The organism is Frigoribacterium sp. CFBP9030, from assembly GCF_034045195.1.
Taxonomy (GTDB): Bacteria; Actinomycetota; Actinomycetes; order Actinomycetales; family Microbacteriaceae; genus Frigoribacterium.
In genome coordinates, this window is record NZ_JAXCWG010000003.1 from 114269 (window position 1) to 229611 (window position 115343).

Annotated in this window: 100 protein-coding genes, 2 tRNA genes and 1 pseudogene (1 of these 103 cut by a window edge); 67 read left to right on the plus strand and 36 right to left on the minus strand. The window is 71.0% G+C overall.

Translation table 11 applies throughout. The features are described 5' to 3' along the window. The 3 genes in view from SOM13_RS04625 to SOM13_RS04635 are tightly spaced (at most 36 nt apart) and all read left to right on the plus strand, a layout consistent with a single transcriptional unit that may run on beyond the window. Positions 1 to 774 carry the 3' portion of a biotin--[acetyl-CoA-carboxylase] ligase gene (locus SOM13_RS04625; RefSeq protein WP_320478996.1) on the plus strand. 6 nt of this gene lie to the left of the window's left edge, so only the last 774 of its 780 coding nucleotides appear in the window; the start codon falls outside the window, past its left edge; it ends in the stop codon at positions 772 to 774. 4 nt (positions 775 to 778) lie between these two features. Next, the gene (locus SOM13_RS04630) at positions 779 to 1318 is read left to right on the plus strand and encodes a PH domain-containing protein (RefSeq protein ID WP_192058545.1); all 540 of its coding nucleotides are present in this window, start codon (positions 779 to 781) and stop codon (positions 1316 to 1318) included. A 36-nt stretch (positions 1319 to 1354) separates the two neighbouring features. Continuing rightward, the gene (locus SOM13_RS04635) at positions 1355 to 2659 is read left to right on the plus strand and encodes a UDP-glucose/GDP-mannose dehydrogenase family protein (protein ID WP_320478997.1); all 1305 of its coding nucleotides are present in this window, start codon (positions 1355 to 1357) and stop codon (positions 2657 to 2659) included. Here SOM13_RS04635 and SOM13_RS04640 read toward each other — a convergent pair. Further along, positions 2635 to 3096: a GtrA family protein gene (locus SOM13_RS04640; protein WP_320478998.1), complete on the minus strand. Its 462-nt coding sequence runs from the start codon at positions 3094 to 3096 to the stop codon at positions 2635 to 2637. The two genes, SOM13_RS04635 and SOM13_RS04640, sit on opposite strands and share 25 nt — an antisense overlap. 122 nt (positions 3097 to 3218) lie before the next feature. On the opposite strand from SOM13_RS04640, the gene SOM13_RS04645 reads away from it, so the two are divergent. From SOM13_RS04645 to SOM13_RS04655, 3 genes are read left to right on the plus strand one after another with little or no spacing between them, the layout of a single operon-like run. Further along, positions 3219 to 4346 carry a 5-(carboxyamino)imidazole ribonucleotide synthase gene (locus SOM13_RS04645; RefSeq protein ID WP_320478999.1) on the plus strand — a complete coding sequence of 376 codons (1128 nt, stop codon included), beginning with the start codon at positions 3219 to 3221 and terminating at the stop codon, positions 4344 to 4346. 16 nt (positions 4347 to 4362) lie between these two features. After that, a complete protein-coding gene (gene purE, locus SOM13_RS04650) occupies positions 4363 to 4908 on the plus strand; it encodes a 5-(carboxyamino)imidazole ribonucleotide mutase (protein WP_320476889.1) in 546 nt (181 codons plus the stop codon). Continuing rightward, entirely contained in the window at positions 4905 to 6248 is a 1344-nt protein-coding gene (locus SOM13_RS04655; RefSeq protein WP_243213601.1) for an LCP family protein, read from the plus strand. The genes purE and SOM13_RS04655 overlap by 4 nt, the downstream gene beginning before the upstream one ends. 123 nt (positions 6249 to 6371) lie before the next feature. Here the strand turns inward: SOM13_RS04655 and SOM13_RS04660 are convergent, their stop codons facing one another. From SOM13_RS04660 to rfbB, 3 genes are read right to left on the minus strand one after another with little or no spacing between them, the layout of a single operon-like run. After that, positions 6372 to 7511, minus strand: a complete 1140-nt coding sequence (locus tag SOM13_RS04660) for a glycosyltransferase family 4 protein (protein WP_192058536.1) — start codon at positions 7509 to 7511, stop codon at positions 6372 to 6374. Then, positions 7486 to 8376 carry a dTDP-4-dehydrorhamnose reductase gene (rfbD, locus tag SOM13_RS04665; protein WP_243213598.1) on the minus strand — a complete coding sequence of 297 codons (891 nt, stop codon included), beginning with the start codon at positions 8374 to 8376 and terminating at the stop codon, positions 7486 to 7488. The genes SOM13_RS04660 and rfbD overlap by 26 nt, the downstream gene beginning before the upstream one ends. Beyond that, positions 8376 to 9359 carry a dTDP-glucose 4,6-dehydratase gene (rfbB, locus tag SOM13_RS04670; RefSeq protein ID WP_192058531.1) on the minus strand — a complete coding sequence of 328 codons (984 nt, stop codon included), beginning with the start codon at positions 9357 to 9359 and terminating at the stop codon, positions 8376 to 8378. Before rfbB ends, rfbD begins: the two co-directional genes overlap by 1 nt. Before the next feature lie 126 nt (positions 9360 to 9485). On the opposite strand from rfbB, the gene SOM13_RS04675 reads away from it, so the two are divergent. The 5 genes from SOM13_RS04675 to SOM13_RS04695 all read left to right on the plus strand — a co-directional run bounded on the left by SOM13_RS04675 (position 9486) and on the right by SOM13_RS04695 (position 13306). Then, a complete protein-coding gene (locus SOM13_RS04675) occupies positions 9486 to 10385 on the plus strand; it encodes a M15 family metallopeptidase (RefSeq protein ID WP_243213593.1) in 900 nt (299 codons plus the stop codon). A 66-nt stretch (positions 10386 to 10451) separates the two neighbouring features. After that, a complete protein-coding gene (locus tag SOM13_RS04680; protein ID WP_243213591.1) occupies positions 10452 to 10682 on the plus strand; it encodes a hypothetical protein in 231 nt (76 codons plus the stop codon). 52 nt (positions 10683 to 10734) lie between these two features. Continuing rightward, the gene (locus tag SOM13_RS04685) at positions 10735 to 11352 is read left to right on the plus strand and encodes a dTDP-4-dehydrorhamnose 3,5-epimerase (RefSeq protein ID WP_320479000.1); all 618 of its coding nucleotides are present in this window, start codon (positions 10735 to 10737) and stop codon (positions 11350 to 11352) included. Further along, a complete protein-coding gene (gene rfbA, locus SOM13_RS04690; RefSeq protein WP_243213586.1) occupies positions 11349 to 12209 on the plus strand; it encodes a glucose-1-phosphate thymidylyltransferase RfbA in 861 nt (286 codons plus the stop codon). The genes SOM13_RS04685 and rfbA overlap by 4 nt, the downstream gene beginning before the upstream one ends. 20 nt (positions 12210 to 12229) lie before the next feature. After that, entirely contained in the window at positions 12230 to 13306 is a 1077-nt protein-coding gene (locus SOM13_RS04695; protein ID WP_320479001.1) for a glycosyltransferase family protein, read from the plus strand. A gap of 24 nt (positions 13307 to 13330) precedes the next feature. Here the strand turns inward: SOM13_RS04695 and SOM13_RS04700 are convergent, their stop codons facing one another. Continuing rightward, positions 13331 to 14410 (minus strand): hypothetical protein, encoded by a 1080-nt coding sequence (locus tag SOM13_RS04700; RefSeq protein ID WP_320479002.1) that lies wholly within the window; start codon positions 14408 to 14410, stop codon positions 13331 to 13333. Positions 14411 to 14505: 95 nt separating this feature from the next. Here SOM13_RS04700 and SOM13_RS04705 point away from each other — a divergent pair, with 95 nt between their 5' ends. Further along, entirely contained in the window at positions 14506 to 16440 is a 1935-nt protein-coding gene (locus tag SOM13_RS04705; protein ID WP_320479003.1) for a glycosyltransferase family protein, read from the plus strand. A 66-nt stretch (positions 16441 to 16506) separates the two neighbouring features. Here the strand turns inward: SOM13_RS04705 and SOM13_RS04710 are convergent, their stop codons facing one another. From SOM13_RS04710 to SOM13_RS04725, 4 genes are all read right to left on the minus strand, one after another. Further along, positions 16507 to 17655 (minus strand): glycosyltransferase family 2 protein, encoded by a 1149-nt coding sequence (locus SOM13_RS04710; RefSeq protein ID WP_320479004.1) that lies wholly within the window; start codon positions 17653 to 17655, stop codon positions 16507 to 16509. Continuing rightward, on the minus strand, positions 17655 to 20087 hold the full coding sequence (locus tag SOM13_RS04715; RefSeq protein ID WP_320479005.1) for a glycosyltransferase: 2433 nt from the start codon (positions 20085 to 20087) through the stop codon (positions 17655 to 17657). The genes SOM13_RS04710 and SOM13_RS04715 overlap by 1 nt, the downstream gene beginning before the upstream one ends. A gap of 212 nt (positions 20088 to 20299) precedes the next feature. Then, positions 20300 to 21160 carry a glycosyltransferase family 2 protein gene (locus SOM13_RS04720; RefSeq protein WP_243213578.1) on the minus strand — a complete coding sequence of 287 codons (861 nt, stop codon included), beginning with the start codon at positions 21158 to 21160 and terminating at the stop codon, positions 20300 to 20302. Then, positions 21157 to 22269, minus strand: a complete 1113-nt coding sequence (locus SOM13_RS04725) for a glycosyltransferase family 4 protein (RefSeq protein WP_192058508.1) — start codon at positions 22267 to 22269, stop codon at positions 21157 to 21159. Before SOM13_RS04725 ends, SOM13_RS04720 begins: the two co-directional genes overlap by 4 nt. 140 nt (positions 22270 to 22409) lie before the next feature. Between SOM13_RS04725 and SOM13_RS04730 the strand changes: the two genes are divergently transcribed. Further along, positions 22410 to 23243: an ABC transporter permease gene (locus SOM13_RS04730; RefSeq protein WP_192058505.1), complete on the plus strand. Its 834-nt coding sequence runs from the start codon at positions 22410 to 22412 to the stop codon at positions 23241 to 23243. Then, on the plus strand, positions 23240 to 23974 hold the full coding sequence (locus tag SOM13_RS04735; protein WP_243213575.1) for an ABC transporter ATP-binding protein: 735 nt from the start codon (positions 23240 to 23242) through the stop codon (positions 23972 to 23974). Before SOM13_RS04730 ends, SOM13_RS04735 begins: the two co-directional genes overlap by 4 nt. Before the next feature lie 16 nt (positions 23975 to 23990). On the opposite strand, the gene SOM13_RS04740 is transcribed toward SOM13_RS04735, so the two are convergent. Beyond that, positions 23991 to 24953 (minus strand): glycosyltransferase family 2 protein, encoded by a 963-nt coding sequence (locus SOM13_RS04740; protein WP_320479006.1) that lies wholly within the window; start codon positions 24951 to 24953, stop codon positions 23991 to 23993. 181 nt (positions 24954 to 25134) lie between these two features. Here SOM13_RS04740 and SOM13_RS04745 point away from each other — a divergent pair, with 181 nt between their 5' ends. Next, positions 25135 to 26931, plus strand: coding sequence for a hypothetical protein (locus SOM13_RS04745; RefSeq protein ID WP_320479007.1), 1797 nt, complete (start codon positions 25135 to 25137; stop codon positions 26929 to 26931). Continuing rightward, positions 26928 to 27572: a hypothetical protein gene (locus SOM13_RS04750; RefSeq protein WP_320479008.1), complete on the plus strand. Its 645-nt coding sequence runs from the start codon at positions 26928 to 26930 to the stop codon at positions 27570 to 27572. Before SOM13_RS04745 ends, SOM13_RS04750 begins: the two co-directional genes overlap by 4 nt. A 56-nt stretch (positions 27573 to 27628) precedes the next feature. Here the strand turns inward: SOM13_RS04750 and SOM13_RS04755 are convergent, their stop codons facing one another. Beyond that, positions 27629 to 30187, minus strand: a complete 2559-nt coding sequence (locus tag SOM13_RS04755) for a glycosyltransferase (RefSeq protein WP_320479009.1) — start codon at positions 30185 to 30187, stop codon at positions 27629 to 27631. A gap of 124 nt (positions 30188 to 30311) precedes the next feature. Here SOM13_RS04755 and SOM13_RS04760 point away from each other — a divergent pair, with 124 nt between their 5' ends. After that, positions 30312 to 31685, plus strand: a complete 1374-nt coding sequence (locus tag SOM13_RS04760; RefSeq protein ID WP_320479010.1) for a hypothetical protein — start codon at positions 30312 to 30314, stop codon at positions 31683 to 31685. A gap of 24 nt (positions 31686 to 31709) precedes the next feature. Here the strand turns inward: SOM13_RS04760 and SOM13_RS04765 are convergent, their stop codons facing one another. From SOM13_RS04765 to SOM13_RS04775, 3 genes are all read right to left on the minus strand, one after another. Further along, positions 31710 to 33002 carry an exopolysaccharide production protein gene (locus SOM13_RS04765; RefSeq protein ID WP_320479011.1) on the minus strand — a complete coding sequence of 431 codons (1293 nt, stop codon included), beginning with the start codon at positions 33000 to 33002 and terminating at the stop codon, positions 31710 to 31712. Positions 33003 to 33039: 37 nt separating this feature from the next. Beyond that, the gene (locus tag SOM13_RS04770; RefSeq protein WP_320476875.1) at positions 33040 to 34392 is read right to left on the minus strand and encodes an O-antigen ligase family protein; all 1353 of its coding nucleotides are present in this window, start codon (positions 34390 to 34392) and stop codon (positions 33040 to 33042) included. Between the two features lie 68 nt (positions 34393 to 34460). Then, positions 34461 to 35657, minus strand: a complete 1197-nt coding sequence (locus SOM13_RS04775; RefSeq protein WP_243213563.1) for an acyl-CoA dehydrogenase family protein — start codon at positions 35655 to 35657, stop codon at positions 34461 to 34463. 179 nt (positions 35658 to 35836) lie between these two features. Here SOM13_RS04775 and manA point away from each other — a divergent pair, with 179 nt between their 5' ends. The 5 genes from manA to SOM13_RS04800 all read left to right on the plus strand — a co-directional run bounded on the left by manA (position 35837) and on the right by SOM13_RS04800 (position 42914). After that, complete coding sequence (gene manA, locus SOM13_RS04780) at positions 35837 to 37003, plus strand: mannose-6-phosphate isomerase, class I (RefSeq protein WP_192058487.1); 1167 nt, start codon at positions 35837 to 35839, stop codon at positions 37001 to 37003. A gap of 73 nt (positions 37004 to 37076) precedes the next feature. Next, complete coding sequence (gene galE, locus SOM13_RS04785; RefSeq protein WP_192058485.1) at positions 37077 to 38036, plus strand: UDP-glucose 4-epimerase GalE; 960 nt, start codon at positions 37077 to 37079, stop codon at positions 38034 to 38036. Between the two features lie 172 nt (positions 38037 to 38208). Beyond that, complete coding sequence (locus SOM13_RS04790) at positions 38209 to 38526, plus strand: WhiB family transcriptional regulator (protein ID WP_192058482.1); 318 nt, start codon at positions 38209 to 38211, stop codon at positions 38524 to 38526. Positions 38527 to 38668: 142 nt separating this feature from the next. Then, on the plus strand, positions 38669 to 41512 hold the full coding sequence (locus tag SOM13_RS04795) for a glycosyltransferase family 2 protein (protein ID WP_320479012.1): 2844 nt from the start codon (positions 38669 to 38671) through the stop codon (positions 41510 to 41512). Then, positions 41505 to 42914 (plus strand): DUF5719 family protein, encoded by a 1410-nt coding sequence (locus SOM13_RS04800; protein WP_320479013.1) that lies wholly within the window; start codon positions 41505 to 41507, stop codon positions 42912 to 42914. The genes SOM13_RS04795 and SOM13_RS04800 overlap by 8 nt, the downstream gene beginning before the upstream one ends. A 22-nt stretch (positions 42915 to 42936) precedes the next feature. Here SOM13_RS04800 and SOM13_RS04805 read toward each other — a convergent pair whose 3' ends face one another. Further along, complete coding sequence (locus tag SOM13_RS04805; protein WP_192058474.1) at positions 42937 to 43386, minus strand: metallopeptidase family protein; 450 nt, start codon at positions 43384 to 43386, stop codon at positions 42937 to 42939. Between the two features lie 61 nt (positions 43387 to 43447). Between SOM13_RS04805 and SOM13_RS04810 the strand changes: the two genes are divergently transcribed. The 3 genes from SOM13_RS04810 (at position 43448) to SOM13_RS04820 (ending at position 45473) form a co-directional block, all read left to right on the plus strand. After that, positions 43448 to 43660: a DUF3499 family protein gene (locus SOM13_RS04810; RefSeq protein ID WP_192058472.1), complete on the plus strand. Its 213-nt coding sequence runs from the start codon at positions 43448 to 43450 to the stop codon at positions 43658 to 43660. After that, on the plus strand, positions 43650 to 45068 hold the full coding sequence (locus SOM13_RS04815) for a phosphomannomutase/phosphoglucomutase (RefSeq protein WP_192058470.1): 1419 nt from the start codon (positions 43650 to 43652) through the stop codon (positions 45066 to 45068). The genes SOM13_RS04810 and SOM13_RS04815 overlap by 11 nt, the downstream gene beginning before the upstream one ends. Positions 45069 to 45221: 153 nt before the next feature. Beyond that, the gene (locus tag SOM13_RS04820; protein ID WP_371740668.1) at positions 45222 to 45473 is read left to right on the plus strand and encodes a metal-sensitive transcriptional regulator; all 252 of its coding nucleotides are present in this window, start codon (positions 45222 to 45224) and stop codon (positions 45471 to 45473) included. A gap of 1 nt (position 45474) precedes the next feature. On the opposite strand, the gene SOM13_RS04825 is transcribed toward SOM13_RS04820, so the two are convergent. Further along, positions 45475 to 46359 (minus strand): RDD family protein, encoded by an 885-nt coding sequence (locus tag SOM13_RS04825; protein ID WP_192058465.1) that lies wholly within the window; start codon positions 46357 to 46359, stop codon positions 45475 to 45477. Between the two features lie 18 nt (positions 46360 to 46377). Here SOM13_RS04825 and SOM13_RS04830 point away from each other — a divergent pair, with 18 nt between their 5' ends. Further along, entirely contained in the window at positions 46378 to 47373 is a 996-nt protein-coding gene (locus SOM13_RS04830; RefSeq protein WP_320479014.1) for a stage II sporulation protein M, read from the plus strand. Here the strand turns inward: SOM13_RS04830 and SOM13_RS04835 are convergent. The 5 genes from SOM13_RS04835 to SOM13_RS04855 form a co-directional block, all read right to left on the minus strand. Further along, positions 47370 to 48662: a DUF58 domain-containing protein gene (locus SOM13_RS04835; RefSeq protein ID WP_320479015.1), complete on the minus strand. Its 1293-nt coding sequence runs from the start codon at positions 48660 to 48662 to the stop codon at positions 47370 to 47372. The two genes, SOM13_RS04830 and SOM13_RS04835, sit on opposite strands and share 4 nt — an antisense overlap. Before the next feature lie 2 nt (positions 48663 to 48664). Then, the gene (locus SOM13_RS04840; RefSeq protein WP_192058458.1) at positions 48665 to 49618 is read right to left on the minus strand and encodes an AAA family ATPase; all 954 of its coding nucleotides are present in this window, start codon (positions 49616 to 49618) and stop codon (positions 48665 to 48667) included. A gap of 79 nt (positions 49619 to 49697) precedes the next feature. Next, a complete protein-coding gene (locus SOM13_RS04845; RefSeq protein ID WP_320479016.1) occupies positions 49698 to 50873 on the minus strand; it encodes a DUF4350 domain-containing protein in 1176 nt (391 codons plus the stop codon). Next, positions 50870 to 51541 (minus strand): DUF4129 domain-containing protein, encoded by a 672-nt coding sequence (locus tag SOM13_RS04850; RefSeq protein WP_243213549.1) that lies wholly within the window; start codon positions 51539 to 51541, stop codon positions 50870 to 50872. Before SOM13_RS04850 ends, SOM13_RS04845 begins: the two co-directional genes overlap by 4 nt. After that, a complete protein-coding gene (locus tag SOM13_RS04855) occupies positions 51538 to 52695 on the minus strand; it encodes a glycerophosphoryl diester phosphodiesterase membrane domain-containing protein (RefSeq protein WP_243213548.1) in 1158 nt (385 codons plus the stop codon). The genes SOM13_RS04850 and SOM13_RS04855 overlap by 4 nt, the downstream gene beginning before the upstream one ends. Positions 52696 to 52847: 152 nt before the next feature. Between SOM13_RS04855 and mtrA the strand changes: the two genes are divergently transcribed. The 6 genes from mtrA to secA all read left to right on the plus strand — a co-directional run bounded on the left by mtrA (position 52848) and on the right by secA (position 61615). After that, positions 52848 to 53528, plus strand: a complete 681-nt coding sequence (gene mtrA, locus SOM13_RS04860; RefSeq protein ID WP_320476865.1) for an MtrAB system response regulator MtrA — start codon at positions 52848 to 52850, stop codon at positions 53526 to 53528. Positions 53529 to 53624: 96 nt separating this feature from the next. Next, positions 53625 to 55244, plus strand: coding sequence for an MtrAB system histidine kinase MtrB (mtrB, locus tag SOM13_RS04865; protein WP_192058447.1), 1620 nt, complete (start codon positions 53625 to 53627; stop codon positions 55242 to 55244). Next, positions 55241 to 56929 carry an LpqB family beta-propeller domain-containing protein gene (locus SOM13_RS04870; protein WP_320479017.1) on the plus strand — a complete coding sequence of 563 codons (1689 nt, stop codon included), beginning with the start codon at positions 55241 to 55243 and terminating at the stop codon, positions 56927 to 56929. Before mtrB ends, SOM13_RS04870 begins: the two co-directional genes overlap by 4 nt. Positions 56930 to 57034: 105 nt before the next feature. Further along, a complete protein-coding gene (locus SOM13_RS04875) occupies positions 57035 to 57682 on the plus strand; it encodes a ComF family protein (RefSeq protein WP_243213544.1) in 648 nt (215 codons plus the stop codon). 155 nt (positions 57683 to 57837) lie between these two features. Continuing rightward, a complete protein-coding gene (hpf, locus tag SOM13_RS04880) occupies positions 57838 to 58551 on the plus strand; it encodes a ribosome hibernation-promoting factor, HPF/YfiA family (protein WP_320479018.1) in 714 nt (237 codons plus the stop codon). 223 nt (positions 58552 to 58774) lie between these two features. Further along, on the plus strand, positions 58775 to 61615 hold the full coding sequence (secA, locus tag SOM13_RS04885; protein WP_320479019.1) for a preprotein translocase subunit SecA: 2841 nt from the start codon (positions 58775 to 58777) through the stop codon (positions 61613 to 61615). Positions 61616 to 61704: 89 nt separating this feature from the next. Here secA and SOM13_RS04890 read toward each other — a convergent pair whose 3' ends face one another. Next, positions 61705 to 62121, minus strand: a complete 417-nt coding sequence (locus SOM13_RS04890; RefSeq protein ID WP_192058437.1) for an Rv3235 family protein — start codon at positions 62119 to 62121, stop codon at positions 61705 to 61707. A 227-nt stretch (positions 62122 to 62348) separates the two neighbouring features. Between SOM13_RS04890 and SOM13_RS04895 the strand changes: the two genes are divergently transcribed. Continuing rightward, positions 62349 to 63842, plus strand: a complete 1494-nt coding sequence (locus SOM13_RS04895) for a sensor histidine kinase (RefSeq protein WP_192058435.1) — start codon at positions 62349 to 62351, stop codon at positions 63840 to 63842. A 129-nt stretch (positions 63843 to 63971) separates the two neighbouring features. Here the strand turns inward: SOM13_RS04895 and SOM13_RS04900 are convergent, their stop codons facing one another. After that, entirely contained in the window at positions 63972 to 64220 is a 249-nt protein-coding gene (locus SOM13_RS04900; protein WP_055796236.1) for a WhiB family transcriptional regulator, read from the minus strand. A gap of 167 nt (positions 64221 to 64387) precedes the next feature. On the opposite strand from SOM13_RS04900, the gene SOM13_RS04905 reads away from it, so the two are divergent. After that, entirely contained in the window at positions 64388 to 64846 is a 459-nt protein-coding gene (locus tag SOM13_RS04905) for a hypothetical protein (RefSeq protein WP_192058433.1), read from the plus strand. A 42-nt stretch (positions 64847 to 64888) separates the two neighbouring features. On the opposite strand, the gene bcp is transcribed toward SOM13_RS04905, so the two are convergent. Continuing rightward, positions 64889 to 65359, minus strand: a complete 471-nt coding sequence (gene bcp, locus SOM13_RS04910) for a thioredoxin-dependent thiol peroxidase (RefSeq protein ID WP_192058431.1) — start codon at positions 65357 to 65359, stop codon at positions 64889 to 64891. A gap of 97 nt (positions 65360 to 65456) precedes the next feature. Between bcp and SOM13_RS04915 the strand changes: the two genes are divergently transcribed. Then, a tRNA-Lys gene (locus tag SOM13_RS04915) sits at positions 65457 to 65529 on the plus strand. Positions 65530 to 65818: 289 nt separating this feature from the next. Here SOM13_RS04915 and SOM13_RS04920 read toward each other — a convergent pair. Next, the gene (locus tag SOM13_RS04920) at positions 65819 to 67366 is read right to left on the minus strand and encodes an amino acid permease (RefSeq protein ID WP_320479020.1); all 1548 of its coding nucleotides are present in this window, start codon (positions 67364 to 67366) and stop codon (positions 65819 to 65821) included. A 489-nt stretch (positions 67367 to 67855) separates the two neighbouring features. Here SOM13_RS04920 and SOM13_RS04925 point away from each other — a divergent pair, with 489 nt between their 5' ends. The 4 genes from SOM13_RS04925 (at position 67856) to SOM13_RS04940 (ending at position 71557) form a co-directional block, all read left to right on the plus strand. Then, a complete protein-coding gene (locus SOM13_RS04925; protein ID WP_320479021.1) occupies positions 67856 to 69160 on the plus strand; it encodes a glycine betaine/L-proline ABC transporter ATP-binding protein in 1305 nt (434 codons plus the stop codon). After that, positions 69157 to 70116, plus strand: coding sequence for an ABC transporter permease (locus SOM13_RS04930; protein WP_320479022.1), 960 nt, complete (start codon positions 69157 to 69159; stop codon positions 70114 to 70116). Before SOM13_RS04925 ends, SOM13_RS04930 begins: the two co-directional genes overlap by 4 nt. Before the next feature lie 65 nt (positions 70117 to 70181). Next, a complete protein-coding gene (locus SOM13_RS04935; protein WP_243213535.1) occupies positions 70182 to 71090 on the plus strand; it encodes a glycine betaine ABC transporter substrate-binding protein in 909 nt (302 codons plus the stop codon). Positions 71091 to 71320: 230 nt separating this feature from the next. After that, a complete protein-coding gene (locus SOM13_RS04940) occupies positions 71321 to 71557 on the plus strand; it encodes a hypothetical protein (RefSeq protein ID WP_192058420.1) in 237 nt (78 codons plus the stop codon). 41 nt (positions 71558 to 71598) lie between these two features. Here SOM13_RS04940 and SOM13_RS04945 read toward each other — a convergent pair whose 3' ends face one another. Further along, complete coding sequence (locus SOM13_RS04945; RefSeq protein WP_320479023.1) at positions 71599 to 72414, minus strand: alpha/beta hydrolase; 816 nt, start codon at positions 72412 to 72414, stop codon at positions 71599 to 71601. Between the two features lie 60 nt (positions 72415 to 72474). Between SOM13_RS04945 and SOM13_RS04950 the strand changes: the two genes are divergently transcribed. Next, positions 72475 to 73689 carry a mechanosensitive ion channel family protein gene (locus SOM13_RS04950; protein WP_320479024.1) on the plus strand — a complete coding sequence of 405 codons (1215 nt, stop codon included), beginning with the start codon at positions 72475 to 72477 and terminating at the stop codon, positions 73687 to 73689. A gap of 87 nt (positions 73690 to 73776) precedes the next feature. Here SOM13_RS04950 and SOM13_RS04955 read toward each other — a convergent pair whose 3' ends face one another. Beyond that, positions 73777 to 73953: a hypothetical protein gene (locus tag SOM13_RS04955; RefSeq protein ID WP_192058414.1), complete on the minus strand. Its 177-nt coding sequence runs from the start codon at positions 73951 to 73953 to the stop codon at positions 73777 to 73779. A 128-nt stretch (positions 73954 to 74081) separates the two neighbouring features. Here SOM13_RS04955 and SOM13_RS04960 point away from each other — a divergent pair, with 128 nt between their 5' ends. Beyond that, positions 74082 to 75236 carry an SLC13 family permease gene (locus tag SOM13_RS04960; protein ID WP_320479025.1) on the plus strand — a complete coding sequence of 385 codons (1155 nt, stop codon included), beginning with the start codon at positions 74082 to 74084 and terminating at the stop codon, positions 75234 to 75236. A gap of 89 nt (positions 75237 to 75325) precedes the next feature. Here SOM13_RS04960 and SOM13_RS04965 read toward each other — a convergent pair. After that, positions 75326 to 76042, minus strand: a pseudogene (locus SOM13_RS04965) (sugar phosphate isomerase/epimerase family protein); the annotation flags it as partial. An 83-nt stretch (positions 76043 to 76125) separates the two neighbouring features. After that, positions 76126 to 77136 carry a magnesium transporter CorA family protein gene (locus tag SOM13_RS04970; RefSeq protein ID WP_320479026.1) on the minus strand — a complete coding sequence of 337 codons (1011 nt, stop codon included), beginning with the start codon at positions 77134 to 77136 and terminating at the stop codon, positions 76126 to 76128. A gap of 122 nt (positions 77137 to 77258) precedes the next feature. Here SOM13_RS04970 and otsA point away from each other — a divergent pair, with 122 nt between their 5' ends. The 16 genes from otsA to serA all read left to right on the plus strand — a co-directional run bounded on the left by otsA (position 77259) and on the right by serA (position 95510). Then, positions 77259 to 78767 (plus strand): alpha,alpha-trehalose-phosphate synthase (UDP-forming), encoded by a 1509-nt coding sequence (otsA, locus tag SOM13_RS04975; protein WP_320476855.1) that lies wholly within the window; start codon positions 77259 to 77261, stop codon positions 78765 to 78767. Next, complete coding sequence (otsB, locus tag SOM13_RS04980; protein ID WP_320479027.1) at positions 78764 to 79543, plus strand: trehalose-phosphatase; 780 nt, start codon at positions 78764 to 78766, stop codon at positions 79541 to 79543. Before otsA ends, otsB begins: the two co-directional genes overlap by 4 nt. A 147-nt stretch (positions 79544 to 79690) precedes the next feature. Further along, positions 79691 to 82693 carry a Na+/H+ antiporter subunit A gene (locus SOM13_RS04985; protein ID WP_320476853.1) on the plus strand — a complete coding sequence of 1001 codons (3003 nt, stop codon included), beginning with the start codon at positions 79691 to 79693 and terminating at the stop codon, positions 82691 to 82693. Further along, positions 82690 to 83268 (plus strand): Na(+)/H(+) antiporter subunit C, encoded by a 579-nt coding sequence (locus SOM13_RS04990; RefSeq protein WP_243213523.1) that lies wholly within the window; start codon positions 82690 to 82692, stop codon positions 83266 to 83268. The genes SOM13_RS04985 and SOM13_RS04990 overlap by 4 nt, the downstream gene beginning before the upstream one ends. Beyond that, the gene (locus SOM13_RS04995; RefSeq protein ID WP_192058400.1) at positions 83265 to 84896 is read left to right on the plus strand and encodes a Na+/H+ antiporter subunit D; all 1632 of its coding nucleotides are present in this window, start codon (positions 83265 to 83267) and stop codon (positions 84894 to 84896) included. The genes SOM13_RS04990 and SOM13_RS04995 overlap by 4 nt, the downstream gene beginning before the upstream one ends. After that, a complete protein-coding gene (locus SOM13_RS05000; protein WP_192058398.1) occupies positions 84893 to 85513 on the plus strand; it encodes a Na+/H+ antiporter subunit E in 621 nt (206 codons plus the stop codon). Before SOM13_RS04995 ends, SOM13_RS05000 begins: the two co-directional genes overlap by 4 nt. Continuing rightward, positions 85510 to 85773: a monovalent cation/H+ antiporter complex subunit F gene (locus tag SOM13_RS05005; protein WP_192058396.1), complete on the plus strand. Its 264-nt coding sequence runs from the start codon at positions 85510 to 85512 to the stop codon at positions 85771 to 85773. Before SOM13_RS05000 ends, SOM13_RS05005 begins: the two co-directional genes overlap by 4 nt. Then, positions 85770 to 86333 (plus strand): monovalent cation/H(+) antiporter subunit G, encoded by a 564-nt coding sequence (gene mnhG, locus SOM13_RS05010; RefSeq protein ID WP_320479028.1) that lies wholly within the window; start codon positions 85770 to 85772, stop codon positions 86331 to 86333. Before SOM13_RS05005 ends, mnhG begins: the two co-directional genes overlap by 4 nt. A gap of 54 nt (positions 86334 to 86387) precedes the next feature. Beyond that, on the plus strand, positions 86388 to 88100 hold the full coding sequence (gene ilvD, locus SOM13_RS05015; RefSeq protein ID WP_192058392.1) for a dihydroxy-acid dehydratase: 1713 nt from the start codon (positions 86388 to 86390) through the stop codon (positions 88098 to 88100). A gap of 131 nt (positions 88101 to 88231) precedes the next feature. Continuing rightward, on the plus strand, positions 88232 to 90118 hold the full coding sequence (locus SOM13_RS05020; RefSeq protein ID WP_192058390.1) for an acetolactate synthase large subunit: 1887 nt from the start codon (positions 88232 to 88234) through the stop codon (positions 90116 to 90118). Beyond that, entirely contained in the window at positions 90115 to 90621 is a 507-nt protein-coding gene (gene ilvN, locus SOM13_RS05025; protein WP_192058388.1) for an acetolactate synthase small subunit, read from the plus strand. The genes SOM13_RS05020 and ilvN overlap by 4 nt, the downstream gene beginning before the upstream one ends. Positions 90622 to 90710: 89 nt before the next feature. Next, on the plus strand, positions 90711 to 91736 hold the full coding sequence (ilvC, locus tag SOM13_RS05030; protein WP_320479029.1) for a ketol-acid reductoisomerase: 1026 nt from the start codon (positions 90711 to 90713) through the stop codon (positions 91734 to 91736). Positions 91737 to 91840: 104 nt separating this feature from the next. Beyond that, on the plus strand, positions 91841 to 92980 hold the full coding sequence (locus SOM13_RS05035) for a mannitol-1-phosphate 5-dehydrogenase (RefSeq protein ID WP_320479030.1): 1140 nt from the start codon (positions 91841 to 91843) through the stop codon (positions 92978 to 92980). After that, positions 92977 to 93423: a hypothetical protein gene (locus SOM13_RS05040; protein ID WP_320479031.1), complete on the plus strand. Its 447-nt coding sequence runs from the start codon at positions 92977 to 92979 to the stop codon at positions 93421 to 93423. The genes SOM13_RS05035 and SOM13_RS05040 overlap by 4 nt, the downstream gene beginning before the upstream one ends. Next, a complete protein-coding gene (locus SOM13_RS05045; protein WP_320479032.1) occupies positions 93420 to 93803 on the plus strand; it encodes a hypothetical protein in 384 nt (127 codons plus the stop codon). The genes SOM13_RS05040 and SOM13_RS05045 overlap by 4 nt, the downstream gene beginning before the upstream one ends. A gap of 117 nt (positions 93804 to 93920) precedes the next feature. After that, complete coding sequence (gene serA / locus SOM13_RS05050; protein ID WP_243213512.1) at positions 93921 to 95510, plus strand: phosphoglycerate dehydrogenase; 1590 nt, start codon at positions 93921 to 93923, stop codon at positions 95508 to 95510. Between the two features lie 99 nt (positions 95511 to 95609). On the opposite strand, the gene SOM13_RS05055 is transcribed toward serA, so the two are convergent. Genes SOM13_RS05055 through SOM13_RS05065 form a run of 3 tightly spaced genes read right to left on the minus strand, consistent with a single transcriptional unit; the run spans position 95610 to position 98617 of the window. Next, entirely contained in the window at positions 95610 to 96245 is a 636-nt protein-coding gene (locus SOM13_RS05055) for an MBL fold metallo-hydrolase (protein WP_320479033.1), read from the minus strand. Positions 96246 to 96285: 40 nt separating this feature from the next. Next, complete coding sequence (locus SOM13_RS05060) at positions 96286 to 97272, minus strand: alpha/beta hydrolase (protein ID WP_320479034.1); 987 nt, start codon at positions 97270 to 97272, stop codon at positions 96286 to 96288. After that, on the minus strand, positions 97265 to 98617 hold the full coding sequence (locus SOM13_RS05065; protein WP_320479035.1) for an MFS transporter: 1353 nt from the start codon (positions 98615 to 98617) through the stop codon (positions 97265 to 97267). The genes SOM13_RS05060 and SOM13_RS05065 overlap by 8 nt, the downstream gene beginning before the upstream one ends. A 237-nt stretch (positions 98618 to 98854) precedes the next feature. Between SOM13_RS05065 and SOM13_RS05070 the strand changes: the two genes are divergently transcribed. Then, positions 98855 to 98930, plus strand: a tRNA-Glu gene (locus SOM13_RS05070). 99 nt (positions 98931 to 99029) lie between these two features. Here the strand turns inward: SOM13_RS05070 and SOM13_RS05075 are convergent. Together SOM13_RS05075 and SOM13_RS05080 are read right to left on the minus strand one after the other, a co-directional pair. Continuing rightward, positions 99030 to 100544 carry a PQQ-binding-like beta-propeller repeat protein gene (locus SOM13_RS05075; protein ID WP_320479036.1) on the minus strand — a complete coding sequence of 505 codons (1515 nt, stop codon included), beginning with the start codon at positions 100542 to 100544 and terminating at the stop codon, positions 99030 to 99032. Then, positions 100541 to 102031 carry a PQQ-binding-like beta-propeller repeat protein gene (locus tag SOM13_RS05080; RefSeq protein WP_320479037.1) on the minus strand — a complete coding sequence of 497 codons (1491 nt, stop codon included), beginning with the start codon at positions 102029 to 102031 and terminating at the stop codon, positions 100541 to 100543. The genes SOM13_RS05075 and SOM13_RS05080 overlap by 4 nt, the downstream gene beginning before the upstream one ends. 210 nt (positions 102032 to 102241) lie before the next feature. Between SOM13_RS05080 and leuC the strand changes: the two genes are divergently transcribed. From leuC to SOM13_RS05110, 6 genes are all read left to right on the plus strand, one after another. After that, entirely contained in the window at positions 102242 to 103711 is a 1470-nt protein-coding gene (gene leuC, locus SOM13_RS05085) for a 3-isopropylmalate dehydratase large subunit (protein ID WP_243215506.1), read from the plus strand. Continuing rightward, positions 103711 to 104307 carry a 3-isopropylmalate dehydratase small subunit gene (leuD, locus tag SOM13_RS05090; RefSeq protein ID WP_192058365.1) on the plus strand — a complete coding sequence of 199 codons (597 nt, stop codon included), beginning with the start codon at positions 103711 to 103713 and terminating at the stop codon, positions 104305 to 104307. Before leuC ends, leuD begins: the two co-directional genes overlap by 1 nt. Further along, the gene (murA, locus tag SOM13_RS05095; protein ID WP_192058363.1) at positions 104308 to 105675 is read left to right on the plus strand and encodes a UDP-N-acetylglucosamine 1-carboxyvinyltransferase; all 1368 of its coding nucleotides are present in this window, start codon (positions 104308 to 104310) and stop codon (positions 105673 to 105675) included. A gap of 7 nt (positions 105676 to 105682) precedes the next feature. Next, positions 105683 to 106468 (plus strand): lysophospholipid acyltransferase family protein, encoded by a 786-nt coding sequence (locus tag SOM13_RS05100; protein ID WP_243215508.1) that lies wholly within the window; start codon positions 105683 to 105685, stop codon positions 106466 to 106468. Between the two features lie 73 nt (positions 106469 to 106541). Beyond that, positions 106542 to 107555: an NAD(P)H-dependent glycerol-3-phosphate dehydrogenase gene (locus SOM13_RS05105; RefSeq protein WP_192059231.1), complete on the plus strand. Its 1014-nt coding sequence runs from the start codon at positions 106542 to 106544 to the stop codon at positions 107553 to 107555. Between the two features lie 76 nt (positions 107556 to 107631). Continuing rightward, the gene (locus tag SOM13_RS05110) at positions 107632 to 108765 is read left to right on the plus strand and encodes a D-alanine--D-alanine ligase family protein (RefSeq protein ID WP_320479038.1); all 1134 of its coding nucleotides are present in this window, start codon (positions 107632 to 107634) and stop codon (positions 108763 to 108765) included. A gap of 73 nt (positions 108766 to 108838) precedes the next feature. Here SOM13_RS05110 and SOM13_RS05115 read toward each other — a convergent pair whose 3' ends face one another. Further along, positions 108839 to 109366, minus strand: a complete 528-nt coding sequence (locus tag SOM13_RS05115) for a DUF3515 family protein (protein ID WP_243215511.1) — start codon at positions 109364 to 109366, stop codon at positions 108839 to 108841. 23 nt (positions 109367 to 109389) lie between these two features. On the opposite strand from SOM13_RS05115, the gene thiL reads away from it, so the two are divergent. Further along, the gene (thiL, locus tag SOM13_RS05120) at positions 109390 to 110409 is read left to right on the plus strand and encodes a thiamine-phosphate kinase (protein ID WP_192058360.1); all 1020 of its coding nucleotides are present in this window, start codon (positions 109390 to 109392) and stop codon (positions 110407 to 110409) included. Between the two features lie 82 nt (positions 110410 to 110491). On the opposite strand, the gene rsmD is transcribed toward thiL, so the two are convergent. After that, a complete protein-coding gene (gene rsmD / locus SOM13_RS05125; RefSeq protein WP_320479039.1) occupies positions 110492 to 111067 on the minus strand; it encodes a 16S rRNA (guanine(966)-N(2))-methyltransferase RsmD in 576 nt (191 codons plus the stop codon). Between the two features lie 202 nt (positions 111068 to 111269). Here rsmD and SOM13_RS05130 point away from each other — a divergent pair, with 202 nt between their 5' ends. Together SOM13_RS05130 and SOM13_RS05135 are read left to right on the plus strand one after the other, a co-directional pair. Then, entirely contained in the window at positions 111270 to 112976 is a 1707-nt protein-coding gene (locus SOM13_RS05130; RefSeq protein WP_320479040.1) for an acyl-CoA dehydrogenase family protein, read from the plus strand. A 66-nt stretch (positions 112977 to 113042) separates the two neighbouring features. Further along, positions 113043 to 115316: an ATP-dependent DNA helicase RecG gene (locus SOM13_RS05135; RefSeq protein ID WP_320479041.1), complete on the plus strand. Its 2274-nt coding sequence runs from the start codon at positions 113043 to 113045 to the stop codon at positions 115314 to 115316. The last annotated feature ends 27 nt before the right edge of the window (positions 115317 to 115343 follow it).

Genomic DNA, 115343 nt, shown 5'->3' on the forward strand with positions numbered 1-115343 from the left:
TTCCCACTCAGCTCGGCACGGAGCTCGTTCTTCGAGCACGTCGGGACGACGGGTTCCACCAACGCCGACCTGGTCGCCCGAACGGACTCCCGTCACGGCGGCGTGGTGGCCACCCTGCGTCAGACCGCGGGCCGTGGGCGACTCGACCGCTCGTGGTCGGCACCGCCCGACGAGACCCTCGCGGCGAGCGTGCTGCTCGACGCGAGGGGGCTCGACGGGTCGTCCCTCGGCTGGCCGCCGTTGCTGGCCGGGGTGGCGATGCGCGCCTCCCTCGCCTCCCTGGTGGCGCCCGGTCGGGGCGAGGTCGGTCTCAAGTGGCCCAACGACGTGCAGGTGGACGGCCGGAAGATCTGCGGTGTGCTGGCCGAGGCCCGACCGGACGGCGCAGTCGTGATCGGCGTGGGCGTCAACCTCACCGTGCCGGCGGAACGCCTGCCGACTCCGACCTCCACGTCTCTGTCGCTGCACGGGGTCGACGGCGCCGCCTCCGACCTCGCCGATCGGGTGCTGGCCGCGTTCCTCGACGAGACCCTCGGTCTCTTCGGCACCCTCGTCGAGCACGGGGGCGACGCGATGGCGTCCGGACTCCACGCCCGCGTCTCGACGGACTGCTCGACCCTGCGGCGCGACGTCCGCGTCGAGCTGCCCGACGGGACGGATCTGCACGGCGTCGCCGTCGCGATCGACCCGACCGGACGCCTGGTGGTCCGACCCCGCACAGGGGCCGATGCGGCGGTGTCCAGCGGCGACGTCACCCACCTGCGCTATGAATGACCCCATGAGCACCGCCGACCAGCAGGCCCCCGAGGCCGTCGTCGCGCGCCTCCGGCCGCATTCCCGCGTCATGTTCTGGCCGTCGGTCGCGCTCGTCGCGGTGTGCGCCGCGACGGGGTACCTCGGCGGGCGCTTCGACGCCGACTGGCAGAACACGCTGGTCTTCGCCGCCGCCGGGGTGCTCATCGTGCTGGTCTGGCTCGTCCCCCTGCTGGTGTGGCTCGGTCGGCACTACGTCATCACGACGCGTCGGATCATCCTGCGGCGGGGACTGCTCGTCCGGACCCGCCAGGAGCTCCTCCACAGCCGCGGCTACGATTTGACGGTCAGGAAGAACGGCGTGCAGAGTCTGTTCCGCAGCGGCGACGTCCTGATCAACAGCGGTCTCGATCGGCCCGTCGTCCTGTGGGACGTGCCGGGGGCCGACCTCGTGCAGTCCACTCTTCACGACATGATGGAATCGAACACGAACTTCGTCGCGCAGCGGCGGCAGCACGACCAATCGGCCCCGGTGGACGGGGCGCCCCTCTGGAACGGCGACTAGACCCGTTCCGACCCTCGAACGACAAAAGGTGTCTCCATGCGTATTTCTGTGATCGGTTGCGGCTACCTCGGCGCCGTGCACGCGGCCTGCATGGCCGAGCTCGGGCACGAGGTCGTCGGCATCGACGTCGACGAGCGCAAGGTCGCCGAGCTGTCGGCGGGGCGCGCCCCCTTCTTCGAGCCGGGCCTCCCCGAGGTCCTCGGCCGGGCGCTCGACTCGGGTCGGCTCCGATTCTCGACGGATCTCGCCGACGCCGCTGGCGCCGAGGTCCATTTCGTCGCCGTCGGCACACCGCAGACGAAGGGCAGCCACGCGGCCGACCTGACCTATGTCAACGCGGCCGTCGAGGGGCTCCTCCCGCACTTGGCCGACGGCGACCTCGTCGTGGGCAAGTCGACCGTCCCGGTCGGTACGGCGAGTCGCCTCTCCGAGCTGGTGCGTGCCTCCTCAGGGGCCGATCTGGCCTGGAACCCCGAGTTCCTCCGCGAGGGCTTCGCCGTCAAAGACACCCTCACCCCCGATCGCTTCGTCTACGGCGTCGCACGAGGCGAGGCCGGCGAGCGGGCCGCCGCCCAGCTCGACGCCGTCTACGCGACCGCGCTCGCGGCCGAGACGCCGCGTCTGGTCACCGACTACGCCACGGCCGAGCTCGTCAAGGTCTCGGCCAACGCGTTCCTCGCCACGAAGATCTCGTTCATCAACGCCATGGCCGAGGTCGCCGAGGCGACCGGCGCCGACGTCACCCAGCTCGCCGACGCCATCGGCTACGACGCGCGCATCGGTCGCAAGTTCCTCAACGCCGGCATCGGCTTCGGCGGTGGCTGCCTCCCGAAGGACATCCGGGCGTTCCAGGCCCGAGCCGACGAGCTCGGTCTCGACTCGCTCGCCTTCCTGGCCGACATCGACGCCATCAACCTCCGTCGTCGCGATCGCGTCGTCGCGCTGGCCGGCGAGCTCGTCGGCGACCTCGCCGGTGCCCGCGTCGCGGTGCTGGGGCTGGCCTTCAAGCCGAACAGCGACGACGTCCGCGATTCGCCCGCGCTCGACGTGGCGCGCCGCCTCCGGGCGAGCGGCGCGATCGTCACCGCGTTCGATCCCGAGGCGAACGCCACGGCCGGTCGCGTGGCGCCCGAGCTCGAGTACGCGACGGACGTCGAGTCGGCGCTCCGCGACGCCGACGTCGTCCTCGTCCTCACCGAGTGGACCGAGTTCCGTGAGCTCGACCCGGCCGTCGTCGCCGGACTCGTGTCGCACCCTCGCGTCGTCGACGGCCGCAACACGCTCGACTCCGTGGCCTGGCGTGCGGCCGGCTTCGACTACAGGGGACTCGGCCGCCCCTGAGCCTCGATGCCGGTCCGCGCGGGGTGGAACACCCAGAGCTTGTAGAGCGTGAACCGGAAGACCGAGCCCAGGGCGAGGCCGACGACGTTGCTCGAGACGTTGTCGGCCGCTGCCGATCGGAATCCGAGCACGTAGTGGGACACCCCGAGGCAGGCCAGCCCGATCAGGAGACCTCCGAGCGCCACGCCGAAGAACTCGACGGCCTCGCGGAGGGCGCGGCTGCGACGCGTCGCGCGGAACGTCCAGTACCGGTTGCCCAGCCAGACGACGACGATGGCGATGACTCCCGAGGCGACCTTGGCGAGGAGCGGCCCGGCCGCGATGCGCTCCGGGTCGAAGACCGTCGCCCGGAAGACGTTGAACAGACCCAGATCGACGACGACCCCGAGGGCGCCGACGGTGCCGTAGCGGACGAGCTGCAGGGCGAGCCGGCGCATGCGCCTCCTCGGGGTATCGGCCAAGATGGGGAGGGCTCGACGAGCCCGGAAGATTCTACCGCGCCCCTCTCGGACCGGCCCCGCGCCGGGTCCGGGACGGACGCCCGCATCGAGGAGACACCATGGCCTACCGGATCGGCGTGATCGGAGGCGGGCAGCTGGCCCGCATGATGGTCCCCCCGGCCATCCATCTCGGACTCGACATCCGCGTCCTGGCCGAGACGGAGGGCAGCTCGGCGCGCCTCGCCGCGACGCAGGTGGGTGACTACCTCGAGGTCGAGACGGTCCTCGCCTTCGCCCGCGACGTCGATGCGGTGACCTTCGACCACGAGCACGTCCCGCAGGACGTCCTCCGGGCGCTCGTCGACGCCGGCGTCGCCGTCCACCCGTCGCCCGAGGCGCTGGCCGTCGCGCAGGACAAGATCGTCATGCGCCGTCGGCTCAGCGAGCTGGGTCTGCCCGTGCCCGACTGGGCGGCCGTGCGCGACGCCGAGGCGCTCGGCCGGTTCCTCGCGGAGCACGGCGGCAGCGCGGTCGTCAAGACTGCCCGCGGCGGCTACGACGGCAAGGGCGTGCGGGTCGTCCGCGAGGCCGACGGTGCTGACGACTGGTTCGCCGACCTGGCCGACGGAGAGGCACTGCTCGTGGAGGAGCTGGTCGACTTCCGCCGCGAGCTCGCTCAGTCGGTGGCCCGCCGCCCGAGCGGTCAGATCGTCGCCTGGCCCCTCGTCGAGAGCGTGCAGAGCGACGGCGTCTGCGCGGAGGTCATCGCGCCGGCGCCGAAGAGCGCGGGTCGTCTGGCGGAGGCCGCGGAGGCCATCGCGCGCACGGTTGCCGAGCGGCTCGGGGTGACGGGCGTGCTGGCCGTCGAGCTGTTCGAGACCGACGACGACCGCCTGCTGATCAACGAGCTGGCGATGCGCCCGCACAACACGGGGCACTGGACGATCGACGGATCGACGACGAGTCAGTTCGAGCAGCACCTCCGTGCCGTCCTCGACCTCCCTCTGGGCGACACGAGACCGCATGACGCCTGGAGCGTCATGGTGAACGTGCTCGGAGGGCCCGAGGCGGGCACCCTGGCCGAGCGGCTCCCCGCGCTCATGGCGGATCACCCGTCGGTCAAGGTGCACGACTACGGCAAGGACCCGCGCCCCGGTCGGAAGGTCGGGCACGTGACGGCGACCGGCGACGACCTCGACGAGGCGACCTACCGGGCGCGCGCCGGTGCGGCGTTCTTCGAGGGCTGACGCTATCCTCTAGCTCGTGTCCGACCCGAACCGCGCCTCCTTCGCCCCCTCCGTCGCGAACGATCCCGGCACGCCGCCGCGGGTCGCGATCGTCATGGGGTCCGACAGCGACTGGCCGACGATGCGGAGCGCGTCCGAGATCCTCTCCGAGTTCGGCATCGCGCACGAGGTCGAGGTCGTCTCGGCGCACCGCACGCCCGACAAGATGATCCGGTTCGGGCGCGAGGCCGCCGGGCGCGGTCTCGGCGTCATCATCGCGGGTGCAGGAGGCGCGGCGCACCTCCCGGGGATGCTCGCCTCGGTCACCACCCTGCCCGTCGTCGGCGTGCCCGTCGCCCTGGCGAAGCTCGACGGTCTCGACTCCCTGCTGTCGATCGTGCAGATGCCGGCCGGCATCCCGGTCGCGACGGTCTCCATCGGCGGGGCGGCCAACGCCGGCCTCCTCGCCGCGCGCATCCTCGGGGTCTCCGACCCGGGCCTCGCCGCCCGGCTGACGGACTACGCGACCAGCCTCGGCGAGCTCGTCGAGGAGAAGAACACGGCCCTGCAGCGGTCGCTGTGAGCACGGCTCTGCCGGTCCGCAACCCCGACCTCGGGTCGGAGCCGTTCATGACCCGGCGGGCCTGGGTGCTGGTCGTGCTGAACGTGCTCGTGCCAGGCTCCGCCCAGGTCCTGGCCGGCAACCGGCGACTGGGTCGGATCGGGCTCGCCTCGACCCTCGTCTTCTGGGCCGTGCTGGTCGTCGTGCTGCTCTCGGCGCTGTTCTTCCGCCGCCCCCTGATCGAGATGGCGACGAGCGTCGTGGCCCTGACCGTCGTGCAGGTCTACCTCGTCTACTTCGCGGTGCTGTGGGTCGTGCTGACCCTCGACACCCTCAGACTCCTCCGCATGGTCCGCACGAATCCGACGTCGCGCGGCTTCCTGGCGGGCGTGATGGCCCTGCTGCTCTTCGCCACCGTCGGCCCGGCCGCCTGGGGCGCCTATCTCTCGGGCGTGCAGCACGGGCTGCTCAACGACCTCTTCACCTCTCAGGCCCAGGCGGCCGACCCCGTCGACGGCCGGTACAACATCCTGCTGCTCGGCGGCGATGCGGGGGCCGACCGCACGGGGCTTCGTCCGGACAGCATCTCGGTCGCGAGCATCGACGCCGAGACCGGGGCGGCCACGCTCATCGGGATCCCCCGCAATCTGTACAACTCGCCCTTCTCCGAGGGATCGCCGCTGTGGGGCGTCTATCCCGACGGGTACTCCTGCGGTGACGACTGCCTGATCAGCTACCTCTACACCTACGGTGAAGAGCACCCCGAGCTCTATCCCGATGCCGAGCAGAACGGCTCGAACGCCGGGGTCGAGGCGATGCGCGACGCCGTGTCGGGCGTCACCGGTCTGACCCTGCAGTACTACGTGCTGATCGACATGGAGGGCTTCGCGCAGTTGATCGACGCTCTCGGCGGCATCGAGGTCGACAACACCGAGGGTCGTCTCCCGATCAACGGCGGCGTCGACGCGGCCGGTGAGCCCATCAACGTCGACGGGTGGATCGAACCCGGCCGTCAGACCCTCGACGGCTACCACGCCCTCTGGTACGCCCGAGCACGGCACGGATCGGACGACTACCACCGGATGGTCAGACAGCGTGAGGTGCAGCAGGCCCTGCTGACCCAGTTCCAGCCGACGACCGTCCTGGCCAAGTTCCAGGCGGTCGCGAGCGCGGGCGTGCAGACCGTCGACACCGACATCCCGCGGGGAGCGCTGAGCGCGTTCGTCGAGCTGGCGCTCAAGACGAAGGGGCAGGAGATCGGCGACCTCGAGATCGTGCCGCCGATCTACGACAACGTGTACCCCGACTACACGATCATCCGCGCCGACGTCGCCGCCGCGACCGCGTCCGCCGCGGGCTGATCGGCCTCGCGCTGCTCGCTCGCGGGCGGACGGGCCTCGCGGTGCTCGCTCGTGGCCTGACGGGCCTCCGCCCGTCCGGACTCGACCCCGTCGGCCGAACCCCGACGGATCGGGTCGACGGGTCTAGAGGTCGGCGTGCAGCTGCCAGACCTTGTCCGCCGAGTCCGACCAGCTGAAGGCGTGCGAGCGGTCGATGCCGACCACTCCCAGCCGCGTGCTGAGCTCGACGTCGTTGACGATCTGGTACATGGCCTGAGCGAGGCGCTCGGGGTAGTGCTCGGGGTCGTCTCGCGCCACGACGGCCGCGGCGTCGGCCGCGACCTCGACGAGGGCCGGAGTGTCCGAGATGATCGTCGGAGTGCCCAGGCTCAGGGCTTCGACCACCGGCAGGCCGAAGCCCTCGGCGAGGCTCGGGAAGACGAAGACCGTCGCGCGCTGCAGCAGCACGGCCAACTGCTGGTCGCTGACGAAGCCGAGCGACCGCACCCGGTCCTCCGGCAGGTTCTCGCGGGCGACGATGTCCGCGATGCTGACGTCGCCCCAACCGGCCGGCCCCACGATGAGGAGCGGGATGTCGGGGGCGTCAGGGTGTCCCATGGCCTGGATGAGGGGCTCGATGCCCTTCCGTGGTTCGAGCGTGCCGATGCTGAGGGCGTAGGCCTCGGGCAGACCCAGTTCGTCGGCGACGGCGTTCGCATCGGCGGGCACGGTGAGGTCCCGGCTGACGGCGCCGCCGATTACGCGGAGGCGATCGCCGAAGTCGAAGCGCTCGGAGAGCTCGTCGGCCACCGCATGGGTCGGGACGACGACGGCGTCGGCGAACCGGTGCGCGCGCCGGGCCATCGCCTTGTGCCAGCGGACACCGCGAGGGGTGAGCGTGTGCGGGTGGGTCCACGGGACCGTGTCGTGGATGGTCGCGACGGTCTGCGTCGCGGGCTCGAGCGCACGGTCGTGCCGGAACAGCGGTGCGAGCAGGCTCGTCGAATGCACCATGCCCCGCCCGGGGAGCCCGGCGAGTCCGGTCTGCCAGGCGAGCGAGAGCTCCCGCCGACCGAGCGGCGCCTTGGCCAGCCCGGAGAGACCGGGGATCAGATCGGTGAGCCGGTCGTACTCCGCCTGCGGGTGGGCCGCCACGACGCCTTCGACGTCGCACCCTCGCGGGGCGTTCGCGATGAGACTGCGCGTGAGCTCTACGGTGTAGCGGCCGATGCCGCCGGGAACGGGTGCGAGGACCTGGTCAACGACCACTCGGAGTGTCGTCATCGGACGAGAAGACCCCCTTTGCGGCGGCGTCGTGGAGTGCTTCGTCCCACGGACGCAGCGGAGCGAGGCCGGCAGCGGTCCACGCGTCGTGGCCGAGGACGCTGAACGCCGGGCGGGGGGCGGGGCGGACGAAGCTCGAGCTGTCGGTCGCCTTCACGCGGTCGGCATCCAGACCGGCGGTCTCGAAGACCGCACGGGCGAAGTCGAACCAGCTCGCGCGACCGCCGTTCGTGCCGTGGTAGACACCGGCCGGTGCGTCGGAGTCGACGAGTCGGACGATCTGCTCGGCGAGGTCGAGAGTCCAGGTCGGCTGACCGATCTGGTCGTCGACGACGCTCACCGTGTCGTGGGTGGATGCCAGACGGAGCATGGTCTTCGCGAAGTTCGGACCGTGCTGCCCGTAGAGCCAGGCCGTCCGGACGATGTAGGTGCCGTCGGGGTTGGCCTCACGGGCCAGACGCTCGCCCTCGGCCTTGGTGCGGCCGTAGGCACTGACCGGAGCCAGGGGAGTGGACTCCGCGTAGGGCTCCGTGGCGGTGCCGTCGAAGACGTAGTCGGTCGAGACCTGGACGAGTCTCGCCCCCGAAGAGGCGGTGGCCTCGCCGAGCAGACCGGCTGCGGTCCCGTTGACGGCTCGGGCCGCCTCCTCGTCGGTCTCCGCCGCATCGACCGCCGTGTAGGCCGCGGCGTTGATCACGACGTCGTGCCCGGCCACCGCGGAGAAGACCGCGTCGCGGTCCGTGACGTCGAGGTCGGCGCGACCGAGCACGGTCACCTCGCGGCCGAAGAGAGCCTCGAGGAGGTCGGACCCGAGCATGCCGCGGGCGCCGGTGACGAGGTAACGGAGGTTCTGCGGAGTGCTCATCAGAGGGCCGCGCGCTCTTTCAGGGGCTCCCACCACTGACGGTTGTCGCGGTACCACTGCACGACCTCCGCGAGTCCGTCGGCGAACGGGACGCGAGGCTCGTAGCCGAGTTCGTCGCGGATCTTGGAGATGTCGACGGAGTACCGGAGGTCGTGGCCGAGGCGGTCCGCGACGCGGTCGACGTAGGACCAGTCCTTGCCGGTGGACTCGAGCAGCATCTCGGTCAGCTCGCGGTTGGTGAGCTCGGTGCCACCGCCGATGTTGTAGATCTCGCCCGCGCGGCCGTCGACGAGCACCATGGCGATCCCGCGCGTGTGGTCGTCGACGTGCAGCCAGTCGCGGATGTTGTTGCCCTCGCCGTAGAGGGGGACGTGCTTGTCGTCGATGAGGTTCGTGACGAAGAGGGGGATGACCTTCTCGGGGAAGTGGAACGGGCCGTAGTTGTTGCTGCAGCGCGTGATCGAGACGTTGAGGCCGTGGGTGCGGTGGTAGCTGCGGGCCAGGAGGTCGCTACCCGCCTTCGAGGCGGAGTACGGCGAATTGGGCTCGAGCGGGCGGTCTTCTGCCCACGACCCCTCGGCGATAGAGCCGTACACCTCGTCGGTCGAGACATGGACGAAGCGCTTCAGGTCGTTGCGCAGGGCGGCGTCGAGGAGCTGCTGGGTGCCCAGGACGTTCGTCTCGACGAAGATCGACGCGTCGCGGACGGAACGGTCGACGTGCGACTCCGCGGCGAAGTGGACGACGGCGTCCACCCCGGGGAAGAGCGTGTCGAGGAGTGCGCCGTCGCGGATGTCGCCCTTGACGAAGGAGTACCGGGGCGAGTCGGCCACGGAGGCGAGATTGGCCTCGTTGCCCGAGTAGGTGAGGGCGTCGAGGACGACGACCTCGGCGCCTTCGAGACCCGGGTAGGCGTCTTCGAGAGTGCGGCGGACGAAGTTGGAGCCGATGAAGCCGGCTCCGCCGGTGACGAGGATTTTCACACTGATTCCTTGGTGTTGAGGAGCGGACGTGTCGGTCGATGCTACCGGAGGCCGCTCGTGTCCCCCTTTCTGCCGATGCCCGATAGGGGGGTGGACGATCCACTCCCCGCATGAGAGGTTTGAGCAATGGTCTGCTCTCCAGACGACCCCACGCGGTCTGCTTCCTCTCTCGGGCGCCGACGGGTGCTGGCCTACGCCGCGGCCGCGACGACCCTTGGCACCGCGGCCGTGCTCGCCGGCGAGTCGGACCGCGCGGCGGCGGCGGTCAGCCTGGGCGAGACCTCCGGCTCGGTCGAGACCGTCGCGGACGCCCAGGCGCTCGCGGCGCTGTCGGCCTGGGGCGGGCACTCGAACGGCAAGATCCCCGCCGGTGCGCTGACCCGGGTCGTCTCCGATGTCGCCGGGTCGGGGTTCCTCCGCGACGACGCCGCCCGGCAGTACCTCAGGATGAGCCTCGCCTTCGCCCAGGCCATCGGCACATCCCTGCTCATCACCGAGGGATACCGCAGCTTCGCGCGTCAGACCGACTACTGGAACAAGTACCAGAACGGAACGGGCAACCTGGCGGCCTACCCCGGCACGTCGAACCACGGGTGGGGGATCGCCTGCGACTTCGGGGCGGGTGTTCAGACGGCCGGGTCCGCGGCGAAGCGGTGGATGGACGCCAACTCGATGTCGTACGGCTGGAAGCCCACGGGCAACGCCTTCTCCCAGCCCGAGCCGTGGCACTTCGACTACGTGGCTGCGTACCAGGCGACGACCGGCGGGGGCGCGATGAAACCGGCCGACGCGGGGATGATGATCCTCCGCGCCGTCGAGCCGCTCACCGAGGTCTCATCGATCTACACGGCCGTCGTCGGGGTCCGCAGCCTCCGGCACGTCCCCGTCGTCACCCGCATCAACGCCCTCCGGGTCGCCGGCGTCCCCTACTACGAGGTCACGCGGAAGGCCTTCTACGAGATCACGAACGGCCTGTCGATCCCTCGCAAGGCGATCCGGGTCGACGCCGACTACTGGCGACCCTGACGGCGTTCCCCTCCCCGGGAACAACCCCGCTCCGCACCGAATCCCCGAGCCCAGAAGGACCCCCACATGCTGCTCCTCCGTTGCACCGACTCGCTCTCCGGCGTGGGCAAGGGCTACACGTGCGTGGTCGACACCCGTTCGCTCCGGCACATCGCCTCCGCTTCTCAGATGAACAACCTCGTCGCCGTCGGCATCCCCGCCCGCAACCTCAACGCCGTGGCCTTCTACGAAGTGCTGAACGGCCTCGGGATCCCGCGGGCCGCGGTCAAGAAGAACGCCGACTGGACGCGCGGCTGAGTCGAGGGCTCGTCCTCCCCGCCTCGGCGGAGGCCCTTGCTAGGCTCGCCGGGTGCAGATTCGCGAACTGAAGATCCCAGACAGCTACGAGATCACACCGAAGCAGTTCGGTGACGACCGGGGAGTCTTCCTCGAGTGGTACCGGTTCGACCGGTTGTCCGAAGCCGTCGGGCACTCCATCGACCTCCGGCAGGCCAACACCTCGGTCTCGAAGCGGGGTGTGGTCCGCGGTATCCACTTCGCCGACGTGCCGGTCGGTCAGGCCAAGTACGTCACGGCGACCCACGGCGCCGTCCTCGACTTCGTCATCGACATCCGGGTCGGATCGCCGACCTTCGGCGAATGGGACTCCGTCCTCCTCGACGGCGTGGACCGCCGGGCCATCTACCTGGCCGAGGGCCTCGGACACGCCTTCGTCGCTCTGACGGACGACGCGACGGTCAGCTATCTGGTGACCGACACCTTCAACGCCGCCCGCGAGCACGGCATCAACCCGCTGGACGAGCGCATCGGTCTGGTCTTCCCCGACGAGGCGGGCGAACCCCTCCTGTCGCCGAAGGACACCGACGCTCCTCGTCTCGACGAGGCCGCCGCGCAGGGTCTGCTCCCCACCTACGACGCCATGCGCGATTTCTACGCCACCCTCGATTCGAAGGAGAACCGGTCATGAAGGGCATCATCCTCGCCGGCGGGTCCGGCACCCGCCTCTGGCCCATCACCAAGGGCATCTCGAAGCAGCTCATGCCCATCTACGACAAGCCGATGGTCTACTACCCTCTGTCGACGCTGATGATGGCGGGCATCAACGAGGTGCTCGTGATCACGACCCCCGAGTACAACGATCAGTTCCGTGCGCTCCTCGGAGACGGTTCGCACCTCGGCATGCGCATCGAGTACGCCGTGCAGCCGTCGCCCGACGGTCTCGCCCAGGCGTTCATCATCGGTGAGGAGTTCATCGGCGACGACAGCGTCGCCCTGGTCCTCGGCGACAACATCTTCCACGGGGTGGGTCTCGGCTCGAGCCTCTCGAAGAACGCCGCGGTCGACGGAGCCACCATCTTCGCTTACCACGTGGCCGATCCGACCGCATACGGAGTCGTCGCCTTCGACGACTCGTTCCGTGCGACGTCCATCGAGGAGAAGCCCGCCGCACCGAAGAGCAACTACGCCGTCCCCGGTCTGTACTTCTACGACAACAGCGTCGTCGCCATCGCGAAGACCATCGAGCCCAGCGCTCGCGGTGAGCTCGAGATCAGCACGGTCAACGAGCGCTACCTCCGTGAGGGGCGCCTCCAGGTGCAGGTCCTCGATCGCGGCACGGCCTGGCTCGACACCGGCACCTTCGGCTCGATGATGCAGGCCTCCGAGTACGTCCGGGTCATCGAAGACCGTCAGGGGCACAAGATCGGCTGCATCGAGGAGATCGCCTGGCGGAACGGCTGGATCTCAGACGACGACCTCCGCGAGCTCGCATCGCCCTTGGCCAAGAGCGGCTACGGGGTCTACCTGAGCAACCTGCTGGGCTGAGCACCGCCGTGGGGTCGATCGTGCGACCGAAGGTCGCTCTGGTCGTCCACGGCGCGGACGGCAGGCACCCCGGGTCGGCGTTCGTTCGTGTGGTCCTGCGGGCACGCTGGGCCGGACGTCTCGGCCTGGCGGACTTCACCTTCGTCAGCCCTGAGGCGCTGGCGGCGGGGCAGCACCTCGACGGGGTCGACGCCGTGATCGTCCAGCGCGACGCCCTGCTCGACGGGGTGCTCGCCACCGCCGCGGCCGGCGAGATCTCCCGGCGCGGGATCCGGCTGGTGCACGACGTCGACGACGACTTCTGGTCGGAGGAGTCCCGAGCGCGCCTCCTCGGTCAGGACTACTCGCCAGCGCGACTGGCGGCCTTCGACGTCGCGTCGACGGCGGCCGACATCACGCTGGTGAGCACGGCGGTGCTCGCCACGAGGCGGCCGGTCTCCACAGGAGCCGTCGTCGTCGTCCAGAACGCACTCGACCCCGAGCTCTGGTTCGGCGGGGTGCCGGCCGACCCGGGCGGGCGTCCCCAGGGCGAGTCGGCGGTGATGGCCCTCGACCGGGACGACGTGCGGGGATCGTGGTACCTGTACTCGGGCAGTCACACGCACGGCGACGATCTCGAGCTCCTCCGTCGCGTACCGTCGGCGCAGCGCCGTCTCGAGGTCGTGGGCGTCACCCCGCAGAGCGCCTCGTGGTACTCGCTCTCGCATCTCGCATCGACCCCGATGCCGTATCCCGAGTACGTGCGTCTTCTCCGTGCGTCCTCTGCACGATGGAGCGTGGGCCTGGCCCCGCTCGTCTCGAACGGTTTCAACCGTGGGAAGAGCGACCTGAAGTTCCTCGAGTACTCGGCGCTCGGCATCCCCACCATCGCATCGCAGGGCACCGCGTACGACGAGGCGGGCCCGCACGGAGCGGTCCTGGTCGGCAACGACCCCGACGAGTGGCGCGAGGCCGCCGATGCTCTGTCCGACGACCCGCACGGACGCCGACGTCACGCCCGTCAGGCCCGCAGCCACGTCGAGGAGGAGCGGGTCTTCAGGGTCGACGACGGATGGTGGGAGGCGGTCGGCGGCCTGGGCGGTCGACCGTCCTCGTGAGGCGGCTCGGTCTCGGACCGCCGCTCACGCCTGGACGGGGCGTCCCGTCCTGGGTCGCGCCGAGCGGTTCCGTCGGCGTCGAGGGCTGGTCTTCAGCGACAGGAAGGCGCCCGACGGGCGGACCGTCACACGAGCCGCCTGCTCGCTGTTGTCCGCGCCGAGGGTCAACGGGAGGTCCAGGACACCGGGGACGTCGAGCCGGGCGAAGACGTCGTAGCTGCCGGGACGGGTGATGACGGCCCGGGGCACGGGGACGCCGTCGGCCTGCCCGGGTGACGACTGCACCACGTTCTCCACCAGCGTGCTGCGGTTGAGGAAGACCGTCGAGACGGCCGGGGTCGATTCGTACGCGGCCTCCGGAACGATGAGGAACTTGCCCCGTCGTTCTTGCACCAGCGAGAAACGACCGGTCTCGCCGAGGCGCACCACCGCCCGGGCCGCCTCGACCGAGTGCGCCAGTGCCGCGGTCAGCGAGCCCGCCCAGGGCCAGAAGTCGGCGTGCAGCACGTACGGACGCAGACGGTCCGCGAAGCGACCCGTGATGGCGGCAAGCTCGGCGAACTCCGCGTCGTCCGCCGAATCGACGACGGCGATCAGGTGACGCAGCAGGTGCGCCTCGTAGATGGTCGTGACGAGTCGTTCGGGGGCCGAGCTGCGGACGATCTGCTGTGCCAGGTCGAAGCCTCGCTGGAGGTCGTCCGCCCCGATCCGCCGGCCCTTGAGGTAGGTGCCCCCGGGCACGTCGGGGAGCATCGACGCGAGGTCGGATCGATCGGCCGACAGGAGCTGGTAGATGCGTCGCTGCTTCGGCTCGAGGCCGGCGACGACCTCGGGACGCGCGCCCAGTACGGCGGCGAGCGGGCCGGCGAGCGTCTCGCCCGATGTCGCGCTGCGGGTCAGGGTCCCCTCGGTGAGCGCGCGCATGGTGGGTGCCCACCAGGTGTGGCGGAGGAGGCGATCCAGTTCGGGCTTGGGGACGTCGCCCGCCCGGCCTGCGACCTCGGCGATCTCGGCCGCCAGCTCGACGACGTCCTGCTCGTCGGTGCCGAGTCCGGTGGCGGTGCCGGCTTCGGCTGCTGGGCGGTGAGTGTTCTCGGGTTGCACCTTGTCCTGCCTTCCATCCGCCACGACGGCGACGACGACGATCTTACGGCAAGGGTGCAGGCCGACCTCGGGGGATGCCCCAGTAGGCTCGAACAATGAGAGAAACGCCAGATTCGGGCCTCGGTCACCTCACGAACCGCCTCCGCTCGGCGGCCAGGAACCCCCGATCGGTGCTCGCCGCCGTGGCACGGCGTCTCGATCCGCCGACCGTTCAGGCCCCCTCGCTGGTGGCGACACGGGTGCGTGACATCACTCGCTCAGGGCCCGGTCGACCGGGCGTGACCGTGGTCCTCACCGTCCGGCACGACCAGGGCGCCTTCGTGCCCCACCGCCTCGCCGAGCTCGACGCCGCCCTGCCGCAGATCTCCGCGGAGCACGAGGTGATCGTCGCGGCCTATCAGGGTGCGGGCCTCCCGGCGGCGACCGCTCTGCCGACGGCGGCGCCCGCGCGCGCCTCTCTCGCCGACCTCCACGACGATTGGACCTCGGCCTTCGCCGCCGGTGCGAGCAGGGCCGCCTTCTCGCGTGTGCTCGTGCTCGACGCGGCCGTCGAGATCGACTCGTCGGCCATCGTCCGACTGGTCGGGCTGCATGACGGCGGCGTCACGACCCCCGTCGTGCGGGGGACCGACGACGTCGTCCTGTCGGCCGGGGCGTTCCGTCCGCATCGCTCGCTGGCCCCCGCGGACCTCCTCGAGGGGCATCCCTACGAAGACGCGGAGATCATGGGGGCGGCCGAGGTCTTCGGCGCCACGCAGCCGGTGTTCGTCACCGACCTCGTCGATCTGCCCGAGCGACTGCCCGAGACATCGGACGAGGTCCTCGCGATCACCGCCCTGACCCGCGACGCGGGGCTGTCCGGCGGCCGAGGTGTGACGTCGACGCCCGTCGGTCGTGTGTACCGGGTGTCCGGTGCCGCGCCCCGCAGGCTCGACGCGCCCGCGGCCGAGCTCGTCGCGGCATGGAGCGACATCCCCGCGGACTCGTCGGCCCTGGGTCAGGCGGGGCTCTCCCTCGATGCCGTCGCGGGCGCCCGGGTGCCGGTCCGTCATCTCGTCAGGCCGGCCCGCCCGGTCGTCGGGGGCGGTCGAGTCGATCCGGCCTTCGACGGCGTCGACGGTCTCCCGCGTCTCCGCTGGTCGATCAAGATCGCGGCCCACCCCGGTGCGCGGGGCGACGACTGGGGAGACCTCTTCTTCGCACGCGACCTCGCCAACGCCCTCCGTCGTCTGGGCCAGCGGGTGGTCATCGATCACCGGCAGGCGCACAGCCGCCCCTGGTCCGAGCACCTGGACGACGTCAGCCTGACGCTCCGCGGGCTGGACGTCACCACGCCCTCGTCGGCCCGGACGAACATCCTCTGGGTCATCAGCCACCCCGAACTCGTCTCACGAGACGAGCTGTCGCTGTTCGATCTGAGGTACTCGGCCGGCGCCGCCTGGGCTGAGAGGACGACCGCATCGACGGGTCTGCCCGTCGAGACGCTGCTGCAGGCCACGGATCCGAACCGGTTCGCGGCCGGGGCGCAGGCATCCGACGTCGCGTCCGACGTCCTGTTCATCGGCAAGACGCGTCTCGTCTTCCGCCCCATCGTGCGAGACGCCCTCCAGGCCGGCGCGGACCTCACCCTCTACGGCGAGGGGTGGGCGGAGTTCGTCGACGCCGACTCGGTGGCGGGGGAGTTCGTCTCGAATGACGACCTGCCGGGTCACTACCGGGGTGCCCGCATCGTGCTGAACGACCACTGGGCCGACATGCGGGACTTCGGCTTCTTCTCGAACCGGCTGTTCGACGCGGCCAGCGCGGGGGCGCGCATCGTGTCGGACGACATCGCCGGCATCACGGACGTCTTCGGTCCGTCCGTGCAGGCGTATTCGAGCCCGGACGACCTCCGCAGACTCCTGAGCGACGATCAGGCATGGGCCCCCGACTCGGAGATCCAGGCGAACGCCCGCCGAATCGGTGCCGAGCACTCCTTCGACGCCCGAGCACGGCGCCTCATGACGGACGTCGTGCGTCACCGATCCTGATCGTCCCGCCGACGGCCCGGCCATCGGGCGGACCCTGAAGGAGGTGCGCGGCACCTCCTTCAGGGCCTACCGACGGCGGAGCCGGTTCAGCTGCTCGGCGGCCTTGACGATGCGGCGGTTGCGGAATCCCTCGAGTTCGCGATCGCGACGTTCGATCTCGGCGACGAGCTGACGGCGCTCTTCGGCCCACATCTCCTCGGCGAGCTCGAGGACCGCGGCACCGTCGGCCTCGACGAGCATGTACGTCTGCGCCAGCTCACGCTGCTCGGCGACGAACTCGGCCTCCATGAGGCTCTCAGGCGCCGTAGCCAGCTCGTGACGAGGGGTGGGGAGGAGCTCGAGTGATCGGGCGAGGGAGTCGTCGAACCGGAAGGGGCCGTGGTCGGCGCCCGGCAGCAGGTCGGCGGGATCAGGTTGGCGGAGCAGGTAGATCGGCAGGAGTCGGTCCTGCTGGAGGCGTGCGTAGTCGCGCATGCCGTGGTGACGAGGGCTCGGCTTCAGTCTCGGGTTGTCGCGGTACGCGCGACCCGCTATCTCGACCTTGTGCTCGAACTGGCGCCACGAGCGCCACGGCAGGTGCAGCACCTCGAGCTCGAGACCGGCCGGCGGCTGGCCGGCCGAGGGGATCGACACGTGGTGGTTGCCCTGCTTGACGATGACACCCGCGTCTCCGACGTGGATCGCGTTCGGGGTCGGCTGGGCGTGGACTCCGCCGAGGCGCAGCTGCTCTTCGGAGCGGCCGTCGCGCCAGACGAGACGGCCGACGCCCGAGCCCGACCACGCCGGAGGGCCGACGAGGTTGACCACCGGAGCGGTGAAGGCCCCGAGCGAGGTCGGCATCTCACGGAAGACGTCGCGCAGCGTCTTCGAGGGGTCGACGGGACGCAGGAACTCGTCGGCGTCGGCGTTGATGACCCAGTCCGCCCCGAACTCCGTGTGGGCGCGGCGTGCCATGTTGGTGACCAGCTGACCCTGCTGCTTCTTCTGGACCGGTTCGTGGAACAGGCGGATGCGCCCCGCGGCCGCGTACTCCTCGAGGATCTCCGTCGTGCCGTCGGCCGACCCGTTGTCGGTGACGAGGATCTCGTCGACGCCCTGGGCGAGGTGGAACTCGAGCATCGTCTCGATGATGTCCGCCTCGTCGCGCACCATCATGGTCAAAGCCAGCGTCACGTCGGCGCTCCCGGTTCTCGTGGTCTTGTCGTCGGCGGTCATCAGGCGACGGGGCCTCTGCGGCTCGAGACGATCTCGATGGCCTTGTCGAGCATCACCGTGACGTCGTCGGCGACCGAGCCCGTCCGGGTCAGCACGGACTGCGTCGCGGGGACCGCTGCGGTCCGGCCGACGTCGCCGTCCGCCACGACGAGGTCGTAGGAGTGCGCTTCGTCGGGGGAGATCCGGACGGGGTCGCCGACCGTCCAGAGGAAGCTCGTCGCGCCGGGCTGCGGCGAGACGGCGACCGAGCCCTGGATGGTCACGGTCGCATCGTCGAGGTAGTCCGAGGTGCGGTAATGCGTGCCGCGCTGGTCGACGACGACCTCCTGTCCGTGCTGCTGCAGGACGCTGCGGATCTCGTCGACGAGCGGGTCGGTGGACTCGACTCCCCAGGTGGTCTCGTCGAACACGCTGTCGACCTTGATGGCCCAGCGGAGGCTCGGACGGCCAGCCGACGGCCCGTCGGGGACCATGCGGGGCGGGCGCACCACGACGGGGTGGCTGGTCCGCAGCAGGCGGAAGGCCTGGGGGGTGCCGGCGGTGGTGTGCAGCGCCTGGAGACCGGCGGCGGTGTAGCGGGGGAGGTCCGATGCGGGATAGCGCCCACGCCACCGCAGGTCGAACAGACCGCGGTTCAGCACGCTGGAGTTCATCCGGCCGACGCTCTTGGACTCGTGGTGGAAGACGGTCGACTCGAGGACCGTCTCGAAGTGGGCGTCGTCGCGGAGCAGGTTGCCGCGCAGGCACAGGTCGACGTCCTCGAGACCGTTCTGGAACTCCGGATCGAACCCGCGCAGCTGGACCACGTCCGACGCGCGCATCATCAGCGCTGCGGCCGTGACGGCGGAGAACCGTCGCACCCCGGCGGCGTACGCATCGCTGCGCGGGTGGCTCGCCAGGAAGTGCCACGGCATGATGCGCTCGCCGTTGAAGAAGGTGCCGGCGGTCTGCACGGTGCCATCGGGATAGAGGAGGAGCGGCTGCACGCCGACGACATCGGGCGCCTCGCTGAGTCGATCGCGCAGCGCAGCCAACGACCCGGGTGCGACCACGGTGTCGTTGTTGAGGAAGATCGCGAACTCGCCCGAGCTCTGCGCGAAGGCCAGGTTGGAGCCCGTCGAGAAGTTGTGGTTGCGGGGCGAGCGGACGACGCGCACCCGGTCTTCGTCCTCGTAGAGGGCCGTCAGGATCGACGACACGGAGCGACGCGAGCCGTTGTCGACGATGACCACCTCGACGTCGCCGTCGGGCGACGAGTCGAGCACCGCGGCGACCGCGCGGCGGGTCATCGACCAGTCCTCGTAGGTGGGCATGCAGACGGAGATGCGCCCGGCGACCCGCTTCGGGAGTCCGACCTCGAGAGCTTCCCAGTCGATCAGATGCTTGCTGACGACGACCTTCTCCCAGACCCGGGGGTCTGCGGTGGAACGCGGCCTCACCGGTCGCTCGGGGAAGGTGTGTCGGACACCGCGCCCGGCGCGCACGCCGCGGCCCGACGAGAGCAGGCGGATGAGGAGATCGAAGTCCTCCGCGCCTCCCAGGTCGGTGTCCATGCCGCCGATCTCGGCGACGAGCTCGGCCTCGACGACGACGGCGGCCAGAGAGGTGTCGATGCCGCGTTCGCGGAGGGCGACGGGCCCGAGGTCGTTGGCACCCCAGGCGACGAGATCGGAGTTGTGCTCGGAGACGCCGGCCGAGAACCAGGCGAACGACGTTCCGCTGCAGCGGGTGACCCCGTCGAGCAGCACACTCGGAGCCCAGCGGGACCCCGCGACCAGGAAGGCGACGGGGCCCGAGGCCACCTGCGCCAGAGCGGCCGCGAGGATGCGGCTCGGGTCGCCGTCGGCGGCCACGAACGTGAAGCGGTCGACGGCGAGACCCGACCCGGCGACGACGTCGCGGGCGGAGTCGACGTCGCCGACGACCACGGCCTTCCAGTCGCCGTGCGTCTGGGCCGCGAGGTCGCTCAGACGCTCGGTCAGGTCGGAGGCCTCGAGGGAGGTCGGGATGACGACCGTCACGGCGCGCGGACCGGCGATGGCCGGATCGGTGGCGGTCGAGCGCTTGGCGCCGACCGGTGCGAGCCAGGCGCGCTCTTCGGCGAAACGGCGCGCGTTCTCGACGACGGCGGCGCGGATCGCGGCGGTGGAGTCGTCGGTCTGGAGCGACCGGAGCTGCGACAGCGGCCCCTCCGCCCCGACGGGGAAGCGGTCGTCGACGGGCCCGCAGGAGGTGCCCGCCGCATCGTCGAGGAGGTACGCGACGCCGAGCTTCTCCGCCGGAGTCGACAGCCCAGCCAGCAGCCATTCGGGCTCGAAGAGGGGGTTGAGGGAGAAGTCCTCACCGCGTGTCCGGCTCATCAGATGACGCGCCGCCGCCTCGTCGGACGAGAACGTCTGCCCCGTCTGGATCTCGTAGTAGCGGCGATCCACGACGCCGGCCCGGGCGATGCGTCTCGCCCAGAGCTCGCGCCGGACGGGGGCCGCCTTGGGCGTCTGAGCGAGACTCCGCAGACCGGCGGTGGCACGGTCTCGAAGAGCGGGTAGGGGGCTCGTGCGTTCGTTGATGATTGCTCCGTCTGTGAATGTCGAGGGCCGCGACGTCGACACGATCTTACCCAGGGGTCGTCGTGCAGCCCGTCGGGTCAGGGGGCCCCGTGTCTCGCGAGCAGCGCAGCCCGCACACGCAGGCCGACGTGGACCACGAGCCGCAGCGGGGCGGCGAGAGGACCGGGATAGAGGGTGTCGACGAACCGCCCGGCCGAGACGTGATGCGCCTTGACCATGGCCGCCCGCCGACCCGACGTCGAGTGCGCGCCGACGTGGACGATCGAGGCCGACGGGACGAAGCGCCTGAGCCAGCCCGCCCGGTGGAGCCGGAGCGAGAGGTCGACGTCTTCGAAGTACATGAAGTAGCCCTCGTCGAAGCCCGAGACGTCGACGTACGCCTCGCGGCGGACGAGCAGGCACGCGCCGCTCAGCCAGTCGACGTCGCGCGAGCCGCCCTCGACCCCCGCCATCAGGTAGGCGGTGCTCCAGGGGTTGTTCTTCCAGATGCGGGCGAAGAGCGCGTGGCCTGTTCCCGAGACGATCGAGGGGAACCGTCGGGCCGACGGGTAGGGCACGCCCGCCTCGTCGGTGATCGCCGGGCCGAGCGCGCCGATGCGGGCGTCCCGCACGCCCTCCTCGACGAGTGCGTCCACCGAGCCGGGTGCCAGCTCGGTGTCCGGGTTCGCGATCAGGATCCAGTCGACGTCGGCGTCGAGATCCCGCGCAGCGGCGTTGATGGCGCTGCCGTAGCCGACGTTCTCGTCGAGCTCGAGCAACGAGAGGTCGGGGTCGGCGAGGGCCGCGGCGCGGGGGGCGCCGTCGGACGAGCCGTTGTCGACGACGACGACCGTGTACGCCCGCGTCGTGGCCGCGGGCACGGAGGCCAGGAACTTCTCGAGATGCCCGCCCGAGTCGTAGGTGACCGTGACGATGAGGATGCGTCCGTCGGGGCTCATCGGTGTCCTCTCGTCGCCGCACCCGTCCAGGCGCGCTCGTGGGCTTCGGCGCAGGACGCCCAGTCGAAGGTCTCGGCACGCTCTCGGGCACGAGGGCGCAGGTCGTCGCTCGCGGGGGACAGGGCCGTGACGAGTGTAGCGGCGAGCGACGCGTCGTCGACGTCGCTGTACAGGACGCAGTCGCCGCCCACCTCGGGCAGCGACAGGCGCGTCGTGGTCACGACCACCGCGGCGCACGACATCGCCTCGAGCACCGGCAGACCGAAGCCCTCGCCGAGGCTGGGGTAGGCCACGCAGTCGGCGTCGCCGAGGAACGCGGCGAGGGCTTCGAGGGGCAGGTAGCCGAGGAGGCGCACGTCGAGATCGTCCGCCGCGTCGCGTACCGCGTCGTCGACCGTGGCATCCCACCCCGGTGCGCCCGCCAGCAGCAGGGCGGGCGCGCTCAGACCGGCGGCCCGGCGCTCTCGGGCGACCCGTCTCGCCGCGCGGATCAGCGCCGCCGTGTTCTTGCGGGGCTCGAGTGTCCCGAGGAAGGCGATCCAGGTCGCAGGGAGGTCGGGCACGGCGTCGGCCAGGGCCTGGCGGTCGGCGGCGGTGGGGGGATGGAAGATCCCCCCGTCGACTCCGAGAGGAGCGACGACGACACGGCGGAGCGGGCGCCCCAGGGCCTCGCGCACCCCCTCGGCGGTGGCCCGACTGGGTGTCACGACCGTGTCGGCGAGACGCGCCGTCAGTCGTGTCCATGCTCGGAAGAACCGCGCCTTCGACGGGATGTGCCACTCGGGTGAGCTGAAGAACGTCGCGTCGTGCAATGTGACGACGCGGGCCCGACGTGTGGCCAGAGGCATCGTGTAGTGCGGCGAGTGGATGACGTCGGCGCCCAGTCTGTCGGCCAGGCGGGGGAGGCCCGTCTGCTCCCAGACGAAGCGACCGAGGGTCGACGATGTGAGGGCGGGTGCCGCGACGATGCGCGCACCCGGGGCCGCACGGAGCAGCTCGGCCTCCGCACCGGGGCTGACGACGACGATCAGCTCGACGACGCCCCGCGAGGCGACCTCACGGACGAGCGAGACGATGTAGCGGCCGACGCCGCCGAGCGAATCGGGCATCGACGTCGCATCGAGGAGGACCCTCGGTGTGCTGGTCGAGTGCCGAGAGGCGTTCGAGTATGATGACGTGTCGATCTTTCGAGTCTAGACCAGGAGCATCGGCGACGAGTCTCTGTCGCCACCTGGCAGAAAGCTGTTGCATGACGTACTTCCGAGAACTCTGGGCGTCCCGGGAACTCCTGCTGAATCTCACCATGAGAGAGATCACGGGACGATACAAGCGCACTGTTCTCGGACAGCTCTGGTCGCTTCTCAACCCGCTCGCCTCCATGCTCGTCTACACGATCGTCTTCGGCATCATCTTCCGAAGCGACCCGGGCCCCGGTGATCCCAGCGGACTCGACGTCTTCGCGCTCTGGCTGCTCTGCGGGCTGCTGCCCTTCCAGTTCTTCCAGAACGCGGTGAACGGCGGCATGGGCGCCATCTGGGCCAACACGGCTCTCGTGAAGAAGGTCTACTTCCCGCGGACGAACCTCGTGCTCGCCGCCTCGTTCTCGGCGGCGTTCAACTGGTCGATCGAGATGCTGATCCTCGCCGCGGCCGTCCTGGTGGCCGGCGCCTTCGTGCTGCCTTTCCTGCCCCTCGTCGTCGTCTTCATGGTGCTGCTGGTGATCATGTCGACGGGCATCGGGCTCATCCTCGCCGTGGTCAACGTCTACTTCCAGGACATGCAGCACATCATCGGCATCGCGCTCCGACTGCTGATGTACCTGAGCCCCGTCGTCTACCCGGTGAGCTACGTCGCCGACCGGTCCGCCAACTTCGGGCCGATCGTCGGCGACATCACGCTGCTGCAGATCTACGAGCTGAACCCGCTCGAACGCTTCATCAGCGTCTTCCGGCAGCTGCTGTACGACAACCGTCTGCCCGACATGAGCGACACGCTCTGGTGCCTCGCCTGGACCATCGTGTTCGCGGTCGTGGGAATCCTGGTCTTCAAGGCCAACGAGAAGAAGCTGGCGGAAATGCTGTGACCGAACCCGCAGTGGTCGTCGACCACGTCTCGAAGAAGTTCCGCCTGTTCAAAGAGAGCAACCGCTCGCTCAAGTCCGTCGCCATGCGGGGTCGTTCCGTCCATGAGGACTTCTGGGCAGTGCGCGACGTCAGCTTCACCGTCCCCCAGGGGTCGACCTTCGGCTTGATCGGTCGCAACGGCTCGGGCAAGTCCACGCTGCTCAAGACCCTGGCGAAGATCCTCTACCCCGACCGCGGCACGATCTCCTCGACGGGGCGTCTCGCCGCGATGCTCGAAGTCGGCAGCGGCTTCCACCCCGAGCTGTCGGGGCGCGAGAACATCTACCTCAACGGGTCGATCCTCGGGCTGAGCCGCAAGCAGATCTCCGCACGGCTCGACGAGATCATCGATTTCTCCGAGGTGGGCGACTTCATCGACCAGCCGGTCAAGAACTACTCGTCGGGCATGTACGTCCGGCTCGGGTTCTCGATCGCGATCACCGTCCGTCCCGACATCCTCGTCGTCGACGAGGTGCTCGCGGTCGGCGACTCGGCCTTCCAGCGCAAGAGCGCGAAGAAGTTCGAAGAGCTCCGCGACGGTGGTCGAACGGTCATCCTCGTCACCCACTCGATGGCCAACATCCGCAACATGTGCGACCACGTCGCCTGGCTCGACCGCGGCAAGCTCGTCAGGGTCGGCGAGGCCAAGCCCGTCTCCGCCGAGTACGAGGAGTTCATGCGCTCGCAGTGATGCTCCGGCGTCTCCGTCAGCGTGTGATCAGCGCGCGGATCTCGGCGGAGGTCAGCGTCGTCGTACGACGCAGTCGTCGGCGCGTCGCCAGATCGCGGGGGAGCGCACGTAGCGCGCCGAGCGTGCCTCGAGCGACCGGCCCCAGCGTGCGCCGTCCCGCAGGGTTCGTCGCGAGACGGGCCATCCTCACCAGGGCGGACGCCCAGGCTGCGTAGGCCACCCGGGCCGGAGCGTGGCGGGTGGCGACGACCAGCCGGTTGCGCGTGTTGTAGAACGTGAAGACGGGGCTGTCGAGCCCGCTGCTGAAGGCGTGTCGGTGCGTCACGACCGCGTCATGGGCGTAGCCGACGTCGTATCCGTGTCGTCGCAGGCGCCAGCTCAACTCGGTGTCCTCGTAATACAGGAACAGCGTGGGGTCGAAGTTCCCGACCTCGTCGAGAGCACTCCGACGGAGGGCGGCGGCGCCGCCGCAGAAGCCGAACACCTCAGGAGGTGCAGGAGGCGCGTCGTCCCTCTCGAGGTAGCCCCGGTCGCGCCCGTTGCCGGTGGGCCCGACCTCGGAGCCCGTGGAGTTGACGAGCGGCACGCCGCGGTCGTCCTCGCTTCCGGCGAGCACGATGTGCCCGGTCACGGCGCCGCGCCGCGGACCGCCGCGGTCGAGGGCGTCGACGATCCGCTCGATGAAGTCGGGGTCGACCGTGGCGTCGTTGTTCACGAGGACGATCGCCTCGCCGGTCGTGGAGTCGATCCCGAGCGCCACGCCGCCCGCGAAGCCGAGATTGACCTGCGAACGCACGATCGCCGCCGTCGGAGCGACAGCGCGGGCGAGCACCACGGAGTCGTCGACCGAGCCGTTGTCGACGACCGTGATCGTCACGGCGCGGCTCGAGCGGTCGGCCGAGACCAGCAGGGACCGGAGGCAGTCGCCCAGGACGGCCGAGCCGTTCCAGTTCACGACGACGACATCGACGGAGATCATGCGTCGCCTTTCACCGAACTTATGGGTCGCGACCCGACGACGGTCGAGGTTATGATCGCTGCACAACACATGACGTCTGGACCAGCATCCGGCCCGAGAATATCAGAGCGATCAGGCGCTCGGACCTCAGGGGCACTCCCGCGCTGGGTCCGGCGGCGTCGACCGATCAGGGGATACGCCTATGTTCACCGATTCCAGGCGGGCACGACCGCGACGAGCGCTGACCAGGGTCGTGGCGGTCGTCGCGGCGTCGATGCTGCTGGCGACGGTCGCCGTCGTGGCCGACGGGACGACGGCCCCTCGGGCGGAGGCCGCCACGGGCTCGGACTTCAACCCCGGCTTCATCATCAGCGATCAGAACTTCTACGATGCGTCGTCGATGACCGGCGATCAGGTGCAGACCTTCCTCCAGGCACGGGGCAGCGCGTCGTGCACGGGGGCCACCTGTCTGAAGCACGTGAGGGTCGATTCGCAGAACCGTGTGGCCGACAACGTGTGCCGTGCCTACACGGGGGGCAGGTCCGTGCGGTTCGCGGACGTCCTCTCGCGGGTCGCCGCGGCATGCGGCATCAACCCCAAGGTGCTGCTCGTCACGCTCGAGAAGGAGCAGTCGCTCGTCACCACGGCGAATTCGCCGTCTCGGTCGACCCTCGACCGCGCTCTCGGCTACGGCTGCCCCGACACTGCCGACTGCGACCCGGCTTTCGCCGGGCTCGACCGGCAGATCTACTCGGCGGCGCGCCAGTTCAAGAACTACTCCGTGGCCTCGGACTTCTTCACGTGGTTCCCCGTCGGGGGCACGGTGTCCCTCTCGTACCAGGCCAACGCGCCCTCATGCGGCAGCTCGAGGGTGACGATCCAGAACAAGGCCACGGCGGCCCTCTACTACTACACGCCCTACCAGCCCAATGCGGCGGCGCTGAAGAACCTGTACGGGACGGGCGACAAGTGCTCCGCCTACGGCAACCGCAACTTCTGGCGGCTCTTCAGCGACTGGTTCGGCAGCCCCATCGGCAGGGTCGACCCGCGCGGCGCCCTCGACTCGGCCTCTCTCGACGGACTCGGGGTGGCGAGGGTGTCGGGTTGGGCCGCCGACCCCGACAGTGCGGACCCCATCTCCGTCCATCTCTACGTCGACGGGCGCGCCGTGACCAGCGTCCGTGCGGATCGCAACCGACCCGACATCGCCCGGGCCTACCCCGAGTGGGGTGCCCGCCACGGCTACGCGGCGACGCTTTCCGGCCTCTCGGCCGGGACCCACGAGGTGTGCGCCTACGGGATCAACGTGTCGCTCGGCAAGAACAGCCTCCTCGGCTGCCGTTCGGTGACGACGCCGACTCAGCCGCGAGGAAGCGTCGACTCGGTGCGGTCGACGGGACCCGGGGCGGTCTCCCTGGCCGGATGGGCGATCGACCCGAACACGACCGCCTCGATCCGCGTGCACGCCTACGTGGACGGCCGAGCGGTGACGTCGGTCGCGGCGAACGGCAGGCGCGCCGACGTGGCGGCGTCCGTCCCCGGCTACGGGGCGGCGCACGGTTACTCGACGACCCTCACCGGGTTGAAGCCCGGTGATCGCCGCGTCTGCGTCTACGGCATCAACGTCGGTCGGGGAAGCAACGCGCTGGTCGGCTGCAAGACGGTCAGCGTGCCCGGTTCTCCGATCGGCTGGATCGACTCGGCTACGAGCTCGACGAAGGGCGTCGTGAAGGCGACCGGGTGGGCGCTCGACCCCGACACCGCGTCGTCGATCGCCGTCCATCTCTACATCGACGGTCGGCCGGTCGTGTCGACGCCCGCCAAGGGCTCGCGCCCCGACATCGCGGCCTTCTACCCCGGCTACGGCGCGGCGCACGGCTACTCGGCGAGCATCTCGGGGGTCGCGCCCGGCAAGCGTCAGGTGTGCGCCTACGGCATCAACGTGGGCGTCGGGAAGAACGCCGCCATCGGATCGTGCAAGACGGTGGTGGTCTCGTGAGACGGCCGCGGCTGATGGCGGCGTTCGCAGGAGGCGCGGTGATCGTCGTCGCCGCGGGCGTCGCTCTGTTCGTGCTGCGTCCGACCCCGGACGATCCGCCGCGGTCGGCGCCGACGTCGGAGGCCCCTGGCCCGACGGCGACCACGCCCGCCCCGTCACCCTCGCGTGCCTCCGCCGCTCCGACGCCCTCTGCCACCGCTCCGACGACCGGGGCCGCGGTGCCGGAGACGGACGAGGAGCCGCCCGCCTCCGAACCGGTGGTCGACGAGCCCCAGGCCGCACCGTCCGCCGGCCCGACCGCCGCGCCCGACGACTCGACGAGCGACCGCGACCTCGAGACGGTCACGGTGACCGTGCCGACGGCCCGATGGGACGCGGCGAGCGAGACGCTGTCCGCGGCCGGGATCGTCGAGGGGGTCGTCGAGACGGGAGGGGTGTGCACCCTCGAGGCCCGATCGGGCGGGCAGGTCGTCCGCGCGACGTCGACGGCGTCCGGCGATGCGACCGCGACGTACTGCGGCTCGCTCTCGGTCAGCACCGCCGACCGTGCGGCCGGGGAGTGGTCGGTGACGATGTCGTATCGTTCGTCCACATCGACGGGGACGTCGTCCGTCGTCCCGGTGGGCGTCCGCGGCTCCTGACGATCACCTTGAACGGGCCCGCCCGCCCATGAGGGCGAGGCGGGCCCGTCGTCGTCCTAGCGGGGCTTGATCAGACGGCGTCGCACCCGGGTGTAGACCGCGTTGACGCCGCCGTGGCGGAGGTAGAACAGCGCCCGCTCGGCGTCGTGCGCGAGACCGTGACGACGAGGTGGTCGCACGGTGATCAGGCTGCGAGCCGATCGCCGGCCAGGGCCGGGGGCCCCCGGCGTGGGCGCGCTCGATCGCGGCGTCTTGTCGGCGGCACGCACGGGCTGACGGCAGAACTCGAGGAGGGGCGCGAGAGCGTTCTCCCACACGAACTGCTTCCGCACGGCGGCGATCTCGCGCTTGGCCGACGCTCTCGCCTCGTCGTCGTAGAGCATCGACTCGAGAGCGGCCGACAGGGCGTCGACGTCGAGCTCGGGGACGGCGACGCCGAGCCCGCTGCTCTCCACGAGGTCGCCGAAGCTGTCGCCGCGCGTGCTGACGATGGGCAGACCCGTCCAGAGGTAGTCCAGGATCCGCGTGCGGAACGAGAAGGTGGTCTCGACGTGCGTGAAGTGCGTCGAGACCCCGGCGTCCGCCTCGAGCAGGTAGTTCTGGCGGTCCTCGTAGTCGACCCACGAGTCGTTCAGGAAGACGTTCTTGTCGAGCACGCCCAGCTGGCGGGCGAGATCGCGGGTCTCGGCGACGATGGCCATCTCGGGGACGTCGGGGTTGGGATGCTTCGTCCCCATGAAGAACAGCCGGACGTCGTCGCGTCGCGTCGCGAGATCGGCGACCGCTCGCACCAGGGTCTTCGGGTCGAACCAGTTGTAGAGACCACCGGCCCAGACGACGATCTTGTCGTCCTCGCCGATGCCGGGGACGACGCCCCGGAGAGCGCGTCGCGTGTGCACGGGCTCGCTGTCGGGCAGACCGAACGGCGCGATGGCGAGCAGCGAGTTGAGCGACTCGTCACGGCTGTAGTTGTGGGCGTTGATGCGGCCCATGGCGGCCATCTGCCCGAGCCAGAAGAGCCTCTGGCGCTCGGACGCGCAGAGGAAGAAGTCGCCGAGGCCGATCTGCTTGTTCAGCGAGTCGGCGGCACCCAGGATCTGGTCGTCCCACTCGTCGAGGTCCTTCTCCCGTCCCTGTTCGAGCTGCTCGAGGTGCATCGGGTCGTAGATGTCGACGACGAGCACCTTCTGCGTGCTCTCGAGCACCTCGAACTGCTGGAGCGCGTAGCCCTGGACGACGATGACGTCCGCCCAGTCCTCGTGACGGGCCATGGCGGCCGGGAAGTGCGGCGACACGACCTCGATGTCGAAGGGAGCCTCCATCGTCTCGGCCGTGGTGAGGCTGACGACGCGGACGTCGTGCTCCTTCGAGAGCAGCAGAGCCATGTTCCAGACCCGGATCGCCGGCCCGGCCATCTTCTTGCCGAAGGAGTCGCCGGTGACGATGAGGATGCGTCGTCGGTTCGAGGCCGTGGCGGAGGGGTCCTCCGTCGACGCCTCGAGAGAGGACGGTCGCCCGGCCATGACGGCGAACGCGTCTACCACGGCGTCGTAGCCGTCGAGGTAGCGGGGCATGTCGGCCAGCGGGGTGTCGGTGACCCCGAACAGTCGCGAGAGCTCGCGGTCGGTTCGACGTCGACCGGCCTGCAGCTCACGGCGGGTCTCGGTCAGCGAGGGGAGGTCGTCGACGAAGGCGTCGATGGCGAAGGCGCCGGCGGCACTCGTCTTGGGGATGGACATGTCGGGATCGCTGTCGTCGCCGGGCACCCGCAGGTCGAGCACGCCGGAGTCGACTCCGCCCCGGGCGAGAGAGCGACGGATGATGAGCGACATCGCGGCGGGGAGGGCCCTGTTGAGCGACTCGTCGTCGAGGTTCTTGTAGATCGTGTAGAGGGCGTTTCGTTCGAGCAGGTACATCTCTCGGAAGTCGCCGTAGTCCTTCATCGAGGCGTGGTGCTTGTGGTAGGCCAAGGATGCCGGCTGGTAGCGGACGCGCCACCCCAGCAGGTTCAGCCGCCAGCCGAGGTCGACGTCGTCGTAGAACATGAAGAGGCGCTCGTCGAAGCCGCCCACCTGCTCGAAGACCTCGGCCCGGACGAACAGGGCGGCACCGGTGCCGAAGAGGATGTCGCGGGCCTCGTCGTGGCTGCCGTCGTCGGGCTCCAGGTAGTGCGGCTTGTGACCCATGCCGAACCACGAGACGGCGGAGTCGACGAAGTCGATCTTCCGGCCCTCCCAGTCGAGCACCTTCGAGGCTACGGCGGCGATGTCCCGACCCTGGTGGAAGGTCTGCACGGCCGTGCGGACCCAGGCCGCATCGGGGCGCGCGTCGTTGTTCAGGAAGGCGACGAACTCGCCGCTCGACTTCGCCACGCCGAGGTTGCTCCCGCCGGTGAATCCGAGGTTCTTCTTGGACTTGACGAGCATGATGTCGCGGTGCGCCTCGCGGATGCGGGCCGCGCTGTCGTCGCCCGAGCCGTTCTCGACGACGATGATCTCGAGGCGCTCCTTCGGCCAGTCGACCTTCTTGAGCTCGGAGATGCAGGCGATGGTGTCGTCCGCACCGCGGAAGTTCACGAGGACGACGGAGACGACTCCGGGGCGGCGTTCAGTCACGAAGGGCCTTTCACAGGGGGCGGAACGGCGAGTCTAGCAACCGGCCGACACGCCGGATGGGGCTCGGTGCCCCGGCAGCATGCCACGATGGATGCTCATGTGCTCGGTCGCCCAGGGGGAATCCATGTCGTCAACTGCTCCTCCGGCGATGGTCGCCGACGATGGCACCTCGGCCGGTCCGGTCGTGCGCAGGATCGCGGCGATCGCCGTGCCCCTGCTGCTCGTCGTCGTGGGCACGGTGGTGTCGTGGCTGCGTCTCCCTCCCGCGGCGCGCTCCACCCTCTGGGCCGAGGACGGTCGCAACTTCATCGGGGACCGCATCGCGGACGGCCCGATCGCCGGCCTGCTGACCGTCTACGAGGGGTACTTCCACGTCGTGCCGCGGATCATCGCCGATCTCGTGGTCTCGCTGCTGCCGGTCGACCGGTACGCCGTCGCGATGTCGGCCGCCTCCTGCGTCGTGGTCGGTCTCGTGACCGCCCTCGTCTACGTCACCTCGCGCTCGGTCGTGCCCGGGGTCGTGGCCCGGGTCGTCGTCGCGTCCATCACCTTCCTGGTGCCGAGCGCCTCGATCGAGGTGCTCGGCAACACCGCGAACCTGCACTGGTACTTCATCTGGGCCGCACCGTGGATGCTCCTGTCCCAACCGCGGACGAGACGGAGCGGCGTCCTGCTCGGCGTCGTGATGCTCGCGGCCGGCCTGACCGAGATCCAGCTGATCCTCTTCGTGCCGCTCGTGCTGCTGGCCTGGCGCCGACCGTTCGCACGCCCGATGTGCGTCGCGCTCGTCTTGAGCGTCGGTGCCCAGGTCGCCGCGACCCTGCTGTCTCCTCGAACCGAGAACACCAACGCGATCAGCGGCCTCGACTCGATCGCCATCGGGTATCTGCTCAACGCGGTGGGCGGAACGATCGCGGCGACGACGGACGGCGTGAAGAACCTGGTCGCGGACGCAGGACTCCTGCCGTTCGTCCTCACTCTGCTCGTGGCGGTCGCCGCCGCCGTCTACCTCGTGGTCCGCGGAGATCTGCGCGAGCGCGTCTTCGCCGTGACAGCGGCCGCCGCCTCCGCAGGGATCTGGGTGGCCGCGGTGACGCTGAACCCCCAAGAGCAGTTCGAGTACGCGCAGACGATCGACGAAGGGCTCCCGACGTTCGTCCTGCTGCGCTACGCGGTCGTCCCCTCGATGTTCCTCCTGGCGGTGACGGTGGTGGCCGCGTCACGACTCTGGCGCGAGCGTGGCCCCGTCCGTCTCATCGCCCCGCTGCTGGCGGTGCTCGTCGTCGCCGTCCAGTTGAGCGGCGTCGTCACGACGGAGAACCGCCGGCACAAAGGCCCCATCTGGTCGGTGCAGGTGGACCAGGCCGAGACGGCCTGCCTCTCGATCGATCCGTCCGCCGTCGAGACCATCCGGACGGCGCCGGAGCGGCGTTCGCCCCCCAGTCCCTGGAACGTCATGATCGAATGCGACGATCTCCTCGGCGGCCGCGTGGAGTGACCCGCGCTCGAGCAGACCGGGTCGTCAGTTCGGCAGGCGGGAGCGCCACGACCGCTTGCGGGCGGCGACGGTGGCCACCGTCACGAAGAGCATCAGCGAGCCCTCGAACAGCACGTAGCTCTCCGCCAGGGCCGTGAACCCGATCAGCACGAGCACGAGGGCCGGCCAGACGTAGGCGACGATCGGGTGGCCGGAGGCGGTGGTCCAGCTCCGGACGAACGCAAGGGTCCCGGCGACGACGAAGAGCAGGACGCCGGCGAGGCCGAGCTGCAGCCCCATGTCGTAGAAGGCGTTCAGTCCCGTCGCATGCGGGCGGCCGCTCGGCGAGATGATGGTCGAGAACGGGAAGATCTCGCCGGGCCACTGCCCCACGAAGCCCCACCCCGTCACGTCGTGGACGCTCGTCAGCTCGCGGATCCGCGCCCAGAGGGCCGTGCGGACCGACAGGTCGGCCGTGGCGTCGACGGAGTCGAGGAGGCGCGAACGGCCCGCGTAGGCGAGTGTCCCGCCGATCACGACGAGCGTCGCCAGCGCTCCCTGCAGCAGAGGGCGACGCCGTTCGGGCGCCCGACGCAGCGCGTTGAGCGCCAGCCCGGCCACCACGAGAGCGAGAACCGCCACGGCCGTGACCGGCGAGCGGGCGAGCAGCAGGGTCGTCATGGCGACCAGCCCGGAGGCGACCGCCTGCGGACGGGGCACCGACCGGGTGAGGAACTCGACGGCGAAGGTGATGAGGGCCAGTGCGGCGAGGTAGCCGATGTAGTTGCGCGTGCCGGCGATGCCCTGGATGGGCCCGCCGTAGGCCAGGTTGCCCTGGATGCCGAGGAAGGGGATGGGCTGGTCGATGAGCAGCCCGCTGAACACCTCGAGAGCCAGCGAGGTCACCAGCACGATCCGCAGTGCGTCGCCGACGGCGCGCACCACCTGGACGAGATCCCGTCCGAGCGCGAGGTAGATGCCGAGGGCGCCGAACGCGGCAGCGTACGCCGCGCCTCCTACGGTCACCCAGGTGTACTCGCTCCAGAACACGCTGAGGCCCATGAACCCGAACAGGGCGATGAGCGACACGGGCAGGATGCCGCGCCACTCGATGTGGTGCCGCTGGCCGAAGAGCGAGACGCCGGCCAGGAGGACCAGGGCCGCCAGGATCGCCACGGAGCCCGGCCAGCCCATCAGCGTGCGGACCGACTCGGTCGTGAAGGCGTAGAGCACGATGGCGACCGCGAGGGCCTGGCTGAAGTGACCGCCCGCCGAGAACCCGATCCAGGCCGACACGTAGCGGCGGATCGGGTCGCGCTCGTCTCGGGTCTGCCTCACGCGACCATTGTGGCAGGGCGGCCTCCGGGCGCCGTCGTCACGGACGGAGGGCGTCGGTGGGCTCGGCGACCCGGTCGTGGTCGCTCCAGCCGTGGGCGTCGCGCCGGGTCACGACCACGACCACGACCAGCAGCGCGAAACCCCACTCGACGATCAGGCGTGACTCGGCGATGCCGTGCACGAGCAGCGCGACGACGAGCAGCAGCGGCAGCAGGTCGAGCGTCGCCCACGGGGCCTCCCGCCCGACGCCGAGGACACGGCGGTCGGTGGCCCACCACCACGAGCGCGCCAGCACGCCGAGGCACACGAGGCCGAAGAGCACGAGCCCGATCCAGCCGAGCTGGAACCAGACGTCGAGGTAGGCGTCGTGCGCCTGCAGATAGACGACGCCGTTCCGCTCGGCGAGGTCGGTGAACGGGGCGGCCCAGGGAACCCAGTAGCCGACCCAACCCCAGCCGACGACCGGGTGCTGCGCGCCCAGGTCGAGCACCGCGGCCCAGATGTCGGTGCGGCCGGTGAGGTCGCTGCTGCGACCCAGCGCGCCGAGCAGAGGCGTGCGGGCGAGCACGGCGACGACGGCCACGACCACGACGGCGGCCACGGCGGCCAGGTACAGACGCGGACGCCGAGGAGGCGCGGTGCGGCGGACCAGCAGCACGAGCGCGAGCACGGCCACCACGGCGAGGCCGCTCGCCGCGGTGGTCGCCGATCGGGTGAGCAGCAGGGCGGCGATCGCGAGGGCGACCCCGATCGTGCCCGCACGCGAGCTGATGGTGCGGGCCGACCACTGCGACGCGGTGACGACGAGCGCCAGGAGGGCCAGGATGCCCAGGATGTTGCTGTTGCCCTGCAGCCCCTGGATGCGACCGCCCTCGAGCAGCACGTCGCGCGACCAGAAGAAGGCGTCGGGCACCCCGCCGGTGCAGTCGAGGTAGACGGGGCAGACTGGGCGTCGGACGAGGGTCGCGACGATCAGCTCGAAGAGCAGCGACAGACCGACGTGGATGCGGAGGGCCCGACCGAGCGCCGCGACGATGAGCGGCCAGGGGAGCGACCAGGCGACCGCCAGGGCGCCGAGCATGGTGGCCAGGGTCGCGACGATGCCGAGCGCCGACGCGCCGGGGTACTGCGACCAGGTGATCGAGACGACCGCCCAGATCGTGAAGAGCACGAGCAGCCGGGGGAGCCGCCGGGGGTCGGGCCGGTTGCGGGCGACGACGACCGCGGAGGCGACGACCATCGCCCCGCAGGCGACGCCCCAGCCCCAGAAGGAGGTGCCGTTGCGGAGCACGTCGCCGCCGAACAGGACGAGGAACGCCAGCGTCGCGAAGACCGTGCCCTGTCGACGCGGTGCCAGGACCGCGGGCGGGGAGGTGGTCGTCGACGTCATGGGCACCAGGCTAGACGACGGGCCGCCCCGGCCGGGGCGGCCCGTCGTGGACCTGTGGAGGAGCGGGGTCAGACGAAGGCCGCCTGGCCGGTGATCGCCCGACCGACGATCAGCGTGTTCATCTCGCGCGTGCCCTCGTAGCTGTAGAGGGCCTCGGCGTCCGCGAAGAACCGGGCGACGTCGTAGTCGAGCACGATGCCGTTGCCCCCGAGCACCTCCCGCGCGTAACCGACGGTCTCGCGCATCCTCGCCGTCGTGAACGCCTTGGCGAGCGACGCGTGCTCGTCGCGCTGGACCCCCTCGTCGAGCATCTGCGAGCAGCGCGCCACCAGGGCGATCGAGGCGGTGATGTTGCCGATGCTCTTGACCAGCAGATCCTGGACGAGCTGGTGCTTGGCGATCGGCTTGCCGAACTGGACGCGCTCGTTGGCGTAGGCGAGCGCCGCCTCGTAGGCGCCGATCGAGTTGCCGACGGCGGCCCAGGCCACGTCGGCGCGGGTGAGGCGGAGGACGGCAGCGGTGTCGCGGAACGACGTCGCCTGCTGGAGGCGCAGGCGGTCGGGGACGCGCACGTCGGTGAGGGTGATGTCGGCGTTCTGGACGATGCGGAGGCTCTGCTTGTCCTCGATCTTGGTGGCCGAGTACCCCGGCGTCGAGGTCGGGACGATGAAGCCCTTCACCTGGCCGTCCTCCGCGCTTTTCGCCCAGATGATCGTGATGTCGCTGAAGGTCGCGTTGCCGATCCAGCGCTTCGACCCGTTGAGGACCCAGTCGTCGCCGTCGCGGGTGGCGACGGTGCGCAGGCCCTGCGCCGAGTCGCTGCCCGAGAGGGGCTCGGTCAGCCCGAACGCGCCCACGACCTCGCCGCTGGCCATCTTCGGCAGCCACTCGGCACGTTGCTCGGGTGATCCGCCGACGCTGATCGATCCCATGGCCAACCCGTTCTGCACCCCGCAGAAGGTCGCGACGGAGGCGTCGACCCGGGCGAGCTCGAGGGCGACCCAGCCGCGGAACACGGCGGAGTTCTCGAACGGCCGGGTCTCGTCCCACGGCATGCCGAACAGGCCGAGACCCGCCAGGCCCTTGACGACCTCGTGCGGGAAGGTCGCGTCGGCCCAGTGCCGGTTGACGATCGGCTTGACCTCGGTCTCGAGATACGAGCGCAGCTCGGACAGCACGCCCTTCTCGCGATCCGAGAGCTGGTCTTCGAATCCGAAGAAGTCGCTGGCCAGCGTGCTGAACGAGGTGAGGGTCGTCGATGACATCCGTGCTCCATTGCTCTGTGTCGGGGCCCTGCGCGGCCTGGCCGCCGGGACCCGGCGAGCCTAGGCACGCCGCCCGCGCGCGGCAACGGACTTGGTAGTTTTGGCCAACGCCTCCCGGTTGAGGCCCCGATGTCTTTGTAGAGGGGCCCCAAGCCCTCCACTCGACAAGCAGGTAGAGCATGTTCCTGGCCATCACCAACACGCCCCGCGACTACGCATGGGGCTCGACCACCGCGATCTCGACGCTGCTCGGGCGCCGACCGTCCGGGCGACCCGAGGCGGAGCTGTGGCTGGGGGCCCACGCCGGCTCGCCGAGCGTCGTCGTCAACCCGGCCGTCGTGGGCGGGGCCGACACGCTGGCCGACTGGTTCGCCGCCGAGCCGGATCGCGCCCTCGGCCGTGGCCGGTCCGAGCTGCCGTTCCTCCTGAAGGTCCTCGCCGCCGATTCCCCGTTGTCGATCCAGGCGCACCCGACCCCCGAGCAGGCGAGGGCCGGCTTCGCCGCCGAGAACGAGGCGGGCGTGCCCCTCGACTCGCCGTCGCGCAACTACAAGGACCCGTTCCCGAAGCCCGAGATCATCGTCGCTCTCAGCGACGCGTTCGAGGCGCTCTGCGGCTTCCGCACCCTGGCCGAGACCGTCGCCGACGTCGATGCCCTCGACGGCGGCACCGGCCGGCTGTCGACGCTCCGCGGCATGATCGAGACGTCGCTCGAGACGACTCTGACGCGGCTGTTCGACGGCTCCGACGACTCTGCTCGGATCGTCGCGGACGTCTCCGAGCTCGCGCAGGGCGTGGCCGACCCGTCGCCCTCGATCGCGACCGTCGCCGACCTCTCCGGTCGCTACCCCGGCGATCCCGGCGTCGTCGTCTCGCTGCTCCTCAACCACGTGACCCTCTCCCGTGGCGAGGCGCTCTTCCTCCCGGCGGGCAACGTGCACGCGTACCTCGGGGGTCTCGGGGTCGAGCTGATGGCGCCGTCCGACAACGTCCTCCGCGGCGGCCTCACCCCGAAGCACGTCGACGTCCCCGAGCTGCTCGAGGTGCTCGACTTCGACCCGCTGCCGGTCCCGTACCTCCGTCCGGTCGAGACCGCGCGCGGGGTCGAGCGGTTCGACCCGACGGGCGTCGGCTTCGCCCTCCTCCGGGTGGACGCCGGAGGCGCGGGCGCGGTCGTGCAGATCGGCGGACCGAGCATCATGCTCGTCACCGAGGGCGAGGTGCAGGTGAAGGGTCAGGACGGCAGCATCCGCCTCGCGACCGGCGAGTCCGCGTTCGTCACACCCGACGAGGTCCGGCTGGCCGTCACCGGGGGAGGGACCCTCTACGTGGCGACCCCCGCCTGAGCCGTCGACCCGCGCCTCCTCGGTGCGAGCGAGCCGCCGCGGCGGCGCCCCCGTCGCTGACTAGAGTTGCCCCATGTCTTGGTTGGTCACCGGCGGCGCCGGCTACATCGGATCCCATGTCGTCCGCGAGTTCCGGTCGGCGGGGATCGACGCGGTCGTGCTCGACGACCTCTCGTCGGGCATCGAGTCGTTCGTGCCCGAGGGGGTGCCGTTCGTCCGGGGGTCGATCCTCGATGGCGACCTCGTCTCCGAGACGATCGCCCGCCACGGCGTCACCGGCGTCGTCCACGTCGCGGGCTACAAGTACGCCGGTGTGTCCGTCCAGCGTCCGCTGCACACCTACGACCAGAACGTGACGGGCACGCAGCGCCTGCTCGAGGCGATGACCGGGAACGGCGTCGATCGCATCGTGTTCTCGTCGAGCGCCGCCGTCTACGGCACCCCGCCCACCGAGCTCGTCACGGAGGACACCCCCAAGGCCCCCGCCTCGCCGTACGGCGAGAGCAAGCTGATCGGCGAGTGGCTGCTGCGCGACCAGGCGGTGGCGACCGGACTCCGTCACACGAGCCTCCGCTACTTCAACGTGGTCGGCTCCGGACACCCCGAGCTGTACGACGCCAGCCCGCACAATCTCTTCCCCCTCGTGTTCGACGCGCTCGCCGCGGGTCGCACGCCGCGCATCAACGGCGACGACTACGCCACGCCCGACGGCACCTGCGTGCGCGATTACGTGCACGTCGCCGACCTCGCCGTGTCGCACGTGGCCGCCGCTCGACGCCTCGACGCGGGCGAGCCGGTCGAGCCCGCCTACAACCTCGGTTCGGGAGGCGGGGTGTCGGTCCGGGAGATCATGGACGCCATGCGCGAGGGCACCGGCATCGACTTCACGCCCGAGGTCGCCCCTCGGCGCGCAGGCGATCCGGATCGCATCGTCGCCGACGGCGCACTCGCGGCCCGCGACCTCGACTGGACGATGCGACACAGTCTGCTCGACATGGTCTCGAGCGCCTGGGCCGCCGCCCCGCGCGCCTGAGCCGGCGCGACGAGCCGAACCGTACCCCGACACGCCGGGGCCCGCTTGACCCTCGATGAGGGGTTCAGGGTTTATTGGGCCCTGACTTGACGTGGCCGAATTACACCGGTGTAATTGACCCCATCGCAGCCGTTCAGGGGGCGACGACGACGAGGGGAGATGTGCTGTGACGATGAACGACACCCGTGTCGGAGTACCCGACGACTGGCACGTCGACCCGGTCCTGCTCGGCGTCCCCGGCGTGCGCAAGAACCAGGTCGACGACGAAGAGAACCAGCTCGCCTGGCAGGCCGACTCGCTCTGCGCGCAGACCGATCCCGAGGCGTTCTTCCCCGAGAAGGGCGGAAGCACCCGCGACGCCAAGAAGATCTGCGCCTCGTGCGACGTCAAGGCCCAGTGCCTCGAGTACGCCCTCCAGAACGACGAGCGCTTCGGCATCTGGGGTGGTCTGTCGGAGCGCGAACGGCGGAAGCTCCGCAAGCAGGCCTGACCCGCGCCTCCTCGACATCACGGCGTGCTCCCCGAACGGGCGGCACGCCGTCGTCGTACCCGGTCATGGGTGGTTCACAGGTGCGCCGGGACCGGCGCGCCGGTCGACGGAGGTGCGAGGCTCGACCTAGGCTGCACAGGTCATGCAGCCGAGAGTCACAGCGATCCTCGTCGCCCCCGGTGGGGCGACCTACCTCGACCGAACCCTCGAGGGTCTGTCGCGTCAGACGCGACCGCCCGAGGCCCTCGTGGTCGTCGACACCGGTGGACCGGACTCGGCGGCGGGCCGCCTGTCATTGAGCGGCGCCGCCCAGCTGACCAGCGTCCCCGCGGCCCGGACGTTCGGCGAGGCCCTCGCTCACGGCGTCCGCGTGTCGGGCCCGACGTCGGACGCCCCGCACGACACCCACGACGAATGGCTGTGGTTCCTCGGGCACGACAACGCGCCGGAGCACGACGCGCTCGAGCGTCTGATGGCGACGGTCGAGGTGGCTCCCTCCGTGGCGGTCGCCGGTCCGAAGCTGATGCGCTGGGACGAGCCGGGCACGATCGCCGAGTTCGGCGAGACCATGACGCGCTACGGGGCGTCGATGCCGCTCGTCGAGAACGAGCTCGATCAGGGGCAGCACGACTTCCACGACGACGTCCTCGGCGTCGCCGGGGGCGGCATGCTCGTGCGGCGGAGCGTCTGGGACGCTCTCGGCGGGTTCGACCCGGGTCTGCCGCACGTCGACGCGTCGCTCGACTTCTCGGTGCGCGCCAGACTCGCCGGACACCGGGTGATCGCCGTCCCCGCCGCGCACGTCAGCAGCGCGGGCAATCCGGAGGACTTCGGGCAGTCGCACGGCGGGCAGGCTCGTCGGGCCCGGCTGCGTCGGGCGGCGCAGCTCCACCGACGCCTCGTCTACGCACCTCTCGCCGCACTGCCCCTGCACTGGCTCAGCCTCGTCCCGTTGGCCGTCGTCCGCAGCGTCTGGCACCTCCTCACCAAGAACCCCGGTGCGGTCCTCGGCGAGTTCTCGACCGCTCTGCGCGTGGCCTTCGGGGGAGGGCGCGTGCCCGCCGCACGCCGGGCGCTGCACCGGACCAGGACGGTGTCGTGGTCGGCCGTCGAACCCCTGCGGGCCAGCTACAACCAGGTGCGCGAGCGTCGGGTGAACGAGCGCGACGCCCTGGTCGCCCGGGGCGAGGACTCCGCCGACCCGAGGGCCAGCTTCATCGGATCGGGCGGACTGTGGGTCGTCGTCGCCACGGCCGTCGTCAGCGTGGTCGCGTTCCTCCGGCTGGTGCGCGAGCCCGCGATGACCGGCGGCGGACTCCTGCCGCTGAGCACCACCGTCGGAGAGCTCTGGAAGTCCGTCGGCTGGGGCTGGCGCGAGATCGGCGCCGGCTTCGTCGGTCCGTCCGACCCGTTCGCCCTCGTCGTGGCGCTCCTCGGGACGGCCACCTTCTGGTCTCCGTCGACGTCGGTGCTCGCCGTCTACCTCGTCGCTGCGCCCGTCTCCGCGATCGGCACCTTCTTCGTCGCCCGGCGAATCACGACGCGTTCGTGGGTCCCCGCCGTCGCGGCCGCGCTCTACGCCGTGTCGTCGCCCCTGTTCTCGTCACTCCAGACCGGGCACCTCGGAGCGGTCGTCGCGCACATGGCGCTGCCGTTCTTCATCTGGGCGCTCATCGGAGCAGCGCGCTCCTGGGCCTCGGGGGCGGCCGCGTCGCTGCTCTTCGCGCTCGTCGCGGCCGGTGCACCCGTCCTCCTGCCGGCGCTGCTCCTCCTCTGGATCGGATCGCTCGCGACCCGGCCGAGGGGGATCCACCGCATGCTGGCGATCCCCCTGCCGGCCGTGGTGCTGTTCGCCCCGCTGGCGATCGTCCAGACGATGCGCGGCACGTGGTGGGCCCTCCTCGCCGACCCCGGAGTCCCCACCCGGACGGATCCCGCGTCGCCCCTCCAGCTCCTGCTCGGCTCTCCCGAGACCGGTCTGAACGGATGGACCGCCCTCCTCGGTGGGTCGGGCGTCCAGGGCGGGACGCTCGCGATCATCGTGGCAGTGGGTCTCGTGCCCCTCGCGCTCCTCGCGCTCGCCTCGCCCTTCGTCGGCTCGCGCACCCGTGCCGTGCCCGCGCTCGTCATCGCGCTGGCCGGCTACCTCACGGCCGTGGCGGCGACGCAGCTGTCGATCATCGGCGTCGGCAGCGAGAGCACGACGATCTGGGCCGGAGGGGCGCTCAGCCTCTACCTGCTCGGTCTGATCGGCGCGGCCTCGGTCACGCTCGATCGACTGCCCCGGATCGCACCCGCGTCGGGTGTCGTCGTCGCGGTGTTCGCGGTCGTCGCGGCCGTTCCCGTGGTGATCGGCTCGCTCTCGGGCGCGGCGGACATCCGCTCGAGCACCGGGCGGATCCTGTCCGCGTACGTGACGGCGGAAGCCGAGGCGTCACCCGAGATCGGAACCCTGGTGCTGACGCCGCAGCCCGACGGCTCGCTGGCGGTCTCGCTCGAGCACGGGCAGGGGTCCACCCTCGACGACCAGTCGTCCCTCGACTCGACGGCGCAGAGTCTCACCTCGACCACCGACGACCTCACCGTCCTCGCCGGCAACCTGGTGAGCCGGAGCGGATTCGACCCCTCCGACGACCTCGCGCGCCAGGGCATCGGCTTCGTGCTGCTGACCGAGGGCGCCGACGATCCGGACTCCTCGGCTCTGGCCCAGCGATCGAGCGAGGCCCTCGACGCCGACGCGGCGTTCCTGCCGGTCGGCGACACCAGCAACGGTCTGCTCTGGCGCTACATCGACTCGACCGACCAGCGCGAGCCGCACCCCGACGGCGGTCCGCTCGGCGTGATCGTCCTGGTCACCTGGGCCCTCGTGCTCGGCTCGGCCCTCCTGCTGGCGCTTCCGACGACTCCGCGTCGTCGCCGCAGCCGTGCCGGGACACCCGAGGCCGAGCAGCCCGCCACCACCTTCGACGAGGAGAGAGATGACTGAGCGATCCGTCGCCTCGACCACCGGGCGCATCATCGTGGGGGTGGTGGGCATCGCCGTCGGCGTGGCCGTCGTGACTGCCGCCACCGTCCTGCCCCTGCCGAGTCTCGAGGCGACTCCGGCCGGTCAGGTCGTCACGCCCGTGCCCCTCGACCCGCAGCGGGTCTGCGGCGGCAGCGTGCTCAGGCTCTCCGACGCCGAGGGGCAGCAGGCGACGACCGCCAGCGCCGTCGACAGTGCGCAGGTCGTCACGTCCTCGAGCGACGACGACGAATCGACGACGACGCTCGCCGGCGCGGACGGCAGCAGCTCCGACCCTCTGCTCGTGACCGCGCCTCTGGCAGGAGACGACGTCCCCCTCGTCGCGGCGGCGCAGAGCCAGGCGGTCGCCTCCGACGATCTCGTCGGATTCGCCAGTGCCCCGTGCACCGAGCCCAGCAGCTCGACGTGGTTGGTCGGCGGGTCGACCGAGACCGGTCGCGTCTCGCTGATCACCCTCGTCAACCCGAGCGACGTCAACTCCACGATCGACCTCGACATCTCCGCCGAGAACGGCCCCGTCCAGGGCCCCGGCATCGAGGGCATCGTGGTGGGCCCGCGCAGTCAGCGGGTCATCCCGCTCTCCGGCTTCTCGACGGGACTCCTCTCCCCGGTCGTGCACGTCACCAGCCGCGGCGGCCAGATCGTCGCGTCGATGCAGGAGTCGATCGTCCGGACGCTCGATCCGGGCGGGGTGGACATCATCAGCGGAGCGGCGGGACCCAGCACGACCTCGGTCGTCCCCGGGATCATCGTCCGCGGGGGCGAGACCCTCGAGGCGGCGTTGGCGGACCCGGCCGCCGGCGATCTGCAGAGCGCCCTGCGTCTCTTCGCGCCGGGCGATTCGGCGGCGCTGGTATCCGTGCGCATCGCCTCGGACGACGGCACCGGCACGTCCTTCGACACGCGAGTCGAGTCCGGTCTCGTGACGGACGTGCCGATCGACGGCCTGGCGGACGGCCGTTACACGGCGACCATCACGTCGGACGTCCCGGTCGTGAGCGCCGTCCGCACCTCGGCGCTGTCCGCCGACGGCGCCGTCGACGTGTCATGGGCGGCCTCGGCGCCGGCCCTGTCCGGCAGCACCCTCCTGTCGGTGCCGGAGGGCGAGGGCGCGGGTCTCACCCTGGCGAACCCGACGGACGACGCCGTCTCGGCGACGGTGAGCGTCGACGGCGAGGATCGGGTCGTGGAGGTGCCGGCGACCGGCAGCGCGACCCTCGCCGTGTCAGCGGGGCAGTCGGTGCTGCTGACGGGCGCCGACGGGCTCCGTGCGGGCATGAGCTTCTCAGCGGACGGAGCGGTCGCGGCGTGGCCCGTCGTCTCGCCGCTGCCTGCGTCGTCGCCGGTCACCGTCTACCCCTGAGGTCGACGCGGGGCGGGGTCGCTCACTGGTCGCGCCAGCGGTCCGGCGCGAGCTCCCACGGGTCCTTGCCGAGCAGTTCGGCCACGGCGCGGAACACGTGGCCTTCGACGAGCACCCGGTGGTCCCAGTCGCCGTCGGGCGAGGACCGGTGCTCGTGCGCGGGCGCGAGTCGTTCGATCGGCAGACGGTAGAGGAGGACCCGGCGGGCCTGGCGGTCGACGAGCCAGCGCTCGACGCGGGTCCGATCGGGCTCGGCCGGAAGACCGGCCACCTCGAAGGTCACGCCCTCGAGCTCGTCTGGCCAGAGCTCGCGCAGGTAGTCGGCGGTCGAGGCGACGATGTCGTCGAACAGGTCCACCCGCGTGCGGAGGAACGGCAGATGCGGACCGGCCGCCGACGAACGGAGCCCCCGTCCGTGACGGTCGCGGTGACGCGAGCGATCGGTGACGCGGACGTGATGTGGCCTGGCCATCCCGTCATGCTAGCCCGCGGCGCGGATCTGCCCCCGGCGGTACGCACTAGTCTCGTGTCCGATGAACGCGCGTCCCTGCAGCAAGGTCACCTGCCACCGCGAGGCGGCGGCGACCCTGACATACGTGTACTCCGACCAGATGGTGGTCGTCGGCCCGCTGAGCGGCGTCGTCGAACCCCACGGGTACGACCTCTGCGAGCGACACGCATCGACGTTGTCGGTTCCGCAGGGGTGGGAGGTCCTGCGCCGGGTAGTTTTGGGGAATGACATCTGAGAGCCCCGACCTCACCGCCTTCGTGAAGACCTACGACGTCAGGGGGCTCGTCGGCAGCCAGCTGACCGACGAGGTCGTCGAGGCCTTCGGTGCGGCCTTCGCCGACGAGATCGAGGCCGCCGGCTCCGAGCTCGTCGTCGGCCACGACATGCGCGACTCCTCGCCCGCCTTCGCCGCCGCCTTCGCCCGGGGGGCTCGCGCCCGTGGCGCGGACGTCGTCGCGCTCGGGCTCTGCTCGACCGACGAGTCGTACTTCGCCTCGGGCTCGCTGTCGGCTCCGGCCGCGATGTTCACGGCCAGCCACAACCCGGCCAGCTACAACGGCATCAAGATGAGCCGTGCGGGTGCCCAGGGCATCAGTCTCGACACCGGACTGGCGTCGATCCGCGACCGCGCCTCCTCGTATCTCGACGGCGGCATCGAGGCCGTCGCCGAGCCGGGCGGGATCCGCGAGTACGACGCGCTGGGCGACTACGCCGCGTACCTCCGTCGACTCGTCGACCTGTCGACCATCCGGCCGATCAAGGTCGTCGTCGACGCGGGCAACGGCATGGGCGGGCTGACCGTCCCGGCCGTGCTCGGCACCGCCGCGGGGCTCGCCGAGCTGCCGATCGAGATCGTGCCGATGTACTTCGAGCTCGACGGCACGTTCCCCAACCACGAGGCGAACCCGCTCGAGCCCGCGAACCTCGTCGACCTGCAGAAGGCCGTCGTCGAGCACGGCGCCGACCTGGGGCTCGCCTTCGACGGCGACGCCGACCGCTGCTTCGTCGTCGACGAGAACGGCGACGCGGTCACCCCGTCGGCTGTGGCGGCCATCGTCGCGGTGCGCGAGATCGCGCGCGTACGGGCCCTCGAGCCCGACGCCGACATTGCCGTCATCCACAACCTCATCACCTCGCGGGCCGTGCCCGAGGCCATCGAGGCAGCGGGCGCGACGCCGGTCCGCACCCGGGTGGGGCATTCGCTGATCAAAGACGAGATGCGCGAGACCGGCGCGATCTTCGGCGGCGAGCACTCGGCGCACTACTACTTCCGCGACTTCTGGGGTGCCGACAACGGCATGCTCGCCGCCATGCACGTGCTGGCCGAGTTCGGTTCGCAGGGCGAGCCGCTGTCGACGCTCACGGACCGCTACACGCCGTACTCGGCGAGCGGCGAGATCAACTCGACGGTCACCGACGTGCCCGCCGCCTACGCGCGCATCGTCGACGCCTACGCGGGGGTCGGCGACTTCGACGAGCTCGACGGTCTCACGGTGAACGGCGCGTCCGACGAGGGCGGCTTCTGGTGGTTCAACGTGCGCCCCTCGAACACCGAGCCGCTGCTGCGTCTCAACGCCGAGGCGGCCACCGAGCCCGAGATGATCCGCGTCCGCGACGACGTGCTGCGCCTCATCCGCGGTTAGTCTGTACCCCCAGGGGGTATCCGCCGGTCGGGTGCGGCGGGCCCGCCGGCCCGCTCGCCCCACCCGGTGATCGATGGACGAGGAGGCGCGGTGACGGACCACGAGACCGCCAGCCCGGCACAGCACGTCGGCTACAGCGGCGACAAGGAGCAGATCCTCAAGCGCCTGCGTCGCGCCGAGGGGCAGGTCAGGGGCATCCAGCGGATGGTCGACGACGACACCTACTGCATCGACGTGCTGACCCAGGTCAGCGCGGCGACCAAGGCGCTCGAGACGGTCGCCCTGCAGCTCCTCGACGACCATCTCGCGCACTGCGTGGCCGAGGCGGCCCGAGAGGGCGGCGAGATCGCCGATCAGCGCATCCGCGAGGCCTCGGCGGCCATCGCGCGTCTCGTCCGCTCGTAGGTCAGCGCCGGGGGAACCCGGGGACGGTGCCGGTCAGGGCCGGTTCGAGACGGGCCAGCGTCGCGGCCTCGCGGGCGAGGGCGGTCGACTCACGTTCGCGGCGGAGCACCGCGACTGCGGTCAACCAGAGCTGGGGATCCACGTCGGGCACCGGCGAGACGTGGGCCCGGACCTCGTCGGCGAGCTCGGCGGCCACCCGGAGCCGACTCGACGGGATGAGGCGCGAGCCCTGCTGCACGAACGCGGCGACCCGTCGGGCCGTGCCCTCGGGCAGCCGGGCGACGTCGGCGATCGAGGCCCAGCCGGCGAGCTCGGGCGGCATCACGGCGATGACGCGGCTGTCTCTGGCCAGTCTCTCGTTGCGGCTGTACGTGCCCGCCATCAGATCGCCGAGACGTCGGGACGAGCCGTTGAGCAGGCCGACCACGACCGCGAGCCCCCCGGTCGTGAGGACGATCTCGAGCAGCCCGACGAGCGACCGGGTGAGGGCGTGCCGGAAGCCGATCGCGCCTCCGTCGACTCGGACGATCCGGGCGCCGACGACCAGGCGCCCGAGCGAGCGACCGTGCGACACCGTCTCGACGACGGCGGGGACGATGATGAGGCCGAAAGCGACGGAGCCGATAACGAAGGCCTGCGAGAGCGCGTCGTCGAGCACGCCCGCCTCGTTCAGCAGCCCCACCAGGACGATCAGCCCGACGACCGAGGTCGCGTACACGAGGTAGTCGATGATCACGCCCGCACCCCGCAGGACGATGCTCGTGGGGCGGAGGTCGAGGGCCACGGCCTCGCCGGTCACGAGCTCGTCGCCGCCCGCCGTGAACGTCTCGACCTGGTCGGCGCGCAGGGCCACCGGGGAGGCGCGTGGTGGCGTGCGGCGAGGCATGCCTAGTATCTAATCAGAATGGACATCGACGCCTACGCCGCAGCCCACGGTCACGACTGGGCCGAGCTCGACCGTCTGGCGCGCCGTCGGCGACTCACGGGCGACGAGGCGGACCGGCTCGTCGCGCTGTACCAGTCCGGTGCCGGCGAGCTGTCTGCGCTCACGACGGCCACCGGCGACTCGCCGGCCGCCGACCGGCTGTCGATGACCCTGTCGCATGCCCGGCTGCGATTCACCGGCGCGGGTCGGAACGTCCTCCGGCAGCTGCCGACCTTCTTCTGGGCGCAGCTGCCCGCGGCCCTCTACCGGGTCCGCTGGGCGTCGATCGCGGTGGCGCTGGCGACCGCGATCGTGGCGACCGTGTTCGCCGTCTGGGCGGCGCAGAACCCGGCCGTCCTGGCGTCGTTCGGGTCGGAGGAGTTCCGGCGCCAGTTCGCCGAGCAGGACTTCGTGCAGTACTACTCCGAGAGCGCCTCCACCTCGTTCACGGGGCAGGTGTGGACGAACAACGGCTACATCGCCGCCCAGTGCGTGGCCTTCGGCATCACCGGCGTCTGGGTGCCCTACGTCGTGTTCGGCAACGCCGTGAACCTGGGGGTCTCGGCCGGCATCATGGCCGATCAGGGTCGGCTCGACTACTTCTTCCTGTACATCGCCCCCCACGGCCAGCTCGAGCTCTACAGCATCTTCGTCGCCGCCGCGGCCGGGCTCATGATCTTCTGGTCCTGGGTCGCCCCGGGCGCCCGCACCAGGGGTCAGGCACTGGCCGAAGACGGTCGGGCCCTCATCACGATCGCCGTCGGGCTGGTGCTCGCCCTGCTCGTGTCCGGGGTCATCGAGGGGTTCGTGACCCGTCAGGCCTGGCCCTGGCCGGTGAAGATCGGCATCGGGACGATCGCCCTGCTGGCGTTCCTGGCCTACCAGTGGGTGCTGGGCGGTCGTGCCCACCGGGCGGGCGAGACCGGCGACCTCGACGAGTTCGAGGCCGGCGCGACCCGCCTCGTCTCGGCCTAGAGCCGCCCCGCGGCCTTCAGGGCGAGGTACCGGTCGGCCAGAGCGGGCGGCAGGTCGGCCGGGGCGGCCATCACGACGTCGGCGCCCGACTGGAGCAGAGCCGTCCGGACTCTCGCGCCGTCGAGGCGGGCGCGCTCGGCGGCGGCCGCGTGGTAGACGGCGTCGCGGGAGCTGTGGTCGACGCTCAGCGCCTCGAGCGCGGGATCGGCCACGGAGGCCACCACGACGAGGTGTTGCCGGGTCAGCTGGGGGAGGGCGGCGAGCAGCGCCCGCGCGGAGCCGGGACTGTCGACCGTCGTCGCGATCACGACGAGCGCGCGCTGCGTGGTGACCGATCGCACGATGCCCGGCAGGGCGGCCCAGTCGGTCTCGACCAGTTCGGGGTCGAGGGGCGCCATGGCGGTCACCATGGACGACAGCAGGGCGGGCCCGGTGGTGCCCTGCACCCTGGCCCGGACCCGGCGGTCCACGACCACGAGATCGACCCGGTCGCCCGCTCGGGAGGCCAGGGCGCCGAGCAGCAGCGCCGACTCGAACGCGGTGTCCAGGCGGGGCTCGTCGTCGATCCGGGCGGCGGAGGTGCGGCCGCTGTCGACGATCATGACGACCCGACGGTCGCGCTCGGGTCGCCAGGTGCGGACGACGGCCTCGTCGCGCCGGGCCGTCGCGCGCCAGTCGATCGACCGCACGTCGTCGCCGCGCACGTACTCGCGGAGACTGTCGAACTCGGTGCCCTGCCCGCGGATCATCACGCTCGTGCGACCGTCGAGCTCGCGGAGACGGGCCAGCCTCGACGGCAGGTGCTTGCGCGACGAGAAGCGCGGCAGCACCTGCACCGAGCCGGGCACGGCGTGAGTCGCCTGGCGGCCCGCGAGCCGAAGGGGGCCGACGGTGCGGAGGGTCACGGAGTCGGCGAGCCGCTCGCCGCGGCGGAACGGGGTCAGCGTCGTCGTGAACGTCGTGGCCGCCCCCGGTCGGAGGTGGAGACGACGTCGGGTCAGCGAGGCGCCCGCCGAGGGCTGCCAGGCGTCGCGCAGCTGCCCGCGGATGGTCCGACGTCCGTCGTTCGAGATCGTCAGGCGGGCCGTCGTGCTCTCGCCCAGCCGGATCGGCCCGGGCAGCTTCCGATGGAGGCCCAGGGCTCGCGCCGACCCCGCGAGGGCGACGTCGAGCGCGGTCAGGGCCCCGACGACGACGAGCCAGACGACGAGCGCCCAGGGGCTCTCCGTCGCGATGACGGGCACGACCCCGAGGGCGACGAGCACGACGAACCATCCGGTGACGGCCATGGCTAGATCGGCACCCTGACCTGCTGGAGGACCGATCGGACGACGCTGTCGGCGTCGACGCCCTCCAGCTCGGCCTCGGGGCGCAGCTTCAGCCGGTGCCTGAGCACCGGCAGCGCCATGGCCTGCACGTGGTCGGGGGTGATGCGGTCGAAGCCCGTCAGCCAGGCCCAGGCCTTCGCCGCCGCGAGCAGTGCGGTCGAGCCGCGCGGGCTCACGCCGACGACGACCGACGGGCTCTCACGGGTCGCGCGGGCCAGGTCGACGATGTAGGCGAGCACGTCGGGGGAGGCTCCGACCCTTCCGACCTCGGCCTGGGCCCGGGCGAGGTCGTCGGGGCCGAGGACGGGCGTGACCCCCGCCGCCCGCAGGTCGCGGGGCGAGAAGCCCGCCGCGTGTCGACCGAGCACCTCGACCTCGGCGTCGCGCGGGGGCAGATCGAGGGTCAGCTTCATCAGGAAGCGGTCGAGCTGCGCCTCGGGCAGCGTGTACGTGCCCTCGTATTCGATCGGGTTCATCGTCGCCGCCACGATGAACGGCGTCGGGAGGGGACGGCTGACCCCGTCGACCGAGACCTGGCGCTCCTCCATCGCCTCCAGCAGCGCGGACTGGGTCTTCGGCGGCGTCCGGTTGATCTCGTCCGCCAGGAGCACGTTCGTGAAGACGGGCCCCGGTCGGAACTCGAACTCGCCGGCCTTCGCGTCGTAGACGAGCGAGCCCGTGATGTCGCCGGGCATCAGATCGGGGGTGAACTGCACGCGCGAGGTGTCGAGCGACATCGAGTGGCCGAGGGCGCGCACGAGCAGGGTCTTCGCGACGCCGGGCACGCCCTCGAGCAGCACGTGCCCCTGGGCGAGCAGCGTGACGATGAGACCGGTCACGGCGCCGTCCTGGGCGACGACGGCCTTGCCGACTTCGACGCGGACTCGCGAGAAGGTCTGCTGGAGGTCTGAGGTCATGTCGTGCTCTTCTCCGGGTGGTGGTGGTCGTCTGCGGATGGGGGAGGCGCGGGGGGAAGCCGAGGAGGCGCGGCGCCGGTCACGAGGGAGCCACCGCCGCCCGCACGGCCCGCTCCAGATCGAGGAGCGCGTCGCTGAGCGAGAGCAGCTCGCGGTCGTCGGCCGGGTCGGCGTCGAGGAGGACGTGGCGGAGCGCCGCCGGCGGGGCCGAGACCAGCGGTGCGACCCGGTCGACGATCTCGTCGACCGACGCGCCGGCGGCCAGCCCGGTGACGCGTGCGAGGCGACCCAGCGTCCCGATGCGCAGCTGGTCGAGGGCGTGCCGTCGGTCGCCGGATCTCTCGTACAGCCGTGCCCGCCCCTCGGTGGTCTCGGCGGCCTTCACCGTGACCGGCAGCCGCTCGACGACGAGGGGGCCGAGGCGGCGGCCCCGCCAGACCATGGCGGCGACGCCGGTCAGCAGCAGGACGACGAGCGCCGGGGTGACCCACGACGGGGTGAGCGTGGCGAGCGTGCCCTCGCCCTCGGGCAGATCGGTCGCGCTCGGCAGGTACCAGACGAGCTCGGGCGAGCCGCCGAGCAGCGCGAGGGCGTAGGCGGCGTTGTCGTCCGAGCCGACCTCCTCGTTGGTGAGCGCCGTGGTCGCGCCGACGACCGTGACCGTCGAGTCGGGCCCGGCGAGCTCGACGAGGCCGAGGCCGGCATCGGTCGGGAGGCACGCGGCCGTGTCGGAGTCGCGGGAGCCGGAGTCGTCGATCGCGTAGGCGACCCCGCCGGCGTCGACCCGGTCGACGCGCGACAGGATCTCGACGTCGCAACGGGGCGCCACGACGTCGTCGTCGGACGGACCGGCCTCCGTCACCCCGGGCGCGATGGAGTCGAGCGCGGTCTGCGAGGGGGCGAGCAGCACGAGCGAGGCCCCGGTGCCGGCGAGTCGGGCCCACTGCGAGTCGGTGACGAATCCGTCGGCGTCGTCGACGACGATCGCGGTGCGTGTCGGGTCGGTCGATCTCGACAGGGTGTCGCCGAGCGACGTCGTCACCGTCACGCCGACGCCCTCGTCCCGGAGCACCTCGACGACGGCCTTCGCCCCGGCCGGAGCGGCGTTCTCGGGCCCGAGCGGTCGTCCGCCCGTGCCGCCGCCGACCCCGAGCAGGGTGACGACGATCGCACCCGCGAGGGCCACCGCCGCCAGGGCGATCCAGACCCGCGCCGAACGCAGTCGGGCCCCGAGCGTGGGGGTGACGACGCTCATGCGTCCGCCCGTACCGTGTCGCGGCCGGCAGACCGTGCAGGGGGCTGCTCGCTCGACAGGATCCGGTCGAGCTCGGCGACGGCCCGGTAGTCGTCTTCGGAGCCGGTGCGACCCAGATAGCGGACCTCGTCGAAGGCCCGGGCCGCGGCCCTGGAGGCCCGCTCGTGCTCGGGGAACACCGCCGAGGCGCGCTCGCCCACGCCGTTCGCCGTGGTGCCGGGGGACGTCTCGATCAGCCCTCGATCGACGAGTGCGCGCGTCAGGCCGCGGAACGCCTCGGCGATCGCGGTCGCGTGATCGCCTCGGGCGGCGGCCGCCCGGGCCGCGCGGCGCAGGGTGTCGGCGTCGCGCTCGTCGTCGACGCCGAACACGGAACCCGAAGAGGCCGACCGGCGGTCGAGCCGGGGTCTGCCGTAGACGACGAAGACCACGACCACGACGCCCACCAGGACGATCAGGGCGACGAGGAGCCCGGCCGCCGGTGCACCGTCGACCCCGCCGAACCGGATGCCCTCGATCCAGTCCCAGAAGGATTGCGCCGCGCGGTCGAGCCAGGTCGGTCGGGCGGCGACGTAGTCGGCGCCGGTCAGTTCGCGGAGCAGCGCGCGTCGGGCGTCGTCCGGCTCGGGCAGCAGCGGGGCGGCGGCCGACACCGTCGTCGTGATCACCGAGGGGACGCCCCCGCGTGGTCGTGCGCGTCGCTCGGAGTGCGGAACGGGTCGAGGCCGGTCGGGTCGGAGGCGCGCTCGTCCATGCTCCGTGCCAGCTCGAGATCGAGGCCCTCGAGACGCATGCGGCGGTCGACGTAGACGAGACCGACCGAAGCGGCCTGGACGACCGAGCCGATCGCCGTCACCACGGAGGTCACGAGGATGGTCAGCAGGTAGCCGATGCCCGTGACGACGAGCGAGGTCGGGTCGAGGGTGTCGCCCGTGGGCGCGAGGGTGCCGCCGAGCAGGGCGAACAGGATCGAGAACGGGGTCGCGACCACCTGCGCGGCGACCTGGATCATGACGAAGACGAGAGCGACGATGCCGAAGGTCCGCCAGAAGTCGCCGCGCACGAGCGACCACGATCGGGTTATCGCGGTGCGCAGCGTGGTGCGCTCGAGCATCAGCGTGCTCGGCACGAGGCACAGCCGCACCGTGAGCCAGACACCGAGGGCCGTGGCTCCGAGCCCCGCGAGCAGACCGGCGCCGATGCCGATTCCGATGCTGGGGCCCGTCCCGATGACGACGCCGAGGGTGACGATCGCGGCGACGACCGCCAGGGCGACGATCGTCGCCAGGGCGACGAGGGCCGACCAGCCGATCAGGGCGCCGATGCGCCCCCTGGCCAGGGCGAGCAGACCGCCCAGTCGGAGACGCTCGCCCCGGATCTGCCGCGAGGTCTCGAGCACGAAGAGCCCCTGGAGGACCGAGCTCACGACGAGCGACAGGGCGGCCGGGATGAGCGCCGAGAGCAGGATGAGGGCGATGGCGCCCGAAGTCACCGTCTCGAGGTCGGAGGGACGGGCCGATTCGATCCGGTCGAAGGCGGCGAACGTGGCGGCGCCGACGGCCCCCGCCGTGACGATCGCGACGACGACCTGGGCGAGCAGCGCCGTGCCGAACGTCGTCCGGGGGTTGCGTCGGAAGACCTGGAACGACGCCCCGAGGATCTCGCCGAAGGTGAGCGGGCGCAGCGGCACGAGACCGGGCTTGGCCGGAGGGGTCCAGCCCGCCTGCGGGGGGAGCGGTGCGGATTCGGGGGCGACGCGTTCGCCCCAGCGAGGGCCGTCGTCGGCGCCGCCGGGGGCCGCCCAGTCGTTCGGATCGGTCATTCGTCCCCCCGGGTCGTCCACCGCCGAGGTCGTCCTCGCGTCTCCCGCCATGTTTCCATAGCGGAGGCGAGGGTGCCAGCCGATGCGCGCCTCCTGCAGTAATCTGATCCGACGTGCCGCCTTCCGAGCGGCCCATCCCGAAGACGGAGACCATGACCCCGCGCATCCTCGTGGTCGACGACGACCCCGCTCTGGCCGAGATGATCGGCATCGTCCTCCGGGCCGACGAGTTCGAGCCCCACTTCTGCAGCGACGGCAGCGCGGCGCTCGACGCCTTCCACAACTCGAGCCCGGACCTCGTGCTGCTCGACCTGATGCTGCCGGGCATGGACGGCCTCGAGGTCTGCCGCGCGATCCGCGCCGAGAGCGGCGTCCCGATCATCATGCTGACCGCCAAGGGCGACACGGTCGACGTGGTCAAGGGCCTCGAGAGCGGCGCCGACGACTACGTGGTCAAGCCGTTCAACCCGAAAGAGCTCGTCGCCCGCATCCGCACCCGCCTGCGCCCCGCGACCGAGCCCACCAACGACGTCCTCGCCGTCGGCGACCTGCGGGTCGACGTCGCCGCCCACGAGGTGCGACGCGGCGAGACGGCGATCCCGTTGACGCCGCTCGAGTTCGAGCTGCTGCTCGCACTCGCGTCGAAGCCCCAGCAGGTGTTCACGCGCGAGATGCTGCTCGAGCAGGTCTGGGGCTACCACTACAAGGCCGACACGCGCCTGGTGAACGTCCACGTGCAGCGCCTCCGGGCCAAGGTCGAGCACGATCCCGACAACCCGCGCATCGTCACGACCGTGCGCGGCGTGGGGTACCGGGCCGGTTCGAGCGCGTGACGACGTGGACGGGTCGCGGTCGCCCGTGAGCTCCACGAGCTCGGCGGGCTCACCCGGCGCGACGGGCCCCCGGGTCCCCGTGGGCGCAGCCGGGCGATGACGTCGCCGCGCCTTGCCCTCCCCGGGGCGACGGTCCGGCGGCTCGCCGTCGTGGGTCGCCGGCTGAGCCACGTCTGGCGGTCGTCGCTCGAGCTCCGCACCGTCGCCCTCACCGTGGTGCTCGCGGGGGTGGGCGCGTCGATCATCGCGGCGTCGATCTCGGTCAGCATCGGCGCGAACCTGTTCGATCAGCGCCGCGACCAGGTGCAGTCCGAGTCGTTGCGGGCGACCCTGCTGGCGCAGAGCATCTTCGACTCGGCGACGGCCACCGAAGACGCCGACCAGGTCGAGCTCGACTCGTTGCAGAACGAGGCCCAGAGCGCGATCCTCGGCTCGACGTCGAGCCCGGGCGGCACCCGCATCGCCATCCTCCGCACGCCGGGCCAGACCACCGCCCGCACCATCCAGAACATCGCCAGCCCCGACTTCCCTGCCGACGTCATCACGTCCGACCTCCGTCGGCAGGTGGCCGCCGACACCGGGTCGCTCGCCCTGCAGTCGGTGTCGCTGGCGTCGACCTCAGGAGGCGCGGCGCCGGGGATCGCCGTCGGTTCGACCCTGCAGGTGCCCACCGCGGGCCAGTACGAGCTCTACCTCGTGTACGACCTCGGCGACGCCGAGGCCACCCTCGCCCTGATGCAGAGGACCCTCGCCATCGGCTCGATCGCCCTCGTCGCGCTGATCGCCCTCATCACGTACGCCGTCGTCCGGCTCGTCGTCGCACCCGTGCGGGTGGCGGCCGAGACGAGCCAGAAGATCGCCGCCGGTCATCTCGAGGAGCGCATCCCCGAGAAGGGCGAGGACGTCGTGGCGACGCTCGGGCGGTCGTTCAACGGCATGGCCGACGCCATGCAGAGGCAGATCTCGCAGCTCGCCGAGCTGTCGAGGGTGCAGCAGCGCTTCGTCAGCGACGTGTCGCACGAGCTGCGGACTCCGCTCACCACCATCCGTCTCGCCGGCGACGTGCTCTACGACCAGCGCGAGGGCTTCAGCCCGTCGGCCGCGCGCACCACCGAGCTGCTGCACACCCAGGTGGACCGCTTCGAACTGCTCCTCGCCGACCTCCTCGAGATCTCCCGGTTCGACGCGGGCGCCGTCGAGCTCGAGCTCGAGCGCATCACCCTCGTGCGACTCGTCGAGGACGGCGTCGCCGAGTACGAGCCCCTGGCGGCCGAGACGGGCAGCGAGATCGAGATCGTCGCCCGGGGCGGCTACTTCGAGACGGAGGTCGACGCCCGTCGCGTCCGCCGCATCTTCCGCAACCTGCTCGGCAACGCGATCGAGCACGGTGAGGGGCGCCCGATCACCGTCGAGGTCGACTCCGACCCGGACTCCGTCGCGATCGCCGTCCACGACCACGGGGTGGGCATGACCGAGGCCGACGCCGAGCGCGTCTTCGACCGCTTCTGGCGGGCCGACCCGTCACGCCGTCGGACGATCGGGGGCACGGGTCTCGGGCTGGCGATCAGCCTGGAGGACGCCGTGCTGCACGGCGGGCGCATCGACGTGTGGTCGAGACCCGGCGAGGGCAGCCGCTTCGTCATGACGCTGCCCCGCGTCGTCGGGCGGCCGGTCGCCTCGTGGCCCCTGCCCATCCGCCCGGAAGGACTCTCATGACCGGTCGGATCTCCCGACGCCCCGCGGCCCTCGCCGTGGCCGCCTCGGTCGTCGCCGTGCTCGTCGGCTGCGCGGGGATCCCCGACAGCGGCTCCGTGCAGCAGGGCGAGCCCATCACGAGCGACGTGGTCGACAGCGACGTCGTCTACACGCCGAACGGCCCCTCCGTCGGCAGCTCGCAGGAGCAGCTCCTCAACGGCTTCCTCGCCGCGGGCACGGGGCCGCAGAACGACTACGCCGTCGCGCGGCAGTTCCTCTCGACGGGGTTCGCCGACGGTTGGGACCCTCGGGCGAGCGTCACCGTCCGCCCGGGGACGGGCACCACGACCCGGGTCTCGGACACCGAGCTCGACTACACGTTCGTCGACTCGGCGACGGTCGACGACGACGGGCGCTACGCCCCCGCGACGTCGTCCGTCCCGACGACCCTCGGCTACCGGTTCGTGCAGGAGGACGGCCAGTGGCGCCTCAGCGACGCGCCCGACGGGATCGTGCTCACCCCGGCGACCTTCCAGTCGGTCTTCCGCGCCCATTCGGTCTACTTCTACGACCCGACCTTCACCTACCTGGTCCCCGACGAACGGTGGTTCCTGGCGCGCTCCTCGACGGGCACGCGCATCGCCAGCGCGCTGCTCTCCGGTCCGTCGCCGTGGCTGCAGGGCGCCGTCGTCTCGGCGTTCCCCGACGGCACGAGGCTGTCGCTCACCGCCATCACCGTGGAGGACGGCACGGCACGGGTCGACCTCACGGCCGACGCCCTCGGGGCCGGGGCGGACGCCCGGGCCCGCATGCAGGCGCAGCTGCTGGCGAGCTTCTCCAGCGTCGCGGCGATCACCAGGGTCGAGCTGAGCGTCGAGTCGACGGTGCTCGAGGTGCCCGACCTGGGCTCCGACTCGCCCCTCAGAGATCCGACCGTCGACGCGCGACCCCTCGTCGTCGCCGACGGGATCCTCGGCTTCGCGTCGCGGAGCTCGGTGAGCGAGCTCGACGGGCTGTCGTCCGCCGTGGCCGATCTCGGCGCGACGTCCGTCGAGCTGTCCGGAGACCAGTCCTCCGCCGCCGTCGCGACCCCGGAGGGGGCAGTGCTCGCGAGGGCCGACGGCAGCACGCGCCTCCTCGACGCGCGTCCCGGTCTCGTGCCGCCGACCCTCGACGACCGGGGCTTCGTCTGGAGCGTCCCCGAGAGCGACCCCGAGGGTCTCCGCGCCATCGGCGCCGACGGCGTGTCGCACCGGGTCGTCTCATCGCTGCCGGGCGGCGCCGACGTGGTCGCCCTCCGCGTCTCGCGCGACGGCACCCGCGTCCTCGCCCTCCTCGACGACGACGGCGACGCGCGGATCCTCGTCGCCGCCGTCGTCCGAGACGCGGACGGCATCCCCACGGCCCTCGGCGAGGCGCTCGAGCTGGCGGCCCCCACGGGGGTGCCCGTCGATGCGACCTGGGCCGATCAGTCGTCGGTCGCCGTCCTCACCCGAGCGGGCGACGAACCGCAGGTCACCGTCTCCGAGGTCGGCGGACCGGCCACCTCGCGGGGCAGGCCGCCCGGCGACCCCGACACGATCGTCGGCGGCAACGGTCTGGCCCGTCTGCAGGTCCGCACCTCCGACGGGACCGTTCTCGAGCCCCGCGGCAGCAGCTGGCAGGACAGCGGCGTCCGAGCCGATCTGCTCGGCACCCAGCGCTGATCCCGACCCGGCGCCTCTCCTCCCCTTCGGGCCGAGGTCCGCGCCTGCTGTGGACGACTCCCGTCGCGGCGCGGACCCCGCCGGCGGGCCGGGCACGCTGGGGGCATGACGACTCGAACCGCCCTCCGCGAGGCCCTGTCCGTCGTGTCCCCGGTGGCCTGCGCGGGGTGCGCTGCGCCCGACGTCGAACTCTGCACCGACTGCCGCGTGCGACTGGAGCCGGCGGTCCGATCGCGCACCCTCGTCACCGGGCTCCGGGTGGTGTCGGGACTCGACTACGAGTTCGAGGTGCGCCGCGCGGTCATCGCCTTCAAGCAGCAGGGCAGGCTCCGGCTCGCGCGATGGCTGGCCCCCGCTCTGCGGGCGGCGCTCGCCGAGGCCTGCCCGCCGGGTGCGCCGCCGCTGCTCGTCGCCGTGCCCGCCTCGAGGGCGGGCCTCAGGAGGCGCGGGTTCGATCCCGTGGGTCTGCTCGCCCGCGAGGCGGGGCTGGTCCTCGCACCGCGCCTCCTGAAGTCCGTCGTCGGTGCGGGCGGTTCGCAGAAGCACCGCGACCGGGTGCAGCGGCACCGCGATCGACTGGGCAGCCTCCGGGCTGCCGCCGATCTGACAGGACGTCGCGTGCTGCTCGTGGACGACGTCGTCACGACCGGATCGACGCTGCTCGAGGCGGAACGTGCGCTCGTGACGAACGGGGCGACCGTCGTCGGGGCCGCCTGTCTGGCGTCCACGCCGCTCACCGGGAGACGGCTGTGACCGATCGACAGAGGGCATTCGAATCCGCTGGAGAACGGGCGACTCGGTGGACACGGGGTGACGGGCGGGGGCCGTCACGGTTACGGTGGGGCAAACGGCGTGAAAGAACACTCGCCTGGCTGACAGGCGGCACGTCTTAGCCAAAGGAGGTCGTCATGGAAATTTCCGTCACGGGTCGAAACGTCGGGATCACCGATCGTTTCCGCGACTACGCCACTGACAAGGCCGACAAGGTGGCGCAACTCGCCACCAAAGCCCTGGCACTCGAGATCAAGGTCTCGAGGCACCACGAGAAGTCGAGCGGTCAGGCGGGAGACGACCGCGTCGAGCTCACCCTCATCGGACCGGGTCCGCTCGTGCGCGCCGAGTCGACGGCCGGCGACAAGTACGTCGCGTTCGACCTCGCCATCGCGCGTCTGCTCGAACGGGTCCGCCGGGCCAAAGACCGCAAGAAGGTGCACCGGGGTCAGCACCGACCCACGTCGCTGCACGAGGCGGCGACGTCCGACTTCAGCACGCACGGCGTGACGCCGGCCGCCGCCGAGACCCTCGACGCCGTCCGCACGGGCGCCGTCGCGGTCGTCTCGGACGACGACGCGGCGACCTCGGCCGCCGAGGAGGAGGAGGAGTACTGCCCCGTCGTCATCCGCTCGAAGGTGTTCGCCTCGACGCCCATGACGGTCGACGATGCGCTCTACTACATGGAGCTCGTCGGGCACGACTTCTATCTCTTCATCGACTCCGAGACCGATCGGCCGAGCGTGGTCTACCGCCGGAAGGGCTGGGACTACGGCGTCATCGGCCTCGACCAGTCGGCCCCCGAGCTGCAGGAGGTCGCCACGGCGCTCCGGGCGGGTCTGGCCGGCTGACCCGACCCACGGGGGCCCGTGAAGCGGGCCCCGACACGGCCGCGGCTCTGCGGAGACGACGAGGCTCTCGCCTTGCCGGCTCCCAGGGCCGCGGCCGCTAGTCTTGTTACCATTCTGTGCTCGTCCGTCCGCGGGTCGAGCCGATCCCGGCGAGGCCCTCGGGCCCGCCTCACGGGGTGCGCGGGTCTCTTCGCGTGCTCGACCGAAACACAGGGAGTAACCGGTGGCCAACGTTCTCGAGAAGGTCCTTCGCGTCGGCGAGGGCCGTACCCTCCGCAGGCTCAAGGCGTACGCCAAAGCCGTCAACGAACTCGAAGACGACTTCACCACGCTCACCGACGACGAGTTGAAGAACGAGACCGTCGAGCTGCGCGAGCGCTACGCGGGCGGCGAGTCGCTCGACGATCTGCTGCCCGAGGCGTTCGCCGCCGTCCGCGAGGCCTCGAAGCGGACGCTGGGCCTCCGGCACTTCGACGTCCAGCTGATGGGCGGCGCCGCCCTGCACCTGGGCAACATCGCCGAGATGAAGACCGGTGAGGGCAAGACCCTCGTCGCGACGACCGCGGCCTACCTGAACGCGATCGCCTCGCGCGGCGTGCACGTGATCACCGTCAACGACTTCCTCGCCAGCTACCAGTCCGAGCTGATGGGCCGGGTGTTCCGTGCGCTCGGCATGACCACGGGCTGCATCCTCGCCGGTCAGACGCCGGCGCAGCGTCGCGAGCAGTACGCGGCCGACATCACGTACGGCACCAACAACGAGTTCGGCTTCGACTACCTGCGCGACAACATGGCGTGGCAGTCGCAGGACATGGTCCAGCGCGGACACTTCTTCGCCGTGGTCGACGAGGTCGACTCCATCCTCATCGACGAGGCCCGGACGCCGCTCATCATCTCCGGTCCGGCCAGCGGCGAGGCGAACCGCTGGTTCGCCGAGTTCGCGACCATCGCCCGCCGTCTCGTGTCGGGTGTCGACTTCGAGGTGGACGAGAAGAAGCGCACCGTCGGCGTGCTCGAGCCCGGCATCGAGAAGGTCGAGGACTACCTCGGCATCGACAACCTGTACGAGTCGGCCAACACGCCGCTCATCTCGTTCCTCAACAACGCGATCAAGGCCGACGCGCTGTTCAAGCGCGACAAGGACTATGTCGTCATCAACGGCGAGGTCTTGATCGTCGACGAGCACACCGGTCGCATCCTCAGCGGGCGCCGCTACAACGAGGGCATCCACCAGGCGATCGAGGCGAAGGAGGGGGTCGAGGTCAAGGCCGAGAACCAGACCCTCGCCACGGTCACCCTGCAGAACTACTTCCGCCTCTACAAGAAGCTCTCCGGCATGACGGGCACGGCCGAGACCGAGGCCGCCGAGTTCATGAGCACCTACAAGCTCGGCGTCGTCCCCATCCCGACGAACCGTCCGATGCAGCGCATCGACCAGACCGACCTCGTCTACAAGAACGAGACGGCGAAGTTCGACCAGGTCGTCGAAGACATCGTCGAGCGTCACGCGAAGAACCAGCCCGTGCTGGTCGGCACGACGAGCGTCGAGAAGAGCGAGTACCTCTCTCGTCTCCTCGCGAAGAAGGGCGTCAAGCACGAGGTCCTGAACGCCAAGAACCACGCCCGCGAAGCCGCGATCGTCGCCCAGGCGGGTCGGGCCGGGGCCGTCACCGTGGCCACCAACATGGCCGGTCGCGGTACCGACATCATGCTCGGCGGCAACGCGGAGTTCCTCGCGGTGGCGGAGATGAACGCCAAGGGTCTCAGCCCGGTCGACACCCCCGACGAGTACGAGGCCGCATGGGACGCCGTCTTCGCGTCGCACAAAGAGGCCGTGGCCGAAGAGGCCGCGAAGGTCATCGAGGCCGGCGGGCTGTACGTCCTCGGGACGGAGCGCCACGAGTCGCGCCGCATCGACAACCAGCTGCGCGGGCGCAGCGGACGTCAGGGAGACCCGGGAGAGAGCCGCTTCTACCTGTCGCTGACCGACGACCTCATGCGTCTGTTCAACTCGGGCGCCGCCGAGTCGCTGATGGGCCGGGGCAATGTGCCCGACGACCTCGCCATCGAGAACAAGATCGTCGGACGCGCCATCCGGTCGGCGCAGTCGCAGGTGGAGTCGCGCAACGCCGAGATCCGCAAGAACGTCCTCAAGTACGATGACGTCCTGAACCGTCAGCGCGAGGCCATCTACGGCGACCGCCGGCACATCCTCGAAGGCGACGACCTCCAGGACCGCGCCTCGAAGTTCCTGGACGACGTGGTCAACGAGGTCATCGACCAGCACACCGGCGAGGGCAGCCCCGACGACTGGGACCTCGACGCGCTGTGGACGGAGCTCCGCACGTTGTACCCGATCTCGATCACGATCGACGAGGTCATCACGGAGGCCGGCTCGAAGGGCAAGGCCACCCGTGACTTCCTCGGCCAGGAGATCCTCTCCGACGCCAAGGTGGCGTACAAGACCCGTGAGGAGTCGCTCGGCGAGGCGGCGATGCGCGAACTGGAGCGTCGTGTCGTGCTGTCGGTCATCGATCGCAGATGGCGCGACCACCTGTACGAGATGGACTACCTGAAAGACGGCATCGGCCTGCGTGCCATGGCGCAGCGCGACCCGCTGGTCGAGTACCAGCGCGAGGGCTACGCGCTCTTCCAGAGCATGATGGGCCAGATCCGCGAGGAGTCCGTGGGCTTCCTGTTCAACCTCGAGGTCGAGGTGCAGGGGCAGGTCGACTCGGAGAAGGCCCCCGTCATCGCCGCGAAGGGTCTCGGCAACGAGCAGGCCCCGCCTGCGCTCGAGTACTCGGCTCCGAACATCGACGGCGAGGTCGAGGTGCGCGACCAGAAGGGTCGTCTCGAGAAGGCGGCGACGGCGCGGGCCCAGCGACAGCAGGACACCGCCGAGCGCACGACCGCCCCCGAGGTCGCCGCGGCACGCGCCGCGAGCGGTCCGGCGCCGGCCGCGGCGGGCAAGGGCGCCTTCGGTCAGAAGACCGGTGGCGACGAGTCCGCGCCCGTGAACCGGGCCGAGCGCCGCGCCGCAGGCAAGAAGGCCTCCGACTAGACGTCGGGTCGAGCAGCAGAAGGAGGCGCACCCGCTCAGGCGGGTGCGCCTCCTTCTCTCGTCCGCTCTGGCGGATGTCGCTCTGTCGCTCAGAGGATGTGCAGGGCGCTGGCGCGCCAACGACCTCGGACGGTCTCGAGTCGCACGGCGACGCCACGGCTGCGGCCGCGACCGTGGACGACGACGACCGCCTCGACGATGCCGGGGGAGGGCTCGGCGATGTGGACGCGCCCGAATCGCAGGATCGGTCGATGTCTGCGGACGCCGTGGGCCAGTCGGGCCTGCGTCGAGACCCTTACCCGGTTGCGCAGCGTGGCGAAGACGTCGGCGGTGACCCATCGCGCCAGCTGGTCGATGTCGCGGGCGCCCGCCATGACCTCCAGCACCGATCTGGCCAGCGCCTCGACGGCGGCTTCGGCGGTGATGGGTCGGACATTCGACGACAGGGAGTCTGGCGACACTGCGGCGAGTGCCCCGCACCCCTCGACGGCGCTGAGATGGCGCACGGGTGCGATCGTCGCCGTCGGCGTGTCGCCGCCCCCGGACTCGGGCTCGACGCGGGGCGGAGGGGTGGCTGGTGAGGAACGTGGCATGGTGCTCGAACTTTCGTGAAAGCGGCTCGGACGAACACAACATATGACATTCGGTATTGATTTGCTAGGGACAGGCCGATCTGTGGAGAACTCGTGTCGCACCGATTTTCCGTGATCGCGGCTCGACTTAGACTGGGGCGGTGTCGACGCTCAGTGATCTCGTACTCGCCCAGGGCCGCTCCAGCGAAGCGGACATCGAGTGGCTGCACCTGCTCGTCGGCGACTGGCAGCTGCTGGCCGACCTGGCGTTCGCCGACATGGTCCTGTGGGTGCCGACCCAGACCGGCAGTTTCGTGGCCGTCGCCCACGCGCGGCCGTCGAGCAGTGCGACGCTCTTCTACCGCGACTTCGTGGGGCAGGAGGTCCGGCCCGAGTGGCGGGTGCAGATCGACTCGGCCTTCTCGTCGACCCGCATCGTCGACTCGGCGGCCCCCGACTGGTACGAGGAGACCCCGACCCGAGTCCGGGCCGTCCCCGTGCTGCGTCGTCTCGGCGCCAGCCGCCCCGACGTGACCGAGGCTCCGATCGCGGTCATCACACGGCACACGAACCTCAGCGAGGCCCGCACCCCGAGTCGTCAAGAGCTCACCTTCAACCAGTGCGCCAACGACCTCTTCGCCATGATCGCCGCGGGCGACTTCCCCGACCTGGGTGCGCCCACCGGGCCTCGTCGGGGCGCCCCCCGCGCCTCCGACGGGCTGCTCCGGCTCGACGTCGACGGCACGGTCACCTTCGCGAGTCCCAACGGCCTGTCGGCCTTCAACCGGATGGGCTTCGACGGCGAGCTCGAGGGCGAGTCGTTGGCGGAGGTCACCACGAACCTGCTGCAGGGCAAGCTCGTCATCGACGAGTCGCTGCCTCTGGTCGTCACCGGGCGCGCCCCCTGGCGGACGGACATCGAGGCGCGCGGCGTGACGGTCTCGCTGAGGGCCATCCCGCTGCGCGACCGTGGTGACCGGATGGGCGCGATCGTCCTCTGCCGCGACGTCACGGAGCTGCGGCACCAGGAGCGCGAGCTCATCACCAAAGACGCGACGATCCGTGAGATCCACCACCGTGTGAAGAACAACCTGCAGACGGTGGCGTCGCTGCTCCGCATCCAGGCCCGCCGGACGCACACCGATGTCGCCCGCGAGGCTCTGACCCAGGCCATGCGCCGGGTGGCCTCCATCGCCGTGGTGCACGACACGCTGTCCGAGGGGCTGAGCCAGAACGTCGACTTCGACACCGTCTTCGATCGCGTCCTGATGCTCATCGCCGAGGTCGCCTCGAGTCACAACACGACGGTCCGGCCCGCGCTGGTGGGCAGTTTCGGTGCCCTGCCGAGCGAGTACGCCACCCCGCTGGCGCTGGCGCTGACCGAGCTCGTCACGAACGCCGTCGAGCACGGTCTCGACGGTCGCGACGGCGAGGTGCAGATCGTCGCCGAACGCGACGACGAGCAGTTGACCGTCAAGGTGCGCGACAACGGCGTGGGTCTCCCCGAGGGCAAGGTCGGCTCCGGGCTCGGCACCCAGATCGTCCGCACGCTCATCCAGGGCGAGCTCGGGGGCACCATCGACTGGCACACGCTCGTCGGCAGCGGCACCGAGGTCACCATCGAGATCCCGTTCCGCTGGCTCACGCAGCCCTGAGCGGCTGTCAGCGCTCCCTGATCGGCTGTCAGCGCCTTCTGCGACGACGAAGAGAGGCCGGCTCCCCATGGGGGAGCCGGCCTCTCTCACGCCGTTCGGATGGCCGAGGCCACCCGACGACGGGGTCGTCTAACTGGCGCGGCGGGCGCGGGCGGCGCGGCGCTTGAGCGCGCGGCGCTCGTCTTCGCTGAGGCCGCCCCAGACGCCGGAGTCCTGGCTGGTCTCGAGCGCGTACTGCAGGCACGTCTCGGTGACGGTGCACCGGCCGCAGACGGTCTTCGCCTTGTCGATCTGGTCGACGGCGGGGCCGGTGTTGCCCACGGGGAAGAACAGCTCCGGGTCTGCGGTCAGGCAGGCGGCCTTGTCACGCCAATCCATCGATGGGTACTCCTTTAAATGCTGAACCGGCGCAACGAAGCACCGGTTCCGGATGGGGGAAAGAGAAAGAATTCGGGAGGCGCGCACGGCCGTGTGCACGTCACTTCGACCTCGAATATGGTCGCATACTGGTACGGCCAAATCAAGGATTTTGTGGAGGGCGACGCATGAGCGGAGCGGCTGAGAACGACCCGGCGACGCCGACAGATCCGTCTGCCGACCGGCGGCGCCCCGCCCTGCTGTGGCTGCTGATCGTGCTCCTCGTCGGCGAGCTCGCCGTCGTGGCGTCCGCCGCCGGCTACCTGCTCGTCGAACTCGTCGTCGAGACGCCGTCGTCGTACGCGTCGGCCGTCGCCGTGCTCGTGCTGACCCTGATGGCGACCGCCTGGATCGGCTCCATCGTGGTCGGCGCCTTCCGTGGTCGAGCCTGGATCCGCGGTGCGGCCATCGTGTGGCAGGTGCTGCAGATCGCGGTCGGCGTCGGCAGCCTGCAGGGCACGTTCGCCAACCCGACCATCGGCCTCTGGCTCATCGTGCCGGCCGTGCTCGTCGTCGTGCTGCTGCTCACCCCGTCGGTGGTGGCGGCCACGTCCCGCCGCGACGACGTGCCGCCCCGCACCTACTGACCGGACGGTGCAGGAGGCGCGGGGCGGCGACAGGGGGAGGGGTCAGTCGAGCGCGAGCTTCTTCCGCAGCGACGCCACGTGCCCCGTCGCCTTCACGTTGTAGAGCGGCAGCACGACGGCACCCTCACCGTCGACGACGAACGTCGAGCGGATGGTGCCGGTGACGATGCGTCCGTAGCTGTTCTTCTCGCCGTAGGCGCCGTACGCCTCGTGCACCGCGAGGCCGGGGTCGCTCAGCAGCGGGAAGTTCAAGCCCTGCTCGTCCTTGAATCGACGGAGCGCCTCCGGGGCGTCCTTCGACACGCCGAGCACCTGGTAGCCGGCCGACTTCAGCGAATTGATGTTGTCGCGGAAGTCGCACGCCTCGGTCGTGCAGCCGGGCGTCGATGCCGCCGGGTAGAAGTACACGATGACGTTCTGCCCCGCGAAGTCCGACAGCGAGACCGGCGAACCGCTCTCGTCGTCCAGGGTGAAGGTCGGCGCCGGGGCGCCCTTCTCGAGTCTCGTGGCCATGATGCTCCGATCTGAGGGCGCGCGAGGCACCCGGGTGTTCAAGTGGGGTCAGAACTCATGCTAATGTTGGTCCTCGTTGCGGGGCATACCGCGGCGCGCACCTCTAGCTCAATTGGCAGAGCAACTGACTCTTAATCAGTGGGTTCTCGGTTCAAGTCCGAGGGGGTGCACGAAAAATGGGTCCCCCGTGTTCATCAGTCGATGAAGCGGGGGATTTTTCGTCGTGCCGGTCTGGTCGGCTCCGCCGACGTGCGGCCTGGGGCCGCGCGGGGTGGGGGTGCTTTGCCGCCAGGTGCGTGTTGCTCGGGGGCGACGTCGCTTCGCCGTCGCGGTGCGGCTTCGCTTCGCTGGCCGCGGGGTGGGGACGGGGTGACGTCGCTTCGCTCGTCGCGGGGGCTGGGGGCGCGGGAGCGGGACGGAGGGGGCGGAGTCCGTCCCGCTCGCGGCGGGGGAGTGGCGCTACGGGCGGTCGTCGCCCGGGCGGGGGTGCTGCGCCGCGGCGTCGCGGCCCGTGACGGGATACGGGCCGGTCATGCCCTCGCGGAGGCGTGCTGCGGCGAGGATGCGATCGCGCTGCAGGTGCCAGCCGAGCATCAGCAGCGGGATGATCACCACGAGCGACATCACCGTCAACGAGCCGATCGGCCAGTCGATCGCCATCAGCACGACCACGGCGAGCAGGAACGCCAACGTCAGGTAGCTCGTGACCGGGGCGCCCGGCAGGCGGAACGAGGGCTCCTTCGCCTTGCCCTCCTTCGCCCACCGGCGGAGGCGCATCTGGCAGAGGATGATCGTGCCCCATGCGGTCAGGATGCCGAGCGACGCGATGTTCAGCACGATCTCGAACGCGGCGCTCGCGCCGACGATCGCGTTCAGGCCGACGCCGAGCAGCGTGATCGACGCCGTCAGCAGGATCCCGCCGAACGGCACCCCGCCCTTCGACATCTTCGTCGTGAACTTCGGGGCCGAACCGTTCATCCCCATCGAGTGGAGCACGCGGCCCGTCGAGTACAACCCGGCGTTCAGGCTCGACAGCGCGGCCGTCACGACCACGAAGTTCATGATCGACCCGGCGATGCGACCCACCTCGGGGCTGCCGATGCTGCTGAAGAACGTCACGAACGGGCTCTCGCCCTCGGCGTACGCGGTGTAGGGCAGCAGCAGCGACAGGAGCACCAGCGAGCCGACGTAGAAGACCGCGATCCGGATGATCACCGTGTTGATCGCCCGCGGCACCACCTTCTCCGGGTTCTCGGTCTCGCCCGACGCCGTTCCGACCAGCTCGATCGCGGCGTACGCGAAGACGACGCCCTGCACGACGAGCACGGCCGGCAGCAGACCGCTCGGCAGGATCCCGCTCGCGGCGACCACCGACCAGCCGGTGTCGACGTCCGCGCCGTCGTGCGTCACCGGGAACGCCGCGGCGAGCCAGACGACCCCGACCACCAGGAAGATCACGAGCGCGGCGACCTTGACGATCGCGAACCAGAACTCCATCTCGCCGAACACCTTCACGGCCAGCAGGTTCACCGACAGCACGACGGCCAGGGCCACGAGGGCCAGCAGCCACTCCGGGGCGGCCGTGAAGGCCTTCCAGTACTGCAGGTACAGGGCCACCGCGGTGACGTCGACGATCGCCGTCATCGCCCAGTTCAGGAAGTACATCCAGCCCGCCGCGTAGGCGAACTTCTCGCCGTAGAACTCGCGGGCGTACGAGACGAAGGATCCCGAGGAGGGGCGGTGCAGCACCAGCTCGCCCAGCGCGCGCAGGATGAAGAACGCGAACACGCCGCAGATGGCGAACACGATCGCGAGAGAGGGCCCCGCCGTGGCGAGTCGACCGCCGGCGCCGAGGAACAGCCCCGTGCCGATGGCGCCGCCGATGGCGATCATCTGCAGCTGCCGGGGCTTCAGACCGTGCTGGAACCCCTCCTGCTCGTGGCTGAAGTCCTGGGGGACGGTGTCCGGGTGCGCGGCCGAGCCGCGGTCTCCGTCTGATGCGCTCATGCCGAGAGGGTAGGCCCGAGTCCGCAGTTCGCGCACATCGACAGGTCGGCATGTCGGGGGACCCGCGCTCTGCGGACGGCGACCCTCGGAGGTGCAGAGCGTGTAACGAAACGGCCACGATGTCGATGCCCATGAACACGGCGATCGGAGGGGATCGGGGTACACGTCCGGTCCCTCCGGAGGGGGGTGCGGATTGGGATGAGCGACACATGTTCGCTACGGTCGTCGAGGCCCGCTCCGGTGGGCCCGTCATCATCAGGACGCGATGATCGGCGGTCCGGCAGTCTCGGATCCCGGTCGCCGTACGGTCTGGTGGCGCCGGTGCCGGTCCCATGACCGCACCAGTGGGGTACAAATTCGCATCTCGGATCACGATGCTTGAGCCGGACCATCCCGCATGCGCCGTCGACCCGTCCGCCCGACCAGAACGCCGCCGACGGCGCGCCTGCCCGAGCGGAAGGTGCGCCCCGGCGTGCCCGCGGAGAGCCCATGACAACGACACCACCCGCCGTGCGTGCGAAGAACCTCTACAAGGTCTTCGGACGCCGCCCCCGAGAAGCGGTCACCCGCCTCGAGTCCGGCGCCAGCCGCGCCGACGCCTCGGCCTTCGGCACGGCAGCCGTCATCGACGCGTCGTTCGACGTGCAGCCCGGCGAGATCTTCGTCGTCATGGGGCTGTCGGGCAGCGGCAAGTCGACGCTCATCCGCATGCTGAACGGCCTGCTCGAGCCGACCTCGGGCTCCGTGGAGGTGTCGGGGTCGAACATCTCCGACGTCCCCGCGAAGGAGCTGCGCGCCGTCCGACGCAAGCACGTCTCGATGGTGTTCCAGCACTTCGCGCTCCTCCCGCACCGCACCGTGATCGACAACGTCGCCTACGGCCTCGAGGTGCAGGGAGTCGCCAAGGCGAAGCGCCTGGCCAAGGCCCGCGAGGTGACCGAGATCGTCGGTCTCGCCGGCTGGGAGGACAAGCTCCCGAGCGAGCTCTCCGGCGGCATGCAGCAGCGAGTGGGCCTGGCCCGTGCGCTCGCAGCCGAGACCGACATCCTGCTGATGGACGAGGCGTTCAGCGCCCTCGACCCGCTGATCCGCCGCGAGATGCAGGAGCAGCTGCTCGAGCTGCAGGCGAAGCTCGGCAAGACCATCGTCTTCATCACGCACGACCTGAACGAGGCCATGTTCCTCGGCGACCGCATCGCGGTCATGCGCGACGGCCGCATCGTCCAGATCGGCAGCCCCGAGGACATCCTCACCGACCCGGCCAACGACTACGTCGCCCAGTTCGTGCAGGACGTCGACCGGGCGCGGGTCCTCACCGCGTCGAGCGTCATGGAGCCGGCCCGGGCCGTCGTGCAGCTGACCGCCGGCCCCCGGGGCGCGCTCCGCACCCTCCGCGATCTGCAGACCGCGGCCCTGTTCGTCCTCGGCCGCGACCGCAAGCTCCTCGGCTGGGTCCGCGACCGCCACGTCATGCGTCAGGTGAAGACGAACGACACCGACCTCGAGGCGATCGTGAACACCGAGTTCGCCAGGGTCGGCCCCGACGCCGCCCTCGTCGACCTCTTCGAACTCGCCGTCGAGAGTCCCCTTCCCATCGCCGTGGTCGACGACCGCGATCGCCTGATCGGCGTCATCCCGCGGGTCACGCTGCTCGCCGCCCTCGGCAACGTCGACACGACGACCTCGCCCATCCCCGTGCTCGAACCCGTCACGCGGTTCTCCGAGAGCGAGCTCGACGCCACCCTCGCGACGGAGGAGACCCCCGTCGCGGTCACCGAAGGAGCCACCCGATGAACGACATCCTCCGCATCCCCTTCGGCAGCTGGGTGTCGTCGGTCGTCGACTGGATCACCGACAACCTCGGCGGCTTCTTCGACGTCGTGCGCGCCGTCTTCCTCTTCTTCTACGAGTGGATGGAGTACATCCTCAGCGCGCCTCCGTTCTGGGCCGTGGTGATCGTCGTCGCCGCGCTGGCGTTTTTCGCCCGCGGCTGGAAGTTCGCCGTCGGCTCGGCCGTCGGCCTGCTGCTGATCAGCTCGGTCAACCAGTGGGAGAACGCCATGGCGACCCTCGCCCTGGTGCTCGTCGCCGGTGCCATCGCGATCGCGATCAGCATCCCCCTCGGCGTGCTCGCGGCCAAGTCGACGATCGCGTCGCAGATCATCCGCCCCGTCCTCGACTTCATGCAGACGACCCCGGCGTTCGTGTACCTCATCCCGGCTCTGCTGCTGTTCCGGGTCGGCGTCGTGCCGGGCATCGTGGCCACCATCGTGTTCGCCATGGCACCCGGCGTGCGACTGACCGAGCTGGGCATCCGCGGGGTGGACACCGAGGTGGTCGAGGCCGGCCAGGCGTTCGGCTCGTCGCCGTGGCGGATCCTGCGACAGATCCAGCTGCCCCTCGCGAAGCCGAGCATCATGGCCGGCGTCAACCAGGTCATCATGCTGTCGCTGTCGATGGTCGTCATCGCGGGCATGGTCGGGGCCGGCGGACTCGGCGGCGACATCGTCGCGAGCCTCAACCGCATCGACGTCGCCCTGGGGGCCGAGGCCGGCGTCTCGGTCGTCATCCTCGCGATCATCCTCGACCGCATGACCGCGGCCCTCGGCGCGGACCGTCGTCGTCGCCCGTCGCGCTCCACGCGCGCCGCCGGCAGCGCTTCCGCCGCCTCCGGCGGTGCCGAGACCGAGGTCGACGCCACCCCGCTCCCCGACGCACCGGCGCCCGAGCGCGCCACCGCGTCGGTCTAGAACCCCGGCGGGTCGGCCGGCGTCATCGGCCGACCCGCACCTCCTGCACCACCCGAAAGGATCACATGAACAAGCGCACCACCATCGCAGCCTCGGTCGCCCTGGGCACCTCCGCCGTCCTCGGCCTCGCCGCCTGCTCGCCCCCCGGCAGCTCGTCGTCGACCGAGACCCTCGAGAACGGCGACCAGAGCGTCGTCGACATCGCCGTCTTCAACGGCTGGGACGAGGGCATCGCCGCATCCTGGCTGTGGAAGTCCGTGCTCGAAGAGCAGGGCTACACGGTCAACCTCGAGATGGCCGACGTCGCACCGGTCTACCAGGGCCTCACGACCGACGACTACGACGTCGTCCTCGACACCTGGCTGCCCGTCACGCACAAGGAGTACATCGACAAGTTCGGCGACGACCTCACCGACCTCGGCGCCTGGAACGACGGCGCCAAGCTGGCCATCGCGGTCAACGCCGACGCCCCGATCGACTCGATCGACGAGCTGAACGAGAACGCCGACCTCTTCGGCGGCACGATCGTCGGCATCGAGCCGGCCGCAGGTCTGACCTCGGCCGTCGAGAACGCGACGATCCCCGAGTACGGCATCGACGACCTGACCCTGCAGACCTCGTCGACGGCCGCCATGCTCACCGAGCTGAAGAGCGCCACCGACGCGGGCGAGAACATCGCCGTCACGCTGTGGAGCCCGCACTGGGCCTACGACGCGTTCCCGATCAAGGACCTCGAAGACCCCAAGGGCACCCTGGGCGACGCCGAGGGGATCCACTCGTTCGGCGGCAAGAGCTTCACGGACAGCCACCCGCAGTTCGCCGAGTGGCTCGAGGGGTTCGAGATGGACAACGACCGTCTGTCGTCGCTCGAGAACGCCATGTTCAACAGCGGTGTCGACGGCAGCGACTACACCGAGGTCGTCGACGCCTGGATCGACGACAACCAGGAGTACGTCGACGGCCTGACCAGCTGATCCGACCGCATCACCTGTGCGAGGGCCCCGGGCGACGACATCGCCCGGGGCCCTCGTCGTGCGCCGCCCCGGCGGACACCGGGATCACGCAGCCCGGCCGGGGGTTACGCACAGCGAACCGTCAGGGCCTTGCCGAGGAGGCGCGACTACCGTCTGTCTCGTCGCGATCGCAGCATGCGTCAGCACCATCACCCCGGACATCCCGGGGATCAGCACGAGAGGCACCACCCGTGAGCATCACCAGCATCGACGCCGTCCGCCGAAACGCCCGGGTCAGCACCCGATCGATCGCCGCAGACCTCGTGCAGGTGTCGACGCCCGACCGCGTGCTCGGCCACATCCGCGTCGAGAACGGCTCGCACGTCGCGCTGCGGGGTGCGAACCCGCACTGGGGCGACGAGGTGGGCCGCTACGCCACGCAGGGCATGGCGCTCGAGGCTCTGCGCCTGCGGAAGCGCTCCGTCTGAGGCGCTGAGGCGCCAGGCGCTGAGGCGCTGAGGCGTCCGCCCTACGGGCCGATCGTCGCGAAGAACGACCGCAGCTCGCGGTCGATCCGGCTGCGCGCCTCCTCGTCCGACAGGGTCGCCGTGCCGTCGCCCGACTGCTCGCCGTAGTCGCCGAACTGCGCGTGGTTCGAGCCCTCGATCTGCACCATCGTGGCGTCGTCGGGCAGCTGCGCACGGTAGCGCTCGATGTCCTCCGGCGTGCTCAGGCCGTCCTCGCTGCCGCCGAGGCTGAGCACGGGCAGCTCGGAGTCGTCCGAGAGGTCGTTGGTCGCGCAGTACGACCCGAACAGCACGAGACCGTCGACCCGGGGGTCGCTCTCGGCGTAGCCGCAGGCCCGGACCCCGCCGAGCGAGTGCCCGCCGACGGCCCAGTGCGAGATCTCGGGGGCGACCGCGGTGAAGTCGCTGAGGGCCCGCCAGTCGAAGATCGCGAAGCCGAGCACGGGACGCACGATCACGACCGTCACACCGGTGCGGACGACGCCCGAGAGCACCTGCTCGTAGGCCTGCGGGTCGACCCGCGCGCCGGCGACGAAGACGAGGCCCTGGTCGCGGGGACGCGTCTCGGCCGGTCGCATGACCACGGTGTCGGGTCGGTCGGTGACGGTCACCGCCGGGTCGGCCGCGACGGCGGCGATCGAGGAGGCGGTGGCCGACATGGGCAGTTTGGCCCAGGTGAAGAAGCCGGTCGCGACCAGGACGACGACGGCGAAGAGCACCGACGCGACGATCTTGACGAGGCGTCGCGATCGTGATCCCCGATGGAATGCGGGTACGCGGGCGGCGGGCTCGTCGGGGCTGTCGGTACGTCGTCTCACGTCTGACATTCTGGCCTCTTCCTGGTCGCGCCGCTCGCCGGCGTCGACCAAGCTGGTGCGATGCCATGGATCGAACTCGCCGTCGCGGTGCTCGTCGCCGTCGTCCTCACCTTCGTCGTCTCCGCCCTCGTGGCCTGGGTCTTCTCGCTCGTCGCCCGCCGGAAGGACTGGGCCAAGGCGTTCGTGACGCGGATGCGCCGCCCCTTCCGATGGTCGCTGCTGGTGGTGCTGCTCACGATCGCGCTCTCGACGACGCTCCCGCGCCTCCTCGGGGCCGACTACCCGGGGCAGGAGGCCGTCTCGCAGCTGTTCCGCTGCACGGTGATCGTGGTCGTCGCGTGGTTCGTCGGCGCCCTCGCCCTGTTCTTCGAGGACCTGGGTCTGTCGCGGTACCGGGTCGACACGCCCGACAACCGGGTCGCGCGGCGGGTGCGGACCCAGGTGCTGATCCTCCGCCGGCTGACGGTCGCCCTGATCGTGATCGTCGCGGCCGGTGCCCTCCTGCTGGGGTTCCCGGGGGTCGAGGCCGTCGGAGCGAGCGTGCTGGCGAGCGCCGGGCTCGTCTCGGTCGTGGCGGGTCTCGCGGCGCAGTCCACCCTCGCCAACGTGTTCGCGGGGATCCAGCTCGCGTTCAGCGACGCCATCCGCATCGACGACGTCGTGGTGGTCGAGGGTCAGTGGGGCCTGATCGAGGAGATCACGCTGTCGTACGTCGTGGTGCACATCTGGGACGACCGACGGCTCGTGCTCCCGTCGACGTACTTCACGACCACCCCGTTCGAGAACTGGACGCGACGCAACAGCGAGCTGCTCGGCGCCGTCGAGTTCGACCTCGACTGGCGCGTGCAGCCCGGCGACATGCGCGACGAGCTCGACCGGGTGCTGGCCGGCACCGACCTCTGGGACGGCCGGGTGAAGGTGCTGCAGGTCACCGATGCGACGGGCGGCTACGTGCGGGTGCGGGTGCTCGTCACCGCGAAGGACGCCCCGACCCTGTTCGACCTCCGCTGCCTGGTGCGAGAGGACCTCATCGCCTGGCTGCACGCCTCGAGCCCCGTGTCGATCCCGCGCGCGCGGGTGCAGATGGTCGGCGACGAGCCGATCGCCCCCGCGCGGCCGCAGCGGTCCACGTCCGAGGCCGGCGGCCTCTTCAGCGGCGAGAACGCCGACACCGAACGCACGGCGCTGTTCACGTCGGCGATCCCGGTCCAGCACCCGGACGACGACGGCCACGGTCGACCCGACGGGCGCCCGGTCGGACGACCCGACCGCTGACCCCGCGAGGACGACGAAGGAGGCGCGCCCCGGTCACCCGAGGCGCGCCTCCTTCTCGAATCGATCGCTCGGATCGGTTCGCTCGATCTAGTCGTCGTTCGCGGCGTCGACCACGTTGCCGATGGCGATGGCCGTCGTCGCGGCCCAGGCGACCGCCGTGAGGAGCAGTCGCCAGTCGCGGGGACCGGCGGTGATGCTCTTCAGCAGGCTGAAGCCCGAGAAGGTCGCACTGAGGATGGCTCCGTTGAAAAGGAATTTGCGCAAGGTTCGCTCCCGTGTTCGTTGTGATCACGCTATCCGGTGCGGCCCGTCGTGTCCGGCGGTTGTAGGTTGAGCTGTCCGACGCCCGGTTCGGACGGATCGCCGGTCCCGTCCCCTCCGAAGGAGTCCCCGTGCGCACTGCCGTGCTCGGCGCCGTGTTCCTCGCCCTGGGTCTCGTGGCGTTCCTGGCGGGCGTCCTCACCGGCGCCGAGCTGGTGGCCCTCGTCGAGCGGGTCGCGCCCGTGCTGGGGTTCGTCGTCGCGCTGACCGTCGTCGCCGAGCTCGCCGCCGAGGCGGGGCTCTTCTCCTGGCTGGCGCGCACCTGCTCGCGGCTCGCCGGCGGACGCGTCGTCGTGCTGTGGCTGTACGTCGTCGTCCTCGCCGTGGCGTGCACGGTGTTCCTGTCGCTCGACACGACGGCCGTGCTGCTGACGCCCGTCGTCGTCCTCGTGGCGCGTCACGTCGGTCTGCCGGCGATGCCGTTCGCCCTGACGACGGTGTGGCTGGCCAACTGCGCGTCGATGCTCCTGCCCGTGTCGAACCTGACCAACCTGCTGGCGCTCGGGCAGCTCGGCTCGCCCGCGCCCCTGACCTTCGCGGCGCTCGTGGCACCCGCGGCGGCCGTCGGAGTAGTGGTGCCGGTGGCGGCGATCGGCCTGCGGTACCGCCGCCAGCTGACCGGGCGGTTCGCGCCTCCCGAATCGGAGGAGCCGGCCGACCGGGTGCTGTTCCGCGTGGCGGCGATCGTGACCGCCCTGCTCGTGCCGGCGCTGGTGTCGGGGATCGAGGTCTGGATCCCCGCCGCCGGCGCGGCGCTCGTGCTCGTCGTCGCGTTCGCCGTCCGTCGTCGCGCGGTGCTCCGACCGGGCATCGTCCCGTGGAGCACGATCCTCTTCGCGGGCGGGCTGTTCGTGGTCGTCGAGGCCGCGCACTCGCTGGGGCTGGCCGACCTGCTGGGCTCGGTCGTGGGCGGAGGCGACTCGCTGCCCGATCTGCTGCGGCTCGCCGGCGGGAGCGCCGCCGCCGCGAACCTCGCCAACAACCTGCCGGCCTACCTGGCGCTCGAACCCGTGGCCGGGTCTCCGCTCCGTCTCGTGGCGGTGCTGATCGGCGTCAACATCGGCTGTCTCGTCACGCCGTGGGCGTCGCTCGCCACGCTGCTCTGGCACTCGCGGCTCTCGTCGATGGGCGTCGAGGTGTCCTGGGGTCGGTTCATGCTCGCCGGCCTCGGGATCGCCGTCGTCGCCGTGCCGCTCGCCGTCGTGGCGACCGTGCTCGTGCTCTGACCCGACGCGGGGGACGGTGCGGGGGCCGGGGATCCGAGGTGCCGACGCGCGAAGGCGACGGTCCGCCGCAGCTGCTCGACCCGCGCCTCCTCGGCTCGGCCGCCGGTGCCGGTGTGCACCTCGGCGACGATCGAGCCCGACCATCCCGATCGAGCCAGATGCGTCAGCACCTCGGCGACCGGCTGCGTGCCCTCACCCGGCACGAGATGCGCGTCGTGCAGTCCGCCCGGGCGCTGCGAGACGCGGCCGTCGGTCAGATGGACGTGCCGGAGGCGCGACCCCAGCGCCAGCGCGAGGTCGAGCGCGTCGCGCCCGGCCACCGCGGCGTGCGAGAAGTCGAGGGTCGCCGCGTCGACGTCGATGCCCGCGGGGTCGTGGCCGGGTCGGTGCACGTCGATCCCCAGCGGCCCGACGCGCAGCGGGAACATGTTCTCGACCGCGAGGGTCACCCCGGTCGCCCCCGCGATCTCGCGGACGGTCTCGACGAACCCGGCCGAGTACCGCCGCTGCCAGAGGAACGGGGGATGCACGACGACCGTCGAGGCCCCCAGCTCTGCGGCCAGCTCGGCCGAGCGGAGCAGCTTGTCGCGCTGATCGCGACCGAACGCGAAGTGGGCGATCGGCAGCACCGGGGCGTGCACCGAGAGCACCGGCAGACCCCATCGGGCCGAGGAGGCGCGGAGCAGGTCGGCGCGACGGGTGCCGCGATCCGCGGTCACCATCACCTCGACGCCGTCGAAGCCGGCGAGCCGGGCGAGCCGGAAGGCCTCGTCGGTCGACATCGGGAAGACGCAGGACGTGCTCATTCCGACCGTGATCACGCGGCCAGGCTACGACCGACGCACCCGGCGCTCGGGGCGGGCCGGGTGAACAGTTCGCGAACGACCGGTCACAGCCAGTCGCGGCGTCTGAACTGCCACCAGAGGAAGCCGCCGATGGCGACGATGAGCACGCACGAGGTGACGAACCCGGTCGTCGACTGGAACCCCGGGTACGGAACGTTCTGGCCGTAGAAGCCGGTGATCGCCGTCGGCACCGCGATGATGGCGGCCCAGCTCGTCACCTTCTTCATGATCAGGTTCATCCGGTTCGACTGCAGGTTGAGGTTCGTGTCGAGGATCGTCGAGACCAGGTCGCGCAGCGAGTCGTTCTGCTCGGAGACCCGCAGCACATGGTCGTAGACGTCCTGGAAGTACGGCTGCATCTCGGCGTCGACCTCCTTCAGATCGCGACGCAGCAGCGTGTTCAGCACCTCGCGCATCGGCGACGACACCCGGCGGAGCTGCACCAGGCTCTTGCGCAGGGCGAACGAGCGCTTCTGGACGTCGAGGGTCCGCGGCTTCGGGTCGAAGAGATCGTCGGCGATCCCCTCGATCTCATCGTCGAGCGCGTCGGTCGCGTCGAAGTGCCGGTCGACGACGCTGTCGAGCAGACCCCAGAGCAGGTAGGTCACGCCGTGCGTCGTGAGGTCGACGTTGTCGTCGTAGGTCCGCTCGAGCCGCGACACGTCGAACTCGGGGTGGTGGATCGTGACGAGCGCCCGGGCCGTGACGAACGCCTTGACCTCGCTCGTGCTGAGCACACCGGAGTCCCGGTCGAAGTCCACGTCGTACAGCGCGGTGAAGAGATGGCCGTCGTACCGGTCGATCTTCGGACGCTGTCCGTCGTGCAGGGCGTCCTCGACCGCCAGCTCGTGCAGGCCCAGCTCGTCTTCGAGCTCCGCGAGATCGGCCGGGGAGGGGTCGGTGAAGTCGACCCAGACGATGCAGTCGGCGTCCTCGAGGTGGTCGCTCACCTCCGCGAGCGGGAACCCGTGCGCGATGAGCTCGCCGCCGCGGTAGGCCCTCGTGACGGTCGCGGTGCTGCTGCTGCTGGTGCGGGCGGGTCGCGTGTCGGTCATGAGGCGAATGCTATTCCCGTGGGCTCGGACACCGAGAGGAACCCCGGCGCCCCCACGACCCCCGCTGATAATCTGGCCGTCCCGCGTCCGTGCGGGTGATCCGACAGGAGCTGACCCACCTCATGCCCGACTCTTCCGAACGTTACGGCTTCGTCGTCGTCTCCAACCGCCTCCCCGTCGACCGGGTGATCGCCGACGACGGCAGCGCCTCGTGGCAGCACTCGCCCGGCGGCCTGGTCACCGCCCTCGAGCCGGTCATGAAGGCCAACGACGGCGCCTGGGTCGGCTGGGCCGGTCAGCCGGACCTCGAGTTCGAGCCGTTCGACGACCAGGGCATCTCGATCGTCCCGGTGCCGCTCAGCGCCGAAGAGGTGCAGCGGTACTACGAGGGGTTCAGCAACGACACCCTGTGGCCGCTCTACCACGACGTCATCGCCGCCCCGACCTACCACCGCGTCTGGTGGGAGGCCTACGTGCAGGTCAACCAGCGCTTCGCCGATCGCGCCGCCGAGATCACGGAGGAGGGCGGCACCATCTGGGTCCAGGACTACCAGCTGCAGCTCGTGCCGCGGATGCTCCGCGAGGCCCGCCCCGACCTCACCATCGGCTTCTTCAACCACATCCCGTTCCCGCCGCTCGGCATCTTCTCGCAGCTGCCGTGGCGCAAGCAGATCCTCGAGGGGCTGCTCGGCGCCGACGTGATCGGGTTCCAGCGCGCCGACGACGCGTCGAACTTCTCCCGCGCCGTCCGGCATCTGCTCGGCTACGGCACCACCCGCCCGTACGTCGAGGTGCCCGTCGACGACGAGTCGGCTCCCGTGTCGAAGCGCGGCAAGAAGGTCCGCCGGGTGCTCGCGAAGCACTTCCCGATCTCGATCGACGCCGCCAGCTACGAGGAGCTCGCCGCGCGGCCCGACATCCAGGCCAGGGCGCGAGAGATCCGCGAGGGGCTCGGCAACCCCAAGACCGTGATGCTCGGGGTCGACCGACTCGACTACACGAAGGGCATCCGGCACCGCATGAAGGCGTTCGGCGAGCTGCTCGCCGACGGCCGCCTCAGCGTCGAGGACGCCACGCTGGTGCAGGTCGCGAGCCCGAGCCGCGAGCGGGTCGAGACCTACAAGCAGCTGCGCGACGAGATCGAGCTGACCGTCGGCCGCGTCAACGGCGACTACGCCACGATGAGCCACACCGCCATCAGCTACCACCACCACGGCTATCCGCGCGAAGAGATGGTCGCCCTCTACCTAGCGGCCGACGTCATGCTCGTCACGGCCCTCCGGGACGGCATGAACCTCGTCGCGAAAGAGTACGTCGCCGTCCGCCGCGACAACGACGGCGTGCTCGTGCTCAGCGAGTTCGCCGGCGCCGCCGACGAGCTCAAGACCGCGCTGCTGATCAACCCGCACGACATCGGCGGGTTGAAGAACACCATCATGCGGGCGATCGAGATGCCGCGCCGCGACCGCACGACCCGCATGCGGGCCCTGCGTCGCCGGGTGCTCGACAACGACGTGGCCAAGTGGTCGGCGTCGTTCCTGCAGGCGCTCGAGAACGTGCGCCCCGGCCAGCAGATCACCCCGGCGGACGCCGGGGCGACCGATACGACCGAAGAGAGCACCGCCGAATGACCTCCGAAGACCCCCGCGCCCTGTCCGACGCGCTCGGTCGTCTCGCGACGACCCCGCGCCTCCTCGTCGCCCTCGACTTCGACGGCACGCTCGCGCCCGAGGTCGACGCGCCCCTCGAGGCCAGGGCGCTGCCCGAGGCGCTCGCCGCGATCTCACGACTCGCGGCGGCCGAGTCGACCACGGTGGCCCTCGTCTCGGGGCGCGACCTCGCCTCGCTGAGCGCGATCAGCGAGACGCCCGACGAGGTGCTGCTGGTGGGCTCGCACGGCATCGAGCTGCGGATGGACGGCCACGAGACCTCGCTCACCCCCGACGAGGTCGCGGCGCGCGCCCGCCTCTCGGACGCCGTGCACGCGGCGGCCGCGGGGCACGAGGGCGTCTTCGTGGAAGAGAAGCCCGCCGGTCTGGCCCTCCACACGCGCCTCGCCGACGACGAGACCACCGAGACGGTCCTGGCGGAGGCGCGGCGCACGGTCGGCGCGCTCGACGGCATCCACGCGCGGACGGGCAAGAACGTGCTCGAGTACGCCGTCCGGTCCACGGGCAAGAACGACGGCATCGATCGGCTGCGCGACATCGTGGGCGCGACCGGGGTGCTCTACGCCGGCGACGACGTCACCGACGAGGACGGCTTCGCGGCCCTCGGCGAGGGCGATCTGGCCGTCAAGGTCGGACCGGGGGAGTCGCGAGCGGGGCACCGGGTGGCCGACCCGCAGGCCGTCGCGCGACTGCTGGCCGAGCTGGCGGATCTCCGGGCGCACCTCGGGCACTCCTGAGGCCTCCGGGGTCGGCCCGGGTCGGCCCCGGGGCGAACGCGACCGGGCGTTCCCAGGTGCCTGCAAGGTAGTCTGGACTCTCCGCCCGACTCCCCGCGCCCGTTCATCCCGATCGGTAGACGAGGTCGCCAGCCGACGGAGGTCGTCGTGATCGTAGCCCTGACAGCCTTCGCGGTGGCCGCCGTGGTCGTCGCGGCCATCGGTCGCCGTCTCGGCACGTCGCTGTTCCTGTGGGCCTCGCTCGTCCCGTTCGCGGTCTTCGTCTTCACGGCCCTGCAGGGGCCCGCGGTCCTGTCGGGGGACGTCCCCGAAGAGACCGTGCCGTGGATCCCGCAGCTGGCGATCTCGCTCACCCTGCGGATGGACGTCCTGGCCTGGGTCCTCGCCCTGGTCGTGACCGGCATCGGCGGGCTCGTGCTCGTCTACTGCGCCCGCTACTTCCACAGCGACGAGGCAGGGCTCGCGCGATTCGCGGCCGTCCTGGTCGCGTTCGCCGGGGCCATGTACGGCCTCGTCACGAGCGACGACGTCTTCGTGCTCTTCGTCTTCTGGGAGGCCACGAGCGTCTTCTCGTACCTGCTGATCGGGCACTACACGTCGAAGCAGGCCAGCCGCGGCGCCGCTCTGCAGGCCCTGATCGTCACCACCGCGGGAGGCCTCGCCATGCTGGTGGGTCTCGTCATCCTCGCCGTGCAGGGCGGCACGAGCTCCCTCTCCGCGCTCGTCGCCGAGCCCCCGTCGGGCACGGCCGTCACGGTGGCCGTCGTGCTGGTGCTCGTCGGCGCCCTGTCGAAATCCGCCCTCGTGCCGTTCCACTTCTGGCTGCCGGCCGCCATGGCCGCCCCGACACCGGTCAGCGCGTACCTGCACGCCGCCGCCATGGTCAAGGCGGGCATCTACCTCGTCGCCCGACTGGCGCCCGGCTACCACGACTCGCCGGGCTGGCAGGAGATCATCGTCACCGTCGGCGTGGTGACGATGGTGCTCGGCGGCTATCGCGCTCTGCGGCAGCACGACCTGAAGCTCGTCCTCGCGTACGGCACGGTCAGCCAGCTCGGGTTCCTCACGATCGTCGTCGGCTACGGCACCCGCGACGCCGCCCTCGCCGGCTTGGCGCTGCTCGTCGCCCACGCGCTGTTCAAGTCGACGCTCTTCCTCGTCGTGGGCGTCATCGATCACCGCACGGGCACCCGGGATCTCCGCAAGCTCAGCGGTCTCGGTCGTCAGACGCCGGTGCTCCTGGTCGTGACGGTGCTCGCGCTCGCCTCCATGGCGGGCGTCCCGCCGACCTTCGGATTCGTCGCGAAGGAGGCCGTGCTGACCGCCCTGCTGCACGACGCCGAGTCCGGTGCCGTCTGGGGCGTCATCGCCCTGGTGGGCGTCGTGGTCGGATCGATCCTCACCACGGCCTACAGCCTGCGGTTCCTCTGGGGGGCCTTCGCCCGCAAGAAGGGCGTCGAACCGGTCGACTTCGTCCGCGAGCACATCGACTTCCTGTTCGCCCCCGTCGTCCTCGCCGTCGCGGGTCTCGTGCTCGGTCTCCTCGCGCACCCCGTCGACCCGGTGTTCGCCCGCTACGCCGACACCCTCCCGGCGGGCGGCGGCGACCACGAGCCGTACTACCTGGCGCTGTGGCACGGTCTCGAGCCCGCGCTGGGGCTGACCGCCATCTCGCTGGCGGTCGGCGCCCTGATGTTCTGGCAGCGCGACCGGGTGTCCGCGTTCCAGAAGGCGGTCTCGTTCCTGCCCCGCGCCTCCGACGGGTACGTCCGCATCATGGCGGGCATCGACCGCACGGCCTCGCGCACGACGGCGACGACCCAGCGCGGTTCGCTGCCGTTCTATCTGGCGACGATCCTCGTGGTGTTCATCGCCTCGTCCATCGTGACGCTGTCGCTGAACCGCACCTGGCCGAGCACGGCCGTGCTCTTCGACTATCCCGCTCAGCTCGCGATAGGCGTCCTGATGATCGTCGGTGCGATCGCCGCGGCGCTGTCGAACAAGCGCTTCCAGGCCGTGGTGCTCGTCGGGGTGACGGGTTACGGCATGGCCGCCCTGTTCGCCCTCCATGGGGCGCCCGACCTCGCCCTGACGCAGGCGCTCATCGAGACGATCACCCTCATCGCCTTCGTGCTGGTGCTGCGGCGCCTGCCCGCCCGTCTCGGCGACCGCAACGGCCGGACGCACCGGGTCGCGCGCGCCGTCATCGGCGTGGCCGTCGGCTCCGTCATGGCGGCCATCGCCGTGGTCGCGCTCGGCGCCCGGCCCGGTGCGACGATCTCGGGGGCGTTCCCGTCGCTCGCCGTCGACGGCGGTCACGGCAAGAACGTCGTGAACGTCACCCTCGTCGACATCCGCGGCTGGGACACCATGGGCGAGATCGCCGTGCTCATCGTCGCGGCCACGGGTGTCGCCAGCCTGGTCTTCATCACCTCGCGAGCCGACATCCTGCCGCGACCCGCACGTCGCACACGGGCGCAGCGCTTCCTCGCCCGTGTCCGCCCCCTGCGCGAGCCGGCACCCGTCGTGCCCGACGGCGGATCGACCGTGCAGATCGGCGACAGCACGGAGGGCGACCGTCGCGCCTGGCTCCTCGCCGGTCGCAAGCTGGCGCCGCAGAACAGGTCGATCCTGCTCGAAGTCGTCGTCCGACTCATCTTCCACGCCATCATCGTGGTCTCGATCTACCTGCTCTTCGCGGGGCACAACACGCCGGGCGGCGGTTTCGCCGGCGGGCTGGTCGCGGGCTTCGCGTTCGTCGCCCGCTACCTCGCCGGTGGTCGGTACGAGCTCGGTGCGGCCGCACCGCTCGACGCCGGCAAGCTGCTCGGTGCGGGTCTGCTCACGGTCAGCGCGACGGCGCTCGTCCCCCTCTTCTTCGGGGCCGACGCGCTCACGTCCACCTGGGTCGAAGGCGAGGTCCCGCTGCTCGGTCACCTCGAGTTCGTCACCTCGACCTTCTTCGACATCGGCGTGTACCTCGTCGTCGTCGGGCTCGTGCTCGACGTCCTCCGCAGCCTCGGCGCCGAGGTCGATCGACAAGAAGAGGAAGACGACACCGGTTCGCCGGTGCCGCAGCCCGACGACGCCGGCGAGACGCTCCCCGTCTCGGTCTCCGGCCCGACCTCGACCGACGGAGGCCGCGCATGAGCGTCTCGCTCGTCCTGATCGTCGTCATGGCGGCGCTCTACGCCTGCGGCGTCTACCTGCTGCTGGAGCGCAGCATGACCCGGGTGCTGCTCGGATTCCTGCTCGTCGGCAACGCGACGAACATCCTGATCCTCATCATGTCGGGTCGCCGCGGGGCTGCTCCCATCGTCGACGGCCAGGCCGCGCCGGTCGACTTCGCCGATCCGCTGCCGCAGGCGTTCGTGCTGACGGCGATCGTCATCACCTTCGGCATCTCGGCCTTCATGCTCGCGCTCATCTACCGGTCGTGGCGCCTGGCCCAGGTCGACACGGTGGTCGACGACGTCGAGGACCTCGAGATCGGGCGCCGCGGCGTCCCCGCCGAAGAGGAGGACTCGCAGAGCGACGGCGACGACGTGGCCGGCGGAGACACCGAGTTCGGTGATCGCGCCGAGGCGGCGGTGCCGACCGAGGCGCTCCGCCGGACGGCGCCCGGCGACACAGCCGGGAGCCGCGCCGACCCGGCCGGTTCCAGCCGCACCGGCCGCAGCCGCACCGACCGCACCGACCAGCCCGACGAGAGCGAGAACGCATGAGCTTCCTCGTCCCCCTCGTCGTCCTCGTCCCGCTCCTGGGCGCGGCCGCCGCATTGATCACGGGTCGCCGCCCGCGGCTCCAGTCGATCCTCTCGATCGTCGCCCTCGGCATCGTGGTGGTCATCAGCCTCGTGCTGCTCGTGGTCGTCGACACGCAGGGCGCCATCGCCGTGCAGGTCGGCGGCTGGGAGGCCCCGTACGGCATCACCCTCGTGGTCGACCGCCTCGCCGCCCTGATGCTCAGCATCTCGTCGATCGTGCTGCTGGCCGTGTTCGTCTTCTCGGTCGGGCAGGGCCAGGCCGACGGCGACGGCGAGGCACCGGTCTCGATCTACAACCCGACGTACCTCATCCTCGCGACGGGGGTCTTCAACGCCTTCATCGCGGGCGACCTCTTCAACCTCTACGTCGGCTTCGAGATCCTGCTGGTGGCCAGCTACGTGCTGATCACCCTCGGCGGCACCGAGCAGCGCATCCGCGCCGGCGTGGTCTACATCGTCGTCAGCCTCGTCTCGTCGGTGCTGTTCCTCGCGTCGATCGCGATGATCTACGGCGCGCTCGGCACGGTGAACATCGCCGACATCGCCCAGCGGATGGACACCATCCCGGCCGACGTGCAGACGATCATCCACGTCATGCTGCTGACCGCGTTCGGCATCAAGGCCGCGATCTTCCCGTTGTCGTTCTGGCTGCCCGACTCGTATCCGACGGCGCCCGCGCCGGTGACGGCGGTGTTCGCGGGTCTGCTGACGAAGGTCGGCGTCTATGCGATCATCCGCACCGAGACCGTGCTCTTCGTCGAGAGCAACGTCAACGTCTACCTGCTGATCATCGCGCTGCTGACGATGGTGGTCGGCATCCTCGGCGCGGTCGCGCAGGCCGACATCAAGCGGCTGCTCTCGTTCACGCTGGTCAGTCACATCGGCTACATGATCTTCGGCATCGCCCTCGGCACGGTCGAGGGGCTGGCGGCCACCATCTACTACGTGGTGCACCACATCACCGTCCAGACGACGCTCTTCCTCGGGGCGGGGCTGATCGAGCGCCGAGGAGGCACGGCCTCCATCACGAGACTGGGCGGGCTCCTCAAGGCGGCCCCGATCATCGCGGTGCTGTTCTTCATCCCGGCGCTCAATCTCGGCGGCATCCCGCCGTTCTCGGGCTTCATCGGCAAGGTGGCGCTCTTCGAGGCCGGCGCGCGACTGGACGATCCGCTCGTCTACGTGCTGATCGGCGCCGGCGCCCTCACCTCGCTGCTGACCCTCTACGCGCTCATGAGGGCCTGGAACCTCGCCTTCTGGCGTCCGAAGGCCGACGTCGACGACCACGAGTCGCCGTTCACCGAGCACCTCGAGGAGGCGCCGGGTCGCGTGGCCGTGCAGCAGAAGCGCACCAACCCCCGCACGATGGTCGGCGCGACGGCCGGGATGGTCCTCGTGTCGCTCGTGCTCACCTTCGCGGCCGGGCCGCTCTACGGCGTGGCCGAGCGGGCGGCAGGTCGCGTGTACGGGTCGAACGAGTACGTGCAGCTCGTCTTCCCCTCCGGAGAGGGCGAGACCCGGGGCGACGACTCGTCGCCGGCACCGACACCCGCCGGGGGACCGGTCGACGAGGGGAGCACGCCATGACCGGTCGCCCGTCACGCCGCGAGGTGGGTCGCAGCCTCGCCCGTCAGATGCCGTTGCTGATCGGCCTCGTCGTGCTGTGGATGTGCCTGTGGAGCCAGTTCACGGTGCTCGCCTTCGTCACGGGTGTCGCGGTGGCCCTCCTGGTAACCCGGGTGTTCTTCCTGCCCCCGGTCGAGCTGAGCGGCCGGTTCAACATCTGGTACGCACTCGTGTTCCTGGCGCACTTCGTCGTCGATCTCGTGCGCGCGTCGGTGCAGGTGGCCTGGCAGGCCGTGGGCCCCCGGGGGGTCCACTCGAACGCCATCGTCGCCGTCCAGCTGCACACGCGGTCGGACTTCATCATGACGCTGGTGGCCGAGGCCATCTCGCTCGTCCCCGGTTCGCTCGTCGTCGAGGCCGATCGTGAGCGGTCGATCCTCTACCTGCACGCTCTCGGCGTCTCCGACGCCGACGAGGTCGAGGCGGTCCGTTCGGGCGTGCTGGTCGTCGAGAAGAGGATCGCCCGCGTGCTGGGCAGCACCGACGATCTCCGACGGATCGCGGACGGCACGCCTGCCGCCGCCGAGGTGCACGACCCGGTGTCCCCGTCCTCGTCCTCCGAAGGGGGTCCCTCATGATCGTCGTCGAATACGTCGTGGGCGCGCTGTTCGCCTTCGCCGGTCTCGCCTCGGTGATCCGCATCGTCCGGGGTCCGTCGATCCTCGACCGCATGATCGCCTCCGACATGCTGCTGACGACGCTGATCTGCGTGCTCGCGGCCGACATGGTCTTCTCGGGGCACACCCGCACGATCCCCGTGATCATCGTGCTCGCGCTGTCGGCGGTGTTCGGATCGATCACGGTCGCCCGGTACGTCTCCAGGCAGGACCCGTCATGATCCCCCAGTCCGCCTACGACATCGCGTCGTCCGTCCTGCTCATCGCCGGTGCGCTGCTCTCGCTCGCCGCGGGCATCGGCCTGCTCCGGTTCCCCGACGCGCTGTCGCGGATGCACGCCGCGACCAAGCCGCAGATCTTCGGGCTCATCCTCGTGCTCGCCGCCATCGCGCTCGACCAGCACACAGTCGGCACCATCGCGTCCCTCCTCGTGGTGCTCGTCTTCCAGATGCTGACGGCGCCCATCTCGGCTCACATGATCGGGCGCGCCGGCTACCGGAACGGCGACCTCCGGCGCGATCAGCTCGTCGTCGACGAGCTCGACGAGGCCGTGGCCCGTGCGGCGGGCGAGCTCGCCGAGACGGTCGAGAGCGACGACGCCGACATCGACGTCACCGACCTACCGGTCGGATCCGCCGACGCCCTGGCCGTCGAGATGGACCGCGTCGAGGGCGTGGGCGACCACTCCACGGCCGACGGCGACGGTCCCGTCGAACGCGACTCGGAGGGCCTGCCGCGGCAGGCCGGCGACGATCGACGAGGCGGTTCCGACGGGCTCTGACCGCCCCCGGCCCGGGTGGACGGAGCACACGTCGTCACGCCCTAAACTCGACCCATGCCAGAGAAGGACACCCCGGTAGGGATCGACATCAAACCGCGGAGCCGAGTCGTCACCGACGGCGTCGAAGCCACGACCTCCCGGGGCATGCTCCGTGCCGTCGGGATGGGCGACGCCGACTGGGACAAACCCCAGATCGGCATCGCCAGCAGCTGGAACGAGATCACCCCCTGCAACCTGTCGCTCGATCGTCTCGCGCAGGGTGCGAAGGAGGGCGTCCACTCCGGCGGCGGCTACCCCTTGCAGTTCGGCACGGTGTCCGTCTCCGACGGCATCTCGATGGGGCATGAGGGCATGCACTTCTCGCTCGTGTCGCGCGAGGTCATCGCGGACAGCGTCGAGGTCGTCATGAACGCCGAGCGCCTCGACGGCTCGGTCCTCCTCGCCGGCTGCGACAAGTCGCTGCCGGGCATGCTGATGGCCGCCGCGCGCCTCGACCTCGCCAGCGTCTTCCTCTACGCGGGCAGCGTCGCCCCCGGCTGGGTCAAGCTCAGCGACGGCACCGAGAAGAACGTGACGATCATCGACTCGTTCGAGGCCGTCGGCGCCTACAAGGCCGGCACGATCGGCGAAGAGGACCTCAAGGCCATCGAGTGCGCGATCGTCCCGGGCGAAGGCGCCTGCGGCGGCATGTACACCGCCAACACCATGGCGAGCGTCGCCGAGGCCCTCGGCATGAGCCTCCCCGGCTCCGCCGCCCCGCCCTCGGCCGACCGTCGTCGCGACTACTTCGCCCACCGCTCGGGCGAGGCGGTCGTCGAGATGCTCCGGCTCGGCATCACGACGCGCGACATCCTCACGAAGAAGGCCTTCGAGAACGCCATCGCTGTCGCCATGGCCTTCGGCGGCTCGACGAACGTCGTGCTGCACCTGCTCGCCATCGCCTACGAGGCCGAGGTCGACCTCACCATCGACGACTTCAACCGCATCGGCGACAAGGTGCCGCACATCGGCGACCTCAAGCCCTTCGGCAAGTACGTCATGAACGACGTCGACCGGATGGGCGGCGTGCCCGTCGTCATGAAGGCCCTGCTCGACGCCGGGCTGCTGCACGGCGACTGCCTCACGGTCACCGGCAAGACGGTCGCCGAGAACCTCGAGGCGATCAAGCCGAAGCCCCTCGACGGCGAGGTGCTCCGCACCCTCGACAACCCGATCCACGCGACCGGCGGGCTGACGGTGCTGAGCGGCACCTTCGCCCCCGAGGGCGCCGTCGTCAAGACCGCCGGCTTCGACGCCGAGGTCTTCCAGGGCCCGGCCAAGGTCTTCGAGCGCGAGCGCGGGGCCATGGACGCCCTGACGGAGGGCCGCATCGAGGCCGGCGACGTCGTCGTCATCCGGTACGAGGGCCCCAAGGGCGGGCCGGGCATGCGCGAGATGCTCGCCATCACGGCCGCCATCAAGGGCGCAGGGCTCGGAAAAGATGTACTACTCTTGACGGACGGACGATTCTCAGGCGGCACAACCGGCCTGTGCATCGGCCACATAGCACCCGAAGCGGTCGACGCAGGTCCGATCGCCTTCGTGCGCGATGGTGATCTGATTCGGGTCGATATCGCCGCTCGCTCGATCGACCTACTCGTCGATCCGGCTGAGCTCGTCTCCCGCCGCGACGGCTGGGAGCCCCTCCCGCCGCGATACACCCGCGGTGTCCTCGCCAAGTACGCACGCCAGGTCCGCTCCGCAGCGGAAGGCGCCGTCACCTACTAGGCCGCGCCTCCCGGGCGGTCCTCGGTGGGGGTCGGCCCACCGAGACCGCCGGCACGGCGGCCAGGGCTCGACCGTCAGCGGCGACACCCCGTCATCACCGTCACATCATCACGAAGAGGAACCCGGCTCCGATGCCTCCAGAAGCGACGCCCCTCCCCGGCGGCACGACCCGTGCCTCCGGCCGCGGCACCAGTCCCGACGCGACCACCGCGCCTCCCGTCCTGACCGGCTCGGGCGCGATCCTCAAGTCGCTCGAGTACCTCGGCGTGACCGACGTCTTCGGTCTGCCGGGCGGCGCGATCATCCCGTTCTACGACGAGCTGATGGCCTCGACGGCGATCCGTCACATCCTGGTCCGGCACGAGCAGGGTGCCGGTCACGCCGCCGAGGGCTACGCGGCCTCGTCGGGTCGGGTCGGCGTCGCCATCGCCACCTCCGGACCCGGCGCCACCAACCTCGTCACGGCCATCGCCGACGCCTACATGGACTCCGTGCCGCTTCTGGCCATCACCGGTCAGGTGTTCTCGACCCTGATGGGCACGGACGCCTTCCAGGAGGCCGACATCGTCGGCATCACCATGCCGATCACGAAGCACTCGTTCCTCGTGACGAAGCCCGAAGACGTCCCCGCCACCCTCGCGGCGGCCTACCAGATCGCCAGCACGGGTCGACCCGGCCCGGTGCTCGTCGACATCACCAAAGACGCCCAGCAGAACAGCGCGCCCTTCATCTGGCCGCCCGTCGTCGACCTGCCCGGCTACCGTCCGGTGACCAAAGCGCACGGCAAGCAGATCACGGCAGCTGCCCAGATGATCGCCGACGCGAAGCAGCCCGTCTTCTACGTCGGCGGCGGGGTCATCCGCGCCGGCGCGTCCGCCGAGCTCAAGACCCTGGTCGAAGCCACCGGCGCCCCCGTGGTGACGACCCTGATGGCTCGAGGCGCGTTCCCCGACTCGCACCAGCAGCACCTCGGCATGCCGGGCATGCACGGCACCGTCCCGGCCGTGCTCGGTCTTCAAGAGAGCGATCTGATCATCGCGCTCGGCGCCCGCTTCGACGACCGCGTCACGGGCAAGGCCGATCTCTTCGCGCCGAACGCCAAGGTCGTCCACGTCGACATCGACCCCGCCGAGATCTCGAAGATCCGCATCGCCGACGTCCCCATCGTGGGCGACGCGAAGGTCGTCATCCCCGACCTCACGAGCGCCTTCCTCGAGGTCACCGGCGGCACCCGCCCCGACATCTCGGCCTGGTGGGAGCACCTCGACGGGCTGCGCGAGCAGTTCCCCCTCGGCTACACCGAACCCGACGACGGCCTCCTCTCGCCCCAGGGCGTCATCCAGCGGATCGGCGAGCTCTCGGGCCCCGAGGCGGTCTACGCGTCGGGTGTCGGTCAGCACCAGATGTGGTCGGCGCAGTTCATCCAGTACGAGCGTCCGAACGCCTGGCTCAACTCCGGAGGCGCGGGGACGATGGGCTACTCCGTCCCGGCCGCCATGGGAGCCAAGGTCGCGCAGCCCGATCGCGTGGTCTGGGCCATCGACGGCGACGGCTGCTTCCAGATGACCAATCAGGAGCTCGCCACCTGCGTCATCAACGACATCCCGATCAAGGTCGCGATCATCAACAACTCGTCGCTCGGAATGGTGCGGCAGTGGCAGACCCTGTTCTACGAGGGCCGCCACTCGTTCACCGACTTGAACACGGGGCACGAGACGCGCATGGTGCCCGACTTCGTCAAGCTGGCCGACGCGTACGGGGCCCTGGGCATCCGCGTGCGTCGTGAAGACGAGGTGGACGCCGCCATCAAGCTGGCGCTCGAGACGAACGACCGCCCGGTCGTCATCGACTTCGTCGTCAGCCGCGACGCCATGGTGTGGCCGATGGTGCCCCAGGGCGTCTCGAACTCCGAGATCCAGCACGCCCGAGCCCTCGCTCCCGAGTGGGACGACGAGGCGCCCGGCACGAGCGCCTCCGACACCACGCGCGACGGCGACATGACAGGAGAGCACGCATGAGCCACGTCCTGAGCCTCCTGGTCGAAGACAAGCCGGGCCTGCTGACGCGGGTCGCCGGCCTCTTCGCCCGCCGTGGCTTCAACATCGAGAGCCTCGCCGTCGGCAAGAGCGAGCTCGAGGGCTTCAGCCGAATCACGGTCGTCGTCGACGTGGAGGAGCTCCCGCTCGAGCAGGTCACGAAGCAGCTGAACAAGCTCGTCAACGTGATCAAGATCGTCGAGCTCGACTACTCGCAGTCGGTGCAGCGCGAGCACATGCTGATCAAGGTGCGGGTCGACAACACGACCCGATCGCAGGTGCTCGAGGCCGTGACGCTCTTCCGCGCCTCGGTCGTCGACGTCTCGACCGACGCTCTCGTCATCGAGGTGACCGGCGACACGGGCAAGACCAACGCCCTGCTCCGCGTGCTCGAGCCCTACGGCGTGAAGGAGATCTCGCAGTCGGGGCTGCTGGCCATCGGCCGCGGCGCGAAGTCGATCACCGACCGCGTCTTCAAGAACTAGACCGGCGGGGCGCGGTCGACCCGCGCCTCCTCGGCCCCCATCAACCGACATCCACCGACACCCGTCGACAACCGAGGAGTATCACCACTGTGACTGAAATCGTCTACGACAACGACGCCGATCTGTCGATCATCCAGGGCAAGAAGGTCGCCGTCATCGGCTACGGATCGCAGGGTCACGCGCACGCGCTCAACCTGCGCGACTCGGGCGTCGAGGTCGTCGTCGGCCTGAAGGAGGGCTCGAAGAGCCGCGCCAAGGCCGAAGAGGCCGGGTTCACCGTGCAGACGCCCGCCGAGGCCTCGGCCTGGGGCGACGTCATCGTCATCCTCGCGCCCGACCAGGTGCAGCGCCACGTCTACGCCGACGACATCGCCCCGAACCTCGCCGACGGCAAGGCGCTCGTCTTCGGCCACGGCTTCAACATCCGCTTCGGCTACATCGAGGCGCCCGCGGGCGTCGACGTCGTGCTCGTCGCACCCAAGGGCCCGGGCCACACGGTCCGCCGCGAGTTCGAGGCCGGCCGCGGCGTCCCCGTGATCGTCGCCGTCGAGCAGGACGCCTCGGGCTCCGCCTGGGACCTCGCCTGGTCGTACTCGAAGGGCATCGGCGGTCTGCGTGCCGGCGGCATCAAGACCACCTTCACCGAAGAGACCGAGACCGACCTCTTCGGCGAGCAGGCCGTGCTCTGCGGCGGCACCTCGCAGCTGATCCAGTACGGCTTCGAGACCCTCACCGAGGCCGGCTACCAGCCGCAGATCGCCTACTTCGAGGTGCTGCACGAGCTCAAGCTGATCGTCGACCTCATCTGGGAGGGCGGCCTGGCCAAGCAGCGCTGGAGCGTCTCCGACACGGCCGAGTACGGCGACTACGTCTCGGGCCCGCGCGTCATCACCCCAGACGTGAAGGACAACATGAAGGCCGTGCTCGCCGACATCCAGTCCGGCGCGTTCGCCAAGCGGTTCATCGACGACCAGGACGCCGGTGCCCCCGAGTTCAAGGAGCTGCGCAAGAAGGGCGAGGAGCACCCCATCGAGGCCACCGGCCAGGAGCTCCGCGCGCTCTTCGCCTGGAAGCAGCAGGACGCCGACTACGTCGACGGCAGCGCCGCCCGCTAGTCGCCCGTCTCGTCACCGAGTCACCCCACGAGGGCCTCGCACCGCCCGGTGCGGGGCCCTCGCGGCGTCCGCCCGGTCGGCCTCGCCGTGGCATGATCTAAGGCATGGCAGATCGCAAGACAGCAGTCCACTTCGGCGCCGGCAACATCGGCCGCGGCTTCGTGGCCCAGTTCCTCCATGCGAGCGGATACGAGGTCGTGTTCGCCGACGTGAACGACGACCTCATCGGCTCGTTGCAGTCGCAGTCGTCGTTCGAGGTGCACGAGGTCGGCGAAGACAGCCGCACCACCGTCGTCGACGGCTACCGGGCGATCAACAGCCGCTCCGACGAGGAGGCGCTGGTCGCCGAGATCGCGGCCGCCGACATCGTCACGACCGCGGTGGGCGCGCGCATCCTGCCGTTCGTCGCCCCGGTCATCGCGAAGGGCCTCGCCGCCCGAGACGCCGACCGCCCGGCCCTCGCGGTCATCGCCTGCGAGAACGCCATCAACGCGACCGATTCGCTGGCCGCCGCCGTGCGCGAGCACGACCCCGCAGACAACGCCGTCTTCGCCAACTGCGCCATCGACCGCATCGTCCCCGAGCAGGCCGGCGGCACGCTCGACGTCACGATCGAGTCGTTCTTCGAGTGGGTCGTCGAGAGCACGCCGTTCGGCGACGACCGACCCGAGATCGAGGGCGTCACCTGGGTCGACGACCTCGAGCCGTTCATCGAGCGCAAGCTCTTCACCGTCAACACCGCCCACGCCGCGGCGGCGTACCACGGGTTCCGTCGCGGTCTCACGAGCATCCGCGAGGCTCTCGACGACGCCGAGGTCATGGCCGAGGTGCGAGGCGTGCTCGCCGAGACCAAGTCCCTCCTCGTCGCCAAGCACGGGCTCGAGGCCGACGCGCAGCAGGCCTACATCGAGAAGAACCTGGTGCGCATCGCGAACCCGCACCTCCCCGACACGACCGAGCGGGTGGGGCGCAACCCGCTCCGCAAGCTCAGCCGGCACGAGCGGTTCGTCGGTCCCGCGGCTCAGCTCGCCGAGCGGGGGATGCCGTCCGAGGCGCTCGTCCGCGCCGTCGGTGCCGCCCTGGACTTCTCCGTGGCCGACGACGTCGAGAGCGTCGAGCTGCAGGCGCTGCTCGTCTCGGGTCTCGATGTCGACGAGCTGACGACGACGCTCACGGGGGTCCTCGCCGACCACCCGCTCTTCCCGGCTCTGCGCGACGCGGTGGCCGCCAAGACGTCGGCATGACGCCGAGCGGCCCCGGCGCACTCGACCACGGAGACGACGACGCGCTGAGCTGGGGCGACGAGCTCGACGCCAGCCACATCGACGGGCCCTCCCGCGACGCTTCGACGATCGGGTCCGAGGGCGACCTCGACGACGATCCGGACGCCGTCCGGCCGATGAGCTCGGCGTCGCTGATCGCCCATGGGGTGCTCGGCGGGGTCTTCCTGCTCTGCTCCGTCGGCTGGGTCGCGCTCGTCGGGCGCTTCGGGTACACCTTCGCCACCCCCGTCGCGACGGGCCTGTGGCGGTTCGGCGTGCTCCTGGCGGTGGCGGCGCCGGCGCTCTGGTTCGTCTCGTCGATCGTGCTCGTGCCCGCCACGGCCATGCGCCGACGCATCCTGGCAATGATCATCGGCGCCCTGGTCGTCGCCCCCTGGCCCCTCCTGATCGGCGCGGGCGCATGAGCCGGGCCTTCGCCGGGGCGACGGTCGGCACCCGACGCGACCGCGCCTCCTCGGTGGTGTTCGTCGCCCTCGTCGTGCTGTTCGGTCTGCTGTTCGCCTACGACCTGTTCGAGGCCGTCACGAACCTGGTCTCCGTGCCGGGGCAGGCGCGATACGCCAACAACGACTTCTACGCCGAGAACGGGCTCGACGGTCTCGTGGCGTCACCGCCGTGGTTCGCCCTGATCGCGAACGTGGCGCTGCCGCCCGTGGTGTTCGTCGCCGCGCTCGTCGTGGTCCGCCGTCGGCCGCTGCCCGTCGTGGCGCTGGTCTTGCTCGCTGGTCTCGCTGCGGTGGCCGCACTCAGCCTGACGATCACGGCGTACGTCCAGAGCGTCTGACGCCGCCGGGGCGACCCGGGGCGTCACACGTCGACGGAGTCGATAGAGTGACGACAGCCGCGCCCACGGCGCGTCGCGGCCGTCCCCCCCGACTCTCTCTTTAAGGACATCGTCTCCGTGGCAAAGCCCGTCGTGTTGATCGCAGAAGAACTCTCACCCGCAACCGTCGAGGCCCTCGGCCCCGACTTCGACGTGCGATCGGTCGACGGCACCGATCGTCCGGCCCTCCTCACGGCGCTGGCCGACGCCGATGCGGTGCTCGTCCGATCGGCCACCCAGGTCGACGCCGAGGCCATCGCCGCGGCGCCGAACCTCAAGGTCGTCGCCCGTGCCGGGGTCGGCCTCGACAACGTCGACATCAAGGCGGCCACGACCGCCGGTGTGATGGTCGTCAACGCCCCCACGTCGAACATCATCTCGGCGGCCGAGCTGACGGTCGGGCACATCCTGAGTCTCGCCCGGCACATCCCCGCCGCTCACGCGGCCCTCGCCCAGGGTCAGTGGAAGCGCTCGAAGTACACCGGGGTCGAGCTGTTCGAGAAGACCGTCGGCATCGTCGGTCTGGGTCGGATCGGCGCCCTGATCACGGCCCGTCTGCAGGCGTTCGGCGTGAACGTCGTCGCCTACGACCCCTACGTCACCCCGGCGCGAGCCCAGCAGCTCGGGGTCACGCTGCTCTCGCTCGACGATCTGCTGGCCACGGCCGACTTCGTCACGATCCACATGCCGAAGACCCCCGAGACCACCGGCATGATCGGTCTCGAGCAGATGAAGGCGATGAAGAAGAGCGCGTTCGTCGTGAACGTCGCGCGCGGCGGTCTCATCGACGAGGACGCCCTGTACGAGGCGCTCACGACGGGCGAGATCGCCGGTGCGGGCCTCGACGTGTTCGTGTCCGAGCCCCCCGTCGACCAGAAGCTGCTCGGTCTCGAGAACGTCGTGGTCACGCCGCACCTCGGCGCGTCGACGTCCGAGGCGCAGGAGAAGGCCGGCGTCTCGGTCGCGCGGTCGGTGCGTCAGGCACTGGGCGGCGAGCTCGTCCCCGACGCCGTCAACGTCGCCGGGGGAGTCATCGACCCCTACGTCCGACCGGGCATCGGCCTCGTCGAGAAGATCGGGCAGGTCTTCTCCGGCCTCGCCGACAGCCCCCTCACGAGCGTCGACGTCGAGGTGCGCGGCGACCTCGTCGAGTACGACGTCAGCGTTCTCAAGCTCGCCGCGCTCAAGGGCATCTTCACCAACATCGTCAGCGAGTCGGTCAGCTACGTGAACGCGCCGCTGCTCGCCGAGCAGCGCGGCATCACGGTCCGACTGCTCACCGACCCGGCGAGCGACGAGTACCGCAACGTCATCACCCTGCGCGGCTCGCTCAGCGACGGCTCGCAGATCTCGGTGTCGGGCACGCTGACCGGCACGAAGCAGGTCGAGAAGATCGTCGAGATCAACGGCTACGACGTCGAGGTGCCGCTCGCGAAGCACCACCTCGTCATGGTCTACGGCGACCGCCCCGGCATCGTGGCCGTCTACGGGCGCGAGTTCGGCGAGGCGGGCATCAACATCGCCGGCATGCAGATCGCGCGTCGCAGCGCCGGTGGCCAGGCGCTCAGCGTGCTGACCATCGACAGCCCCGCGCCCGACGAGCTCGTCGAGAAGGTCCGCGTCGCGATCGACGCCGAGCTGTTGCGCGAGATCGACATCACGCTCTAGTCCGACCACACCCCCCTGACCGCCCGCCCCCGTATCCGGGGGCGGGCGGTCCGTCGTCCGGCGGCGGAGCGGCTGAGACCTCGCCGAGGAGGCGCGGCGTCAGATCTCGAGGGATTCGTGAGCCGCGAGCAGCACGGCCCGCCCGCCGACCGTTTCGGCGCTCGACCGGAGCCGGTCGAAGTGCATGGTGAGCCCGGCATCGCTGAGGGTGCGTTCGTGCGTGGGGAACACGGTGGTCGCGCCGACGGCGGTGACGTAGTCCATGGCCTCCGAGACCTTCAACCACGGGGCGCCCACGGGCGCGGCGAGTATCTCGACGGGAACGGGCGGGACGGTGAACGCGTCGCCCGGGTAGAAGAGCCGACCGTCGACGAGCACGCCCACGTTGTCGATGACGGGGATCGACTCGTGGATGACGGCGTGACGCGAGCCGTGGAACGCGAGGTCGAACGGGCCGACCTCGATCGTGTCGCCGTCCGCGACGACGTGGACGTCGAAGTCGGCCGCCGCGGAGGCGACGCCGGCCGGACCGTAGATCGTCATGCCGGGGTTCGTCGCGAGCAGGTGGGCGAGCTGGTCGGGCGTCCAGTGGTCGGGGTGCTCGTGCGTCACGACGACGGCGTCGACGTCGGCCACGTCGATCATCGGCGAGCCGAACGACCCGGGGTCGACGACCAGGCGCCGCCCCTCGATCTCGATGATCAGGCAGGCGTGTTCGAGTTTCGTGAGGCGCATGGGCGCGACTCTACGCGCGGATCCAGGCGACGCCGTCGAGTCATCCCGAGGGCGTGGGGTCGAGGAGGCGCCCGGTCCAGTCGCGCAGAGCGGTGACGGCCCGGCGCGACAGGATCGCCTCCGGCATCATGCTCGTGGACCCGTGGAACGCCCCCGGCCACACGTGCAGCTCCGCCTGCACTCCCGCCGCCCAGAGCGCGCCGGCGTACGCGACGGTCTCGTCGCGGAACACCTCGGTGCTGCCGCAGTCGACGTAGGCCGGCGGCAGGCCGGTCAGGTCGTTCGCGCGGCCGGGGGCGGCGTAGATCGACACGTCGTCACCTCCGCGACGGTCGCCGAGGTAGGCGTCCCAGCCGAACCGGGTCATCTCGCGGTCGGCGACACCCACCCCGTCGAACTGCCGGGCGGAGAGCGTCGCGTCACGGTCGTCGAGCATGGGGCTGACGAGCACCTGCCCGACGACGGCCGGCCCCCGCCGATCCCGGGCGAGCAGCGCCGTGCCCGCCGCCAGCCCGGCTCCGGCGCTCTGGCCGACCAGGACGATCCGCTCGGCGTCGACGCCGAGCTCATCGGCGTGCTCGGCGACCCAGACCAGGCCGGCGTAGCAGTCCTCTACCGGGTACGGGTCGGGATGCTCCGGGGCGAGACGGTAGTCGGGGCTGATCAGGACGACGTCGTGCACCAACAGCCAGTCGTCGTACGAGTCGAGATTGCCGAGGTGGTGGCCGAACATCATCCCGCCGCCGTGGATGGCGTAGGCGCAGGCCGCCGTCCCGGTGCGGCCGATGCGTTGGACGACCGCGAGGGCGATCGGCTCGCCGAGGTGCCCGGGAACGGTGAAGCTGCGCCTCTCGAGACCGCGGGCCCGCAGCCCTTCGTCGAGCTGCGCCTCCGTCATGTCCAGCTGTCGCATCTGCGGCAGCATCGCGGTCTCGAGGCGGAAGCGGCCGCGGGCGTCCATCGCCTCCAGGAAGGGCGCGAACTCGGGGTCGAACGGCGGGCGGGGCAGGGCTGTTCTGTCAGACACGAGAGGACTCCTGGGCGGTGGGGGTGAGAGCGGACGAGGGGGCGGGTGCAGTGGTGCCGAGGGCGGGGTCGGCGGCCCGGGCCCGGACCATCCCGATCGCGACGAGCACGGCGGCGACCGCGGCGAGACCGAGCCCGGCGACGGTGAGGGCGTTCTCGAAGGACGCGAGCCGCGAGGCCGTCCACGGGGCGGTCGTGATGCTGCCGGTGACGAACGCGGCGACGATCGTGCCCGCGGCGGCGACGGCTGCTCCTCCGGCGAGCTCGCTCGAGGTGTCGACGAGGGCCGCGCCGACCGAGGTGCGGTCGGCCGGGAGGCCCGTGAGCACGGAGACTCCGGCCACGACGCCGACGACGCGCATGCCGACGGCGACGAGCACGAGCGCGACGAGCACCCAGACGTACCCCTGACGACTCAGGGCGCCGAAGACCGCGAGGCCCGACACGACAGCGGCGGCGCTGACCCCGGCGGCCCGGCTCAGGCCGACCCGCTGCACGAAGGGCCCGACGAGGCGGCCCCCGGCCAGGAGCACGACGACCTGCGGCAGCGTGCCGACGGCAGCGAGGGCCGGCGGCCAGCCCCAGGCGAACTGCAGCTGCAGCGTGACGAGGTACGACAGTCCGGCGACGGCGAGGCCCGACGCGGCCTTGAACGCCAGGCCGCTCGACACCAGGGGGCGGGCGAGCAGGTGCAGGTCCACCACCGGGCCACGCCGCAACCCCGCCGCGTCGTCGCGAGCGACGCCGACGAGGATGCCGATGAACGCGAGCGCGGCGATCGGCACGTCGGCCAGCAGCAGCACCTGCCATGGGGCGACGGCGAGCACGAACCCGCCGACGGTCGGGCCGACGGCGAGGCCCACCAGCCCCGCGGTCGAGATCACCGTGAGAGCCCGGACGCGGAGGCCCTCGTCGTCGAACAGCCGGAACGCCAGCGCCATCGACCCGGGGGTGGTCATCGCCGCGGCGACGCCCGTCAGCACCCGGACGGCGATCAGCTGCTCGGTGGTCGTGACCGCCACGGTGGCGAGGCTCGCCACGGCCAGCAGCGCGAGGCCCGCGAGCATGATACGGCGGCGCCCCACCCGGTCGGCGACGGCGCCGAAGAGGAGCATGAGCCCGCCGAAGGCGACCCCGTAGGCGCCCGACACCCACTGCAGCCCCTTCGTCGACGAGCCCAGCTCACGGCCGATCGTCGGCAGGGCGACGTTCAGCACCGAGGTGTCGAGCATCTCGAAGAGGAACACCGCGGAGAGCCCGGCCAGGGCGATCCACGAGTCGGAGAGCCGGGGAGGCGCGTCGCCGGCAGGCAGCCGACCGCGGGTGGGAGAGGGACTGGGGGACACGGGGGCGCACTCCTTCTGGGAAGAAGTGGCGACTCGTTCGATGCCGCGTGCGGGTGCGCCGCAGAGCGCGACGCCTTTTACCTCAGTGCTGTGCACGATACACCGGCTGTTGCAGAAGGAGAACTCCCGCTGCTCTGGCGCAGTACGGCAGAGCCTGCGACTCGGCTCCGAACCGCGCGACCGGGCCGATTTGTGCGGCGCTCGACAGCTGTGGCATACTCGACGAGTTGCAAATACGGCCCCATCGTATAGCGGCCTAGTACGTCGCCCTCTCACGGCGGTAACACGGGTTCGAATCCCGTTGGGGTCACCACCACGAAACCCGCTCAGCTCAGGCTGAGCGGGTTTCGTCGTCTCCCGGCACTTGGCGCCGGTCGAGGTCGAGGCCCAGCCTCACCGGCCGCTCGATCCCTCACGGCGTGGCCACGACGTTCCGGGCCGTCCCTTCGAGCAGACGGGCCACCCCGTCCACGTCGACCTCGACGAAGCGCCCGGCCCAGGTGCCGATCTGCAGCTGACCCGCGAACGACCACAGCGTCTCGCCCGTCGCGAGGTCGAACCCGACGAGGGTCGAGCGCCCGCCCGAGCTGCCGAAGGCGAGGGCGTACCCGACGGTGCGCGACGCGGCGACCACCACCGCGCCGTCCGGCAGGGCGATGGTCGCGCGCGCGGCCCCGGTCTCGCCGTCGAGGGCGACGACCGACTGCGGGCCGACGCCGGGCGCGGTGACGGTGGCGTACACGGTGTCGTCGGTCTGACCGGGCAGCCCGTCGGCGCTCGACGCCCCGCCCGCCGGTCGCGACCACCGCACCTCCCCGGTGCTCCAGTCGACGCAGCTGAGCTGGTCGTCGCTCAGATCGGTGACGGTGAGGCACGTCCGCGACGTCGAGTACGAGCCCGACGCCTCCGGGGTGGAGGTCCACAGCGGCCGTCCGTCGAGGTCGACGGCGGCGAAGCCCCGGTCGACCCCGCGGACCGGCCCCACGATCGAGTCCGGGCGGGCGACGTAGCCGCCGAGCGCGGCGAGATCCCCCCGCCACGGGGTCTCGCGACCGTCGAGTCCGACCTGCACCGTGCCTCCCGGGCGGGCGACCACGAGGCGGTCCGGCAGGGCGAGGGCCTGGCCCTCGAGACTCCCGGGGCCCGCCCAGAGCACGAGGTCCAGATCGCGGACGTCACGCAGCTGGAACGCGTACGTCGCGCCCTCCGCCGTCTGCCCGCCGGTCATCACCGTGCGGCCCGCCGTCTGGAACTGCTCCGAGTCGACCGTCGTCACCGGGGCCGTCTGCTGCCTCGGCTCACCGGTGGTCGCGTCGAGGGTGACGAGGACCGTCTGGCCGCCCGCCCGGGCCCGCACCACGACGATGCGGGCGTCGTCGACGACCGTGGCCGACGCGAGCTCCACCGGGCCCCGCAGCCCGAGCGCCAGGAGGTCGTCGGCCACGTCGTGGACCCACAGCACGCGCCCGAGGTCGGTGTCGAACGACGCCAGTCGAGTGCCCACGCCCGCCGTGGCCCCGCCGCAGTCGCCGTCGTTGGCGAAGCCGTAGGTCCACGCGCCGGCCGCGCGCAGCAGCACCCGACGATCGTCGATCGGCTCGTCCCGGAACCGCAGGCACTCCGCCGGCGTCCCGGGCGCGAGCGCGGCACCGAGGTCGATCGACCAGCCGGTGGCCGTCGGCGCCTCCCGCAGGTCGTCGACCGCGACGCCGCGCCATGGCCGGTCCGCCCCGTACCGCGGCTGCCCGGGCACGAGCGCGACGATCACGACGACGGTGACGATCGCGCCGACGAGGTAGGCGGTGGCGATGCGGCGGGCCGAGGAGGCGCGGTGCCAGCCCGAACCGACGCGACGGCTCGGTCGACGGGAGGTCCGTCGGGCGCCGGCCCGTGCCTCCTCGGCCTGTCGGTCGGATGGCCGGGTCATGACGTCGCCCCGATCCGCTGACCGCCGCCGAGTCGTCGCGCGACGCCCACGCCGTCGACCTCGACGAGCGCTCCGCCCCAGAACGAGACGCTGCCCGCCGAACGGAGGGTCCAGAGCGGGCGTCCCGAGGCGGCGTCGTGGGCGGCCACGGCCCTGCTCTGCGGCGACGCGCCCTTCGCCAGGTAGACGACGGTGCGCGAAGCCGCCACGACCGTCTCGAGATCGCCTGCGGGGACGTCGAACACCGACCGCCCGGTGGGGCCGTCGAGCGCCGTGAGTCGGGGTCGACCGTCGCGGCGGGCGATGCCGTAGACGTCGTCGGAGACCTGCCCGGGCACTCCGCGCGCCGTCGCGGCCGCACCGTCGACGGACCAGCGCGTCGTGCCGTCTGCGGGCCGCAGGCACGTCGTCGTGTCGTCGTCGGACGTCACGAGCAGGCAGCCGGGCGTCGACGCGATCGAGCGGGCGTCGAGGGGGCGCGCCCATCGGGCGGCGCCGTCGGGGCCGAGGGCCGAGACGACGCGGCCGCCGGGACCGGAGCGCACGGCGAACAGGTCGTCGTCGCCGCCCGGCCCCGGTGAGCCGGCCGCGACCAGATCGGGGTCCGACCGGTACGGCGTCATCTCGCCGGTGCGCCCGTCGATCCTGACCGTGCGCCCCTCGATGCGCACGATGAGGGCGCCGGGCACCAGCAGGGGAGCGGCGCCCCGATCCGCGGATCCGCGCCAGACCGGCACGGTCAGCGCGGCGGCGTCGACGAGGGCGTACGCGTCGGGGTCGCCGACCGCGGCCGCCGCCGAGCGCAGCTGGAGGCGACCGAGCGTGGCCACGCTGATGCTCGGCAGGTCGCGGCGCTCGCGGGCCGTCTCGAGATGCCGTCCGTCGTCGACGGCGAGCGCCGCCTGCACGAGCCCGCGCTCGGACTGCGTCTGCACGAGCACGCGGCCCGCCGCCGGCACCACCTGGGCCGACGGGATGCTCGTCGGGTCGGCGTCGGGCACGTCGTCGACGAGGTCGTGCACCCAGACCGCGGCTCCGGTGCGGACGTCGACGAGGGCGACGCGGCTCGTGTCGTGGGCGAACGCCGCCGTGCGGCACTCGGCGGCCTGCGCGAGGTCGTCGGCTCGGAGGTCCACGTCGGCCTCGAGGTCGAGGTCGATCGAGGTGGTGACGGCGACCAGACCGGACTCGGCGACCGACGGCCAGAGATGCACGCAGTGCGCGGGCGCCTCGGGGGCCAGCAGCGCCGCGAGGTCGAGCGACCAGAGGGTCTCGCCGGGGGCCGAGCGGAGGTCGTCGACGACGAGTCCGCGCCACGGCGGCTCCGCGCCGTAGTCGGGGTCGGCCGCCCACCCCGCGATCAGCACGATCGCCGTCGCCACGAGCAGCGCCAGGTAGCCCCCGAGGAGGCGCGGCGCACGTCGACCGCGGACGGCGCGCAGTCGTCGCCACGGGTCTCGCGCGGGGCCGGGCAGGGGGTCGGGCACGGGCGGATCGACCTCCTCGTCGAGCGGCGCCGCCGGTGCGTCCGACGACTGCCGTCATGGTATTCGGAGCCGTCCGCGTCGGTGCTCGCCCGGTCGGCGGGAATGGGCGGACCGGCCCCGCGCGTTGCCCCCTCGACCGAGGACTCGCGCACGACCCTGGCGTAGACTTCGACGATCATCCGAGCAGCAGACATCGAGAGAGGCGGGCCCGTGGGTAGAACGCTGGCCGAGAAAGTATGGGACGACCATGTGGTCGTCAAGGGCGAAGACGGCGCCCCCGACCTTCTCTACATCGATCTCCACCTCGTCCACGAGGTCACGAGCCCGCAGGCCTTCGACGGCCTCCGTCAGGCCGGGCGGCCGCTGCGTCGCACCGATCTGACGATCGCGACCGAAGACCACAACACGCCCACGCTGGCGATCGACCGGCCGATCGCCGATCTGACCAGCCGCACGCAGATCGAGACGCTGCGCCGCAACACGGCCGAGTTCGGCGTGCGCCTGCACCCTCTCGGCGACGCCGAGCAGGGCATCGTCCACGTCGTCGGCCCGCAGCTGGGGCTCACGATGCCCGGCATCACCGTGGTCTGCGGCGACTCGCACACCTCGACCCACGGGGCCTTCGGGGCGATGGCGTTCGGCATCGGCACCAGCGAGGTCGAGCACGTGATGGCGACGCAGACCCTGCCGCTGAAGCCGTTCAAGACGATGGCGGTCACGGTCGAGGGCACCCTCCGGCCCGGTGTCACCGCGAAGGACATCATCCTGGCCGTCATCGCCCAGATCGGCACCGGCGGCGGGCAGGGCTACGTGCTCGAGTACCGCGGCAGCGCGATCCGCTCCCTCTCGATGGAGGGGCGCATGACGATCTGCAACATGTCGATCGAGGCCGGTGCCCGGGCCGGCATGGTCGCCCCCGACCAGACCACCTACGACTACCTCCGTGGTCGTCAGCACGCCCCCGAGGGCTCCGACTGGGACGACGCGGTCGCCTACTGGCAGACCCTGCCGACCGACGACGACGCCGTGTTCGACGCCGAGATCTTCCTCGACGCCGACGAGCTCGAGCCGTTCGTCACCTGGGGCACGAACCCGGGTCAGGGCGTCTCGCTCAGCGAGTCAGTGCCCGACCCCGAGGCGATCGTCGACCCGAACGAGCGCGCCGCCGCGTCGCGTGCCCTCGAGTACATGGCGCTCGAGGCCGGCACGGCCATGAAGGACATCGCGGTCGACGCCGTCTTCATGGGCTCGTGCACGAACAGCCGGATCGAAGACCTCCGCGCCTTCGCGTCGATCATCCGGGGCCGCACCAAGGCCGAGGGCGTCCGCGTGATGGTCGTGCCCGGCTCCGCCCGGGTGCGCCTCGAGGCCGAGGCCGAGGGTCTCGACAAGGTGTTCACCGACTTCGGCGCCGAATGGCGCTTCGCCGGCTGCTCGATGTGCCTCGGCATGAACCCCGACCAGCTCGCACCGGGCGAGCGTTGCGCATCGACCTCGAACCGCAACTTCGAGGGTCGTCAGGGCAAGGGCGGTCGCACCCACCTCGTCTCGCCGCTCGTCGCGGCGGCGACCGCCGTCCGCGGCACGCTGTCGTCCCCCTGGGATCTCACCTCCGACACCCCGATCGGCGACGCCCTCGCCGAGCGCCTGACCGGCACCCCCTCAGGAGGCGCGCTCTGATGGAGAAGTTCACCACCGTCACCGGGGTGGCGGCACCGCTGAAGCGGTCGAACGTCGACACCGACCAGATCATCCCGGCCGAGTTCCTCAAGCGGGTCACGAAGACGGGCTTCGAAGACGCCCTGTTCTTCTCCGCCCGCCAGGACCCGGACTTCGTCCTCAACCGACCCGAGTACCAGGGCGCCCGCGTCCTGATCGCCGGGCCGGACTTCGGCACGGGGTCGAGCCGCGAGCACGCCGTCTGGGCACTCCGCGACTTCGGCTTCGACGTCGTCTTGAGCGCCCGGTTCGGTGACATCTTCCGCGGCAACTCGGGCAAGCAGGGTCTCCTCGCCGCCATGGTCGCCGAAGACGACATCGAGCGCCTGTGGGCCGCCGTCGAGGCCGCCCCCGGTGTCGAGATCACCGTCGACCTCGAGTCGCAACGCGCCACGATCGGCGACCTGTCGGTCCCGTTCGAAGTCGATGCTTACACTAAGTGGCGACTCCTCGAAGGCCTCGACGACATCGGCCTGACCCTCCGCGACGAAGCGGCCATCACAGAATTCGAAACCCGCCGCGCCGCATGGCGCCCGAAGACATTGCCGGTGAAGTAAGTGAACTCGCTCATCCAAGACGCAGCAGCAGCAGGGGCCCGTGTGGGGCTCAAGTCCGACGAGATCGTCATCCGCGGCGGCAAGCCGCTGATCGGTCGCATCGAGGTGCGCGGCGCCAAGAACCTCGCCACCAAGGCGATGGTCGCGTCGCTGCTGGGCGACACCCCGAGCATCCTGCGCGACGTGCCCGACATCAGCGACGTCAACGTCGTCCGCGGTCTGCTGTCGGTGCACGGCGTCCGCATCACCGACCCGGCCCGCGGCGAGATGATCCTCGACCCGTCGAACGTCGAGTCGGCCCACTTCGCCGAGATCGACGCGCACGCCGGCTCCAGCCGCATCCCGATCCTCTTCTGCGGCCCGCTGCTGCACCGCCTCGGCGAGGCGTTCATCCCCGACCTCGGCGGCTGCCGCATCGGCGACCGCCCCATCGACTTCCACCTCGACGCCCTCCGTGCGTTCGGAGCCGTCGTCGACAAGTCGTACAACGGCATCCACCTGACCGCCCCGAACGGTCTCGCGGGCGCCAACATCGAGCTGCCCTACCCGAGCGTCGGCGCCACCGAGCAGGTGCTGCTGACCGCCGTGCTCGCCACGGGTGTCACCGAGCTGCGCAACGCGGCCATCGAACCCGAGATCATGGATCTCATCGCGATCCTCCAGAAGATGGGCGCCATCGTCTCGGTCGAGCCGAACCGCGTCATCTTCATCGAGGGCGTCGAGAAGCTCCGCGGCTACACGCACCGGGCCATCAACGACCGCAACGAGGCCGCGAGCTGGGCCGCGGCCGCTCTCGCCACCAAGGGCGACATCTTCGTCGAGGGCGCCGACCAGAAAGACCTGATGACGTTCCTCAACGTCTTCCGCAAGGTCGGCGGCGACTTCGACGTGCACGAAGACGGCATCCGGTTCTTCCACCCGGGCGGCGAGCTCAAGCCCGTCGTCGTCGAGACCGACGTGCACCCCGGCTTCATGACCGACTGGCAGCAGCCGCTGATCGTGGCCCTCACGCAGGCGCAGGGCACGTCGATCGTCCACGAGACCGTCTACGAGAACCGCTTCCAGTTCACCGAGGCCCTCAACGACATGGGTGCCGACATCACGGTGCACAAAGAGGGTCTGCCCGGTCACGACCGTCGCGTGGCGCGTCGCGAGTTCGAGCAGGCGGCGGTCATCAACGGCCCGACCGCGCTGCACGGCGCCGACATCCGCGTCCCCGACCTGCGCGGCGGCTTCAGCCACCTCATCGCGGCCCTGACGGCCGAGGGCGAGTCGAAGATCAGCAACGTCGGCATCATCAGCCGCGGGTACGAGCACTTCATCGCGAAGCTCCGCAAGCTGGGCGCCGACTTCGACTTCAAGGGCTGATCGGAGCGTGGCACCCCACGGCGACCCGGACGCCCCCGTCGTCCCGGTCGCGACGCGTGGGCGCCGCATGGACAAGGGCGCGATCTTCCGGGCCCTGGCCATCCCTGCGGCGCCGTTGTTCGATCTGATGGCGAAGATCGAGGTCGTCGACGGGCAGAAGCTTCCCGCCTCCGGCTCGTTCGTGCTGACGCCCAATCACATCACCAACATCGATCCCGTCGTGGTCGGGCGCGTGATGTACGGACTGGGGCGTCTGCCGAGGTTCATGGCGAAGGCGTCGCTCTTCCGCGTGCCCGTCTTCGGCCGGCTGATGCACGCGATGGGGCACATCCCCGTCGAGCGCGCCGGTCGCACCCACGACAGCGATCCGCTGGCCGCGGCGCGTCGGCTCACGTCGGTGGGCGGCGGGGTCATCGTCTACCCCGAGGGCACGCTCACGCGCGATCCCGACCTCTGGCCCATGAAGGGCAAGAGCGGGGCCGTCCGGTTGGCCCTCGCCGCCGGCGTGCCTCTCGTGCCCGTCGCCCATTGGGGCAGTCAGGAGCTCATGGGGCGCTACTCGTCGAAGCTCCGTCCGTTCCCCCGCAAGCGGATCCGCGTGATCGTCGGCGATCCCGTCGATCTCTCGGCCTACCGCGACCGGCCCCTCGACCAGGCCTCCATGACCGAGGCGACCGCCCTCGTCATGGCGGCGATCACCGGACTCCTCGAGCGCCTCCGAGACGAGCAGGCACCCGTCGAGCGCTGGAACCCCGCCAAGAACGACCAGAAGGAGACCGGCCGCTTTGAGTAGTCCTGCGTCGCGCGAAGGCGCGATCGAAGCACTCGGCGAGGGCGCCGTCACCACCGAGGCGATCTCGATCGTCATGCGGGACTCCGTGCCGCGTCGAGTCGCGGTGCTCGGCTCGGGCAGCTGGGGCACGACGTTCGCGAAGGTCCTCGCCGAGGGCGGCGCCGACGTCACGCTCTGGGCCCGTCGCCCCGAGGTCGCCCGCGAGATCACCGAGAGCAAGCGCAACACCGACTACCTGCCGGGCATCAACCTCCCGCGCACCCTGGTGGCCTCGTCGAGCGTCGAGACCGCGCTGGCCGGTGCCGAGCAGGTCTACCTGTCGGTGCCCAGTCAGACCCTCCGCGACAACCTCTCGGCGATCCGCTCGCTCGTGCCGCGCGGCGTGCCCGTGGTCAGCCTGATGAAGGGCGTCGAGAAGGCCACCGGCCTCCGCATGAGCGAGGTCATCGAGAGCGAGCTCGACATCGACAGGTCGCTCATCGCCGTGGCCTCGGGCCCGAACCTCGCGCTCGAGATCGCGAAGCGGCAGCCGACCGCTGCGGTCGTGTCGTCGCACAGCCTCGAGACGGCGACGCTCGTCGCCGCGACCGCCACCAACCCGTACTTCCGCTCGTTCGTCAACACCGACGTCATCGGCACCGAGTTCGGGGGCGTGCTGAAGAACCTCATCGCGGTCGCCATCGGCATCGTCGACGGCGTCGGCTACGGCGAGAACACCAAGGCGTCGATCATCACGCGCGGTCTCGCCGAGATGACGGCGTTCGCGGTGTCGTTCGGGGCCAAGGCCGAGACGCTCGCCGGTCTCGCCGGGCTCGGCGACCTCATCGCGACGTGCGAGTCGCCCCTGTCGCGCAACAACACCGCGGGGCGCCTCCTCGGTCAGGGGTACGCCTTCGGCGACGTCGTGCGGCAGATGAACCAGACCGCCGAGGGTCTCGCGTCCGTCGCGCCGATCCTCGAGCTGGCCCGCGGTCGCGGCGTCGACATGCCCATCGTGCAGCAGGTCGCCGAAGTGCTCGCCGGTACGCTTGACCCGCGGAACATCGCTCCGCACCTCACCGAGACCAGCGAGCCCCAGGGCGAGTGACCGGGGGTCGACGGCGCGCGCCGGTGCGACGCCGCCCCGAGTCGCCTGCCCGCCGACCACCCCGAGAGTGACCCCGATGAGCATCGATCAGGCCAGCCCCGCTCCCACCCCCGTCGCGGGCGCCAAGCAGACGGTCGTCGTGCTGTTCGGCGGCCGGTCGAGCGAGCACGCGATCAGCTGCGCCACCGCCGGGGGAGTCCTCTCGGCCATCGACCGCAGTCGCTACGACGTCATCCCGGTCGGCATCACCCGCGACGGCGCCTTCACCCTGCAGGCGGACGACGCGTCGAGCTTCTCTCTGACCGGCGAGACGCTGCCCGCCGTCGTCGACAACGGCACGAGGGTGCACTGGCCCGAGTCCGCCGCGACTCGCGAGCTCTCTGTCGTCGAGCCGGACGGCTCGGTCCGGCTGCTCGGCGCCGTCGACGTCGTCTTCCCCATCCTGCACGGTCGCTTCGGAGAAGACGGCACCGTCCAGGGGCTCCTCGAACTCGTCGGCCTCCCGTACGTCGGGGCGGGTCTGCTGGCGTCGTCCGTCGGGATGGACAAGCACTTCACGAAGACCGTGCTGCAAGAGGCCGGCATCGCGGTGGCCCCGTGGCGGACCGTCCGCCGTCGCACCTGGCTGAGCGACCCCGACCAGGTGATCGCCGACGTCGCGCCCCTGGGGTTCCCCGTCTTCGTCAAGCCGGCCCGCGCGGGGTCGAGCGTCGGCGTCTCGCGGGTCGACTCCGAGGCGGAGTTCGCAGCCGCGATGGAGATCGGGCTCGCCGAAGACGGCAAGGTGCTCGTCGAGGCCGCCGTCTCGGGGCGTGAGATCGAATGCGCCGTGCTCGGCGGGCGCGACGGCGGGTCGCCCCGCACCTCCGTCGGCGGTGAGATCGTGCTCGGCAGCGACACCTTCTACGACTTCGAGTCGAAGTACCTGGGTGCGCCCGGCGCCGATCTCGTCTGCCCGGCCGACCTCACGGACGACCAGCTGGCCGAGATGCAGCGACTCGCCGCGCTCGCGTTCGAGTCCGTCGACGGCACCGGGCTGTCGCGGGTCGACTTCTTCCTCACCGACAACGGCTGGGTGATCAACGAGATCAACACCATGCCCGGCTTCACGCCGATCTCGATGTTCCCGGCCTGCTGGCTGGCCAGCGGACTCAGCTACCCCGAGCTCATCACCGAGCTGATCGAGCTCGGGCTGCAGACCGAGCGCTGACCGGCCAGGGCCTCCTGCGGAAGTCGACCCGCGCCTCCTCGGAGGAGGGGCGGCCGAGGAGGCGCGGGTCGGCTCAGGAGGACGGGGTCGCCTCGGTGCCGGGCAGGTCGTCGACGCCGACGCAGCCGCGACCGTCGTTCGGCAGGTAGCCGACCGCGTCGGCCAGGTCGAAGAGCGCGGTGCTGCCCGCCTCGGCGGAGACGATCACCTGGACGGCCGGAGTGCGACCGTAGGTCGTGAAGACGAAGGTGTCGGGGTCGTCGGCATCTTGATCGGCGAGCCAGTCGACGCCGCTGACGGGGTAGCACGGCAGATCGGAGACGGCGGGGGCCTCGACGCCGCAGCGCAGGAGGACCTGCGTCGGCGTGCCCCAGGCGCCGGTGGCCTGCGCGTCGGTCTCGCGGCGCTCGAAGGGGGAGTTGTCGGGGCCGACCGTCTCGGGGAGGTGCACGGTCACCTGCGCGCAGGCCGCGTCGTTCGCATCGGCCGCCGCCGTCATCGGCACGGCCGCCGTGCAGCCGGCGAGCGCCGGGGCGATCACGGCGCCGGCGGCGAGCAGACGGAGGAGGCGGCGACGAGGTCGCCTGGTCGGGCTGGGCACGGCAACCAGGCTACCGTCGTCACATGGAACGCCCCGCCACGTCGGTCGACGTCGAACCACCCGCCACGGTGCAGGGGGTGGGCGAGCTCGCCACCCTCGCGCGCATCCTGCCCCGACTGCCCCGCGGGGCCCGCACCGATCTGGGGCCGGGCGACGACGCGGCGGTGGTCTCGGCACCCGACGGGCGATTCGTGGTGACGACCGATCTGATGGTGCACGGCCCCGACTTCCGTCTCGCCTGGTCGACCCCGTACGACCTCGGCTGGAAGGCCGCCGCCTCGAACCTGGCCGACGTGGCCGCCATGGGGGCGGTGCCGACCGCTCTCGTGGTGGCCCTCGCGGTGCCGGGCGACACCCCGGTGTCCGATCTGGAGGCCCTCGCCGACGGGCTGCGCGACGCCTGCGCCGTGATGGCCCCGGGCTGCGGCGTCGTCGGCGGTGATCTGTCCGTCTCGGCGACGATGACGATCGCCGTCACGGCCTTCGGCGATCTCGAGGGGCGGCCGCCGGTCACCCGCGATGGCGCCCGCGAGGGGGACGTCGTCGCCGTGTCGGGCGCGCTCGGCCGGTCGGCCCGCGGGCTCGAGCTGCTCTTCCGTCTCGGCGTCGACCACGACGGGGTCCCCGATCGCGCCGCTGCGACGGCCCTGCGCGAGCGTGACCCCGACGTGGGCTGGCAGCTCGCCCCCACGCCGCCGATCGTCGACGGGCCGATCGCGGCCCGGGCCGGTGCGACGGCGATGCTCGACCTCTCGGATGGTCTGGCCCTCGACGCGGGTCGGGTCGCGCGGGCGAGCGGTCTGGTGGTCGACCTCGACTCGTCGGCGTTGGGCGGCGATCCCGCGGCGGCCCTCGCCGGGGGAGAGGACCATTCGCTGCTCGCGACGTTCCCGCCGGGTGCGGCGCTGCCGGGCGGGTTCCGGGCGATCGGCGTGATGCGCGCCGTCGGGTCCGGTGAGCCGCGGGTCGTCGTCGACGGCGGCGACGCCGGCCCGGAGGGCGGCTGGGACCCGTATCGCCTGTGGTCGGGCGAGCGGGGCTGACGACGGGTCGGCCGAGCGGGGCTGACGACGGGTCGGCCGAGCGGGGCTGACGACGGGTCGCGCGAGGGGGCCCGACGGCGGGTCAGTCGCGGAGGGCGAACCACACCGTCGTGTCGCCGTACTGCTTCTTCACGTCGAGGGTGAGCCCCGCGGGCCAGCTCGGCTCGCCGTCGCGGCTGGCGCGTTCGACGACGACCAGCGCCTGGGCGTCGAGCAGGGGCAGCAGGGCCGCGAGGTCGGCCGCGAGCTCGTCCTTCGACAGCTCGTAGGGCGGGTCGAAGAAGACCAGGTCGACGAGCGCGCCCGAACCCGTGAGGTACGACCGCACCGTCTGCGCGACGATGTCGACGCGCGGGGGTGCGCCGCGCGGGGGCTTCGGGGCCCGTGCCAGCACGGCGTCGGCGTTCCGCCGCAGCACCTTCGCCGCCGCCGGGGCCTTCTCGACCAGGGTGACCGAGGCCGCGCCCCGCGATGCCGCCTCGAGGCCGAGGCCCCCGGTGCCCGCGTACAGGTCGAGCACGCGTCGACCGCGGATCTCGTCGCGGGCGTCGAGCGACGAGAAGAGCGCTTCGCGGACGCGGTCGCTGGTCGGCCGGGTGCCGACCTTGGGGACGACGAGCGTCAGGTTGTCGGCGAAGCCGGAGATGATGCGGGACATGAGGTCAACCATGCCAGGTCGCGGCGGCCCGCCCGTCTCGTCGGGCCCGCCTCCCGGTCTGCGTCGGGCCCGCCTGCCGGTCTCCGGGGGCGGCGCCGCTTCGAGCATCCCGACAACGCGTCCGCGCCCGGCCCGGTCGTGCTTCGTCGATGAGGCACAACGGACTTGGCAGGGCGTCGCGCTTTCGGAAGCATCTCGCAGCATGACCAGCGTTGATCGTACTGTCCGGCCCTCGTTCACCAAGTCCCTGTTCGCGGGGCGGATCGCCTCCGAGCTGGTGCTGCCGTTCCCGCACATGTCGGCGGCCGAGAAGGCGCGGGTCGAGACGGTGTCGGCGTCGGCCCGCGAGGTGCTGGCCGGCTACGACCCGCTGAAGGCCGAGCACGAGGGCTGGATCGGCGACGACCTGGTCCGCGAGCTGGGCGAGCGCGGTCTGATGGGGCTCTTCGTGTCGGAGGAGTACGGCGGTCTCGGTCTCGGTCAGAGCGCCTACTGCCGCGTCTACGAGGAGTTCGGCCGGGTCGACGGCACCCTCGCCACCGTCATGGGCGTGCACCAGTCGATCGGCACCAAGCCGCTGCACCTCTACGGCACCGACGATCAGAAGGCCCGCTGGCTGCCCGACCTGGCGAGCGGCCGGAAGCTCGCGGCCTTCGTGCTCACCGAGCCCAACGTGGGCAGCGACGCCTACGCGCTCGAGACCCGGGCCGAGCGGCAGAGCGACGGCAGCTGGCTGCTGAACGGCGAGAAGCGCTGGATCGGCAACGGCGACAAGGACGTCCTGACGGTCTTCGCGCAGAGCGACCTCGGGCACGTCGCGCTGATCGTCGAGAAGGGCATGGACGGGCTGAGCACCGGCCCGCGGTTCGAGACGCACGGCCTGAAGGCCAACCACCTGCAGCGGGTGCGCTTCAAGGACGTCCGGGTGCCCGCCGAGAATCTGCTCGGCGAACCCGGCGACGGCTTCCGCATCGCGGTGAACACGCTCAACAACGGTCGCATGTCGATGGGCACGGCGATCGCGGGCGGCATGAAGAGGTTCCTCCAGCTGAGTCTCGAGCACACGGAGGCGCGTCACCAGTTCGGCAGACCGCTCGCGGACTTCGAGATGGTCGGCGACAAGCTCGCCTGGATGACGCAGCAGATCTACGGCATCGAGTCGATGTCGTATCTGACCACCGGTCTCGTCGACCGCGGCGACACCGACTTCGCGCTCGAGTCGGCGATGACGAAGGTCGCCGCGAGCGACACCGGCTGGTACGCGCTCAACCGGGCCGTGCAGCTGCACGGCGGGGAGGCGTACATGGAGGGGCATCCGCTGTCGAAGGCGCTGCGCGACTTCCGCATCTTCCCGATCTTCGAGGGGGCCAACGACGTCCTGCGCGCCTTCGTCGCCCTGAACGGCCTCAAGACGCTCAGCGAGGAGCTGCCCGACGTCGCGTCGCTGAGCATCGGCGCCCCCGGTCGCGCCCTGGGCGTGCTGGCGCCGTACGTCGCGGGTCGCGTGCAGCGTCGGCTCCGACCCGATCGCCCGGTCGGAGTGCACCCCGAGCTCGCCAAGCAGGCCGCGGAGCTCGGCGACCAGGTGTCGCGGCTGCGCGAGCGCACCGAGGGAGCGCTCCGCAAGCACGGCAGGAAGGTGCAGGAGAGACAGCTCGTGCAGAAGCGCCTCGCCGACGCCGCGAGCGGCATCTACGCGCAGACGGCCGTGCTGTCGCGGGCGTCGACGGCCCTGCAGGAGGCACGGGTCGACTCCGACGCCGAACGTCGCCTGGCCGTCGGGTTCTGCAAGCAGTCGGCACGCGGGGTGTCACGGCAGCTGCGGGCCCTCGAGGTGAACGACGACCGGCACGCGACCGAGCTCGCGGCGTCGACCCGCGCCTCCGGCGGGTACGACTTCGCCCTCTGAGGCCGCCCGCCCGCGGCGCGCGTGAGCCCGGGCACCGGTGTCGGAGGCGGGCAGTAGCGTGGTGTCGTGCCCGACTCACCCCTCGACGCCTCCCTCGCCGGTGCCCTGGGCGGCCGCACGGCCACGGCCCTTCAGAAGGCCTTCGGCCTCCGCACCGTCGGCGATCTGCTGACGCACTTCCCGAGGCGGTACGCCCGCCGGGGCGAGCTGACGGCGCTCGATCAGCTGCCGCTCGGCGAGTCGGTCACGATCGTGGCCCAGGTGCTCGACGTGCGCGAGCGCACGATGCGCGCTCGCCGCGGGTCGATCCTCGAGGTCCGCATCGGCGACGGCCAGGGCATCCTGACCCTCACGTTCTTCAATCAGGCATGGCGCGCGAAAGACCTCGTGCCGGGCGCCCGGGGCATCTTCGCCGGCAAGGTGGGCGACTACCGCGGGCTGCGTCAGCTGGCGCACCCCGACTACGAGCTCTTCGACGCCTCGCACGAGGCGGTCGCGGGCGTGGGCGACGCCGAGGCGCAGAAGTGGGCGAAGCAGCCGATCCCGATCTACCCCGCGAGCGCCTCCGTGGCGTCGTGGCAGGTGCAGAAGTCGGTCGAGGTGCTGCTCGACTCGCTGCCGCCGATCGACGACGCCGTGCCGGCCGCGGTCCGTGCCGAGCTCGATCTGATGCCCCTGGCCGAGGCGTACGAGCGCATCCATCGACCCGAGACCGACCGTGACCACCTCACGGCCCGCGACAGCCTGCGCTTCGACGAGGCGTTCGTGCTGCAGAGCGCTCTGCTGCAGCAGCGCGCCCTCGTCCGCCGGTCGGCGGCGACACCCCGTCGTGCCGTCGCGGGGGGCGTGCTCGACCTGTTCGACGCGGCCCTGCCCTTCGAGCGCACGGGCGATCAGCGTCTCGTCGGCGACGAGATCACCCGCGACCTCGAGGCCGAGGTCTCCATGAACCGGCTCGTCCAGGGCGAGGTCGGCTCGGGCAAGACGCTCGTCGCGCTGCGGGCGATGCTCGCGGTGGCCGAGTCCGGGGGGCAGTCGGCCCTGCTCGCCCCGACCGAGGTGCTGGCCGCCCAGCACCTCCGCTCGATCACGGCGACCCTCGGCCCCGACCTGGCCGCCCGACTGCGACCGACCCTGCTCACGGGGCAGATGACCACGGCCCAGCGCAAGAAGGCGCTCCTCTCGATCGTCAGCGGTCAGGCGCACATCGTCGTCGGCACGCACGCGTTGATCAGCGACACGGTCGGGTTCTTCGACCTCGGGCTCGTCGTCGTCGACGAGCAGCACCGCTTCGGCGTCGATCAGCGGGAGGCGCTCCGCAAGAAGGGCGCCACCCCGCCGCACGTGCTGGTGCTGACGGCGACGCCCATTCCCCGCACCGTCGCGATGACGGTGTTCGGCGACCTCGACATCTCGACCATCGCCGAGCTGCCGAAGGGGCGTCAGCCGATCGAGTCGTTCGTCGTCCCGCTCGCCGAGCACCCGGGCTGGGTCGACCGCGTCTGGCAGCGCTCCGCGGAGGAGATCGCGGCGGGGCGCCAGGTCTTCGTGGTCTGCCCCGCGATCGACGCCGTCACGACGGAGCCCGGCGACGACACGGGGCCCGGCGACGACACGGGGCAGGGCGGTGAGGCGGGGCCGGACGGCGACTCCGAGCCCGGCGGCGGCGCTCGATCGGCGGGCGCCGACGGGCAGAACGGGGGCGACCAGCCGCCTGCGCCCCCGCCCCGGGCGAGCGTCGAGGGCATCGTCGCTCTGACGGCCTCGCTGCCGGTGCTCGACGGTCTCGTCATCGAGCCGCTGCACGGTCGCATGTCGTCCGACGAGAAGGACGACGTCATGCGCCGGTTCGCCGCCGGCGACATCGACATGATCATCGCGACGACGGTGATCGAGGTCGGTGTCGACGTGCCCAACGCCTCGACCATGGTCGTGCTCGACGCCGACCGGTTCGGCGTCTCGCAGCTGCACCAGCTGCGAGGGCGCGTCGGTCGAGGCGGTCACGCGGGTCTGTGCCTGCTCGTGACGTCCGCGCCGGCCGACTCCGTCGCCCGCGAGAGGGTCGACGCCGTGGCGTCGACCCTCGACGGCTTCGAGCTAGCCCAGGTCGACCTCGATCTGCGCCGCGAGGGCGACGTGCTCGGCAACCTGCAGTCCGGCGGCCGGTCGTCGCTCCGACTGCTGAGGGTCGCCCGCGACGGCGACCTGATCGGCCTCGCGCGAGAGCACGCGGCCGAGGTGCTCGACGACGACCCGCGCCTGGCCGACCACCCCGCCCTGGCCGCGGCCATCGCGAGACGGCTCGACGATCGCGGGCGCGAGGCGATGGGCAAGAACTGACGTCTCCGCCCGCGCGCCCGACGTCCG

Coding starts and splice junctions, on each gene's coding strand:
- SOM13_RS04630 (WP_192058545.1), top strand. CDS start 779: ATGAGCACCGCCGACCAGCAGGCCCCCGAGGCCGTCGTCGCGCGCCTC.
- SOM13_RS04635 (WP_320478997.1), top strand. CDS start 1,355: ATGCGTATTTCTGTGATCGGTTGCGGCTACCTCGGCGCCGTGCACGCG.
- SOM13_RS04640 (WP_320478998.1), bottom strand. CDS start 3,096: ATGCGCCGGCTCGCCCTGCAGCTCGTCCGCTACGGCACCGTCGGCGCC.
- SOM13_RS04645 (WP_320478999.1), top strand. CDS start 3,219: ATGGCCTACCGGATCGGCGTGATCGGAGGCGGGCAGCTGGCCCGCATG.
- SOM13_RS04660 (WP_192058536.1), bottom strand. CDS start 7,511: ATGACGACACTCCGAGTGGTCGTTGACCAGGTCCTCGCACCCGTTCCC.
- rfbD (WP_243213598.1), bottom strand. CDS start 8,376: ATGAGCACTCCGCAGAACCTCCGTTACCTCGTCACCGGCGCCCGCGGC.
- SOM13_RS04675 (WP_243213593.1), top strand. CDS start 9,486: ATGGTCTGCTCTCCAGACGACCCCACGCGGTCTGCTTCCTCTCTCGGG.
- SOM13_RS04680 (WP_243213591.1), top strand. CDS start 10,452: ATGCTGCTCCTCCGTTGCACCGACTCGCTCTCCGGCGTGGGCAAGGGC.
- rfbA (WP_243213586.1), top strand. CDS start 11,349: ATGAAGGGCATCATCCTCGCCGGCGGGTCCGGCACCCGCCTCTGGCCC.
- SOM13_RS04705 (WP_320479003.1), top strand. CDS start 14,506: ATGAGAGAAACGCCAGATTCGGGCCTCGGTCACCTCACGAACCGCCTC.
- SOM13_RS04710 (WP_320479004.1), bottom strand. CDS start 17,655: ATGACCGCCGACGACAAGACCACGAGAACCGGGAGCGCCGACGTGACG.
- SOM13_RS04720 (WP_243213578.1), bottom strand. CDS start 21,160: ATGAGCCCCGACGGACGCATCCTCATCGTCACGGTCACCTACGACTCG.
- SOM13_RS04725 (WP_192058508.1), bottom strand. CDS start 22,269: ATGCCCGATTCGCTCGGCGGCGTCGGCCGCTACATCGTCTCGCTCGTC.
- SOM13_RS04730 (WP_192058505.1), top strand. CDS start 22,410: ATGACGTACTTCCGAGAACTCTGGGCGTCCCGGGAACTCCTGCTGAAT.
- SOM13_RS04740 (WP_320479006.1), bottom strand. CDS start 24,953: ATGATCTCCGTCGATGTCGTCGTCGTGAACTGGAACGGCTCGGCCGTC.
- SOM13_RS04745 (WP_320479007.1), top strand. CDS start 25,135: ATGTTCACCGATTCCAGGCGGGCACGACCGCGACGAGCGCTGACCAGG.
- SOM13_RS04760 (WP_320479010.1), top strand. CDS start 30,312: ATGTCGTCAACTGCTCCTCCGGCGATGGTCGCCGACGATGGCACCTCG.
- SOM13_RS04770 (WP_320476875.1), bottom strand. CDS start 34,392: ATGACGTCGACGACCACCTCCCCGCCCGCGGTCCTGGCACCGCGTCGA.
- SOM13_RS04775 (WP_243213563.1), bottom strand. CDS start 35,657: ATGTCATCGACGACCCTCACCTCGTTCAGCACGCTGGCCAGCGACTTC.
- manA (WP_192058487.1), top strand. CDS start 35,837: ATGTTCCTGGCCATCACCAACACGCCCCGCGACTACGCATGGGGCTCG.
- galE (WP_192058485.1), top strand. CDS start 37,077: ATGTCTTGGTTGGTCACCGGCGGCGCCGGCTACATCGGATCCCATGTC.
- SOM13_RS04790 (WP_192058482.1), top strand. CDS start 38,209: ATGAACGACACCCGTGTCGGAGTACCCGACGACTGGCACGTCGACCCG.
- SOM13_RS04795 (WP_320479012.1), top strand. CDS start 38,669: ATGCAGCCGAGAGTCACAGCGATCCTCGTCGCCCCCGGTGGGGCGACC.
- SOM13_RS04800 (WP_320479013.1), top strand. CDS start 41,505: ATGACTGAGCGATCCGTCGCCTCGACCACCGGGCGCATCATCGTGGGG.
- SOM13_RS04805 (WP_192058474.1), bottom strand. CDS start 43,386: ATGGCCAGGCCACATCACGTCCGCGTCACCGATCGCTCGCGTCACCGC.
- SOM13_RS04810 (WP_192058472.1), top strand. CDS start 43,448: ATGAACGCGCGTCCCTGCAGCAAGGTCACCTGCCACCGCGAGGCGGCG.
- SOM13_RS04815 (WP_192058470.1), top strand. CDS start 43,650: ATGACATCTGAGAGCCCCGACCTCACCGCCTTCGTGAAGACCTACGAC.
- SOM13_RS04825 (WP_192058465.1), bottom strand. CDS start 46,359: ATGCCTCGCCGCACGCCACCACGCGCCTCCCCGGTGGCCCTGCGCGCC.
- SOM13_RS04830 (WP_320479014.1), top strand. CDS start 46,378: ATGGACATCGACGCCTACGCCGCAGCCCACGGTCACGACTGGGCCGAG.
- SOM13_RS04835 (WP_320479015.1), bottom strand. CDS start 48,662: ATGGCCGTCACCGGATGGTTCGTCGTGCTCGTCGCCCTCGGGGTCGTG.
- SOM13_RS04840 (WP_192058458.1), bottom strand. CDS start 49,618: ATGACCTCAGACCTCCAGCAGACCTTCTCGCGAGTCCGCGTCGAAGTC.
- SOM13_RS04845 (WP_320479016.1), bottom strand. CDS start 50,873: ATGAGCGTCGTCACCCCCACGCTCGGGGCCCGACTGCGTTCGGCGCGG.
- SOM13_RS04855 (WP_243213548.1), bottom strand. CDS start 52,695: ATGACCGATCCGAACGACTGGGCGGCCCCCGGCGGCGCCGACGACGGC.
- mtrA (WP_320476865.1), top strand. CDS start 52,848: ATGACCCCGCGCATCCTCGTGGTCGACGACGACCCCGCTCTGGCCGAG.
- mtrB (WP_192058447.1), top strand. CDS start 53,625: ATGACGTCGCCGCGCCTTGCCCTCCCCGGGGCGACGGTCCGGCGGCTC.
- SOM13_RS04870 (WP_320479017.1), top strand. CDS start 55,241: ATGACCGGTCGGATCTCCCGACGCCCCGCGGCCCTCGCCGTGGCCGCC.
- SOM13_RS04875 (WP_243213544.1), top strand. CDS start 57,035: ATGACGACTCGAACCGCCCTCCGCGAGGCCCTGTCCGTCGTGTCCCCG.
- hpf (WP_320479018.1), top strand. CDS start 57,838: ATGGAAATTTCCGTCACGGGTCGAAACGTCGGGATCACCGATCGTTTC.
- SOM13_RS04900 (WP_055796236.1), bottom strand. CDS start 64,220: ATGGATTGGCGTGACAAGGCCGCCTGCCTGACCGCAGACCCGGAGCTG.
- SOM13_RS04905 (WP_192058433.1), top strand. CDS start 64,388: ATGAGCGGAGCGGCTGAGAACGACCCGGCGACGCCGACAGATCCGTCT.
- bcp (WP_192058431.1), bottom strand. CDS start 65,359: ATGGCCACGAGACTCGAGAAGGGCGCCCCGGCGCCGACCTTCACCCTG.
- SOM13_RS04920 (WP_320479020.1), bottom strand. CDS start 67,366: ATGAGCGCATCAGACGGAGACCGCGGCTCGGCCGCGCACCCGGACACC.
- SOM13_RS04925 (WP_320479021.1), top strand. CDS start 67,856: ATGACAACGACACCACCCGCCGTGCGTGCGAAGAACCTCTACAAGGTC.
- SOM13_RS04930 (WP_320479022.1), top strand. CDS start 69,157: ATGAACGACATCCTCCGCATCCCCTTCGGCAGCTGGGTGTCGTCGGTC.
- SOM13_RS04935 (WP_243213535.1), top strand. CDS start 70,182: ATGAACAAGCGCACCACCATCGCAGCCTCGGTCGCCCTGGGCACCTCC.
- SOM13_RS04950 (WP_320479024.1), top strand. CDS start 72,475: ATGCCATGGATCGAACTCGCCGTCGCGGTGCTCGTCGCCGTCGTCCTC.
- SOM13_RS04970 (WP_320479026.1), bottom strand. CDS start 77,136: ATGACCGACACGCGACCCGCCCGCACCAGCAGCAGCAGCACCGCGACC.
- otsA (WP_320476855.1), top strand. CDS start 77,259: ATGCCCGACTCTTCCGAACGTTACGGCTTCGTCGTCGTCTCCAACCGC.
- otsB (WP_320479027.1), top strand. CDS start 78,764: ATGACCTCCGAAGACCCCCGCGCCCTGTCCGACGCGCTCGGTCGTCTC.
- SOM13_RS04990 (WP_243213523.1), top strand. CDS start 82,690: ATGAGCGTCTCGCTCGTCCTGATCGTCGTCATGGCGGCGCTCTACGCC.
- SOM13_RS04995 (WP_192058400.1), top strand. CDS start 83,265: ATGAGCTTCCTCGTCCCCCTCGTCGTCCTCGTCCCGCTCCTGGGCGCG.
- SOM13_RS05000 (WP_192058398.1), top strand. CDS start 84,893: ATGACCGGTCGCCCGTCACGCCGCGAGGTGGGTCGCAGCCTCGCCCGT.
- SOM13_RS05005 (WP_192058396.1), top strand. CDS start 85,510: ATGATCGTCGTCGAATACGTCGTGGGCGCGCTGTTCGCCTTCGCCGGT.
- mnhG (WP_320479028.1), top strand. CDS start 85,770: ATGATCCCCCAGTCCGCCTACGACATCGCGTCGTCCGTCCTGCTCATC.
- ilvD (WP_192058392.1), top strand. CDS start 86,388: ATGCCAGAGAAGGACACCCCGGTAGGGATCGACATCAAACCGCGGAGC.
- SOM13_RS05020 (WP_192058390.1), top strand. CDS start 88,232: ATGCCTCCAGAAGCGACGCCCCTCCCCGGCGGCACGACCCGTGCCTCC.
- ilvN (WP_192058388.1), top strand. CDS start 90,115: ATGAGCCACGTCCTGAGCCTCCTGGTCGAAGACAAGCCGGGCCTGCTG.
- SOM13_RS05035 (WP_320479030.1), top strand. CDS start 91,841: ATGGCAGATCGCAAGACAGCAGTCCACTTCGGCGCCGGCAACATCGGC.
- SOM13_RS05040 (WP_320479031.1), top strand. CDS start 92,977: ATGACGCCGAGCGGCCCCGGCGCACTCGACCACGGAGACGACGACGCG.
- SOM13_RS05045 (WP_320479032.1), top strand. CDS start 93,420: ATGAGCCGGGCCTTCGCCGGGGCGACGGTCGGCACCCGACGCGACCGC.
- SOM13_RS05055 (WP_320479033.1), bottom strand. CDS start 96,245: ATGCGCCTCACGAAACTCGAACACGCCTGCCTGATCATCGAGATCGAG.
- SOM13_RS05075 (WP_320479036.1), bottom strand. CDS start 100,544: ATGACCCGGCCATCCGACCGACAGGCCGAGGAGGCACGGGCCGGCGCC.
- leuD (WP_192058365.1), top strand. CDS start 103,711: ATGGAGAAGTTCACCACCGTCACCGGGGTGGCGGCACCGCTGAAGCGG.
- SOM13_RS05105 (WP_192059231.1), top strand. CDS start 106,542: ATGCGGGACTCCGTGCCGCGTCGAGTCGCGGTGCTCGGCTCGGGCAGC.
- SOM13_RS05110 (WP_320479038.1), top strand. CDS start 107,632: ATGAGCATCGATCAGGCCAGCCCCGCTCCCACCCCCGTCGCGGGCGCC.
- thiL (WP_192058360.1), top strand. CDS start 109,390: ATGGAACGCCCCGCCACGTCGGTCGACGTCGAACCACCCGCCACGGTG.
- rsmD (WP_320479039.1), bottom strand. CDS start 111,067: ATGTCCCGCATCATCTCCGGCTTCGCCGACAACCTGACGCTCGTCGTC.
- SOM13_RS05130 (WP_320479040.1), top strand. CDS start 111,270: ATGACCAGCGTTGATCGTACTGTCCGGCCCTCGTTCACCAAGTCCCTG.